Origin of the sequence: Stenotrophomonas sp. LMG 10879, from assembly GCF_002750935.1 — a bacterium.
Classification (GTDB): Bacteria; Pseudomonadota; Gammaproteobacteria; order Xanthomonadales; family Xanthomonadaceae; genus Stenotrophomonas; species Stenotrophomonas lactitubi_B.
The window spans coordinates 113998-229340 of sequence record NZ_PEJT01000005.1; the positions used below are offsets into that span (position 1 = coordinate 113998).

A 115343-nucleotide genomic window follows, 5' to 3' on the forward strand; every position below is an offset into this window, starting at 1 on the left:
GCCGGCAGCCGCGACGACCGCGCGGCGGCCGTGCAATGGCTGGCGCCGATCCTCGGCCCGGTCGCCGCCGAGCGGGTGGTGATCTGCCCCGGCGCACAGACCGCGCTGTGCGCGCTGATCTTGGCCCGCACCCAGCCGGGCGAACTGATCGCCGCCGAACAGCTCACCTACCCGGGCCTGCTGGCCGCCGCGCGGGTGCTGCAGCGGGGCGTGGTGCCGGTGGCGATGGACGCCGAGGGCATGCTGCCCGATGCGCTGGAAGAGGCCTGCCAGCTGCGTCGGCCGCGCCTGCTGTACCTGGTGCCGACCATCCAGAATCCGACCACGGCAACGATGTCGGCACAGCGCCGGCAGGCCCTGCTGGCGGTCGCGCGCCGGCACGAACTGACCGTGGTCGAGGACGATCCCTACTGGCTGCTGGCCGGTGATGCCGCCCCGCCGCTGGCGGCGCTGGCCGACGGTGGCTGCCCGGTCTACTACATCTCCACCCTGTCCAAGTGCCTGGCCCCCGGCCTGCGCACGGCCTACCTGGTGGTGCCGGCCGGCCAGCCGATGGAGCCGGTGCTGGACGCCCTGCGCGCCATCGCGCTGATGCCCACCCAGTCGATGGTGGCCGTGGCCTCGCACTGGATCCGCACCGGCCAGGCGCAGGCGATGGTGCAGCGCTTCCAGCAGGAACTGCGCGAGCGCCAGGCCATCGCCGCCCGCTACCTGCCGGCCCGCCGCCAGGCCCATCCGGCCGGCCTGCATGTGTGGCTGCCGTTGCCGCCGCGGCTGGACCAGTACCGTTTGATCCAGGCCGCGCAGGAACAGGGCCTGGGCATCGCCAGCTCCGACGCCTTCAGCGTGGAGGAGCCGCCACCGGGCAACGCCATCCGCCTGTCGCTGGGCGGTGCCGTGGACCAGGAGGCCTTGGCCGGCGCCCTGGCCAAGCTGAACGAGATTCTGTCCGAGGCACCCGACGCGCGGCATTCGGCGATCGTCTGAGCCACCCCGTGAGCCATAACCATACAAGATGATATCTTGTATGCAATGTATGGACCGAGGGACGTGCCGTCGATGGCCGCCGACAAACTGAAGTTCCACCTGGTGATGGCCGGCTGCGGCGGCTTCGTCGTGCTGATGCTGGCCGCCCTGGCCTGGGTCTGCCTGCAACCGCAGACCGTGGATGTGCAGGCCGCCGAGCGCCACGCCATCGAACAGTGCCTGCAACGCAGCGAGGACGCGGCGCGCAGCGAGATCCAGCGCCGCGCCCAGGCCGATTCGTGCCGCGAGATGCGCAAGCAGTACGTGCACAAGTTCGGCGAGGACGGCTCCTGATGGGCGCAGCCGCGCCGCGTCCACGCCGCTCGATGCTGCCGGTGATGATCGCCCTCGCATGCCTGTTCATGGCCGGCGTGGCGGCGGCCCTGTGGCAGTACTTCGGCTATGGCGAGCAGTCCACGTTCGCCGAACAGGCCATCGTCTTCGATGACTCGCAGCTGCGGTTGCCGGCGGAACTGGCCGGCGACACCGGCCGCATCCGCGTGGTGCATTTCTGGGACCCGGCCTGCGGCGTGTGCAACCGCGAAACCGGTGCGCACCTCAGCTACCTGATCAGCATGTACCGACGCGCCGGCATCGACTTCTATGCGATCCGCCGCCCCGGCACCGAAGGTGAATTGCCCGAGCCGCTGCGCAACAAGGTGATCACCCTGCCGACCATCGACGGCATCGAGAACATTCCGGCCAGCCCGGCAGTGGCGATCTGGGACCGCCATGGCCACCTGGCCTATGCCGGCCCGTACAGCATCGGCATGGTCTGCAATTCGGCCAACAGCTTTGTCGAACCGTTGCTGGACAAACTGGTGCGCGGGGAAACCGTGCGCCCGAAAGGACTGCTTGCCGTGGGCTGCTACTGCCCCTGGCAGGCCAAGCGCTGAGGACGCGCGATGACATCACCGATGCTGGCCGGCGCAGCCGCCACAAACAACAACGGCGGTCACCTGTCCGAACCGACCGATGGTTATGGACAGGCTCCCGCCGTTGGAAGCAACGATACGCCCCGACATCCTCCGTACATGCCGCGACCCGATGTCGCAGGGCCTGGCGTCGCAGGGCTGGGCTGGGTGCAGGACGTGCACGTGCACAGCGGTCCGATCTACCTGCGCATCGTCAACACGCTGGAACGCACCATCAATCGCGGCGGCCTGGCGCCCGGGCAACGCCTGCCTTCGCAGCGCGCGTTGGCGCAGCAGCTGGGCGTGGACCTGACCACCGTGACCCGTGCGTTCGATGAAGCACGCAAGCGTGGACTGATCGAAGCACGTGGGCCACAGGGCAGCTTCATCGCGCCGCCCAAGGCCGGTTTTGATCAGGCCGTGGATCTCAGCATGAACGTGCCGCCGGTACCCGACGCCGATGCACTGGCGGACATGCTGCGTCGAGGCGCAGCGGCGGTGCTCGCGCGCAGCAATGCGCCGAACCTGATGACCTATCACCTCGGCGGTGGCAACCCGACCGATCGCCACGCGGCAGCGCGCTGGCTGCAGCCGATGCTGGGTACGGTGGACGACGCGCGCCTGCTGCTGACCGAAGGCGCGCAGGTGGCCTTGGCGGCGATCCTGGTCAGCCAGGGACGCGAGGGCGATGCGATCCTCTGCGACCGCTTGGTGTATCCGGGCCTGCTGCAGGCGGCCGCCGCATTGGGACGGCGGCTGGTCACAGTGGAGGGCGACGAGGAGGGCATGTGCCCCGATGCGCTGGCACGCCGGGCGCGGGAATGTGGCGCGCGCCTGGTCTACCTCAATCCCACCTGCCAGAACCCGACGGCGCTGACGGTACCCACCGCGCGGCGCGAGGCGCTGGCGCGGGTGCTGGAGCGCGAAGGCCTGCTGGCGATCGAGGACGATCCGTACTGGCATCTGGCCGTCACCGCGCCGATTCCGCTGGCGACACTGGCGCCCCGGCACGTGTTCCATGTAGCCACCCTGTCGAAGGTGATCAGCCCCGGCCTGCGTACCGCGTTCGTGCAATGCCCGAGCGCCGCCCACGCCGAGGCGATGGCTGCCGCACTGCGTGCCACGCGCTTGATGGGCCATCCGCTGGTCTCTGCGCTGGCCAGCCAACTGCTGCTGGATGGTTCGGCGCAGGCGCTGCTGGTGCAAGTGCGCGAGGAAGCACGCGAGCGTACGCGGATGGCGCGGTATCTGTTGGCACCGTCATTGCTGGAGCGCGCCGATGGACTGCATGCGTGGTGCCGGGTACCCGCGCCATGGACCGACGCCACGCTGGTGCGTACGGCGCAGCTGCAGGGTCTGGCGATCGCACCGTCATCGGCATTCTGTCCGCCGGGCGCAGCGTTCGCGAGCGGGGTGCGGTTGTCGTTGGGGTTGGCTGCGGACCGGCGGCAACTGGAGAACGCGCTGCGGCGGATCGATCGGTTGTTGTTGTCCGATGCGCTGCCGGCGATCGAGCGGTAGGCGGAGAGCATCCACGCATGGCGTGGATCTACTGGGCCAATTCACGCCATGCGTGGATGTGGTGCCAACCAAGGTTGGCATCTACCAGAGCGGTGGGCGTTCAGGCCAGTGCGGCCAGCGCCTGCACCAGCGCATCCATCTGCGCGGGGCGGGTGAACACCGATGGCGTCACCCGCACGCAGGCGCCGGAATCCAGGCCATCGCGATGCGTGGTGAATATCCGGTGCTCCTCCAGCAGCCGCTTCTGCAGCGCCTGGTTGTCTTCCACCGAGGCATGGCCACGCAGGCGGAAGCTGGCCAATGCACTGGCCAACGCCGGATCGGGCGACGACAGCACCTCGATATGCGCCATCTGCCGCGCTGGCACCGTCCACCGCTCGCGCAGATAACGCAGGCGCGCCTGCTTGTTGGCTGCACCGATGCGCTGATGCAACGCGATGGCCTCGGGCAGCGCCAGATAGGCAGCGAAGTTGACCGTGCCCGTGTGCACGCGGCTGCCCACTCGACCATCGTCGGTCTCACCCATGTAGGGATCCAGGTCGGCCACGCGCCCCTTGCGTACGTACATCGCGCCCACGCCCACCGGTGCGCCGATCCACTTGTGCAGGTTGATGCCAACGAAATCGGCCTTCAGCGCCGGCACCGCGTAGTCGATCTGGCCGAAGCCATGTGCGGCATCGACGATCACATCGATGCCACGCGCACGCGCACGCTCGGCGATCTCCGCCACCGGCAGCACCAGCCCATGGCGGTGGCTGACCTGGGTCAGCAACACCAGTTTCAGGCGCGGCAGGCGCGCGAACGCGTCATCGTAGACCTGCAGGATCTGCTGATGGGTTGGCACCGCTGGCAACGCAATGCGCTCGACCTGCACGCCACGACGCTGCTGCAGCCAGCGCATGGCGTTGATCATGCTGTCGTAGTCGACGTCGGCGTACAGCACCTGGTCGCCCGGCTGCAGGCGGTTATAGCCGCCGATCAGCGCCAGCATCGCTTCGGTCGCGCCGCGGGTCAGCGCGATCTCGTCCGCCCCGACACCGAGCATGTCGGCCACCTGCCGGTGCACGGCCATGTACTGCGCCGGGAACGCATGGCGGCCGTACCAAGCGTTGCCACGATTCACTTCGGCGGTGTGGCGCTGGTAGCTGGCCAGGGTCTCCCTGCCCATCGCGCCCCAGTAGCCATTCTCCAGGTGGTTCACTTCATCAGTGATGTCGAAGTGGCTGGCGACGGCGGACCAGTACGACTCGTCACGGGCCAGCACGTCCGGCGTCGTGGAAGGTGCGGGAATGTCCATTGGTACAGCGTAGCGCGCGCCTGCCGGGGCAGCCAGCGCGGCCAGCGCCGCAGCCGCCGGCAACAGCGCACCCGCACGCAGCAGGGAACGACGGCGGCCGTCCATCAGAAGGTCAGCCGGTACTGCGCGTACACATTGGCGCCGTCGGTGTCATACGGCGCGTTGCGCGAATAGATCAGGCCACGGCTGGCCTGGAACGTGGCTTCATCCGGGTAGCGGTCGAACACGTTGTCGGCACCCACGCGCAGGCTGTGGTGTTCGTTGATGCGATAGCCCACGGCCAGGTCGAGGAAGGTCATCGCACCGAACTGCTGGTAGATGTCGCCCGTAGCGTTGCCGGTGGAGTCGGTCCACTTGCCGTAGTAGCGCACGCGCGCCATCAACGACCACGCGCCGACGTCCCAGCTGCCGGTGAAGCTGCCCTTGTGCTCGGGCAGGCGGTCTTCGAACAGCACGCGCTGGGTCTCGTTGGTCGCCACCGAGGTGCTGCCGTTGTCGACGCGGGTCTGGTTGTAGTTGTAAGCCAGGGTCAGCGTCATGCGCCCGGCGCCCAGATCGCGCAGGTAGTTGCCGACCACGTCCACGCCGGTGGTGGTGGTGTCGAAATCGTTGGTGAAGTAGTTCACCGAGGTATAGCCCAGCGGGTTGGGCGTGCCGGCCGGAATGGCGAAGCTGGCCGACTGGCTGAAGCGGTCGCTGAGCGTGATCCGGTAGACGTCGACCGACCCTGAAAGCCCCATGTCGGTGCGCCAGGTCAGGCCCAGCGAGGCGGTGCGCGACTCCTCCGGGGTCAGCGGCTTGGCGCCCAGCAGCTGCGCCAACGGATCGCTGGGCGACAGGCGGCCGCTGGTGAAGATCTGCAGCGTGCGCGTGTCCAGGCCCTGGGTGGTGCTGGTGGTGTTGAGCTGGGCCGGCGTGGGCGCGCGGAAGCCGGTGGAGAGCGTTCCGCGCAGCGCCACGTCGGGGGTGATCGCAAAGCGTGCCGACAGCTTGCCATCCACCGTGCTGCCGAAGCTGGAGAAATCTTCATAGCGACCGGCCGCGCCGATGCTCCAACGCTCCCCCAGCGGCACTTCCATGTCCACGTAGGCGGCCTTGCTGCGCTGGCTCCACTGCCCGGCCTGGCTGGCCGAGAAGCCCGGCGCGCCGTTGGAATTGGCTTCCAGGCCCGCCGCCGCACCGCGGCCCACCGCATACGAGGCAGGGTCGCCGGCGCGCACCTGGTAGGTTTCCTGGCGGAACTCGGCACCGAAGGCGACGTTGATCGGCTTCGACAGCGCGGCCATGTCCCATTCGTAGTTGAAGTCCGCATTGGCGTTCTTCTCGGTCTGGGTCAGCCGGCCGAGGTCGAAGGAGGTCGGGCTGTCCGGGCCAAGAGATGCGTTGACCGAGTTGTCCAGGCTGTAGTCGATGGCATTGCGGCCATACGAGGCGCTCAGGTCCCAGCGCAGCTTGGGCGTGATCTCACCGCGCAGGCCAGCGACCAGCTGCAGGTCGTTCTGCGTGTTGCCGTACTGCGGGCTGAAGCCCACCGGATACAGCGAACGCAGGTTCCAGCCCGGGAAGATGCTGGTGGTACGGTACGCGCCAGTGGTGGTATCCGGGTTACGCCAGTTGAAATCGCTGACGCCATCGCTGTGGCTGTACAGGCCGAAGGCATAGAGCTCCAGGGTGTCGCTGGCATTGGCCTTCAGGTTGAAGCCCACGCGGCGGCTTTCCAGCTCCGGCTGGCCCCAGCGCTGCACCGGATCGGGTACATCCAGCTCCGGATGCGCGGCCTGGAAGGCGATGGCGTCCGGACGCTGGCGGGTGCGCGAGGTCGCGTCGGAGTTCGACGATTCGGCGAACAGGGCCAGGCTGCCGTAGTCCCCCAGCGCCCAGCCGGTGCGCGCACTGAAGTCGCGCGAGCCGCCATCGCCCTGCGCGTACTGCGAATAGCCGGCGGTGATCTCGGTGCCGGGGCTGTCTTCCAGGATGATGTTGATGACGCCGGCGATGGCATCCGAGCCGTACTGCGCCGACGCACCATCGCGCAGCACTTCGATGCGCTTGATGGCACTGGTCGGAATCTGCGCCAGGTCCGCGGCCTGTGCGCCGCGGTTGCCAAGCAGAGCACTGCGATGGAAGCGGCGGCCGTTGACCAGCACCAGCGTCTGGTCCGGCGACAGGCCACGCAGTGTGGCCGGCCGCACGAACACCTGGCCGTCGGCCATCGGCAGGCGCTGCACCACGAACGACGGCACCAGCTGCGCCAGCACGTCCTTCAGGTCGGTGGAGTCGACCGACTGGATGTCCTGCTTGGTGAACACGTCCACCGGCGCCAGGGTTTCAAACTGGGTGCGGTTGGAGGCACGGGTACCGGTGACCAGCATCGCGTCAAGCTGGGTGGGTGCGGTGTGGCTGCCACTGCTGCTGGTGCCTGCCGTTCCGGCATCTGCTGCGATCGCGCCTCCTGCGCTGACCAGACCAAGGGCGAGGAGGATGGAACGCGACAGCTTCGAACGATGCACGGCGGAACTCCGGGAAGGCACGACAGGGCCAGGTGGGACCTGGACAAGGCGCGCAGTCTCGGGCTGCGATGTGAAGCAGCGATGACGTGGAGACGACAGTTGCAGCGGTTACGGTGCGGGTGCTGCCCGTAGCGGGCCTGCGTTACCCGGCAGCGTCGTCGTCGAAGCCGAAGGTGGCGGGCCGCACCGTCCGCAACGGGATGAACAGTGCGAGCGCGAAGACGACCAGGAAGGGGGCGGAGAGGAACCCCGCATCCTTGCTGCCAAAGGCGATGAAGTTGGCATGCAGATCGCCGATCCACTCCAGCCGCATCAGCACCAGTACCAGGCCCCCGATCGTTGGGCCCGGCAAGCCGCCGTGGCCGGCCATCAGCAGCGTCGGTGACAGCAAACCGGCCAGGAACGCGAAGCCGACGCGGTACAGCCATGGATTACCGCGCCAACGCGGCGCCCAGCGCCACATCAGCACCAGCAACGCCAAGGTCAGCAACGCCGGTACGACGAGAACCGCGATCACCAGTCCGATCATCCGACCGACTCCACTGCTGTGATACGGCGCGTGTTCTCTGGCATGTCCCTGGCCTCCATCGTGTCCATGAAGGCCGCATTGTTGCCGGTGCAACGGCAAACGCAAAGCCCCGCCACCGCAAGAACTGCTAAGCGCCCCACTCCCTCGATCCGTTACGCTGCCCGGCATTCGACCAAGGAACAGCGCGATGAGCGCGGCAGGCAAAGCGTTGTGGTACATCGAAAGCCATGCGGACAAGCCGCTGGCGCTGGCCGACATCGCGGCCGCCGCCGGACTGTCGCCGTTCCACCTGTCGCGCCTGTTCCAGGCCCGCACGGGTACGTCGGTGGTGCGCTACCTGCGCGGACGGCGCCTGACCGCCGCTGCGCAGCAGCTGGCCAACGGTGCCAGCGACATCCTGCAGGTGGCGTTGGCGGCGGGCTACAGCACGCATGCCGCGTTCACCCGAGCCTTCTGTGAGCAGTTCGGGCAGACCCCGGAGCGCGTGCGCGAACGCGGTCTGGCGGAGCTGTCGCTGGTGCACGCGATCCGCCTCGACGATGCACCGCAGGCCTGCAGTGAGGCGCCCAGACTGATCGACTGCACACCGTTCCAGGTGGCCGGCATCGGCATGCGCCACACCCGCGACAGCGGTGGTGCGATTCCCGGGCAGTGGGCACGGCTCAATCGCGAATGGCCAACGCCGGCACCGGTCAGTTTCGGTGTGTGCTGCAACAGCGACGACGATGGTGGTTTCGATTACATCGCCGCGCTGCCGGTGAACGCCCTGTCGTCGGTACCGGCACACTGGCAGCGGGTGGATGTGCCTGCGCGCCGTTACCTTGTGGCCTGGCATGGCGGCCATATCTCCACCATCCGCTCGACCTGGTTCTGGCTGCTGGACCAGTACCTGCCCGCCAGCCACCTCAACCTTGCCAACGCGCCGGACCTTGAACGCTACGACACCCGCTTCGACGAGCACAGCGGCCACGGTGGCGTGGAAATCTGGCTGCCGGTCGATCACCGCCCTGCCTGACCCGGAGAGACTGACGATGCACGCAACACGATGGATGCTGATCCTGCTGCTGGCTTCGCTGGCGCCGATGGCGATGGCGGCCGCGCCCGTCACCGCCGGTGAACGCCTCGGCGTGACAACGCTGGAAAGCGCGGCGATACGCGATGGCGCGCACCGCGATGTGCTGCGCTTCACCGTGTGGTACCCGGCAAGCCCGGGCAGCGACGAAACGCCGCTGACCATCGGGCCAGCGGATGCGCCGCTGTTCGAGGTGGGGCGCGCGGCGAAGGACGCCCCCATCGCCGGCGGGCGCCTGCCGACGCTGTTGCTGTCGCACGGCAATGGCGGCACCGCGCGCATGATGGGGTGGCTGGGCACTGCGCTTGCGCGTGCGGGCTACCTGGTGATCGCCGTGGACCACCCGGGCAACAATGGCGCCGATGAGATGACGCTGGCCGGCAGCGTGCTGACCTGGCTGCGCGCCGACGACCTGAAGGCCGCGCTGGCCGCAGTAAAAGCCGACCCGGATCTGGGGCCACACATTGATGCGTCGCGGCTGGGCGTGGTCGGCTATTCCGCCGGTGGCTTCACCGCACTGCTGAGCGCCGGCGCACGGCCGGACATGACGCGGTTGCTGGCGTTCTGCCAAGCGCACCCGGACGACGGCGTGTGCAGACCGCAGCAGGAAGCAGCCGCACATACGATGGAGGCGCGTCTTGCTGCAGCGGCATCGCCGCAACTTCAGCCGTACGTGCAGCAGGCGCAGGATGATCGTTCGATTCCCGGTGTCCGCGCAGTCTTCGTGCTGGCGCCGGCCATCGTGCAGGCATTCGCACCGGAGCAGCTGAAGGCGTTGCAGCAGCCGGTGGCGATCGTGCTGGGCGCTGCCGACGAGGTGGCGCCACCAGCGACCAACGGCGATGTGGCGGCGGCGCTGATTCCGAAGGCAACGCTGCACACGCTGCCGGGTGTCGGCCACTACGACTTCCTGTCCGGGTGCACGCCGCTGGCGAAGGAGCGGCTGCAGGCGCTGTGTGTAACTGCGGTACCGAAGGAGCAGACGCATGCGGTGGTGGTGGAAGACGCGGTGCGCTTTTTCGGTGAGGCACTGCGGTAGACGCTGTCGAGCACGGTTTGACGTCGGCGGTTGACAGCAACGATTCGTTGCGCAGGTGATGACGCGGCGCGAAGGTGCGCGGGACTACACTGCACCCAGCGCTACACGGAGGATCGACCATGCGCCTGCTGCACCTCACCCTGCCGGTATCCGATGTCGCCCGCGTTGCCGCTTATTTCCGCGACGTGCTGCAACTGGAGGTGGCCGGTGACCAGGTCCGCATCGGCTGGAGCACGATCCAGCTGCAACCTGCCGGCAACCACCCCGTCGGCGGCGTGCATCTGGCCTTCAATGTGCCGGACAACCGCTTCGCCGAGGCCATGACCTGGCTGCGTGCACGCACGCCCTTCCAACGCAACCCGGAAGGCCTCGATTACTTCGCACTGGAAAGCAGTTGGCAATCGCAGTCGGTGTATTTCACTGGACCCAATGGATTGATCCTGGAACTGATCGGCCGCAGGCGCTTGCCGGCCAGCGACCGCAGTGGCGCCTTCCATGGCAGCGAGTTGACCTGCCTGAGCGAGGTTGGCCTGCCCAGCCACGATGTCGATGCGGTGCGCCAACAGTCCAGCCAGCGTTTCGGTCTGCAGCCGATCAGCACGCCGTCGCCACAGTTCGCGCCGATGGGCGATGACGAGGGCCTGCTGATCGTGGTCGCCGCCGATCGGCGCTGGTTCCCCGAGCAGAAAGACCTGCCCAACGCGCAGGGACTGCAACTGCAGGTGGGCGATGTGAGCGGCAGCGGCGAACTGCACGATGCCGTGCTGGGCTGGCGGGTACAGGCGGCCTGAGCTACCAGCTGCCCGAGGCGCCTCCGCCGCCGCTGCGGCCACCACCACCGGACCAGTCGCTGGAACTGCTCGAGGACGAACTGGACGACGAGGTACTGGATGGGGAGCGGTAGTCCCTGGACGAACCGCGGCCGCCGCGGGCTTTTTCGCCGGGCAGCAGGGTGAACACCCAGATGAAGTACAGGAACAGCGTGCCCACGCTGGACACGATCGTCGCCAGCACGCGGGCGTTCTCGTCGCCGGCCCGGTCGATGGCCAGCAGTGCGCCCAGCGCATAGCCACCGGTCAGCAGGACCAGCACCACCAAGCGGATGGTGAAGCTGTTGCGGTTCTTCCGCCAGCGCGCACGACCAGCCTGCACCAGGAAGAACACCATCATGGCGGCGATGCCGACCGCCAGGTTCAGCAGCGTGTGCAGCGCAAGGCTGGGCGGCAACTGGCCACGCGCCAGCATCACCACGAAGAAGCCGGTGCTGACGGCCAGCATGCCGTACAGCGCGATGCGTACGCCGCGGCTGCGATGCCAGCACCAGCCCAGCAGCGTCGCCACCAGTACAGCGGGCACCATCACGAAGAACAGAGCCGGCAGCACGTAGCGCGGCAGCAGCAGCGTCGCAGACAGCACCCCCGCGGCGATCACCGTCGTCACCAGCAGCGGCCGGCCCCAGGCCGGCAATGTCGGCCACGTCGGCTTGGGCATCGTCGCATTGGCTGCCTGTGCCTTGCGCCGCCGCTCGCGGCGGTTGCCGGTGAAATCGGCTTCGGTCCTGGTCGCCAGCAGACGCGGAGGTGATCGCCACAGACCCGCCAGGAAGCCCGCCAACAACGTCAGCGCGACGACCGAATCCCCCGTGCGCCAATCCGGCGGCAGCACGTTGCGTGCCAATGAATCGTCCCAGGGCGGCAGTTGCTCGCCATCGACCAGCGCCACCAGCACCGCGGTGCCGTCCAGCACGCCTTGGTCCAGGTCTCCCTCGCGCAGACACGGTACGATCGCCTTGTCGATGATGCGTGCGGCATACGCATCGGGAATGGTGCCTTCCAGGCCATAGCCAGTCTGGATGCGTACACGCCGATCCTGCACCGCCACCAGCAGCAGCACGCCATCATCGACACCCGCGCGGCCCAACTGCCACTGGTCGAAGACGCGCTGCGCATAGGCTTCGATGCCCTCCTCGCCAACGCTGGGCACCACCAGCACCTGCAGCTGCGCGCCCTTGCGTGCCTGCAACTGCAAGGCCTGCTCGCGCAGCGTGGCGCGGGTGCTGGCCGACAGCGCGTCGGCGGTGTCCACCACCGGATCATCCAGTGCCGGAATCGGGACTGCCGCCAGCGCCAGCAGCGGCAGCAGGCAGAACAGCAGCGCGAGACCTGCCCACTGCCATGCGTCACGCCACTGGCGCACCCTGCTCATGGGGCTGCCACTCTCTGCGCGTGGGACGTCCGCCGGGGCGCCTGGTGCCGTGCTCGGCAATGGCGGGGTGGTGCGCATCCTGCAAACCAACATCTGTGCATTTCCTCGCCCAGGAAAGGGAAAAGCCGACCGGGTCGCCCCGGCCGGCCTCCTTTGCCACACACCTCGTGGCAGGCAGCGGTCAACGGCCCATGGCCACCCGCTGCTGCTCGTCCTGCACGTGCTGCTGGGAGGGCTCATGCTTGGCCAGCATGGCAGCACTGGTCTCCTGCACGCTCGGTGCCGTCTGGGTCATGTCCACCGCAGTGCGGAAGCCGGGAACGGTGCCCATCACGAATGCCTTGCCATCCTGCAGGGTCACACCCTGCAGCTTCTCCGGCGAATCGATGCCGGCAGCCTTGGCCTGCGCGGTCACATGCGCGGCCATCTCGTTGCAGATCATGCCCGGCATGTGGCCACGGATGGCGTTGTGCAGCGGCGTATCCGGATGCGCCTTGTCGCCCAGTTGCGGCCCCTTCGGCGCCGCCTCGGCATGGCTGCGGCCTTCGGCCAGCTTGCCCAGCGTTGCCGGACCGGCCACGCCATCGGCGGAGAGCCCCTGCTGCTTCTGGTAGGCGGTCACTGCGTCCTTGGTATTGGCGCCGAACCTGCCATCCTCGCTCAGCCGGTTGCCGTGGCTGTCGCGCACACCCAGGCGGTTGAGCTCCTTCTGCAGCGCAGTTACTTCCTCGCCCTTGGCGCCCTGGCGCAGCACGCCGCCGTGGTCGCCCTCATGCGCATGGCCACCCTTGCCTGTTTCCTTCAGCTTGCCGTGGTCCCAGAAATCCTGCGGGCTGAGCAGCTTGCCGTGCGGATCCTTCAACTGGTAATGCACGTGCTGGGCATACTGCCCCGCACCACCCGGGCCACGCCCGCCCATGGTGCCGATCGGCTCACCCGCCTTGATCGGCTGGCCTTCCTTCACCTGGGTCGACTGCAGGTGCAGGATCTCGTGCGAGTTGCCCTGCGCATCCTTGATCTTCACCGTGCCGTAGTCGCCACCGACGAAGGTCACCGTGCCGGAAATCGGCGCGTTGACGGTCGGGTGCTGCAGATTGCGGCCATGCTGGCCACCGACATAGTTGAAGTCGGTGCCGCCGTGCGGCTTGTGCGCGCGGTGTTCGCCGAACTCACCGGTAACGTGCGGCTTGACCCCGTTCTGCGGGGGCAGCATCACCTGCATGGTCTGCTCGAAGTTGCGGGTCTGGCCTTCGGCATGCGCCGCTGCCGGCTTGGCCTGCGCGGCCGCAGCCACGGCGGGGGCCGCGTGGCTGCCATGCGACTGGCCATGGGTCTGACCCAGGCGCTGCTCCACGAACTGCTCGTACTTGTCCACGTACGGCATCACTTTCTTGTCAGACAGGTTCAGGCCGCCGTAATCGCGGGTCGGGCCGTCGTGATGGTACTTGTAGATGTATTCCTCACCCTGGCCACGCTTGTGCGCCAGGGTGCGGTTGTCGATGTAGTGCTCAACCAGTGCATCGGACTGTGCGCCGACGTCGAAGCGGTTGCGGTTGTTGAGGTGGTAGTGGTTGCCGGTCTTGTCGATGAACTGGCCCAGGCCCGAGGCCGAGGTGGTGCCAGCGGCGGCGTCAGGGTTGAAACCCGATTCAACGCGGGCGATGGCCAGTACGTGCGCGGTTTCGCGCGGGGTCAGGCCCTTCTCGCGCGCCGACTCGATGAGGGTGTCGATCACCCGCGACTGTACTTCCGGGGACGCATCGCCCCACCGGCGGGAATTGCCATGCAGGCGGCCGTCGCTCTGGTCGATCGGCTCGCGGTAGTGGCTCCACGATTTGATGCGGTCACTGCTGTAGGCCGCCCCGCGGGGCTGGACCATGTCCTGGTAGATGTCTGCCATGTCTGTGCTATCCATTCTATGAAAAAGGGAATTTCCTTAAGGGGTACTGCTCCTGGTACATCCAGTACTGCGGTACTGCGATCACAGCGCGCGTGCGACGTCCTGCCGCCGCGCTCAGTCTTCGATGTAGTTCACCTCCGGGTGCTTGATGCCGAGCGTGTCGATCAACTTCTCGTACTCGTCGTTGTTGGGCTCCTGCTCCTCGCCTTCGGTGCCACGCAACGGCGGCGTGCTGTGGGTCAGCTGGCGGCCACTGGCGTCGTACAGGTAGTACCACTCGCAGAAGCTGCAGCCGAACGGCAGTTCACCGTACTGCACGACGAAATACGGCGTGCCGCTGCGGTCCTGCACACAGGCCAGGCCGACAGCGGTATAGCCGTCCATCTCCTTGGGTACGGCAACGGCCTGGCGTGCGCCGTCCTTTTCGATTTCCAGCGTGGTCAGCCGGAAAGCGTCCGTGTCTTGGGTGGGCAGGGCCGCCAGGTGCAGGCGGGTGCCTTGGCAATCGATATGCATGCCGGTCTCGTCGCGCGTAAGGGAGGTGGGAAGGGCCGCAGCGGCGGCCGCAGGTGCGGCCGGCGTCGTGGCCGGCTCAGGGGAAGCGGGGGCCGCCGCCGGTGCAGCCGCCTCGGGGCCGCTGCAGGCAGCAAGCACCAGGGCCAGCACGGGGGCAACGGGAGACAGACGCATGCGGTGCTCCTTGGTTGAACCACACGACCGCCCGCAGGCGGCCGCGCGGAGGATCAGATCGATTCGTCCTCACGCTTGACCAGCTGCCAGCACGGCTTCTGGGCAAAGGTGTAGGTCTGCTGGTCGCTGGTATCCGGGGTGCGCATCTGCACCTGCACCTGGCCGCCGGGCAGGCGGGTCACCTGCATCTCGCGGCCCTGGCGCTGCAGCGTGGCCGGGTCCGGCATCACCGGCCATTCGACCTTGGCCAGCGGAACGTTCTCCTCCACCTTGCGTGGCTCCGGTTCGGCTTCGCCATCGATGTGGCTGTCCAGCAGCGGATCGGCGGTGGACGTTTCCTGCAGCGCGATCTCGTTGCCGAAGTGCTTGAGGAAATCGTCGAAGACCGGATGCGGGCAGCTGGCAGAGGCGTCTGCCGCCGGCGCAGCGACCGGCGCGGCCGGCGTGGTGGCGGCAGCCGTGCTGGTTGGAGCCGGTGCGGCGGCGTCAGCGGGAGCGGGAGCAGCCTGGGGGGCCGGCTTGCAGCCCGACAGCGCAAGCCCCAAGGCAAGCGCGAGCAGGGCAACGGGGCGGAGCTGGTTCACGGGATCCTCCTGATTCCGGGTGGTCGCGCGCGGTTCCGGCGCGGTAGGGAGGCAAGGATAGCCATGCCTCTGTCAATTCAGTTTCAACATCCGCTGTCAGGAATATCCCGACACCCGGAATTGAGACTCATATCACACTATTATTGAAATCAACGTCATTCCGGCAGCCGTTAGACTACGCCGCCCTCTCTTCTGCTCTGGCCCCATGCGCGCACTCCTGCTTGTCCTCTCCCTGCTGGTGCCAGCGCTGTGGCCCGGCGTCGTGGCCGCACTGGAGGTGCGGGAAGGCGACCTGTTGTTCGTCACCGCCGGCCATGGCGGACTGAGCGCGGCCATCGACGATGCGACCGCAAAGCAAGGTTCGACCAGCTTCGACCATGTCGCGCTGGTGGCGGCGGCGCCGCAGGGCTGGGAGGTGCTGCACGCCGACGAGAAGGGCTCGCGCCGGCAGACGCTGGACCAGTTCCGCGAAGATGCGCGTGGCAAGCAGCGGCGGATCGTGGTCTATCGCCTGCGCGCACCGCCAGGGAATGCCATCACCGATGCAGTGACCACCGCGCGCACCATGCTGGGCAAGCCGTACAACACCGCCTATGTGTTGAACGACGACAGCTACTACTGCTCTGACTTCATCGAACGCGCGTTCCGCGCGCATCATGTGTTCGCGCTGCAGCCGATGAACTTCCGCAACCCGCAGACCGGTGAAATCTCCCAGCATTGGGTTGACCTGTATCGGGGCATGGGCATGGACGTTCCGCAGGATCTGCCCGGTACCAACCCCAACGATATGGCCGCAGCGACGGTGCTGCAGCGGATCGGCGTGCTCGAATAAGCGAAGCCCCGCACGGGGCGGGGCTTCGTCGGTGATGGATGGCGGCTGCCAGGATCACTCTTCCTCGTCCTGCCCGCCCTGCTGCTGGTTCTGGTTGCGCTTCTGCTGTTCCTGCTGCTGTTGCTGCTGCTGATCTCGGCCGCGCCCCTGCTGCTGATCCTGCTGGTTCTGCTGGCCCTGCTGCTTCTGGTTCGGGTTCTGGTTCTGCTGTGCCATGTCCGATCTCCAAATGCCACGCGCGGAATGCGGTGGACGTGGCCATCGTCGGCAGCGATTGGTTAACCATGCGTTGTCAGCGGGCTACACCCATGTGTACGCGCGTGAATTAACCCACGCCAGCCCTTGCGGCACAAGCGACTGAAGGATTCATGCAGGTTTGGCATGTGGTCATGCCGCAGCCGCGAACGCACGCATTCAGCGTTCTTGCCCGCCGCGGCGCGCGCAGCGGCGGCCTACGCCTATGGTCCCATTTGCAGCATGCCGGGCCGCCGCCTATCGTCGGAATGACATCACGCCGGAGATGCGCATGGCCCGCGACACCGCAGCACGCCCCACCTACGAACAGGCGCTGGCCGGCTTCAGCATCGAGCACGCGCAACGGCAGCTGCACGATGACCTGCAGGCCGGCATCAATGCCTGCGTGGAGTGCTGCGACCGCCACTGCGGCCGCAATGCGCTGGCGCTGCGCTGGGTGGATGCCCACGGCGCACTGCACCGGTACACCTTCGAGGATCTGCGCGAAGCCTCCGCACGTGTTGCCCAGGTGCTGACCGCGCAGGGCATTGGCAGGGGCGATGTGGTGGCCGGCCTGCTGCCGCGTACACCGGATCTGCTGGCGACCATCCTCGGCACCTGGCGGGTGGGCGCGATCTACCAGCCGCTGTTCACCGCGTTCGGCCCCAAGGCCATCGAGACACGATTGAACACCGGACGCACCGCACTGGTGGTGACCGACAGCGCAAACCGCAGCAAGCTGGACGAGGTCGAGGGCTGCCCGCCAGTCGCCACGATCCTGGCATCCGGGCAGGCGCTGCGTGCCGGCGACATCGACTGGAGCGCGCGCAGCGCCGATGCCACGCCCGACTTCGCGCCGGTGATGCTGCGCGGCGATGCGCTGATGGCACTGCTGTCCACCTCCGGCACCACCGGCAGTCCCAAGGGCGTGCCGGTGCCGTTGCGCGCATTGCTGGCCTTTGCCAGTTACATGCAGTTGGCCGTGGACCTGCGCGCAGACGATGTGTTCTGGAACATCGCCGATCCCGGCTGGGCCTATGGGCTGTACTACGCGGTGATCGGTCCACTGCTGCTGGGCCAGGCAACCACCTTCAGCGAAGCCGGTTTCAGCGTGCAGGGACTGAACGACATCGTTGCGCGGTTGGGTGTCACCAATCTTGCCGGTTCGCCCACCGCCTATCGCCAGATCATCGCCGCCGGCCCCGAAGCCAGTGCGTCCATCAAGGGCCAGCTGCGGGTGGTGAGCAGCGCCGGCGAACCGCTGAACCCGGAGATCGCCCGCTGGTTCGCCGCCCATCTGGACACCACGGTGCTCGACCACTACGGACAGACCGAGACCGGCATGGTGGTGAACAACCACCACGCGCTGGAGCATGCGGTGCGGCCAGGATCATCGGGCGTTGCGATGCCCGGTTACCGCGTGGCGGTACTGGACGATGCCGGCAACGAACTGCCGCCGCGCACGCCGGGCATCCTCGCCGTGGACCTGCGGCAGTCACCGATCATGTGGTTCACCGGCTACTACGGTGCCGACACACCGGCGCTGGGTGATCGCTACTACCTCACCGGCGATTCGGTGGAATGCGAGGACGACGGCTCGATCAGTTTCATCGGCCGCTCGGACGACCTGATCACCTCGTCGGGCTATCGCATTGGTCCATTCGATGTGGAGAGCGTGCTGATGGAGCACCCTGCGGTGGCGGAGACGGCGGTGATCGGCGTGCCGGATGCGGAACGCACCGAGATCGTCAAAGCATTCGTGATCCTGTGCGATGGCTTCATCGGCAGCGACACGCTGGCGCAGGAACTGCAGCAGCATGTGCGGCGCCGCTTGTCCGCCCATGCCTACCCGCGCCAGGTGGAGTTCGCGACCGAGTTGCCGAAAACGCCCAGTGGCAAGCTGCAGCGCTTCCTGCTGCGCAAGGCCGAGATCGAGAAGCAGGCGGCGGCTGGCTGAGGGTCTCCGGGGTCAGAGCCCGTCCTTCGGAAGGGATCTGACCCCGGGTTTGCGTTACGGCATCACCGGCGGCACATATGCCAGCGTCATCCCCAGCAGCCACAGCAGGCCCAGCACCAGCGGGATATGCACCAGCAGCTGGATGAAGGTGAAGCCGACGATGTCGCGGGCCTTGAGGCCGAGCACGCCCAGCAGCGGCAGCATCCAGAACGGATTGATCAGGTTCGGCAGCGCTTCGGCCGCGTTGTAGACCTGCACCGCCCAGCCGAGGTGCGCCTTCAGTTCGTTCGCGGCCTGCATCACGTACGGTGCTTCGATGATCCACTTGCCGCCACCGGACGGCACGAAGAAGCCCAGCACTGCCGAGTACACGCCCATCACCAGCGCGAACGTATCGGTGCTGGCGACGTGCACGAACAGGCTCGACAGCCGATGCGCCAAGGTCTGGCCATCACCACCGGCGGCGTGGGTGAGGATCATCGCGATGCCGCCGTACAGCGGGAACTGGATCAGTACACCGGTGGTGCTGGGTACCGCCTTGGCCACCGCGTTGAGGAAACTGCGCGGGCGCCAGTGCAGCAGCAGGCCCAGCGAGATGAACATGAAGTTGTAGGTGTTGAGGTTGGCGATGGCGCTGACCAACGGCTTGTTGGCGAACTCGTTGAACAGCCAGCCGAAGGCCAGCAACGAGAGCAGCACGGTCAGCAACGGGCTGTATTCCAGCCACTCACCGGGCCGCGTGCGGCGCTGCAGCGGCTCGGGTTCGGCCTGCGCGGCACCCGGAAAATCCTCGGCGGTGCGCGCACTGCCGGCGGCAGGTGCGGTCAGCCAGGCGATCAGCAGGGAAACCAGGATCAACACGGCGGTCAGCGCAATCGACTGCCACAGGAAGATGGTTTCGGTGAACGGCAACACGCCGGTGATCTCCACCAGCCCCGGCGGCATGCTGGCCGGATTGGCCTGCAGCTGTGCAGCCGACGAACTCAGACCCATCGCCCACACCGCGCCCAGGCCCAGATAGGCCGAAGCACCGGCAGCGCGGTAATCCATGCGCAGTTCGGTACGGCGGGCCAGCGCGCGCACCAGCAGGCCGCCGAACACCAGCGAGAAGCCCCAGCTGAGCAGCGAGGCCAGCATGCTGATCAGGCCCACGTACACCACGGCGCCGCGACCGGTGCGCGGTACGCGGGCAAGGAAGTCGATGAAGCGCGCGACCACCGGTGCGGTGGCCACCGCATAACCACCGATGACCACGAAGGCCATCTGCATGGTGAAGGGAATCAGGCTCCAGAAGCCGTCGCCGAAGGCGCTGGCGGTGGCCTGCGGGGTGGCGCCGAAGCCCATCGCCGCCACCGCGACGATGACCACGCCGAGCACCGCGAACACGTACGCATCGGGGAACCATTTTTCCGCCCAGGCGGCCGAGCGCAATGCTGCGCGCGCCATCCAGCCATCCTGTACTGCTGCCGTCGAAGCCATCACCTACCCTCCCAGGTTCGATGGCCCGATTCTGGGCGGTGGGGTGCGGGCTGTCTGCCACCTATTGGTCGTAGGTGGCGGGAAGCCCGGCGCTGTGCGCCGCCGCCCGAGCATGGGCTCGGGCGCTACAGGAGCACTGTCAGCTGTAGAGCCGAGCCCACGCTCGGCTGCGCGTCTCAGCGCAGCGCCAGATCCACGGCGATGCCGGCAAACAGCGCGGCACCTACCCAGTTGTTGTGCAGGAAGGCCTTGAAGCACGGCCCGCGCTCGCGGTTGCGGCAGATCCAGAACTCGTACACCACCAGCAGCGTCGCCACCGCAACGCCGGCAAGGTAGTACCCGCCCAGCCCACCGCGCACGCCGACCAGCGCCATCGTGGCCAGGAACAGTGCGTACAGCACGCCCTGGATGACCAGGTCCAGATCGCCGAACAGGATCGCAGTGGAGTGCGAACCCATCTTCAGGTCATCCTCGCGGTCAACCATGGCGTACCAGGTGTCGTAGGCGGTGGACCACAGGATGTTGCCGGCATACAGCAGCCAGCCCAGCATCGGCACTTCGCCCTGCACGGCGGCAAAGGCCATCGGGATGCCCCAGCCGAAGGACATGCCCAGGTAAACCTGCGGCAGATGGGTGTAGCGCTTCAGGTAGGGATAGCTGGCGGCCAGGAACACGCCGATGGAGCTCAGGGCGATGGTCAGGCCGTTCAGGGTCAACACCAGGCCGAAGGCCACCAGCATCAGCACCGCGAACAACGCCAGCGCAGCGCGGCCACTGATCGCACCGGTGGCCAGCGGACGGGCCTTGGTGCGCTCCACGTGCGGGTCGAGCCAGCGGTCGGCATAGTCGTTGATGACGCAACCGGCCGAGCGGGTCAGCCAGACGCCGGCGGTGAACACGAACAGGGTCCACAGCGGCGGCAGGCCGCCCGCAGCCAGCCACAACGCCCACCAGGTGGGCCACAGCAGCAGCAGCGTGCCGATCGGGCGATCGGCGCGCATCAGACTCCAGTAATGACGCCAGCGCGGCGTCGGCGCCGGATGCGGCGCGGAAAGGGGGGTATCAGCCATGGCACTAGGATACTCCTGTGCCTTCTGACCGACTTTGCCGGCGGGGGGAGATTTGTGCGGCGAAACTGGATAGAATGCCCATCCCGCACCGCCTCATTGCGTTGCGATGCCCGCCCCGGCCCTGGCCGACGGCGCGGCGGTTCCACCACGCGCTCGTAGCTCAGCCGGATAGAGTAGTGGCTTCCGAAGCCATTGGTCGGGGGTTCGAATCCCTCCGGGCGCGCCATCTTCCCTGTGATTCCCTGTGACGATTTTGACCTGGCCGTTGGTTGGCCGGGGACGCGTGACCGTGCATTCGTCCTGGAGGCAGTCGAGCAAAGCTCGACGCTGCCGACAGGACAGAAGGTCGGGAACCGGACAGGGTGCGGCCGTGCCAGGGCGAGGTCTTCCCACCTGCCTGGGGTGGCGGCAGGCCACGCGTTGCGCGCAGCCTTCGACATCCGTGTCGTGCGCCTGTCCAGTATCCCGGTGAAAGTGTCAGCCGCTGAGCAGGTCGTTGAAGCGCGCCAGCGAGGCCAGGTGGAACTGCACCGGCGCCAACCAGCCCTGGCGATGCCAGGCGATGACGGTCGCCTCGGGCAGCGCCGCGAAACGATCCGGGTCGACGACCCGGAAGCCGAGCAGGCTGGAGGTGCGACCGTCGGCACGCACCACATCTGCCTGACGCTCCACCAGCACACCCGAGGCCAGCAGCTGCGTGCTGAAGGCGGCGGTAGCAGCGGCTTCGCTGGTGAACGCCTCGCAGAACTGCAGCGCTTGGCGGGTCAATGCGCTGGGCTGGCCATCGGCCTCGAACAGCGGCTGGCCTTCGTCACCGTCGGTGCGCAGCATCGCTGCATCGGCATCGATGGCCAACGCATGGCCATCGGGCTGGGTGGTCCGTGCGAACACGAAGGGGTAGCGGCGCACGTAGGCCGGCACATAGGCCCCGGTCTGCCATTGGTCGGCCACCACGAAACGATTGTGCTCGGCTTCCAGGCCCAGCACTGCCATCGGCGCGGCGTCTTCGCCGACAAACACCAGCGGGTAGCAACGGGCTGCAGCGGCAAATTCGCCCAGCACCAATGGCACGGCATGGCTGGCCGCAGCGAAGGCGGCATCGCCAGGCAACAGGCGCCAGTGCGCATGCTCGCGTGAGGACAGCAGGACCGGCGCACGGTACAGCGGCGGGTGCATCGGGCCGTCGGCTTCCTGTGTGGGCAGCGTGTCCACGCCATCGCCCTCGGCTACGGGCAGTTGCAAGTCTTCGATCATTTCGGTCTGCATCCAGAATGCGGGAAAAAGACCGGCGCGAACGCCGGCCATCACGTCAGAAGCCGGCGTTCACTTCCAGCTGGAACACGTCGATGGACTGCGGCGCACCGGTGATTTCCTTGGCCGCCATCCAGCGTCCGGTCAGCGAAACGTTCTTGTCGAACATGTACGAACTGCCCAGGTAGTAGCCCTTGGCATTGGTGCCGCCAAGGTGGAAGTTGGAATCGTTGTACGCGTCGGGAAGGGCATCGGCCTCCAGCCGCTTGTAGCCCAGCCACAGGTTCCAGTCGCCGGCCTGCTTCAGCGCAAGGTGGCCGAACGTGGCCTGCGCCATGTAGGCCATGTCGCCGCTGTCGATGTCCTGCGGCCCGGCTACGCCGTTGGCGGCGGTGGCCAGGTTGGTGACGATGCCGCCCTGCGCACGACGCCACATGGCATTGCGGTCGTAGGCCAGGTTCTTGATGCCGTGGCCTTCCAGGCGCAACGCGTATCCGGCGAACAGCGGTGTTTCCCACGCCAGGTTGAGGTCCAGCAGCTCGAACTCCGAGGCCAGCCCCACGTACTGCGGCATCGGTGTGTTGGCCGGGTCCAGCGGATTCAGCGCGATGTTACGCAGCAGCATCAGCGTGTTGCCCTTCTGCATGAAGGCAGGACGTGACCAGTCGCTGCTGCAGAAATCGGCACCGGCATACAGCGCGCAGGGCTGCGAGTATTCGCCGGCGATGTTGCGGAAGTCGAAGTAGCCGACCGCCGCACGCAGCTTCTGCTCGTTGCCGAACTGCCAGTCCGCGCCCACCTGCAGACCATTGAGCCACTTGTTCTCGCTCTTCATCTTGCTCTGGCTGGTGCTGGGGAAACCATCGGAGGAATATTCCAGCGGGGTCAGGCCCAGCGTGGCGAACAGCGAGAGGCCTTCATCACCCAGTGCCTGGCGATACTTGAACGCCACGCCGTCGAAGTTGAGATCGTTGGAGAACAGGGTGTCGGTGGACCAGTACGGATTGCCGAAGCGGCCACCGATCACTTCCAGCCCCTGCACCGGCGCCCACGACAACCAGGCCTGGTCCAGCCAGAGATCCTTCTTGGCCAGACCGCCGCCCAGCGTCTGGGTGGACGACACCGGACCATTGTCGTTGCCGGTGGCCAAGCGCACGCCGGCGCGGGTGTGTTGGCCCAGATCGGCCACCACGCCCAGGCGTGCGCGGATACGCCAGGAATTGTTGCGGTCCTGGCGGTTGTTGCGCAGCGGCGGCAGGCCCAGATGGGTATTGCCATTGACGTCGTAGCCGTTGCCGGCATTGATGCGCGCCCAATCCACTTCGATGTCGCTGTTGCGTTCGGAGTACAGGCGGCTCTCGTTGCGCACGCGCACATCCCCCTGCACGCGCAGGCGCTGGGTCCACTCCGGCACCTGGTCAGGTGCAGCCCAGCCATTGGCCTTGGCCTCGGCCATCACGCTGGCCTTGAGCTCATCGCGGATTTCATCGCGCACGGTCTGCGGGATGTACGGCACGCGCACATCGCCTGCCTGCGCAGGGCTGGCTGCAGTGCTGGCGGCGGGAGCCGCAACCGCATCGCGCTGTGCTTCCAGCAGCAAGGCCTGGCCGGCTTCCGGCGTGAGTGCACCACTGTCCATCAGGCCACGGATCAGCTTGATCATGGTGCTTTCGCCACCGCCCTGCTGGGCGTGGACGCCGCCGCTGGCCAGCACCAGCACGATGCCGGTGGCCACGGCAGAGCGGCGCAGATGCCGCAGCACGGAATAGGAATTGGAACGGGTCATCGGCTTGCTCGCAGAAAAGGGAAATTCGATGGAAAGAGCGTCATGGCAGCGTTCACCCGCCGGGGCGACGGCCCTGTACCAGCACGCGCGCAGGAAAATCCAGCGATGCCGGTGGGCGCTCGTCAATGCGGCCGACCGCGCGTATCGCCTGCAGTACGCGGTCGTCGGCGTCGGCATTGCCGCTGCCACGCAGCAGTTCGACACGGCTCACCGCACCGTCGGCGTCCAGCCAGATGTTGACCGTCAGCTGGAACGCCAACCGGCGCACCTGCTCATCGCGCGCCACGGCCTGCTGCAGCACATAGCCCAGGTAGCGGCCGTAGCTGGCATTGCCGGCACCACCGCTGCCGGTGCCACTGCGGCCACCGCCGCTGCCGGACTGGATGCCGAAGCTGTCACCACCGGCCTGCGCATCGGCGTCCATGGTCACCGGGTCGGCGGTGTCCGGGGTGGGCGCCTCTTCGGTGGGCTTGGGTACTTCGTCCAGCGGTTCCGGCTCGGGCATCACCTCTTCCGGCTTGGCTTCCGGCTCGGGCTCAGGTTCCGGCGGCGGTGGCGGCGGCGGGGGTGGCAACATCACCATCGGCATCTCGGCCACTGGCCGCCGCGTACTGGCGGTGTTCTTGAACAGCAGCAGCCACACCAGCAGCGCCAACAGCGCGACAACGGCGGGCACCACCAGCAGGGGCCACCAGCGCCGCCATGCGGGAACCGCGTGGGTAGCGTGGGAGTGGAGTGGGGTCACGTGTTCACCCCTGCACTTTTCCGGTGACCAGGCCCACCTGGTTCAGGTCGATGCGACGCAGCAGATCCAGCACTTCGACCACGCGCGCGTACTGCACCTGTGCATCGCCGCGCACGATCACTGGGAAATCCGGGGTCAGCGCCTTCTCGGTGCGCAGCCGGTCTTCCAGTTCGGCCAGGCTCACCGGATAGGCATCCAGGAAAACCTGCCCGTTGTTGTCCACGGTGATGGCCTTGGTCTTGGGTTTTTCCAGGGCCATGCTGGAGCTGGCCTTGGGCAGGTTCACCTGGATGCCGGGAATGGAGGCGTTGCTGGTGAGGATGAAGATCACCAGCACCACCAGCAGCACGTCCACGAAAGGCGTGACATTGATGCCCTTCTCGCGCTTCTTGATGCCGAACCGCTTTGCCCTGGCCATGACGATGCCCCTCAGGCCAGGGCCGGACGCGCGACGGCGGCCGGTTCGCTGCGGTCGAACTCTTCGGCCAGGCGCGCGGTGAATTCATCGACGAACACCGACATGTCGGCGGCGATTGCTTCGGCGCGCGACGCCAGCCAGTTGTAGCCGAACAGCGCCGGGATGGCGACGCCCAGGCCCGCGGCGGTACACAGCAGTGCGGCGGCCATGCCCGGTGCGACCGAGTTGATGTCCACTGCGCCGGCCATCGCGGCCACCACGAACACCAGCATGATGCCGATCACGGTGCCGAACAGACCCACGTAGGGTGCACCTTCGATGGTGGTGGACAGCCAGTTCATGCGCTTTGACATGCGCTCGCTTTCGCGGGTCACTTCGGCATCCATCGACGCACGGATCGAGGTGATCGCTGCGGCGGTCAGGCCATGATGGTGCGAACCACGCCCATCCATTTCCTCCATGGCGATGCGGTACAGCTTCCACAGGGTGGAGTTGTCGCGCACCTGCGGTGCCAGCACACCGCTGCGCTCCACCTGCTGCAGGGCAGCTACCGGTGCGCCGGCCACCTTGCGGTACTGCTCGGAGAACGCCTGGTTGGCGCGGGCCACGGTACCGAAGTAGCGGCTCTTGGCGATCATGATCGCCCACGACATCAGCATCATCAGGCCGAGCACCACCACCACCACCCACGCATCCACCGGCATCGCCTTGAGGATGAAGCCGAAGTGGCTGACACCGGCCGACTGCTCATCCTCACCGAAGGTCAGCAGGCGCGATTCAGCGCCCTGCGCCGTTGCGTCGGCCAGCAGCAGCGCGGCCGGGCGTGCAACCTTGGACACGCGCACTTCGTCGATATCCCCCAGGAACGGCTGCGCCATGGCGATTGCAGTGGAATCGCCAGCGGCAGGCGCGCTGTCGGCACCGATCAGGGCCTCACCTGCGAACGCCGGCAGCGCCGCGTCGATCCGGCTTGCTTCATGACCGCCAACCCACAGTACGACCTTGCCTTCGCTGGCCGTGACTGCCACATGCGTCCACTGCCCTGCCACCAGCGCCGGTACCGCCTGGCTGCGCTGGTCGTTGACGCGCACGTAGGGCACACCGTTGTCCAGGCCGACGATCATCACGTTACCGCCTTCGCGGCGCGCGTAGAGGGCCTGATCCGGGCCGAGCTGGGCCGGCTTGACCCACGCCGAGAAGGTCATCGCACCGCCGGCGGCAATCGCCAGTGATGGCGAGCCAGGCAACTGCAGCGGCGTGCCGGACAAGCGCGCACCGCGGCCGATGATGGCGCCGTCGGCGGCAGTGAACACGCCGCTGGCCGGGTTGGCGTAGGCGGTGGTGTCGCGCGCTTCATTGCCGCTGTCGGCGAAGTGCAGCACCGCGCTGTAATCCGGATCGAACACGCGCTGGCCATTGCTGGTGGCGGGTGCATTGCCGTTGCCGTAGTACATCCACACGGTCTGCGGCGCGGTGCCGCTGAGGCTGGGTACGTCCACCCAGATCAGCGCCATGCCCAGGCCGGCATCGTACTGCTCGATCTGGTGGTTCAGCACTGTGTGGCCATCGGCGCCGACGAAGCGGATGTCCTTGCCGCCTTCAGCCACACCATCGAAGGCGAAGTTTCCCGTGTGCAGGCGCACCAGCACAGGGGTACGACCAAGATTGCCGCCAAGCGCGGCACCGCCGGGGCCTGCGTCCAGGGTGATCGATTTGCGGTACTTCCACTCGGCCTGCCACCACGGTGTATCGGCGCGGGCGGTGCCGAGCGCAGACAGGCTCAGGCAGAACAACAACAGGGCAAGAAGGCGTTGCATGGGAAAATCTCCAGGGAATTCGGAAAGGCCGGGCTCAGTAGCTGGCGCCGAGGCTGAGGTGCAGGCGGTTGGCGCCCTTGGTGGTGGTCGGCCCGTCGCTGAGCGTGTGGCCGTAATCCAGGCGCAGATTGAAGTGGTCGCTGATGCGCAGGCTGCTGCCGATGCCGATGGCCGACATCCAGTTGCTGTCGGTCTGCTCGGGCAGTGGCCGACGCAGGCCCAGCCAGGCGCCGTCCACGAAGCTGTAGAAGCGCCAGTCCTGCAGACCCCACAGGCTGAAGGGACGCGTGCGCCACTCCAGCGTGGCCAGTGCACCGTAGTCGCCGATGCCTTCAGCCGAGCGGTAGCCGCGCGTGGTGTACATGCCGCCGGCCGCGAACTGCTCGCCCGATACCAGCGGCTGGTCGGTCATCTGCGCCGACACACGGGCAAACCACTGCGCGCCGCTGTCGAGGGTGTAGGTATTGCTGATGTCCGCCTTGACCGCGAAGAAGCTGGGATCGGCATAGGCGCGCTTCCAGTCGAACTCATCACCGGAGCTGCCATAGCCAAGCAGGCTGCGGGTGCCGAACACCATCTGCAGGCTCACACTGAGCTGGTGTTTTTCGCCCTGGCGGAAGCCGCTGTAGGCGAAGGTGATCGGCGCGTATTTCAGCGGTGCGAAGTCCGACGCCTGGCCGACCATCGCCACCGATTCGTCCAGGTCCTTGAAGTCGATGCCGGCTGAAAGCTGGTGCCACCACGCGCCGGTCATCGGCAGGGTGTGATTGAGCTTCAGGCCCAGCGCGTGGCCCTTGCCGGTCACGTTGGTCTGGCCGCTGGAGACCACGTTGCTGTCGGAGCGGTAGCCGGAAAATTCCAGCATCCAGTCCGGCCCCGCCAGCGGCAGGCCATAGGACGCCGACAGCACGTTGGCCTGGTCCAGGTCCAGTGGGGCCGCAAAGAAGGTGAGCGATGCGCTGTGGTCGCGCTGCCACAGGTTGTCATTACCGATGCTGACGGTGCTGCGCAGCGGCTCGGTATCGACGCTGTGATCGTTGTTGACGCTGGCGTTGTAACGCCAGGGCGACGCATCGTCCACCTTGAGTTCGACATCCATGCGGCCGTCGGCACCGGGCTTGACCAGCGGAATGACCTGGCGCTTGCCGTTGCGGTTGAGTTCGGTCAGCTGTGCCTGTGCCTGCGCGAAGTCGGGCACCACCCCCGCCTGCAGGGCGGGAACGCGAGCGCGCAGCCGCTGCGGATCGTTGTGCTGCGCACCGACAACCTTGACCTCGCCGACGCGGGTCTCGCTGACCTGCAGGACTACCACGCCGCCGCTGACCTGCTGTTCGGGCAGCTCGACATACACCGACTGGTAGCCCTTGCCCTGGTAGGCGGTCTGCAGGGCCAGGCGCGCCGCCTCCACGTCCTGCAGCGTGCGATCGGGGCCGAGGTACGGCGTGACCGCGCGCTCTATCTCGCGCGCGTCCAGCACGCTGTTGCCGCGCACCAGGTATTCGTTGATGTTGACGCGCGCCGCAGGTGCGGCCGCAGCCGGCCCATCCTGCGCGGCCGCCAGCGGTACCACGCACATCAGGCACATCGGCAGGGGCACCCAGGCCCATGCCTTGGAAGTGAGGGACATCAGTTGCGTCTCGATACGGAAGAAGGAGGGCGTTGGCAGTGGCGGTATCGTCATTGCCGCTTCGCTGCCGGGGTCGCCATGCGTGCGCGCTGTTCGGCCGTCAGCTCGCCCATGCCGACCACCTGCACCACGCTGTCCGGGTCGTAGCGGCCGTCATCGCGGGCGGGGCTGACACTGCTGGTGGCGTCGCCGAAGCCGAGCACCTGCACGCTGATGGTCGAGGGCTGGCTCTGATTGCCCTGCCGCTTGACCATGTCCTGGGCGGCCTGCACGGCGTTGTTGGCCGCCGCGCTGGCCGAGGTGAGTGCGCTGACATTGACCGCAGCCACCATCGGGATGCCCACGGCCTTGCCCTGCACCTGGATGTTGTCGGCGTTGAGCACCTGCAGCGCGGCCAGGTTGACGTTGCCCGACACGCGGATGCCGGCCTCGCCCGCATCGATGGTGCCCAGCGGTGCGATCAGATCGATGTCGCCCGGCGGTATCTCGGCGATCGGATTGAGGGTGGCGATGCCAGCGCCGGTGTTGGGGGTATTGGGCGACAGCATGACGTTGCCGATGCTGTCGTAGACGCGCCGCTGCGGGGTGTACACCACGGTGGTCTTGCTGCCGCGGCCGGCATTGATGTCACCTTCAGCCGACCAGGCCAGGATGTTGCCGCCAAAGGTGGTGAAGATGCGGCTCTGACCCAGCAGCAGGCTGCCACGCGAATAGATGTTGATATCGCCTTCGCCCTGGGTGAGCACGCCCGAGCCGGCTCCTGGCAGGAAGCCGCCGTCCACGCCGACCAGGGTGCGCCCACCAGGTACCAGCAGGCTGATGTCGCCGCCGAAATCGGTGTGGATGCCGGCGTCGTTGACCACGTAGTACGCCGCATTGGACGCGCTGCGACCGGCGGCGATCCACTCCGCTTCGGTCAGGTAGGTGCGGCCCGGCAGCGGACGACGCGTGGCCGCCGTGCCACTGCCCGGTTCGTAGTACAGCGCGCTGCTGAACATGGTGAGATCGCCTTGGTAGGCGATGTCCGTACCGGCCGCGTTCCTGGCCGGCAACAGCGTGGCGATGGCTTGGCGGCCGCGCAGGTAGCTGCCTTCGCGCGGGCCATCCACCGCGGTGTACTCGCGGCCAGCCGCCTTCAGTTCGGCGTAGTACACATTGCGCAGGAAGGCGCTCTGCTGTTCGGCCGGCAGCGCGGCGAAGAATGCCTGCGCGTCCATGCTGGCCGCATCGAAGTGCAGTCCGCGACCGTTTGCGCCCGCATAACGCGTGGTGAGCCAGTTGACCAGGTGCAGCTGGCTTTCCTGCTTGAACTCGCGTGCCAGGTCGCGGTTGGGCGCGCTGCCGCCGCTGGTCGCAGCGGCAGTGCGGGCCTGGTCCAACGTTTGTTGCTGCTGGGCCAGGAACGCGGCAGCACCCGCCTCATCGCCGCCGTAGCCGAATTCGGCCTGCAGCCATTGCGCCAGCGTGACCACCCCGCCGTAGACGCGCGCCACCTTGCCGGCCTGATCGGCCAGCGACAGTGACGCGTCGGCCAGGTTGGCCGCGTCCAGGTATCGCGCAGCAAAGCCCGTCCAGTCCGCGCCATGCGCGCCCATGCCGGCCGAGGCGGCGATGCTGGCACCGCTGCTGCGATCGCCCGGGGCAACGTTGGCCACGGCTCCCAGGCTGCGCAGCTCGCCCTTGTCGGCCATGTACAGATCGCGCCCGGCGCTGACATCGAGCAGGCCGGGGCCGGCGATGTAGAAGGTGCTGAAGCGGATATCGCGGCCGGCCTGCACCACCGACACATCATCGGCACTGGTATGCACGATCAGGTTGCCGCGTGCGGTGGCATCGCCGATTGCGGTGGGCCGCGGTTCGGCCGAGAGATCGTTGCGGTTGGGGGTGCCCATCCAGCCGATCGAACCGTTGGTATTGCCGAACACAGGGCTCAGGTTGTCATAGGCGCCCAGCGGCGTACCCGAGTTGACGATGTCGCGACCAGCGCGGATCGCCACCGCGCCGCCACCGTCGTACCAGGTGGTGGTGGTCGTGGTGACGCTGCCGTTGACGAGCTCGTTGTAGCGCGTATCGACCACGCTGCCGCTGCGCAGGCCGACCAGGTCACCGTGCACGGCGTAGTAGCGCGACGGCTGCTGGCCCACGTGCACGTAGCCGGAGGCGGTGGGCGGGGTGAAGACGAACAGAGGGTACAACTGTGAACCGCCACTGGCATTGACGCCGTCCAGCAGCACGCTGGGCGCGAGCGCGCCGGGATTGACGTTGTGCAGGAACTGGCGGCCGTACCAGGTGGTCTGGCCCATGCCCACGAAACCGGGGTTCCACGGCGACGGCAGCGCGGTGGGATCGGCACCGGAGGTGTTGAAGCCGGTGCCGTTGGCGTAGATCGAACCGGTAGCCAGCAGCTCCAGCTGGCCGGTGCCGTGAGTGGCGAACTGCGGGCCCGTCGGCGACGGCGCAAGTACCACGCCGGCCACGAAGTTCTCGTTGTTGGTGCCCTGGCCGCTGGCCACGCGGGCACTGCCGTAGTAGATGCTGCCGGCGGCGGCGGCCGCGCGCAGCACCGAGGGGTACACGTGGTTGCCGTCGGTGGCCTGCGCATCGGTACGCGCGCTGCGGTCCTGCATGGCCAGCGACGGGGTGAGGTTGCCGCCGGCCGCCATCAGGTCCACCGCGGTGGATGGGGTCCACAGCGAGAACCAGCTCCAGCCGCCGTCCTGGTAGGCCGTGCCGCCCACGTTGAAGGGCGTGCCGTTGTTGTACTGGGCTACGCGGCCGGGGTCGGTGACGGTGCCCAGCACCAGGTCGCCACGCGCCTCCAGGCGGGCACCGGCATCGCCGAGCACCAGCACCGGGCCACCGGCTGCGGTAGCCGCCGTGGCCGTATACACGTCGTACGGACGCGATTCCTTGCTGTCCTGGCGGCTTCCATAGCGCAGTTCCACCCCACCGACCGCACCCGCTTCCAGGCGCAGCGCACCGCGCAGATTGGTGAAGCTGCCATTGAGCTCCAACCGCTGCCGGTCGTTGACGGTGATCAGGTTGGCTACCGGCGGCGCGTTGCTGCCGGTGAACGAGCGCAGTGACGGATCGGGGTTGAGGCCGCCACCGATGCGGATATCCAGATCGCCACCGCCGGTCTGCACCAGCGTGCCGTCGGCGGTGACGCGGCCGGTACTGGCCACGGCCAGATTGAGCCCGGCGCTGCGCGCGATGAACGCCGCGCCGTGGTCGCCACGTCCCTGCAGCATGCCGGCATTGCCGCGGGTATCGAGCAGCAGGTTGCCGCCGCCAAGCGTGCCGAAGCCGGTGAAGCCCACCAGCTGCGGCATGCCCACGAAGTTGTTGTAGTAGTTGTCGGCATCGGGCGCGGCCACGTAGGTGCCGAAGTTGATCCACCACGCGGTGGGCAGGCCCTCGGCACCGCGCTGCACGCTGCCAGTGCCCTGCCGCCACAACCAGTTGCCCACCGCTGCGCTGGTGCTCAGGCCCGGGGTGGCGATGCCGAGTGTTTCGCTGCGTTGCAGATTGTCGGAGCGCCCGATGCTGTCACCCAGCATGTTGCCGCCGGCGCGCAGCAGCAGGTTGCCGCCCGCTTCGGGGTACCAGGCCTGGTACAGGCTCTTGCTGCCGCCATCGACCAGCGATTCGAACACGCCGCCCTGGTCGCCCAGCACGCTGTTGCCGATCGGGTTGGTGCGGCTGGGCGTCATCACCGAGCGCGGCAGGTTGTACGGATCGTTGCCCGCGGCCGGCAGCGTCGCCGAAGGCGTACCGGCGGTGTACACGCCATACAGCGAGGTGGTGGCGATATCGCCGGCCGACACCAGGCGCAGGTCACCGGTACCGGTGCGCACCACGCTGGGCAACTGCTCACGGCCCGGCAGGGTCTTGTACTCGGTGTCCGGCGGAACCGCCGGCGAACCCACCGCCGCCAGGCCTTCGTAGCCGAGCTCGTTGAGGTTTTCCGGGCCGCTGTAGATCAGGCCAAAACCCATCAGTTCAGTGAGCTGGTCGTCGGTGAAGGCAGACCCGGAGGTCGGCACGAAACTGAGGATGTACTCACCGAAGAATGCGTTGATCATTTCCGCGAAGAGGTCGGAATCGCCCCAGACATACGTGGCCGGCGAACCGGTGCCGGGGATCTCGACCACCGCCCCGCCCTGGCCGTAGTGCGGATCGGACAGGCGCAGGCTGCCGGTGGCGGCCGGGGCCACGCTGAGGCGGTCGGCGGCCTGCAGATCAGCGCCGGCCACCAGGCTGATGTCCCACGACTGCGAGCCGGCGGCCAGCATCGGTGCCAGCGCCCAGATGCGGCCCTGGTTGCCGTCGGCATCGGTGGGCCGCAGGTTCACGGTGGTGGCACCACCGGGCAGCACCACCTCGGTGTCACTGGGGATGAGCGCACCCTTGGCCAGGCCCACGTCGGCCGCCAGCGTGACCAGATTGCCGAGCGGCGAGGCCGGCAGGGCCACGCCAGCCGGCCAGGTCATTGCGGCGATGCGGGCTTCCACCGGCAGGCGCAGGCCGGCCGACAGGCGCGCTCCCTGTGGCAGGATGACCGCATCGGCCAGCACGCTGCCCGCGGCGTACAGCAGCGCACCAGAGGCGTCGTGCACGGCCGCCCCCAGCACGGTGCCCTTGGCCAGCGGCAGCGGCAGCGCCAGGCTGGCCTCGGCCGGCAGCAGGGTGCCGGCCGCCATCGGCATCGCGGCAATCGGCAGGTCGTAGTTCAGCACCTTGCCGGAATTGAACACGGTGCCACTGGCCAGCGTCACCAGGCCGCCGTGCGGGACCACCACATCGCTGCCGAACAACTGGCGGCCAGCGGTGAGGTACCAGCCGCCATCATCGAAGGTACTGCCCAGGCGTCCGCCATCGAAGCCGTCGCTGATGCTGCCGAACACATCCAGGTCGCCCTGTGCGCGCAGCACCAGCGCACCGGCTTCACCGGAGCCGCGCACGCTGCTGCGCTGCGTGGTGGGATTGAGGCTGGCGTAGCGGTGCGCGGACAGGTCCAGGTCACCATCCACGTGCAGGTTGCCGTCAGGGTTGAGGGCAAGATTGGCGACCACTTCCACGCCGGGGCGCAGGTGGAACGCATCGCCATACGTGCGCAGGCCGGCCAAGCGGCCGTCGATCAGCGCACGGTTGCCCAGCGCGGCATCGATGAAGGCCGTGCTCTGCGCGTGCAGGCGATCCAGATAGGCCTGGTCGATGACCTGGTGACTTTCGCCGCTGGTGCTGGTTTCAGTGCCCACCGCCGCGCTGTTGTCGGTGATGAACGCATTGAGCTGGATGGCCTTGGCGCCGTCGATGCGGATCGCACCACTAGCGTCGATGGCCACATCGTTGCTTCCCACGCGCGGTGCATTCAATGCAACGGTGCCGTAGTCCCGGCTGCTGCCGTCCACGCGCAGATCCAGGTGGGCGCCGCCTGCGATGGCCAGCGTACCGCTGCCCGCGTCGATTTCGATGGTGGCGCGGTTGGGGGCTTCGATGGCCACGCCGTAGCTGTCGCGGCGCAGGGTGGTGGCGCTGGCGTCGAGCACCGCAGTGCTGCCCAGGCGAACCCCGTTGCGGGCAGAGAGGCGGATGCTGCCCACCTGCTCACCGCTGGCGTCGATGGTGCCGTTGACGCTGAGCTGGCCGTTGTCCAGCGCGATGTCGACCTCGCGTGCCACTACCTCGTCACCGATCGCCAGATCGCCCTGGCCGATCCGGAAGCGGCGACCGCCGGTGATGCCGTCGCGGCTGAGTCGCATGTTGAGCCCGCTGAAATCGGCGATGGTCTGGCCGTGCAGGTCGATGCGGCCGGCGCTGTAGGGCACCTCGGTACCGCCGGCATCGTAGTGGCCGCTGCTGCTGCCGAGCAGACGCCCCGCCAGGTCGATGGCGCCCTGTGCAGCGCTCACGCCCAACGTGCCGCCACGGTTGTTCTGTGCGGCCAGGTTGATCTGCGCGCCGGTGGCCTGCACCACATTGCCGCTGTCGCTATCGATGCGCACATCGCCGCCCCAGCTGTACTTGGCGGTGTCGAAGAAGTCGATGCGGCGACCGGCCAGGTCCAGCTGCGCGCCGTCGGCGAGGCGCACATCGCCCTGCGCAGACAGGCTCAACTTGCCGCTGGGCAGCAGCACGGCGGTATCCAGCAGCAGGTTGCCGCCGCGGCTGTCGAGCGCGATCTCAGCGCCCAGCGCCGCAGCCAGCGTGGCGTTGTCCGGCGTGGCCGCCGCGCCGCTGCCGGTCACCTGCAGGTTGCCGCCGGCGCTGATCGTGTTGACCGAGCCGGCCGCGCCGGTCAGCAGCGGGGTACTGATGAACAGGTCGCCGCCGGTGCGTGCATACGCCTTGTCGGCAACATTCCAGGCGCCCTGCGTCTCGAACACCGCCAGGCTGCCCTTCTGGTTGGCGCTGACCTGCCTGCTGGCATTGAGACGCACGCTGGCAAAACCCAGCGCGAGGCGGTCCTGCGCACGCACGGTGTCCGGCTGGGTGCGCGGGCCGTAGCCGAAGACGATGTCACGCGCGTCCACCACCAGTTGTCCATGGCCGGTACCGGGGCCCTCGGCCACGATGCTGCCCGGCGGGGTCAGCGCACCGCTCCAGATCAGCGTATCGGTACGGATGCGGGCGACATCGCCGGCATCGCCATGGCCGTAGATGGCCGGAGTGCCCAGCACCAGCTGCTGCAGTGCGGATGTACCGGTGATCGGGTTGTAGGTGGACAGCGAGACATCGCCGTAGAAATTGACCGACTCGCGCGCGGTCAGCGACAGCGCTTCCAGCGCCGGTGCGCCCACGCTGGTATCGCCCAGCAGAAGGCGGTCCAGCACGTCCTGGTTGAGGGTCATGCCGGCAGGCAGGGTGCCGCGCGCGGTGGCCTCGGCAATGGCCTGTGCGCTGCCGACGTTGATGCCGCCCACGGCCAGGGCCAGGTTGCGGGTGCCATAGCGCACCGCATCACCCAGTACGAAGCGGTTGTCCGTCGCGGTGGCAATGGTGCCTTCCGAATACAGGCGGGTCTGGCCGCTGCAGGCGGTATCAGCCGCGCAGGCGCCAATCTCGATGCTGCCCGCGCCGTTGCCCTGGGTGTCGGGTGCTTCGGGGGCCAGCAGATTGATCTGGCCATTGGACACCGCCAGCAGCGCATTGCGCCCCGGCGAATAGATGTAGCCCTGGGTTGCGTCGTACGCTGCGGCGCCCTGCCCCAGCGTGTTGATACCAGCGCCCTGTTCCAGGGTGATGCCACCGGCCTGGCGGCCGGTCATCAGGAACACCTCGGCGGCCTGCAGCTGGGCACCGGCGCGCATCACGATGCTGTTGCTGATCGAGCCACCGTCCACGGTGATCACGTTGGCCGACTGCAGCGAGCCGGTGCCGGGGTTGGCATAGGTGCTGCGCAGCTGGCCGCCGATCTCCAGGCGCGCCGCACCGACCCGGTTCAATTCACTGGCGTGCACCGACACGCCGTTGAAGCCTTCGGTGGCGTGCATGCCATCGGCAAGGATTTCGTAGTTGGACGAATTGTTGAGCCGCGCCACCGAGCCCGTGCCGCCGGTGGCCGCAGCGTCCAGCACGTTCGCGTGGAACTGCAGCGCCGGCAGATCCACCGCACCGGCCAGGCTGGGCTGGGTAACGTTGAAGGTGACTGCCTTGGCGTCACGTTCCAGTAGCGGGCGCGGTGCGCCTTCGCGCGCGGCCTGCTGCAGGGCGAAGGTGGCGTAGCTGGTTTCGTTGTACTGCGAGTAGCTGCGCAGTGTGTCGGCCGCGGTGACCACCATCTGGGTCGGCAGGACATCCAGGCTGCCGGTGTTGGCGATGCCCAGTCGTCCCGAGGTGCTCCAGGAACCGTTGCGCAGCGCCTGGGTGGTTCCAAATGCGGTACCGCTGCCGGCCAGGCCATTGAGTTCCACGCGGAAGGCGCCGGGCAGCAACGCGTAGGTGGACGGCAACAGCGTATAGGTGCCGGCCGGCAGCCCGGGCACGCCGGCGCCCACGGTGATCTGGCGGCCGATGGTCGGGTCACCGGCGCCGCGTTCGCCGCCCACAGGGGCCTGCCCGGCCTGCACGCCGGGCACGATGGCGTAGACCATGTTGGTGGACAGGCCTGGCAGGGTGAATCCGTTCGGCCCCATCTGCACCAACGGATGCAGGCGCGCATCGGTGGAGCCGCCGCGGCCGGACAGGAACGCCGCACCGGTCAGTTCGCCGCCACCGGACAGGTCCAGCACCGCGCCGTCCTGCGCGTTCACCGCGTGCGCCCTGAACTCCACCTTCGGTTCGCTGCCGACGCCGCGGTAGTCCACGGCCGCGCCGTTGTAGTTGTAGGACAACCCGTCCACGGTGCCGCCATAGGGCATCACCAGGCCGTTGGCACTGACCGAGGTGACGCTGCCCGGCAGCAGGTTGACCACGCTGGTATAGCCGCTGCCATCGGCGCGGCCCAGGGTGATGTTGCCCAGCGGCGCACGCAGAACACCGCCCTGGTTGAGGGTGGATGCAGCGAACGTCATGTTGCCGAACACGCTGTAGGGCTGCGCCGGCAAGGCGGTGCCGACGCGTTGGATGTCCAGTACGCGGTCGGGATCGAAGTCGGTAGTCAACGCACCCCACTGGTTCACCATGCTGCGCAGACCAACGGTGACGTTGCCGCTGCCGTAGATCTGCGCGGCGGCCAGCGTGGTGTCGCCGGGCGAGTACAGATCGGCACCGCGCAGGCGCAGGTCGCCCTGGCTTTCGATGCGCACGCTGCCGAACGCATCGCGGGTGACCACCAGCGGATTGACCGCGTTCTGCACGATCTCGCCATTGGCACCGAAGCCGACCATGCCCACCACGTCGACCAGGTTGCCGGCCAGGGTGATGGCGGCCGACTCGGCCAGCGGCGCCACACCCAGCGAACCCGCGGCAGGGCTGAGGTTGCGCGAGCCGGTAACCGGATTGGGCATCAGCGTGTTGTCTAGCTGGCCCCGCGCCGCGCCCGACAAACGCAGGTACGGCGCGTTGAGCTGCACCTGGCTGTCGCGTGCGGCAGTGCTGGACAGGCCCAGCGCGCTGGCGGTGAGGTACAACGCCTGGCGCATGTTCAGACTGACGTCGCCGTCGAAGTCGAGCAGGCCGTTGACGTACAGCGAGGCGGCATCGAAGCCACCGGCCCGGATCGCATCCACACCGTAGCGGGCGTGGCCGTAGGCCAGAGTCGGGTCGGCCTGGCCGGCCACCACGTCCGCGCCCAGCCCGCTGCCGCCGTAGGTCTGTTCAATCACCAGCTCGCGCGGGATGCGTACGCCGTCATCCACTTCGGCGCCCTTGCTGGTCCAGCGGTCCACCTGCGCATACACCGGGGTTTCCAGGTTCAGCGCCAGGGTGCCGCCGCGGGCGCCAGCGCCGCCGGCGGCCGCGCGCAGCTGCCCGTCCACGAACAGGCCGTTGCTGGCGCTCAGCGCGATCACGCCGCCGTTGCTGGCCACCGAGGTGGTGCCCACGCCCGGCAGGTCCAGCACCGCCTGCGCGCCGGAGGCCTCCAGGCGAGCGCCCTCGCGCACCACCACGAAGGCATCGATGGCCTGGATATCGCGCGATTCCAGGTCATGGCGTGCGCCAATCTCCAGCGTACCGCCGTCCAGCACCTGACCGTGGCGGCCACCGTTGGCAGCCACGCCGGTGTACGCCTCACCGGACACGTCCAGCACGGCCTGTTCGCCGATCCAGATCGAGCGCGCGTTGGGCATACCGTTGGGACGGTTGAGCAGGTTGCCCTCGCCCAGATCGCCACCAAGCACGCTGATGCGGCCACCGTGCGCCTGCAAGGTGCCGTCCAGGGTGATCTGGGCATTGCCGGTCAGGGTGATCGATTGGCTCGGGTCCACGGCAATGTGGCTGCCCTTGCCCAGGATCAGGTCGGCTGCGTTCTGCGCCGTGCCGGCGGTCAACGCCAGCCCCGCGCCCTTGCGCAGGGTGACCTTGCCGGTGGCCGGCTGCTCCTGCTGCAGGGGCGGCAGCCACAGCGACAGCGCACCCTCGGGGTCTTCACCGCTGGCCAATGCGCGCGCGGCCGCCATGTCCACCTGCAGCAGCGGCATCGCCACGTCCAGGCGCGCGCCATCGACAACGGTGATGCCATCGCGGCTGGCCACGTTGTAGTTGTTGAAGCCTGATTGGAACAGGTTGCCATCCAGCGCAAGGAACGACTGCACCGGCACCTCGCGCTGCCAGATGGTACCCACCGGAATCCGCGTGCCACCCGGCACGGTGATCGCGCCGGTGGCGATGCTGCCGGCGGTGTAACGCGAGGTCTGCGCTGGAATCGGCAGGCCATTGGGGAAGACGGCGGCCGGCAGCACGTAGCCGGCCGGCAGATCGGTGATGGTCCACAGCGTGCTGCCGGCCGGCAGCACCTGCCCGGCCGAGATCACCGCGCCGTTGTTGGCAAGCTGCACGGTGGCCGGCAACAGCCACGGCGCCTGGGTGGTGACCGGCTTGGAGCTGCTCACCTCCGGGCGTACGGTCACCGGCATCGGCTTGCCACCGGCCACATGGGTGACGGTGACCGAGAAGCTCAACGGAATCACATCGCCCGGCTGCAGCACGACATCGGCGGCCAGACGCACCGGCAGGGTGCTGGCCTGGCCAGCGGCCAGGTGTTCGACCGCGTCGGGCAGGTCGCCGCCGATGCTGATCAGCGTGCCGTTCTCGATGTTGAGCGCGCCGCCGCCTTTCACGCCATGCGCGCGCAGGCGGCCATCCAGCGAGAGCACGCCGCTGCCCATGTTCTGCCCGGCCGCCAGGGTGACGCTGCCGCCCTTGCCGCCGCGCACCTCGCCCTCGGCATCCACGGCCGCGCCGGAGGACACATCGATCAGGCTGTCCCTGCCCAACTGCACGTTGCCGGTGCTGCGCACGGACACGTTGCCGCCATCGACGTACGGCAGCCCGGCGATGGACGCCGGGTCCTGCCACTGGTTGGTCCACATGCCGCGCGCGTCCAGGGTGACGCCATCGCCGACGATGACCTGGTGCACAGCGTCAGTGCCGGGACGGATGCTGATCGGCAGGTCCAGCCACGCGGTGCTCGAAGCCGGGCGCTGCACCACCATGTCGCCCAGGGCGATGCTGCCGCCGCGCGCGCTCAAGTTGGCGTTGATGCCAACGTCGCTGGCATGCAGGGCGATGCTGCCGCCGTGGGCCACGTTCAGCGCCTGGTCCACGCGGATGCCGCTGTGTGCGTACACCTTGATACCGCCAAAGGCCTGGGCGTTGAGCCAGGCTGCGTCCAGCCCAAGGGTGCCGGCATTGCCACCAGCGGCACCGTTGTCGATCACGACCTGCTCCACCACCGGGGCCGGGCTGTAGCGCTGCTGGCCGGTGTCCTTGTTGTAATAGGGCAGGTAGCTGCCCACCACCAGCTGGCCCTGCCGGGCAACGGCGGTCTGCGCCTGCTGGTAGCCATCCAGCACAGCGTCGCGGGCGCGTTGCTGGCGGTCGCCCTGGAAGGTGGTGGTGTCCACCGTGCCCTCCAGCTGCGCATCGTGCGTGGCCACGATCAGGCGCCCCGCATCGCGACCCACGGTGTAGCCGTTCTCCAGCCTGCGTTGCGGCGCGATCAGCGGGTTGTAGTAGTAGTCGGTGCTGCCCCAGCGCGCGTGGGTACTTTCAAAGCCACGGTACAGGCCACTGTAGAGAAGATCGCCGGGGGCGGTGGAGGCGTTGTACAGCTGCCCGTCGGCGCCCTTGAGATGGGTCTGGTTGACATAGCCGGTCTGCACGTCCAGCGCACCACCGGACAGGTTGATGCTGGAGCCGCGCACGGTGGCGAGGTTGCCACCGCTGAACTGCACCGTGCCGCCCTGCGCCGACCACTCGCCGATGCCATGCCCGGTGACCCCCAGATAGCCGCCCACTTCAAGCAGGCCACCAGCGGTGTACCAGCGGTCGGTCTCGTAGCCATTGGTGCCGGCTGGCACCAGCACCAGGTCGCGGCGGTCCAGCCAGATGTTCTTGCTGTTGAGGTTCTTTTCATCGCGGTTGAGCGGCGCGTCGCGCTGCTCGTTGCCTTGCACGTTGATCTGGACGTTGTTGGCTTCCATGGCGATCTTGACGCCCACGTAGCCGGCCACGTCGATACGCGCGCCCGCGCCCACCGTGCTGCTGCCCGCCGCATCGACGAACACCTGACCGCCGGTGGCCAGGGTCAGACTGCCGGCGTCGAAGTCGACCTTGCCACCGCTTCTGATCTGCACCAGCGACTGGTCGCGCCGATGGGCGATGCCATCGCCGATCTTGTCCGAGTCGCGTACCAGCGTTTCGCGCTGCACATCCAGTGCAGTGGTGGCGCTGTCATCGAGGATGATCGCCGTGGTGCTGCCCTCGCCCAGGGTCACCTGGCCGGTGGCATCGCTGGCCGCGGTCTGCAGATGCACGGTGCCACGCGTGTGCACCGAGGTGGTTGCCAACAACGTGCCCTGCTGGCGCACGTCGTGGCCGGCCAGGGTGATATCGCCGGTGCTGGCCTGCACCAGGCCAGTGTTGGTGACCACGCCAGCAGCCGCATCGGCCACCTTGCCGGCGGCGAGCGGCGCGCGCAGCACGGTCACTTCGTTGCCACGCGTGGTCGAGGCCTGGTTCTGGTCGGTGCCCATGCCCTTGCGGATCACGAACGCATCGCCCGCGGCCAGCGTCGTCTGCCCGTTGGCAGTGGTGATCTGGCCATGGTTGCTGACCTGGCGCCCAAGCAGCAGCACGTAGCCACCGCCTTCGGTCACCGTAGACGGGTTGTGCGTGGTGATCTGCGCACCGCGCTCGACCACCACGTCGCCGGTTGCCGCAGCATGCGCGAAGCTGTTGGCGGTGGTGGTCAGGTCATTGCCGAACGTAGGCACGAAGCCGCTGCCCTGCGCGTCGCTGTACAGACCTTTGCGGAACTGCGCGTCACTGATGTTGACCGCCGACGCAGCCAGGTTCTTGACGTTGACCTGGCTGCTGCCGTCGAACACCACACCGTTGCGGTTGACCAGCATCACCGTGCCCTGGCCCTGGATGCGGCCGAGGATCTGCGACGGGCGTGCGGATGGATCGTTGATGCGGTTGAGCAGCGACCAGCCGGCCTGCTGGTCGAAATCGACCACGGTGTTGCGGCCGACGTTGAAGGTTTCCCAGTTGAGGATGGCCTTGTCAGCGGTCTGCGCGATGCTGACCGTGGTGGTGCCGTCCTTGCTGCTCTGCACCGGCCCACTGGCGTTGAACCAGCCCTTGGTCAGCGCATCGTCATCGATCTTCAGGCCACCGTCGCCAAGGCCATCGCGCACCACGCTGCCGCGTAGCCGTGCCGCATCGCGCGCGCTCTGCTGCAGGCGCTGCTGCATGGCGATCGCCTGCGCGGCGGTGCCGAGATTGTCCAGCGACGTCTGCAGCGTCTCGCGCGCCTTCTGTGCCTGCGCGTCGGTGCGCACCAGATTGGACGGCATGCCGTTGGGCAGGCGCCCGCTCTGCGCCGCGTTCTGTTGCTGCACACCCTTGTTGGCAAACCAGGCCGGGCTGAACGCCTGCTGCGCGGCAGCGCCGCCCACCATGCCACCGGCCATCAACAACAGGGTGATGGCCTGCGCCAGCGGCTGTACCTGCAACGACGTTGCCATCGCACGCACACCCGAGTCGTTCTGCTGCTTCACCATCACCGTCACCCGTCGCAAGATCGTTCGCTGATAAGGGCAAGCGCCTGTTGCCGCCGTGCAGCACTGCTGCGTCCCTGCCATCGGGACGCAGCGTGACCGCGACGTGCGTTGCGCTTGTTACGGTGGATAAGACCGGGCTGGATGGCAGCGACTGAACCGCTGCAACAAAAATTTCATCTGCAGATGACGTGCCGTCGATAAACGCTGCGGATGTCATCGCAACGTCATGCATGCGTGTTTTCATCGCGCGCCCGCGCGGCTGGAATGCTCAGCCCAGCAGCACCACGTCGCCGGGCATGCTGACAACGCGTGCGCCGTAGGCATCGCGTACCAGGTCGATGAAGGTATCGATGCGTTGCAACGAAATACGGGCCTGCACCCGGCGCTGCGACAACGCACTGTCTGCGATGACGATGCGGCCGGTGCGGTAGCGGTTGATCTCTTCAACCACCTCCGACAGCGGCTGGTCGTCGAACATCAACCAGCCGTGTCGCCACGCATCGACGCGCTCGGTCGGCACCTGCCCCACCGAAGCAATGCGTGCGCCATCCAGTCGTGCCTGCCAGCCCTGCTGCAGTGCCACCGTCCGCGCGCCACGAACAAGCGCGGCAGCGCCAGCCAGGCAGGTCACCCGCACATCCATGCCCACGCAGCGCACGTTCACCCGCGCGCCCGGGTCCAGCATCACCCGCGCACCCTCCACCTGGATCTCGAAACTACGCCGCGCCCACGCAGGCAGCGCGAATTGCGCCTCGCCTTGGCTCAACTGCAGGCCGCGCGCATGGTCATCGGACCGTCGCAGACGGGTACGTGTCCCCATCGCCACCGTCACACCCTGGATCTCCAGTTCGCGACGCTCACCGGTGGCGGTGCGGTAGTCCGCGCCCAGTGCACCCAGCTCCGGCCACAGGCCCAGCGGCGAACTGGCCGCCAGCCAGCAGCCACCGGCCGCCGCCGCGACTGCGCCGCCGAGGAATGCCCTGCGCCCCATCCGTGCGCGGCTGCGTGGCCGAGCATGGCGGTCGGCGTGGGTTGCTGGCGGCAGGCTTGCCACCGGCTGCACTTCATCAGTCGCTGGCGTCTGTTCTGCCTGCGCGCCCGTGGCCTGCAGCGCCGGACCCAGTGCCTTCCACAGCGCACGTGCCTGCGCAAATGCAGCCGCGTGGCGCGGGTCGAGTCCGCGCCACCGGCGGAAGGCATCGGCGTCGGCTTCGCTGACAGCCGCGCCATGCAGGCGCAGCAGCCAGTCCTGTGCCTGTTGTTGTACGTCTGCCGGCAGTGCGGAGGCCACGTTCGTCTTCATATCAGTCATGACGGTTTTCCGGCGCCGGGACCGAACCGCTGCACCAACGGGCGGTCCAGCCGGCCCGCGCAGTGCTGAAGGGCCTTCTTCAGCTCCTTGCCGATCATCCGCGCCGATACCCCGTGCTGCAGGGCAATGGTCTCGATCGGCAGCTGCTCGATGCGCGCTGCCACCAGGATGGCGCGCTGGCGCTCGGGCAGCTCGCGCAGGGCCAGCTCCAGCTGTGCCATTTCCACCTGGCCGAACGTCACCGTGGCCGGATCCAGATGGTCGCCGGTCTCGTCCATCAGCGCATCCAGCTCGGTGCCGGTCAGCATGCGTGCGTGGGCCTGGCGCTGGTCGCTGGCGGCGTTGATCGACATGCGGAACAGATAGGCCACCGGACTGCGTTGCGGCACGATGTTGCCCATCCGCTCGACACGCAGCCAGGTCTCCTGCAACGCATCCAGCGCCAGGTCGTCCGAGCCCAGGCGGCGGCGCAGGCGCTTGCGGAAGGCTTCGTAGTGGTCGAGGAACAGCCCGCGCAGTGCCGTCATCGTGCGCTCCTGCAGGGCGGCGTGCGGCCCGCAGCGTGTGGCAGCAACAGCAGCGTCACCGGTTGTGGCAGGTCCACTGGCAGCCCTGGCATGGCCAGGTCATCCAACCGCCGAAGAATCGCGGCATCGCGACGTGGATCGCCACTGCCTTCGAGAACGTCGGCACGGCTCACCCGATGGCTGGCAGCGTCCATCCATAGTTGCAGTGCAATCCGATAGCTGCCCGGCCGGGTCGCGCGCGCGCCGCATAGCGCTGCCTCCAGTGATTGCTGGATGACCCGCGCAGCGCGGTGCTGGGCCGCAACAGAAGCTGTTGCAGAGCGCGTGCCGGCATTCGCCGGGTCGGTGTCACTGGGTGGCGGGGTCTCACCGGTTACCAGCGTGAACCCGCCGCCGTCGACAAAGCGTGGCGCCAAGCCCGTACCCCGCAGCAGCATCTGCAACGCCGCCAATGGCGCATGGCGTCCACTGACCGCCGTCGAGCGCAGACCGCCCAACATGCGGGCGTCAATCAGTACCGCCACCCCTGTGGTCTCCCCATACAACTGCAACGCCTGTGGCAACGGTTGGGCTGGAATGTCGAACAGGTGGGTTGTCCCGTCGGGCGCAGCGCCCGCGCCGGCCCAGGCCAGCAGCGTCGGCGCCAGCATCCATGCGATGCACAACAGCCAGGCAACGCTGCGGATGCAGCGATTACGCCTTTCCGCCCGCATTGCCGCCCCCCCGTCCTGCGCTCCGGTGTCATCAAACTGCATGCAAGACACGCCAGCATCACAACGCCAAGCCGGTCACGTTAGGTCGGCTTCATTGCAGGATGGTGACACCCATGCATCCCTTCCGCTGGCTTGTTACAGGCATCTTTCTGCTGCTGCCGCCGCACGCGTGGGGCGGACGGGCAAAGGCTGCGCCCGCGCTCACGCCCGCCGATGCTGCCTGCATCGAGCTGGAGGTCAATGGCGAACGCATTCCCGACTACGTCTGCATGAGCGAACGGTTGACGCCGGCGTCGCACAAGCCCGTGCCTGAGATACCGGCGTCCGAACAGCGGGTGCGGCAGGCACCAACCGCGCTCGGCCTGGCCCATCGGGCCGCTACCCAGCAGAGAATGGGGAACAGTTTTGGAATATCCACGCGGCCTCAGCGGCCGATGGCACCGCCTCCAGCACCGCCGCCAACACGGCCGTGAGGCGGGGAATGCGGTATCGCTGGCGGACGGAATGCTGACATCACACGTGGGGAGCCAGCGCGGCTATGGACAGTGGCAGACCGCCGCTCGACTCTTCAGGGCACTACAGCGCCGCCGAGCATCGACCGAACACGTTGGCGGGCTTCTCCCGCAGGCTCACGGCAACCACCCGGTGCTTCTGCTCACCGCAGCCACCCATGACCCCATACATGATGAGAAGTCCCTTGTCGTTGACGTAGCCGATGAACGTGCCATTGCCTTCATCCGAAGCGGCCCTGACGAGATAGACGCTCTCCCCTGGTGCTTGCTTCAGGCCACTCAACGGCATTGAACCAATCTTCCCTTCAACCTCTGATGCCGATACCGCGACCAGTGAGTTCTTCAACATCCACTCCGCAATGGCGGCTTCACTATCCGGATCAAGCGTGGAAATGCGGTCAAGCGGCAGAGTCGTGGAATTTCCAGGGAAGATCGCATCGGATGAAACATCTATCCAGTCCGATCTCCATTCCGTATGTTGAAATTTGTTGATGCTGCAACCGCCCAGCATTGGCAAGAGCAGCAACGCTGCGTGCAAGATGCCAGCCATCGGCATGGTGACGCGGTTCCTTGCCGGGGTAACCCGGATCTTCCCGCGCTTGCCGCGCCACAGACCGATCAGATATCCGCTGGTGGGTAGGCTCACCCCATCGGGATTACTGGCTGATGCCCGGGCACCGGACGCCTCACTCATACTGTTCCACTCCCGGCTTTCTACATCAGCCGTCACTGCGGACCGACTCGCCAGCCCATGGCCAGGATGTCGAGTGAGCTGCCGGTAGTGCAGGTTTCGATGCGGAAGCACTGAAGTTCTGGCAGCAACACTCCCGAGGCCGCCCAGCGCTGCCTGCAGTCGGCCAGTACCTCGCTCTCCTCATCGATATACGCACGCTCGATAGCGTCCTCACCCAGGACTCCGAAGTTGAGCGCCAATCGTGCGCCGCGGCATTCAACGAAGGTCACCTGCTCGTTACGTCCGTCGGGCCAGCGCACGTGGACCACTACTTCATCGTGGTTGCCCGGATTGCTGCGATCAACGGACACCGCAACCAGGGTGGCGTCCGACCAAGGCAGCTCGTTGAACTCAGGGATCATGAGGGGTGCCTCCTTCCTGGCGCTGGCAGCGCGTTGGCTTGGGTCCATCCCCAGCCCAGAGCCAGCGTTCGCCTCATGCTCGGACGTTCCCACTGATTTGATGGAGCACGAGCTGCCACGGCTGTGACATGAGGCATGCAATTTCGGCACCGATCGTCGCTTCGATGAGAACAATGCACCCCGTCCCATCGATTTCATGCGGATCCGCAGAGTCCAATCCAAGCAGGGCGCATGCGCGATCAAACTCGAATGATGCTTCGCGCTCAGTGAAGACACTCAGGTCCAGAATGATGTTCTGCATCGAGAAGCCATCGATACTGAGGCGGACAATGTTATCGAAGATGACCTCATGCACATACCTTCCGCATTCCGTGGACAGAGAGAGGGCAAGACGGCGGCGATCTTCAATGCGGAGTCCGTCGATGTGCAGATCATGCAGACAGCTCATGCTCCGTCCATCTGGATTTTCAATGTTCAACAGACGGTCCTCCTCAACTGAAAAGGAAGATCATGCCGTAACGGTGCTTTGCGCACGCGCGCCGAACACACGGCGATACCAATAGGTGTCACTGCGCCTGAACCAGGTCGAGAAGGCTTCTGAATCGAACACCCTGAGCTGTTTCATGGCAATACGGTAGCGCTGGAAGAAAGCCAATATGTCGCGTAGTGCCTCGGCATCCACCCGTCGCCTGTCGACCTGGATGTAGATGACCCGGCCCCGGCCAACCACGTCCATGACGCACTCCATCTGATCCAGCCAGCCGAAGAAATGCGCTTCGTCCCGTGGCGAGTAGAACACCACACTATCGGCCTGTAGTTCCACCTTCTCCATTTTCATTGCGTGACCCTCTCCAGTCGAACGATTGCAGTTACCACAACTCTTGCCGACTCCGTACCATGTGGGTGCCAGCTCACTGAAGGGTCGTACTCACTGCGATGCTTGTAGAACGTGGGCGGTCATCGGTGGGAATTCTGGCACCCCATCATCCCAGAACTTCATTTCTTATACCGCAATAAAAGTGCATCCACATTTTGCCAACGCACATGCAAGAGCTCGCAATAATGCCCCTTATATTGCAACACCAAACCTAACCCCCCCACGCCACGTAGAACCAGCGGATATTTGCATTGATCCACATACTGACGGCGACACGGGAAACAGCTTAAAACCACTATTTGCATATTTCTCTCGCTCTGGCGAGAACGGCAGCACTTGCCCGTCCGACCTCCAGCTTCCGTACCAAGTCGGAACATTCGGGGTGGTCTCCAGTCTTCGCTCCATAGATCACGAGTTCACCAGCCCTATCTACTCCATCCAAGTAGAGCACTGCGCAATCACCAGCTACCGTACCAATGCGCACCGCACGAACACTCTCAGCGCTCATGCCTGGGCCCGCTTCACCCTCGCACACCCCACCGTAGTACGAACTGCTCAGATCCGCATAAATGGGCTTTAGCTGCAGCTCCCCTAAACGGTCACCCTTGCATCCACTGAGAGCGAATGCACAGCCGAATGCGAGAAGAATAGATCGTATAAGGATGCTTTCGACACCTAGATAATGCCCGCAAAAACCCTGTTCTCGCCCATTACTTTCCACCCCCCTCCCAGAATGGCAGGTGGAATGACACCCCCTTTTGGTATGAAGTAGTACTTTGCACCTTGCACGGCAATTCTACGACTCTTTGCCCGTGGCATTTCTGGCATGAATTGCCATGGCAGGAGCGAGCACCAAGAGTGCGAACACTACTACAACTGCTAGGCCCAGCCCCCATTTATGGCCTATAACCGCAAGCACGAAGGGGAATGCAGCGATAATGGCCAATATATGAGCATAGAGGAGAAGAAGCACATATCTGCCCTCCGTCAGTACAGACTCGACGCTGCATCCGCAGCGCCCGCAATTCTTCCGCACCGACCTGTTAAGTGATTTGAACAAAGAGAAGCTTTGTTCACGTGCCCCGCAGGAGGGGCACGTGAATGAAAATATCGACCTCACCGGCAAACCTCCTCGCCAACTATTGCCGCCGCTGCGACAGCATCAGGATGTTGATAAGCAGCTCTAAAAGATGACCCATAGACAGCGAGCCCAGATACCGGAATCCCTACCACCGGTGAAAATATATAACTGACACCGAAACCCGAGGCAGCGCGACTCAGTAGCTGTACGGGATACTTGGATACTACTGCACTAACTGCCGTCGCAGTCTGACCCGGGTGCGAGGATATCTGGGAGAGCACGGCGTTCAGTTGGGTATTTGTACTAATTGCTTCCTGTTGGGCCCCTTGGCCCCACCAGCCGTCGCGACCAGTGAGAGCTGCCGCACCCCATGCGACCCCCGTGATGTAGCTAGATACACCATCACCAACTTGTCGCGGGATACTCTTGCTTGGCAGCTGCTTCCTGATCTGACTGTAGGAGGCAGAAATGCATTCGCAACCCTCCAGCCCGAAAGGGTCGACACTGCTCGTGGGGCTTCCTGCAACATAGCTATACGTGCTCAGCCCTCCCGTCAACCCAATCGGATCACTCTGAGAGTACCTTCCGACCGCCGGGTCGTACTCGCGCTGGTAGTTGTAGAACAAGCCACTCGCATCCGTCGCTTGCTGGCCTGGGAAGCGCAGCGCCAAGTCAAACGCCACACCGTCCCCGTCCGGGTCATTGGCCGGTGCCTGATCGCCAAACACCTCACTCTTGTTGCTCCACTCCCAGATCGCGACATCGCGCACAGGGTCGATCACAACACGCGGCGTACCCAGGTGGTCGGGCTGGGTGTACGTCAGCTCCGGCACGCCCGTGGCTGGTGTCTGGATCAGCGCCACCGGGTAGTTGTCCAGCCAGATAGCCTGCTGCTGCGCCTGACCCGTCGCTGCGTAATTGCCAACCCACTGCCCAGCTTCGTCATAGACCGTGATCTGAGCATCGCCGCCAGCCGGGCTGCGCAGCACGCGCTCGCCGCGGTGGTTGTAACCGTAACTCTCCACTACAGCAGCCCCCTGCTTCACCGCACTCATGCGGTTGGCATCGCTGTAGGCGAACGTCTTGCCGCCAATGCTGGTGGTGTTGCCCGCGGCATCCTGGTCGCGCGCCTGACCATCCACGGCAATCAGGCGATGGCTGTCAGCCGGATAGGTATAGCTTGCGGTCCCGGCCGAGGTGGTCAGTGAGGTACGGTTGCCGGTGGCGTCGTAGCCATAGGTTTCAATCGGCGTACCCGTGGCGCCATCCTGGGTTTGGGTCAGGCGGCCGAGCGTGTCATAGGCGTACCTGGCCAGCACTTCCGAGCCCACACCGCTCTTCAATTCGGTGATCGAGCCAACGGGATCGTAGCCGTAGCCCAGTGACAGACCGCCTGCCGCGGGGTCATGCACCGCCTGCGGGCGGTAGTCCAGATCCAGCGGGCGCTGCAGTTGGCGCCCATTGCCGTAGGTCCAGCCGGTCGCCGGCCCGAAGGCTGCGTAGGTCACGTTGTTGACCACCACCTGCCGGGCCTGTCCCGGGCGGGTCAGGCCGATCTGGCTGATACGACCCAGGGCGTCGCGCACATAGTCGGCAACGCTACCGTCCGGATAGGTCAACGCGGTCAGGCGACCGGACTTGCTGTAGGCGTAGCGCAGCGTGCTGGCTACACCATTGATCGTCTGCACCTTGCGGGTGACCTGGCCGAAGCGGTCATGGCAGTACAGGGTGCTGCCATTGGCATGCAGCACCTGGCCAAGGCGGCCCTTGGCGAAACGCTCGTCGCTGGCACATACCGCTGGTGCGGTGTCGTAGTGATAGCCCACGTCGAGGTTGGGGTCCGGATAGGCGATACCGACCAGCCGATTGAGCGCGTCGTAGCTGTAGGTGGCAGTCACGCCCCGTGCATCGGTGCGGGTCTTGCGATTGCCAGCAGTATCAACAGTGAAAGTAGCACTCCCGCTGTCCGGGCTGACCTGCCCGGTCAGATCACCAAAACCGTTGTAGGCGTACGTGGTGTGCAGCCCCTTCGGATCGGTCACCTGGGTGACCTGATCCAACGCATTGTAGCTGGAGCGGATCTCCGCAGCGACACCGCCCACGTCCTGCAGGGTCTGCGCCAGCCGGTTCAGCGGATCGTACTGCTGGGTCGTCTCACGCAGCAGTGCATCGGTGACCGACTGCGGATTGCCATTGGCGTCGTACGCAAAGCCGGTGGCGTTGTTGCCGGCATCCTTCAGCGCGGTCAGCTGTCCGAGTGTGTTGTAGACACGGGCCAGCGTACGGCGCAGCGTGCCCCCTGTATCGACCGTATTCTCCTGCAGACGGTTGCCGGCGTTGTCCAGCGTGTAGTGAATGGTGTTGCCGGCACTGTCGGCAATGTCCGTCAGCCGCTGGGCGGCGTCGTAGACATAGGTGACGCTGCTGCCGTCGGGCTCGGTGACCTGCTGCACGTGGCCGGTGGGCCAATAGCTCAGCTGAGTGCTGCGGTGTTCGGCAGTAGTGGCGCCACGCACGGTGATCGACGTCGGCCAGCCACGCGGATGATAGGTGTAATCGGTCACCACGCCATTGGCATCACGCACTGACAAAGGGCGCCCGAAGGCATCGTAAGCGAGGGTCTCGACGGTATGGCCCAACGCACTGGTGATGCTGCGCAGATCGCCCTTGCGGAACGCGCAGGCACCGTTGGTCGCACACCCCGCGTCGTCGGCGGTGTACCAGGCATAGGTCACGGTATCGGCCACGTCCGTACGCGGACCGTCGATGCTTCGCAGTAGGCCCACCTGCGGGCAATCCGGACCTTCGGCCTCGCAGTAGTTCTGCGTGGTCACGCGGGTCTGGTTGGTCGTTGTATCGCGCACGGTGACGCTGGTCGGCTGCAGGCGCGCGTTGCGGGTGATGCTGGTTTCCTGATTGCCCACCGTCTGCTGCACAACGCGATTACTGTCGAGCGCGACACGCGTCTCGCTGATGCGTTGCTGCAGTGTTCCAGCCGCTTCCGTCGTCGTTGTCACGGCTACTGCACCGGCGGTCGGGTCGCTGGCCTCGGCGTAGGCGTACTGGGTGACCACGCCGCGTCTGTCGGTGGAGGACTGCAGGCGACGGCGGAAGTCGGCGCCCTCTGGCAGATAGGTACGACCAGCGGTGCCGTTGCTGTCGGTGATGCCGTTGACCTTGCGCGGCAGACCACTGCTGCCACTCGCGGTAAGCGCATACGTGCTCTGCTTGCCGAGCGCATCGGTGACGATGACCGGGCCGGCGGTCGTGTAGTCCAGCCGTACCCCATCAATGCCGACGTCCGCCTGGGTGCAGTCGCCCGAATGACGGCTACAGGTCACCCGCCCCTTGGCATCGTAGCCATACCAGCTATAGCGCCGGCTATCCTCGGCGGTAACGCCTGTCAGGTATCCAGGGAAGCGGGCATCTTCGTAGTGATAAGTCCTTGCTCCACCGTCAGCATAGGTGACTGTGGTCAGTTCGCCTGCCACGGAATAACCGTACGCCGCCACGACCTGACCGGCTACCGAAATCGTCGAAATCAGTGCATCGTCACCAGGCGCACCGTACTGGATATCCAAACGACGGCCAGAGGAATGGGTGATGCTGAGGAGCCTGCCACGAGCATCGCGCGCATAGACCAATGACGTGCCATCCTCAAAGTCGCGGCGCTGCATCAGCCCGTCGGAGCCGAACTCGATGCGCTCCTGCGCCCTCGACAACAGCCAGCCACTGCCTTGCTGTACGGCACGATCACCACTGCCATCCGTTGCCTCGTACTGAGCCCCGACCTTCTGGAAGGAAATCTGGCCGCCATCTTCCTCAATCAGCCCGACCTTCACATCGGTGCTTGGCGGGAATGTCGAGTCATCCACCGCAGCTGTGAGCCGCAGGTTGTGCGAGTGCGTCCAGCCAGTCCCAAGTGCTCCGCCCGCTGTACTGGTAAGTGAATGATAATGGCGACGGAAGCTGATCCAGCCGAAATCGAAATCCAATTCTGGCTGGGACTTGTCGCCGGTTGTCGGATCACACGGATTCCCCACCGGGCACTGCTGTGGCGGCAAGGGCGTGCTTGTGTACGACAACAAGGGTGCCATGGTTGGCTCTTCCTGCTGAAGCAGCGAGCACATCTGCAGACCTTCGTCCCAGTACATTGCCGACCGATTGGGGCATAGGGCCGACCTGTCGCGACGGGCATATTCCCAACTCCGCATCGGACGGCACTCCTGCGTGCCGGCATAATAACGACTCTGCGTGTAATGGAATTTCTTGTCCTGGTGCGTGACGCTTCCGTCATCACCGTGGCCCAAGCCAGGAACATCGGCCCACTCCTCTTCCGTCAGTGTGGTTGCCGGGCACTGCGGATCGCTCACGCGCAAAGCGAGGATCGCGCCGCGTACGTCATCCTCGGATCCGTATTCTTGGTCGGAGTGCTTGTAGACCCAATCGGTGCTGACAATCGATTCCGGCTTTGTCCGGTAGTCGTAGACGATCTTGCTCGCCTGTACGCGCTGTCGCTTCACCTCCCAGACGAACGGCTTGTCGTCCTCGTAGTGAGCAAAGAAGGCCTTGATGTCCTTCTGCACCGCCGCTTCGGTGGCTCGCGGCTGGCCCATCGACAGGTAGCTCTCCCACTTCTTCTGCACCTCCTGCGCCTGCACAGCAGTAGTCCCCACGCACCCCAGCGCGGCTATCGCCAGCGCTGCGCACGAAAGATCCTTCAATCGCTTCAACATCCCTGTTCTCCTTCCTGGGCGGTTACCGCACCGAGAGGAACGAAGGCGCTCGGGCAGCCATTGCCCTTTCCCGCCCTGCTTCGGATCGTCCCTGTTCCGGATTGCGGCGTGGCCGCATGGGGACGTTATCTCCGATATGGGTTACGTATTCAAGTCAGAAACTGTGGGATGGGTCGGATTTCAGAGTTTTCTGATGCAGGGGGTGTCGAAAATGCGGCCGAGCGTGGGCTCGGCTCTACAAGGCGAATGCCCCCAGAAACAGAAATGCCGGGCATCGCCCGGCATTTCCGTCACAGCATGGAAGGGATAAAGCTCAATACTTTCCGTCAAACGCAAAAATCGGCTTGCGCTTCTGCCACAGGCCCGCAGTGAAATCCGGGAACTCCAGCGTCTGGAAACTGTTTGCGATCGACTGCTCGCTCAACGGCGTAATCGCACTCCACGTCACCGCGTCGTAAATATCGATCGGCATCGGCGCCTTGGCCTTCAGCGCTTCCACGAACGCATGGATCACGAACCAGTCCATGCCGCCATGCCCTGCACTCGCAGCCGTCTCGGCGTTCTGCTTCCACAGCGGATGTTCGTACTGATCCTGGTACGTCTTGAACTCTTCCCACTGGTGCGGCGGGCTGCGGCCTTCGATGTGGATCGAATGGTTCACGTCCATCCACAGGCCCTTGGTGCCCTGCACGCGGAAGCCCATCGAATACGGGCGCGGCAGCGAGGTGTCGTGCTGCAGCAGGATGGTCTCGCCGTTCTCGCAGGCCAGCGTGGTGGTGACGATGTCGCCGAGCTTGAACTTGACCTTGGTGCTCGGGTGGGTGGTGCCACCACTCTTGGCTACGGTGTAGTCGTGCAGGCCGCGTGCCTTGGTGGCGAACGCATTGATGTGGGTGAAGCGGTTGCCGCGGTTGATGCCGGTATACATCGCGCACGGGCCGATGCCGTGGCTGGGGTACAGCTCGCCATTACGCTCCACCGAATGCTCGGTGCGCCAGCGTGCTTCGCTCCAGCCCTTGGGGCCGAATTCCACGCCGCTGTCGTAGGGCTGGTTCGGGTCGCCGGAGTTGAACTTCACCCCGCGCAGGTCGTGCTGGTAACCGGCCTGCAGGTGCACCAGTTCGCCGAACAGGCCCTGCCGCACCATCTGCAGCGCCGCCATCACGTCGCGGCGGTAGCAGACGTTCTCCAGCAGCATGTACGGGGTGCCGGTGCTCAGCTGGGTCTTCAGCACATCCCAGTGGTCCTGCAGGGTGATGCCCGCCACAACCTCACAGCCCACGGCCACGCCGGCCTGCATCGCGGCAATCGCCATCGGTGCGTGGTATTCCCACGGCGTGGCGATGATCACGCCATCGATGCCCTTCTGTTCCAGCAGGCGCTTCCAGGCATTGATGTCACGGTCCTGGCCGTAGGTCTTCGGCGCAGGCTTGCTCGCCTTGCTGACCATCTCCACCGCGCGACCGAGCATGATCGGCTCGATATCGCACAGGGCAACGACTTCCACGTCGTCGCGACGCACCAGTTCCTTCAGCAGCACCAGGCCACGCATGCCGGTGCCGATCACGGCCAGGCGCACCTTGCGGCCACGTGCCCATGCCGGGGTCTGCGGCAGCAGGCTGCTGGCGGCGACAGCGGCGCTGGCCGCGATGAATTCCCTACGCTTCATGGCAAACACTCTCCTCTTGAAGGCGCGCCAGCCTTGGCCGGCGCGCCTGGTCACGCAAACGGAATTACTTGAACCGGTAGCCGATGGTCACACTGTAACCACGACCGAAGATGGTGGCGTAGTCACTGGAGTCACCCAGGAAGCTGTTCGGATCGTAGAACGGCAGGCGGTTGAACAGGTTCTTGACGGTGAAGCTCAGGTTCCAGGCATCGTCCGGGCGCCAGGTGACGCTCATGTTGGCCGTCCACCACGACGGTGCACCATCGCACTTGCTCTTCTGCAGTGCCAGGTAGCCGCCGGTGCAGGTTTCCTTGTTGTTGCTCACTTCGTCGACCTGGTCGGTGGCCCACTTGGTGCCACCCACGTAGTTGACGAACATGCTGGTGGTGACCTGCTTGTAGGTCCAGTCGGCATTCAGCGTCGCGCGCAGGCGTGGGTTGTTGTAGTAGCCCACCACGTCGCCGTAGAACCAGCCGTTCTGTTCGTCCATGTAGAAGCGGTTGCGGTTGGCGATGGTCGCGGCCAGGCCGATGTTCAGCCCGCCCCATTCACCCAGCGAGAAACGGCTGCGCGCGTCGATGTCGAATCCATCGATCAGAGTCTTGCCGCGGTTCTTGTACTGGCCCACCACGCTGGCCACGTTGCCGGCCGAGTAGCCCGGCAGCGTTCCCGGGCAGCTCACACCGCTGGCCGGGTCGGCGCACATCGCCGCCAGCTGCGCCAGGTTGGCGCGGTCGCTGTCGGTGATCGGCGAGCGCGACGAGGAGATGATGTCTTCAGCGCGGCGGTAGTCCGGGGCAACGATTTCGTTGTCGCGGTAGATGAACCAGTAATCGGCCGACACCGACAGCCAGCTGGCCGGCTCGTAGACGAAGCCCAGCGTGGCGATCTTCGCCTTCTCCGGCTTCAGGTTCTGGTTCGGCTGGGTCATGCGTGCCACGGTGCGGCTGCAGTCCACGTTGAGCAGGCTCTTGCCCAGGTCGACATCACCGCCGCGCTGCGATTTCAGCAGCAGGTTGGCGATGGCGTTGGTCTCGGCGCAGCGCAGTTCATCGCGGAAGCCGCCCAGCTGCGCGTACACGCCGCCGTTACCGGACTCGGCCAGGCTGGGGGCGCGGAAGCCGGTGGAATAGGTACCGCGCAGCATCAGCTGGTCGAACGCCTGGTACTTGAAGCCGATCTTCGGCGCGACGTTGGCGCTGAAGTTCGGATACTTGTCCACGCGCACTGCGGCATCCAGTTCCAGCTTCTCGGTGATCGGCGCCACCGTTTCCGCGAACAATGCATAGGTGTTGCGCGCGCCATCGAACCACGAGCCACCCTGCTGGGTGATCAGGCCGGCGGCCGCGTCGGCGTTGCCGGGGGTGTAGAAGGTTTCGCGGCTGGCGTTGAAGCCGAACGCGGCGCGCATGTCACCGGCAGGCAGCTTGAACAGTGGGCCTTCGATCTTGCCGTCCAGGGTATGCAGGCGCGTCCACGACTGGATGTCGAAGGTCGGGAACGCTTCGCGGATCAGTGCGCCGTTGGCCTCGCTGATCTCACCGAACTTGTACGCCGGATGATCGGAAATGATCACCCGGCCCGTGCCGGGGTCGATGCTGTACGGACCGAAGGCCTTCTCGAAGCCCTTCACGTTGACGTTGATCGTCTGGTAGGTGGTCGAGTGCGTGCCGGCGGTGGCGAACGCGGTCTCCCAGTTCCAGTCACCGACGTTGCCACGCGCGCCGGTCAGCACGCGATAGCTCTTGTCGGTGTTGCGCTGGCCGAAGTAGTTGGCACCGGCATCCTGCAGCAGGTACTGCAGGCCGACCACGCCACCCATCATGGCCTTCAGCTCGGGGCTGGCGTGGTTGTACTCGTTGTTCGGGCCCAGGAACGGATACAGGAACTGGTTGACGTTGTTGCCGGTATCGCGCGAGAACCAGCTGGTCGGGTTGCCGGTGGTGGTGCCGTAGCTGCGCGGTGTACCGCCGTTGGCACGCAGGTCGATATCGGTATAGGTGGCCTCGGCGAAGATCTCGGTGCTGTCGCCCACCAGGAAGGTGCCGTTGAGGTAGGCGGTGTTGCGCTCGGATTTGGCGCCGGCGTCGATCTCGTTGTTCATCCAGGTTTCCCAGACGCAACGCGGGCCGGCCGCTTCACTGGTGAGCACGTTCTTGCAGCCCGGTGCGGCTTCCTGCACGCGGCGGCCGGTGACCGGATCGAACGCGAAATAGCTGCCCGGGTTGAACTCACCCGGCTTGCTGCCCACGCCCAGGCGCAGGTTGTTCAGGTAGTTGGGGTTGTTGACGTGGTACTGGTCCGGGCGCTTGTCATAGAAGTCGGCCAGCGGAATCGCGTCGCGACGGTACATGTTCACCGCGCCGTAGATGTTGAAGCGGTTCTCGGTGAGGTCACCGAAGCCGGCGGTGATGCTGGCCTGGCGCTCGCCATAGGAATCGATACGCGAGGAGGTGTCGTTGGTGAAACTGATCTCCGCGCCCTGGAAGTTGCGCTTGGTGATCACGTTGATCACGCCGGCCACTGCGTCGGTGCCGTACACGGCCGAGGCGCCGTCAGTCAGCACTTCCATGCGTTCGATGGCGGCGGCGGGAATCGCATCGATGTTGACGAACTGGGTCTGGAAGCCCGCCGGCGCGCCGTAGTACGACAGGCGACGGCCATTCAACAGCACCAGCGTGCCCTGTGCGCCGAGGCCGCGCAGGTTGGCCTGCGATGCGCCGTCCGAGCCGGTGAACAGCGAGCGCGAATCCTGCTGCGCTGGCCGCGCGGCCGGCAGGTTGTCGAGCACCTGCAGCAGCGTGCGCGCACCCATGTTCTGGATGTCCTGCTTGCTGATCACCTGCACCGGCGAGGCGGTTTCAACGTCGGTGCGGCGGATGTTGGAGCCGGTGACCTCGATGCGGGCCAGGTCGGTGGCCTTGTCCTTGCTCTCCTGGGCGAAGGCAGGAACGGCGACCGACAGCAGCACGCCGGCAATGGCCAGCGACAGCGGTGCGATCGAGCGACAGGGGGGGCGGTGGTGGCGGGCGGGCAACATCGGGGTTCTCTCCTGGCAGGGGTGCGGCGCGAATGGTGGATCGGCGGGCAAAACGCTCCCGGGCCACGGCCCCCACAGTCGTGGTGAAGCCGTAGTCGGAATGGGCGGGGGAGGAGCGGTGTTACGTGGCGGTCATGGGGCGACGATGCTGGCGGAGTCGCCCTCCTGGCCGATCAGCACGGCGTTGGCCCAGTTGGCACAGACCTGGGCGGGTTGGCTGCCCTGCGCACCCAGCGTGCGCAGGCTCAGGGTGGAAAGGCCACGGATATCCAGCTCAGGCTTGACCACACCGGGCGCCTTCACCAGGCCGCTGTCGTACAGCAGGTGGTTGTCACCCCAGACCTGGAACTGCAGGCCACCGGCCGTGCGGCAGGCGTCGTCGATGCCGAGGTCGGCACGCAGCAGGCGCCAACCACCCTGCAGGCGCAGGTCGATGCGGCTGCTGGCGGCTACGCCGAGGCCCCGGCGGAACTGCAGGCCGTTCATGCGCATGCCGGCGTCACCAGTGAACGCCTTGTCGGCGCGCACCTGGCGGGCCAGCGCGGCCGGCACCGGCAGCTCGGAGAGATAGCGCTGCCGGGCCGGTCGCTCCGGTTCCTGGTGTTCGAGGATGTGGAAGGTGGACAGGGCAATCGGGCCGACGTCGCGCGGTTGCAGCGCATCGAAGGCACGCGCACTGCCCTGCGCAGCAGTCACCATCGGATCGGTACTGCTGGCGCCATCACCTTCGGGGTTCTGCACGCTCAACACGCGGAAGCGCAGCAGGCGGCCGGCGTGGGCCGGGAAGTCGATGCGCTGCACGCCTTCCTTCAGCTGCAGGTGGCCGCGGGCGATCGGTTCGCCCCACTCGCCATTGCTGTCACCCAGGTACACCTCGTAGTCGCGCACCTGGCCGTGCTTCCAGTTCTTGTCGTTGCGCGGTGCGATGTCGATGCCGTCGATCATCCTGCGTTCGCCAAAGCCGATCACCCACTCATGGGCACCGGTGCGCACGGCCTGGTTGCGCACGCTGCGGAACCACGTGGCCGGATCATCATCGAAGGCATTTTCCAGCGCATGGCCGGGTTCTTCGGCCGGGCGGTTGACCACCAGCAGGCTGTCGGCCGGCAGTTCGCGGCCCAGCACCGGTGCGGCCGGGTAGGCATCGTCGGCGGCCGCTGCGGCGACGGCGAAGTCCAGCTGCAGCTGCAGTGGCTGGCGGATGTCCTGCGCAGCGGTGCGTACGTGCAGGGTGCCGCGACGCTCCTTGGCGTCGAAGTACCAGCCCTCGTTGGCGCTGTTGAACGCGGCTGCGTCGGTCAGGGCGGGCAGCGTACGGCCAGCGGCCTGCACTGCGCGCGGCGCCTGCCGGCCGAGCACGCGCAGGCCATAGCGGCGCTGCGCCAGCTGGCCGTTGTACTGGCCCTGCACCGGATCGATCTGCACCTGCACCGGGCCACTGCCCTGGGCAGGCGCCTGCACGCGGATCAGCTGCGTGCTCGACTCGCCCTGCTGGTAGCGGCGGGTGTTGCCATCGTCTTCGTACAGCGTGTACTGCGAATCGCCCTGCGGGTACAGATCGAAGGTCACTTCATCCAGCGGCTTTTCGCCGTCGAACAGCATCGACGGGTACATCGGCAGGATCGCACCGGCACGCACGAACAGCGGCAGGGTGGCGAGGTCCACCTGGCGGTCAAGCTGGCGGCCATCGGCGGTGGCCTGCACGCGGCGGCCATCCCAGTAGTCGATCCAGCCGCCGGCCGGCAGGTGGATGTCGCGGCGCCAGCCACGGCTCGCGGCCTGGCTGCGGTACACCGGCGCCACCAGCAGGTCGCGGCCGAGCAGGAACTGGTACTTGTAGGTTTCATCCTGCGCGTGCGGATCGCGCGGGTTGTCCCACATCAGGCCTCGCACCGGCGGTGCACCGGTCTGCGCGGCCTCGTGCACCAGCCCGTACATGTACGGGGTCAGGCGCATCTTCAACTTCAGGTAATCGCGGTTGATGCTGCGGTAGGGCTCGTCGTACCACCACGGATGCTTGCGTGCGTTCGACGACCAGCCGCTCATGCCCATCAGCACGGGAGTGAACGCCTTCCACTGCAGGTCACGCGTGAAGGTCTCGGCGCTGCCGCCGAAGATCGCGTCCACATCGCCGCTGGCGTAGGCCATGCCGGACAGGCCCGAACCCACCAGGGTCGGCACATGCCAGCGGATGTAATCCCAACTGCTGCTCTGGTCGCCGGTCCAGGCCACGGCATAGCGCTGGATGCCGGCCCAGCCCATCACCGTCCACAGGAACGGGCGCGAATCGGAATTGTCGAGGATGCCGTTGAATGCCTGGCGGTTGGCATCCATCGCGAACTGGTAACCCTTGCCGGTCCAGGCCACGTCCAGCTTCTGCACGCGGCTGCCGGCCTTGCCCACTTCCCAGGCGATCTTGTCGACGCCGTTCTCGGTCCACAGGCCGGTGCGGAAACCATACCCGGCCAGGCCCTTCACGGTTTCCGGCAACTGCTTGTAGCCGCAGCCGTAGCCATCGTTGGGCAGGATCCAGCCGCCGGGCATGTCGTTGGCGCGGTACTGCTTGGCCACGCTGTCGATCACATCGGGGGTGGTGCCGGTCGGGCCGTCGCTCCAGCCTTCGGGCACGGTGCCGGGCTTCTTGCTGTTGTCGCCGTCGTTGTAGCAATCGGCATCGCCGTAGGACAGCGCCCAGCGCGCCACCATGTTCGGGCGACCGGTCAGCTGGGTGTAGCGCTCGATCAGCTTCGGCAGGTCGGCGCCAACGAAGTAGTAGGCGTCGAAGCGGTCTTCGCGATGCAGCAGGGTGGCCTGGTCGCTCTGGCGCAGGTCGTAGCTGCCATCGCTCCACGTGTTGCGCAGCATGCCCCAGCCACGGCTGCTCAGCAGCATCGGTGCCGGGCTCGGGCGATCGCCCTCTTCCCAGCCGCCGGAGTACGAGACTTCCAGTTCGCGGCCCTTGAACTGGTAGCGGCCGTTCTGCTGGCCACCACCGTAATAGCCTTCATCGGCCTGCGAGGACAGCACCTGCACACTCTGCGTGGCATCCAGGTCCAGCGGCTGCAGTTCCTGCCACAGCGCGGTGGGCTGGCCGTTGTCCAGGCGTTCCAGGCGCAGGCGCAGCGGCTGCCGCTGTACATGCAGTACCAGTGCGTCGGTACGCACGCGGATTTCCTGCGCGTCTTCTTCCAGTTGCGCCTGCACGTTGGCCTTGGGCTGCGGCAGCACGATCGGTGCGGCCTTGTCGCCGGCGCCGGTCAGTTTGCCGTTGCGGCCGGCCTGCACGCGAATGATGTCGGCGGCCGGCAGTTCGATGCGGATGCGCGTGCCGTTGTCGGTCTGCAGGTCCCAGCCACTTACACCGTCGGTGCCGGCACTGGCGTTGACCGAGCGCAGGTTGCCGACCGGTGCGGCCTGGGCCGACAGGGACGCCGACAGCAATGCCGGCAACAGGGCCAGCAGCAGTGGCGAGCGACGAACGCAGATTTCCACACGGACTCCCAACCCGTTCACCGGGCGTTTCGAAAGCGGTTGGGCCGACTCTAGGGCAGCGATTCGAAAGATGTCAACAAATTGAAAGGAAAAAGGAAGATGTATTTATATGAAACGAAAGTTGCTGCGTTGCAATACTTTGTGTAAGCGCTTGCAGCCCCCTGTTAAGCATTGTGCGATACGGCATCTGGCGGTTTCTTTCGTTTCCCGCGGGATGCCGCGACGGGAAAGTCACCACTTCAATATCTTTCTTTTTACTTTCGGTATTTGACATTTCGAAAGAAAACGCAGATGGTGCGCTGGCCCAACTGGAACCTCCGAATGGACGTCACCCTGCTTTCCGATGTGTCCGCCTGGCAGCGCCGCGGCGGAGCCGATACCGCTACCGAAATCGCCCAGCAGCCGGCGCTGTGGGAAGCCCTTGCACAGGATCTGTCGCGTGCCCGCGACCGCCTGCAGGCCTTCCTCGGCGACAGCCTCAATGACCCGAACCAGCGCGTGCTGTTCACCGGCGCCGGCAGTTCCGGCTTCATCGCCGAAATGGTGGCCGATGCGATCAACGCGCAGTGGCCGGCCGAGGTGCGCGTGGTGCACACCACCAGCCTGCTCACCCATCCTGCGCTGTACCTGCAGCGCGACCGTCCGACCCTGCTGGTGTCGTTCGGCCGCAGCGGCTCCAGCCCTGAAAGCGTTGCCGCCGTCGATCGCGTGCGCAGCGACGTGGATGATGCGCGCTTCCTCGATATCACCTGCAATGCCGATGGCGAACTGGCCCGTCGCGGCGCCGGCCGTGCCGACACCTGCACCCTGTTGATGCCGTCGGCCAGCTGCGACCGCGCCTTCGCCATGACCAGCAGCCTGACCTGCATGCTGCTGGCCGCACTGACCGTGTTCGACCGTTCGCCGTGGGATGCACGCATCGCGCGCCTGAAGCAGATTGCTGGTCTCGCCCGCGAAGGCCTGGCGCAGTGGGACGCACCGGTAGCCGCGCTGGCGCAGCGCCCGTTCAACCGGGTGATCTACCTTGGCAGCGGCCCGCTGGAAGCACTCGCTCGCGAAGCCGCGTTGAAGGTGCTGGAGCTGACCGCCGGTCGCGTGCTGGCGCTGGCCAACACCCCGCTCGGCTTCCGCCACGGCCCGAAATCCACGCTGGACGGCACCACCCTGGTGGTCGTGCTGCGCAGCGGGCAGCCGCTGGCGCGCCGCTATGAACAGGATCTGCTGGAAGAACTGCGCCGTGACGGCGTGGCGGGCGAGGTGCTGTCGATCGGCCCGCATTCGGATATCGGCGCCGATGACGATTACACCCTCACCGTGCCTGCCCTGGATGACCCGTGGCTTGCGCCGGTGTGGCTGGGCTTTGCGCAGCTGTACGCGCTGCAGCGTTCGGCCGCACTTGGCCTGACCCCGGACAACCCGTTCCCGGACGGCACCGTCAACCGCGTGGTCAAGGGTGTCACCATCCACCATGGCTGAGCTGATCGCCAACGCCTGCTACGGCATCGACATCGGCGGCACCAAGACCGAGCTGGTGGTGTGCGATGCGGCGATGCAGGTCACCTGGCGGCGCCGCGTGGCCACTCCGCAGGGTGACTACGACGGCTTCCTGCAGGCGGTGGTGACACTGGTCGCTGAGGCCGATGCCGCGCTGGGTCGCAGCGATGCGGCCATCGGCATCGCCCTGCCCGGCGTGCGTGATCGTCGCAGCGGTCGTCAGCTCAGCGCGAATGTTCCTGCGCTGACCGGCCAATGCGTGGCGGCCGATCTGCAGTCACGCCTGCAGCGCCCGCTGCATTTCGGCAACGACCTGCAGTGTTTTGCGCTCTCTGAGGCGCATGGCGGCGCCGCCGATGGCTACCCCAGCATGTTCGGCGCCATCCTCGGCACCGGTGCCGGTGGCGGCTTCTGCCTGCAGGGGCGCCTGCTGTCCGGCTTCAACGGCCTGGCCGGCGAATGGGGACACTGGAGCGTGCCGGGCCACCTGCTGCAGCGTCATGGCCTGCCATTGATCGATTGCGCCTGCGGCCTGCAGGGCTGCGTGGAACGCTACGTGTCCGGTAGTGGCCTGGCGATGATCGAGCGCCACCTCGGTGGCAGCGCTGCCGATGCCAGCGTGGTGATCGCCCTGGCCGAAGCAGGCGATGCGCGTGCACGGCAGGCGCTGGATATCCACCGCGACCTGCTCGGCCACAGCCTCGCCGCACTGGTGCTGGCACTGGACCCGCACGTGATCGTGCTCGGCGGCGGTCTTTCCCAGTACGCACCGCTGTACCAGCTGCTGCCTGCGGCCATCGCCGCGCATCTGTTCAACGGCGTGCAGGTGCCGCCCATCGTGCCACCGCGCTTCGGTGATGCCGGTGGCGCACGCGGTGCCGCCCTGCTGGCCTGCCAACCCTCGTTTTCCTGATTGACCGGAGCTTGACCATGTCCCCGTTGCAGACCCTGCTTGCCTCCCACCGCGCCGGTGCCAACGTCGGCCTGTACAGCGTCTGCTGCAGCAACGAACAGGTGCTGCGTGCGGCCATGCACGTGGCGCTGGCGCACGATACCGTGCTGCTGATCGAAGCCACTTCCAACCAGGTCGACCAGTTCGGCGGCTACACCGGCATGACCCCGCCGCAGTACCGCGACTACGTCGGCACCTTGGCCGATGAAGAAGGCTTCCCGCGCGAGCGCCTGATCCTCGGCGGCGACCACCTCGGCCCGAATGCCTGGCAGAAACGTACGGCTGCCGAAGCGATGACCCATGCGCGCGTGCTGATCGAGGCCTACGTCGCCGCCGGTTTCCACAAGATCCACCTGGACTGCAGCATGTCCTGCGCCGATGACCCGGTGCCGCTGCCCGATGCCATCGTCGCTGCACGTTCGGCCGAACTGGCCGAGATCGCCGAGCGCACCGCCGCCGAACACGGCCTGCCGCCACCGGTCTATGTGATCGGCACCGAAGTGCCGATTCCCGGTGGCGAAGCCTCGCTGGCCGGTGGCCTGCAGGTGACCACCCCGGCCGCCGCCGCACAGACCCTGGCCATCCACCAGCAGGCCTTCGATACCCCGCAGCTGCGTGATGCGTGGCAACGCGTGCTGGCCATGGTGGTGCAGCCGGGCGTGGACTTCGACCACAGCAGCGTGCACGAGTACGACGCTGCCGCCGCCAGCGAGCTGGCCGACTTCCTCGAACAGCAGCCGCGCATCGTGTTCGAAGCGCATTCCACCGACTACCAGCGCGAAAGTGGGCTGCACGCGCTCGTGCGCGATCATTTCGCCATCCTCAAGGTCGGGCCCGCGGCTACCTTCGCCTACCGCGAAGCGCTGTTCGCGCTGGCTGCCATCGAAGCCGAGCTGCTGCCGGCCGCGCAGTGCTCGCGCCTGCCGCAGGTGCTGGACGAGGTGATGGTGGCACAGCCGAAGTCCTGGCAGTCCTACTACCAGGGCGATGAAGCGACCCTGCGCCTGCTGCGCAGCTATTCCTTCAGTGACCGCTGCCGCTACTACTGGGGCGAGCCGGCGCTGGTACAGGCCGTGCAGACCCTGTTCGCCAACCTGGAACAGCACGCGCCACCGCTGGTGCTGCTCAGCCAGTATCTGCCGGAGCAGTACCGCGCCGTGCGCGAGGGCACCCTGGCCAATACGCCTACCGCCCTGGTGCAGCATCGCATCGGCCTGTGCCTGGGCGAATACGCCCGCGCCTGCAGCGCCAACCAGGCCGGATCCCGCAAGCACGACGCACGTTCGGCTGCCGCCGTACCTGCGAACGGCTAATCTCTACCTTTCCCTGCGAAACCGAGAATGGCCATGCGCAACACCCGCTCCCGCCGGCAACAGATCCTGCAGCTGCTGATCGAGCACGGCTCGGTGCAGGTGGCCGATCTGGTCGAGCGCTTCGGCGTGTCGGCGGTGACCATCCGTGCCGACCTGACCCACTTCGAAGCGCAGGGGCTGGCCACGCGTACCCACGGCGGTGCCACCCTGGTGCGCACGCCGCCGCAGGAACAGGACATCCATGAAAAGGATGCGCTGAACCTGCCGCTGAAGGATTCCATCGGCACCGCGGCCGCGCGCCTGGTACAGGCCGGTGACAACATCATCATCGACTCCGGCTCGACCACGATGACGTTGGCCCGCCACCTGCGCGAACACCGCGATGTGACGGTGATGACCAATGGCCTGAACATCGCCTGGGAACTGGCGAACGCTGCAGGCATCACCGTGCTGTTGACCGGTGGCCTGCTGCGCCAGCAATCGCTGTCGCTGCAGGGCAGCCAGGCCGAAGCCAGCCTCAACTCCTACAGTTTCGACACGCTGTTCCTGGGCGTGGATGGCCTGGACCTGCAGTTCGGCCTGACCACGCACGACGAAGCCGAAGCCCGCCTCAACCACCGCATGGTCGAACGCGCGCGGCGCATCGTGGTGCTCACCGACGCCTCCAAGTTCGGCCGCGTCAGCCTGCACCGCATCGCCCGCCTCGATCAGATCCACGCCATCATCACCGACGCCGGCATCGACGAGGCAACCCGCGAAGGGCTGCAGCGGCTGGGCATCGAAGTGATCATCGCCGAGCCCCCCGCATGACCGACACCCGCTCCCTGCACGGCCGCATCCTTACCCCGTTGGGCTGGCGTCGCGGCCAGGTCCAGTTCGATTCGCACGTGCGCCAGCTGCAGGTGGACGACCACAGCGGCGGCGATGACCCGCAGCTGCCGGTGATCCTGCCCGGTTTCATCGACCTGCACGTGCATGGCGCGGCCGGCGTGGACCTGATGCAGGGCGGCGATGTGGCCCGCACCATCGCCCGCACCCATGCGCGCTTCGGCACCACCACGCTGCTGGCGACCACCATGACCGCCGGCCTGGACGAGATCGAGTACGCGCTGCAGGGCGTTGCGGCAATAATGGCCGCGCCCGATGCCGACGCGGCCTGCATCGCCGGCGTGCACCTGGAAGGCCCCTTCATCAGCCCGCAGCGGCTGGGCGCGCAGCCCAACCGCACGATCGAGGCGACGATGGCGCTGGTGCAGCAGCTGCACGCGCTGGCACCGATCCGGGTGATGACGCTGGCGCCCGAGATCGGCGAGCACACCGCGCTGATTCCCGCGCTGTCCGCACTCGGCATCCGCGTGCAGCTCGGCCACAGCGCCGGCACCTACGAGGAAGGCGTGGCCGCATTGCAGGCCGGTGCTTCCGGCTTCACCCATCTGTTCAACGGCATGACCGGCGTCGACCACTACCGGCCTGGCATTGCCGCGGCAGCCCTGGCGCATGCGCAGTACGCCGAGATCATTCCCGACCTGCAGCACATCCATCCGGGTGTGATCCGTCTAGCCGCACGCGCGATTCCGCGGCTGTATGCAGTGACCGATGCGACCGCCGCCACCGGCATGCCCGACGGCGAATACGCGCTGGGCGAGCAGCGCGTGCACAAGTGCGGCGGCTGCGTGCGCCTGGCCACCGGCTCGTTGGCCGGCAGTGCGCTGACCATGGACCAGGCGCTGCGCAATCTGGTGCAGGTGGGATTGGAACTGGCAGACGCGTCGCAACGCGTGTCCACCTTCCCCGCCGACTACCTGGGCTTGAGCGATCGCGGCCGCATTGCGCCCGACGCCCGCGCCGACCTGGTGGTACTGGATGCGGAACTGCGCCTGCAGCAGGTGGTGGTCGGTGGCCGCGTGATCGACCTGCACTAGGCGACGCACGTCTGTAGAGCCGAGCCATGCTCGGCTGCTTTTCGCACCGACATCGACGACGTCCGCGCCGCGCTTCGCGCGGCAAGCCGAGCATGGCTCGGCGCTACATGAAGCGCGCAAGCGCATTGCATCAGCCACGCACCATCCCCGTTATTCCAGGAATACGCCGATGACCGCAGCCACTGCACCTGCCGTACCCGCTTCCACCGCCCCGCGCTGGCCCGTGCGCTATCTGCTGTTCATCGGCGGCCTCGGTGGCCTGTTGTACGGCATCGACATCGGCATCATCGCCGGCGCCCTGCCCTATCTTGAAGCCACTGCCAGCCACGCCTGGCAGCTCAGCAGCCAGCAGCTCGGTTTCGTCGTTGCCGCGGTGCTGCTCGGCAGCGTGCTGTCCTCGCTGTTCGCCGGCATGATCGCCGACCTCATCGGTCGTCGCGGTGCGATGCTGCTGGCCGGCATCCTGTTCACCGCCAGCATCCCGATCATGGCGCTGGCGTCGGGCTACACCCCGCTGCTGCTGGGGCGCTTGCTGCAGGGTGTCAGCGGTGGCCTGATCGGTGTGGTCATCCCGCTGTATCTGGCCGAAGTGCTCAGCCCCGAACGGCGCGGGCGCGGCGCGGCGATGTTCCAGCTGCTGCTGACCGTCGGCCTGGTGTTGGCCGCATTGATCGGCTTGTACCACGCGCATGCCGTGGACGCCGCCGCCGAGGCCGTGCGCTCGCTGCCGGTTGCACAGCAGGCGCAGGAACTGTTCACGGTGAAGGACCACGCCTGGCGCACCATCTTCTGGACCTGCCTGGCGCCGGGCCTGCTGTTCTGCGCCGGTATCTTCTGGCTGTCCGAATCGCCGCGCTGGCTGGTGCGCCGTGGCCGCATCGATGATGCCCGCCGCAGCCTGCAACGCGTGCTGCCCGCGGCCGATGTCGAGCCCACGCTGGCACAGATCCAGGCGCCGGAATCGAGCAGCAGCAGCGGCAAGCGCGACCCACTGCTCAGCCGTCGCTACGTGGTGCCGTTCGTGTTGGCCTGCGTGGTGCTGGCCTGCACCCAGGCCACCGGCATCAACTCGGTGCTGGCCTATGCGGTGAACATCCTCAACCAGGCAGGCCTGTCCGGCTCGGTCGCCAACGGTGCCGACGTGGCGATAAAGCTGCTCAACGCGGTGATGACCGTGGTCGCGCTGCTGCTGGTCGACCGCAAGGGCCGCAAGTTCCTGCTGATGCTGGGCAGCGGTGGCATCTGCGTTGCCTTGCTGGCCGCAGCAACGCTGTTCTTCCAGGCCGAGCGTGGCCGCGCCGACGTACAGCCGCAGCTGCAGGCCGCAGTAAATGGCGATGGCCTGCAGCTGGTACTCGACGACGCGCAGTGGCAGCGTCTTGCCGGTGGCATCGACCGTGAGGGGCGGCCACTGCAGCTGACCGTGTCCTACGCCTATGGCGACTTCACCAACGTGCGTGCGCTGCGCAGCGACAACCTGACCGACCGCGAGCTGCGCATCGAACGCGCGGGCACCGTACAGCCGGACAGCGTCATCGGCGCGTTCTTCCGCACGGTGCACCTGAATCCGTTCGCCGACCCGGCCAGCGCCGCGCAGGCACCGCTGCGCATCGAACAGGCACGTATCGGCCCGATCCCGCCGCCGGCGCATGGCTGGGCCGTCGCCGCCTGCATCCTGGTGTTCGTGGCGTTCTTCGCGGTCGGCCCCGGTGTGTGCGTATGGCTGGCGCTGTCCGAGCTGATGCCCAACCGCATCCGCTCCAACGGCATGAGCATCGCGCTGCTGATCAACCAGTTCGTGTCCACCACCATCGCCGCGATCTTCCTGCCCACGGTGGGGCACTACGGCTATGCCAGCATGTTCCTGTTCTGGGCCGGCTGCACGTTCGTGTTCTTCCTGGTGGCCGCGTTGTGGCTGCCGGAAACCAAGGGCCGCTCGCTGGAAGAGATCGAAGCCGGCTTTGCAGGAAAGCAGCGCTGATTCAGCGCTGCTGTGACGGCGCAGGGCCGCCGTGGACGATGTAGCGCGCCATGTCGTGCACTTCGGCCACGCTCATGTCCGTACCAACCACCTGCATGGACTCGCCAAAAGGGCCCGCTATGGTGGCCACGGACAGCACGTGGTCATCGACGGTAAGGGCGACCTGTTTGCCCACCAGGGCCTCGGTCGCGTGCAGCAACCGGCCGGCGGACTCCTTGCGGAACGTCAGTTCGAGCACGGGTTGGTGGGCGGCGTCCAGCTCCGCTCGCACGTCGAGGATATCGGCACTGGTGAGCATCGGCGGCTCTTTCACGGCAATGCTGCGCCCTTGCCACTGCAGGGTAGCGCGGCCATCGGGATCGACCACACGCATCTGCACCTGCACGCCCTGCCGCGGCGGATGCCGTGTCTCCGCCGGAAGCAGCCGGTTGCAGCCCACCAGCAGCAACACCGCGAGGCCGCTGCCGAGCAGCGCCCATCTGCTCCAGCCCCGCATCAACGCAGCTTCCTCAGCTTGAACGCCACCAGCACCTGCAGCACGCCGTACAGCAGGCTGCCGATGCCGATCCACAACGTGGTTACCGCCACGCCGGCATAGGGGTTGGCCGCGAACAGCAGGCCCAGCACGATGGCCAGCACGCCGCTGAGGATGAGCAGCCACTCCCCCTGGATCTGCCTGCGTACGCGTAGGGCGAAGACGATGCGGTAGATGCCCGCCACCAGCAGCCATGCGGCCAGGAACAGCACCAGCACGCTGGCGGTGGCCAGCGGATTGATCACGGCCAGCACGCCGAAGCCCAGCGAGGCGATCACGTACAGCAGCAGCCAGCCGCGCGAGGCGCCACTGGCACCGGTGATCAGCGCCAGCAGACTGATGACGCCCTCGACGATGGCCATTGCACCCAGCGTCCACGCCAGCGCGATGGCTGCCGACATCGGCCAGCCGATCGCGATGATGCCGAAGCCCAGCGCGACCAGACCGTACAGCAGCAGGATCCACCAGCTGCGTCCAACGGCCGACAACAAGGGAGACAAGGGGGAATTCATGACCACTCCTTCGATCCGGGTTCGTGGTCATCCTAGCCCTTGCGGATGAAAGGAGCGATCACGGCACGCGCGCGCAGACCCATGCGCGCACCTCCCCTGCACCCACCAGCCGCAGCGTCTCTGCAATTTCCAGCACGGTGCTGCCAGTGGTCATCACATCGTCGACGATGGTCAGCCGCGCTGGCACGGGGCCACGCACATTGAAGGCGTCGAACAGGTTGTCGCGGCGCTGCTCGGCACTGCGTTCGGACTGCGGCGCGGTGTGGCGGCGACGATACAGCCCGCGCCACGTCGGCAACTGCAGCAGGCGGCACAGTTCAGCGGCCTGGTCGTAGCCACGTTGACGCAGGCGCTTGCGGTGCAGCGGCACGGGTACCAGCGGCGCGCACGACCACGGCGGCGGATTGCGCAGCATCAACTGCGCAAGCAGGCGTCCGGCAGCCAGGTCCTGATGAAACTTGTAGCGGACCAGCAGCTGATCGACCGGCGGCAGGTACAGCAGGCTGGTGTGGGTTGCGGTCTGCGCTGGCGGCTCATCGCGGCAGGTCCCGCAGATGGGCAGGGCTTCATCCGGTAGCGGCAGCGCGCAGCGAAGGCAGGCGCGACCCGCCCACGGCAGATCGGCGAGGCAGGCGGGGCAGAGATCGAGGGTGTCATGACCGCGCTCGCTGCAGACCAGGCAGCGCAGGGGCAGCAGCAGGCGAAAGGCAGCCTGCAATGGTTCATCAAGGGCAGAAGGCAGTGGGAGGCGCATGCCGCAGCATCGCCCTGCAGGCGCAGGCTGCCCATCGGTGAAGGGGCTGGAAGCATGTCAGGGCAATGAGCGTTGCCCGATGGGGCTGCACCTTGCCGCAAGCCTGCATCGCAGCCGCTACCGCGCGCTGCCATCCACATACGGCCGCGACTGCAGTACCAGCACTTCATCGCCCACCACGGCCCACTCGATGTCCTGGTCCACCCCGCCCAGTGCCTGCTTGGTCGCAGTCCCGATCCTGGCAAGCCGCGCGATCAGCGCGTCGGTCAGGACCTGACGCGAGCCGGTAATCGGTACTTCGCGGACACCGCCGCCTGCCTTCGCCACCAGCTGGGTGTCTTCCGCCGAACGGCTCAATACCTGCACGGCCTTGGACCAGGTGGAATACATCACCTGTTCGGCCTGACGCTTGCCTTCCACCACGCGGATGCCCAGGCCGCGCTTGGCCGAGATATAGGTCACGTGACGGCGGGCGCGATCGAATGGATCGCGAGTGATCATCACGCCCGAACTGTCCGAGGGCGCAGCGACCTGTACCAGCACCGCCATGGCCACGGCGTCCTGCTGCAGGCCGGCCGCAGTGCGGGCCTCGTACGCTTCGAAGTTGTAGACCGATGCCCATACGGTCTGCACGGCCCTGGCCACGGCATCCGCACGGGTCACGTTGGGCACGGTGGTATACAGCCCTGCACCGCTGAAGCCGGGCAGGTCCTCGGAATTGGACGAGCTGCGGACGAACACGCCAGCGCCCTTGAGTTGCCCCTGCCATTGGCTTTCCAGCGCACGGACAAACGCAGCGTCAGGCGCTGCGTTGGTGATCTCGGCGCGCAATGTCGCCAGCGCATCGCGACGGACATCCGGGTTGGTGGCAAAGCCCGGACGACCTTGCAGGTCACGCAGGCGCTGTGGAATTCCCAGCCGCTGCTGCATCGCCTGATAGTGCGAGAACGGAACGCAGAAGCCATCGGGGACGCGTGCGGCCGGGGGCAACACCGCCTTCAAAGTACCGAGGTTGGCCGCCTTCACCCCGCAGTGGCTGCTGTCGCGCGCGCGCAATGCCGCCAGCGGCTTGAGCGCGACCACCGACAGGTCCGGGCGTGGCAGGTTGCGCCGCAGCGGGCGCGCCGCCGCGGCCGATGGGGTACGGGCCGGGCGCGCGATCGGCGTCACCCGGTAGTCGTTGTTGCTGACCTCCACCGCCACCCATTGCCCGTCGTACTGACGCAGTGCAGTCTGCGCATCGCGCACGTACACATTGGGAATGCCCCAGCCCTTGGCCAGCAGATTGACGTGGGACAGCAGCGTCGATGGGCGCTGTGTGACCAGACCTGCCACGGGTGCCAGCGCGATGGGCACTTCATCCAGCACGGGAATGTCGGTGGGCGACAAGGTGCGCAGCTGCGCATCCGAGCGCACGATGCGCAGACGGCCCTCGGCACGGCCTGTGTTCAACGGCAGGAAACGCTGCTCGCGCAGCAGTGCCTCCTGGCTGACGTGGGCCAACCCCATCGCGCTGGCCACCTGCTCGTGGCCGGTGGAATTGGTCTTGAAACGAATGGGATCGTAGAACGAGGCCCGCACGATGCCATCGGCCTGCCGCAGCAGGGGAGCGCTGATCCTGTCGCCTTCCCAGAACTCGTAGGTGTAGCCCGGCAGATCCCGCTGCCAGGCGATGGTGCCGAACAGGAACCGACGCTGCGGATCGCGGTACTGCGCATTGAGCGTGGCCTTGTCCATCGACCGCACCAGCCGCTGCTGACGCACGAACTGCTCGTGCAGCGCATGCCGAGGCGTGTTGATGTAGTAGATGCGTCCGTCATTGTGCCGATCGATCACGAAGATCAGGTGCGGCATTTCCAGCGCGGTGCCAGCGTTGTAGACGCGCGCAAGCTGCATGAACTGGTCGCGGCTGTCGATACGCCGAAGATAGTCCGGGCCTTTGGCCTGCTGCGCCGGCGCGGCGTCGCTTTGCTGACGATACTCGTAGGGCGAAGGCTTGCGTGCGGTCTGCGCGATCGAAGGCAGGGCGCAGCACAGCAGCAGCACAAGTGCGCTGATCCGCGCCAGATTGGACTGATGCCATGTGGAGGTACGGGATCGTTCCATGATGCCGGTGCCGGTGCCGGTGTGGTGGGGGGATCATAGGGCAGAGCGGAGGCAAGCATAAGGGAGCTCGATGATCCAGCAGCGCCGCTGGCCGATCCGGCACCAGCTATCATCAGGATGGGCGCGGCCGCCCTGGATGGATCTCTGCTGCATGGACGGACTGACGCTTGTAAAAGCAACTGCGCGGGATGCAGATGTGGTCTTCAGACTGATGCAGCTGTACTACTTCGACGCCTCGGGCTGGAGTGGTGAGGAGATCGGTGCCGATGGTCTTTACGACTGCGCCCTTGCCGATGTCCAGGCCCGGCTGCAGGAAGAGCCGGAGTGGACCCGTCTGCTCTGGCTCGATGGCCTGCTGTGTGGGTTCGTCCAGGTGGATGACGTCGAGTTCCAGGGGCGGCGCCTGCCAGAGTTGGCGGATCTGTTCATCCTTCCAAAGCATCGGGGTAAAGGCATCGCGTCTGCGGTGGTTGCAGAGCTTGTGCAGCCGACAACGGGGGAATGGTTGCTGGCCACATTCCGCAAGGACCATGCGGCGCACGCATTCTGGCAGCGCAATCTTGCAAAGATGGGAATGGCCTGCAGCATCCCAGCCGGGTCGGAAGGAACAGATTTCCGCTTCTTCCTGATCAGGGCGATATGACGAAGGGGAGCGCCTCGGCTCGCAGAGCAAGGACAGGCCCTCCTCCCGGCAGTGGAATCGGCGTCCCCAGGCTGGACGCGGCTGGCCTGGCCTCTTCATCGAGTCGGCGGTGGCCTGCCTAATGCAGCCGCCGGTCCCTGGCGGGTTATTTCAGCAACGGCTGAACATCGACGATCCGCACGTCGTGCATCTGCTCGAGATATGCATCCAGGTACGCCTTGTGTGAGGCGCCGACAATCACCAGCGTACGCATTCCCGGGGTCGGTCCCATCAGGTCGCGGATGTTCGCCGCCATGCGCAGGTTGCGCGTCTCCCACGAGGTGACGTAGAGGCGCCCGTAGCCCTGCGGAGACGGTTCCTCCAGCGCGGCACCGTAGTCGCTTTGGAAGGTGACCGCTGCCACGTCCGGTGCGTTGTAGCGGCGATACAGCGCCAGTGCCTTCTGCGGCGTATCGACCTGCGCTTCCAGGGTGCCGAACATCGTTCCCCGCTGTTGGGTCGCCGGGTTGTCCCAGGCCTTCCTGACCGCAGCTGCATAGGCCTTGGGATCGGGGCCAAACTGGTCGGAGCTGTGGTCATCCATCGGCCACAACCGCTCGTGGCCAAGGCGGACGGCGAGGGCTGCGGCGATGAGCGTGTTTTCATTGCGGCTGACGCGCAGCGCTTCGAGGGCTGCAACCAAGTCCTTATCCAGGCCGTCGCCTGCCTGCCGATCTGCTTCGGGGAGGCGCAGCCATTGCACCAGTGCCGAATCGCGTTCGCCGGCGGCCAGGAAGGTAGCGGCAAGCGTGCGCCGTTGCGCGGCCGTAGGATGTGCGGGCCAGGTCGCCAGCATCTTGTCTGCCGCCGCGTTCGCTGCCGCCACATCAAGACCCGTTGCTTTCTCCGCCGCCGAAACATCGGGGCAGTAGTCCTTCACCGTATATCGGTAGCGGGAGGGGTATCGCCGCAGCATTTCGCACTGCTGGCCCGATACGGCCTCGATCGCAATGGCCTTCGGCTGCCACGCGGCGAGCCGGTCGATCAGGGTATCCAACGACGAGGGATCGAAGGTTTTCGGCAGTACCGCCAGGTGCGCGCTGCCAAGCACCATCACTTCGTTCGGCACCCCGTGCTGCGGCCCTTTGTGGACGCGCGGGTCGAAGGTCTGTGCCTGCGCCGTTCCTGCAAGCATCCCTGCCGCCAGCAGCGAGCCGATCAACGAGCTGATAGATACGCGTCGTCCCCACATCCCCTGCATCATTCCCTGTTGCATATGGCTCGCCATTGAAGCGCTTTTACAGCGCATGGCCGCGCAGATTCCATCGCCGCCAGCGCTTTGTCAATCGTCATGAAGCTGCTGCTGCAGGACGCGGCCGACGCTTGAACGTCGGTCACAAGGGATCAGCGGAGCGTACCGATTGCGGGATCGTCTCACGCCTCGAACTGCCTGGCTGCAGGCTGCTGGGCAGGCAGTCCCAGCGCGGCACGCGTACGCCCGATCGTGGCCGCGATCTCCTGTTCAAACCCGAGACCTGACTCCAGGCAGCGCAGCAGCACGACGGATCTCTGCTTCAGCTCAACGGCCCATGCCACGTCATATGGATCGGCGATCACCTCTGCAAACAGCAACCCGCTGCGTTCGACCTCTCCAGCCAACCCGGCCGACACCGCCGAGTGGTACGTGTTCCATAGCGTGGGCGATGCATTGGCGGTTATCCATGCCGATGCGCGAGCGACCGAGGGGAAGCGCTCGCGCAGCGCCAGCACTTCCTGTGCCGCACGTCTGGCCAGCAGCATGGCCGCCGCGGAGAACTGCTCCTCGCTGATGAACTCGTGGAAGGATTCCACCCGGTCCCCGGCGTCGAATGAAACAAAATTCTTCTCATGCCAGAGCCAGCATGCTCCCACATTCAGATGGCTTCCCTTCCCCCACGAAGATGGCTGGAACTCGACCACGCCGATCCACCACCCCTGGTCGTCAAGCCAGATTCTGGAGCGCCCCTTCTGCACGCAGCCCAGAGGGCGCAGTACCGTCCTGGCTGCGGCAGTGATCATTCGAGAGTGCTGGGCGGTCGACATCGAAGGCATCCTTGCGCTTGCGAACGTTCGTGGAATCGTACTGGAAGTAACGATGGCAAGCACCATTGCGTCGGCGAAGAACCTGCCGATCCGACTCTACATTGCTGGTGGTCCGGTTCATACGAGTCCGCAGAGAAGTCGGTGGAAACAGAAAGGGTGCCGGCTGTGAGCACTGCGCACAGGAGGCTGATGTACGCGGCGTGAGACTTCCGCGAACGCAAAGGGATAGGGGGATTGAATCAATGATCCTGGCGATTCACTCCATCATGCGCTCGCGCCAACGACGTTTCTCCACGGCACGGATGTTGGGCTGCGCGCGTAGTACATCCAGATATCGAGAAAGATGAAGCAATTCGTCGTCATCAATATCGCCCGTGAACTCCCGCACCTGTATCAGATTTCCGTAGTTTTTCGCGTACTTGCTGGGAGTGTCGTCAATACCGATCATCTGTTCCAGCGCAAAGCCCAGACGTTTCAGTTTGGCTAGGCGCTTCTGGCTGGTGTAGCCGCCAGTCTCCCAATCTCGCGCAGTACTGCAGCGCTGGGACGACCACAGGAACTCCAGCGTGCGCCCTGGCATCAACCACGCCACCAGTGGCTCGGCATACAACCTGCCGGAAGATGTCCACACTCCTACGTTGAAGTGCGCGAATACGAAATCCAGGAAGTCGTCAACGTAGGGACGTTTGTAGACGTGGTAGCCCACCACTTGAGTATCTGCAGGGCGTTGCAACTGACGCGCACTGGCATGAACCAGCGTTTCATCGAGATCGAGCACCAGGAGCTTTCGGTCAATTGCGGGCATGCTTCCGGTCCGGTCTCGTTCGACGCTCAGCGGCATCGGTCAAAGAAAACTACTCGACAAGGTAGCGGCTTGATCCGCCACCTTTCAACAACTGCCCTACGACGTCAGCAGCATGCTGGACACCCCGGGCCAGCCTATATTGGCGGCGAGATGCCTGGTGGCAGGCTGGCTGGGAGATTGGTAGCCTCGGCTGAGATAACCGTCCGCCGCTTGACAGGCAACCAGGATCTCCTGACTCTCCGCAGCATGACTATCGACGTTGAACACCTGAGCCTGCGCGAACTGAACGCCCTTGTGGCTGCTGCCGAGCAGCGGAGGGCGCTGGTCGCCAGCCGCCGCCCCGTGGCCGTCGTCCGCCGCAAGCTGATCGCCTTTGCAGCGCAGTGCGGCTACACGATCGAGGAACTGATCGGCACCGCGCCCGCCGAGGCCACGGCGCCGGCCAGAAAACCTGCCACGCGGCGCAAGCCCGGCAAGGTGGCCGCCAAGTACCGCGACCCTGACAACAAGCGCAATACGTGGTCCGGCCGTGGCCGGATGCCGCGCTGGCTTGCCGAGAAGACCAAGCATGGCCGCAGCCCCGCTGATTTCCTGATTCCCGGGCTGGGCCGGTCCGCCGCTCGCAAGACCAGCACGATCGGCCAGCGAACGGTCTTCAAACAAGGCTGACTCCAGAGGCGGGACGCCCAGAGCGGACGCTGGCCGGCCGCTCACGGCGGCGTCGCATCGCTGAACCGTGCAGGCTGCCCGCGCATTTCCTGGTACTGCGGTGCATCCGCTGGTCTGCCTGCTGCGTACCTTCCATGCCCCCATGCCGGGGGCGGAAGTACTCAGGAGACGCACCATGCACGCTCTTCTTCAACGTATCGCCCTCACCGCCAGCCTTGCTGTGCTCTGCGGCACCGCCTCGGTCAGCTTCGCCGCTGACACGGTGATGGTCGGTGGCGCTGCGATGTACCCGAACAAGACCATCGTTGAGAACGCCCTCAACTCGAAGGATCACACCACGCTGGTGGCCGCCGTGAAGGCCGCCGGGCTGGTGGACACGCTCAATGGCAAAGGCCCGTTCACGGTCTTTGCGCCCACCAACGAAGCATTCGCCAAGCTGCCCGCAGGCACGGTCGACACCCTGGTCAAGCCGGAGCACAAGGCAGATCTGACCAAAATCCTGACCTACCACGTGGTCGCCGGCACCCACACCTCGCAGCAGCTGATGGCCGATGCAAAGAAACACGGCGGCACGGTGTCGCTGACAACCGTGGAAGGCGAGCCGCTGACCGTGAAGCTGCACGACGGCGCGCTATGGGTGGTTGACGCCAAGGGCGGCAAGGCCGCCATCAGCATTGCCGATGTCAGGCAGTCCAATGGCGTGATCCACGTCGTGGACACGGTGCTGATGCCGAAGTGATCTGATGCGCCGGGCGGGCACTCACGCGAGTGCCCGATCTGGTGTGGGCTTACGGCCGGGCCTCAGCAAGAACGCGCTCCTGCAGCGGCACCCGCAGCAGTTGTGAGATGTAGCAGACGTCATGCCCCGAGACGATTGAGTAGTTGTACCAGCTCCTCCCGCTGCCGGGAGCATCAGCGTGCCCTTCGTACTTCGCTGTAGCGCATGCGCGACAGGTCGCCGACAGCCTGCAGCGCGCCACACTCGACCAGCCTGCGCACACGCCCTGCGTAGAACACATCTGGAATTCCCGGTTGACGTTCGGGGTCAAGCGACATCGCAGTGCCCACCACATAGGCAACTTTGCGGAACTGGCCGTCACAGTGGGACAGCAGCTGCTGATCGATCCGCGCGACGTCGTCGTCGGTCAGCGCTTCGATGCGGTGCCGCTGCTCGTCGGTCAGGTGCGCGTCGCTGTCCGGTGCATCGTCAGCATCAGGTACCCGGCCATTTGCAGCCAGAAGGCGGACCAGTACGAAAAAGCCAAAGTCCGCCAACTCTGCCTCAGACAGGCCTTCGGGTTCGGCAAGAGTGTTTGGTGGATAGTCCTTGAACGTAACAAACGTGTGGTGCTGCCACATACCGGCGGTGTCCGATTTCCGCAGGTCATCCACTACCACGCGCAGGCCTCCATCAGGTAGATCAGCCAGGCTGCACAGCACAGCGTTGAGACAGGTTGCGGCGTTCTGATGCGGGTTCATGCCGATTCTCACGTTCCATGTATAGCGGCGAACTTAGCACCGCCGCATTTGATTTTGGGCGATGACATTCTGTAAACCACCAATATAAGCAGATAGTTGACAGAAGCCCCAACCCCACCCAGACTGCGCCCTCGCTCCAGCCCTTCCAAGGTCCCGCCATGGCAACCGCCATCCGCCACGACTGGCACCACGACGAACTGCAGGCGCTGTTCGACCTGCCCTTGCCGGAACTGCTGTTCCGCGCCGCCACCGTCCACCGCGAGCACTTCGACCCAGCCCAGGTGCAGGTCTCCACGCTGCTGTCAGTGAAGACCGGAGGCTGCCCGGAAGACTGCGCGTACTGCCCACAGGCGCAGCGCTACAGCACCGGGGTCAATGCTCAGAAACTCATGGACACCGACGCGGTGCTGGCCAAGGCACGCCAGGCGAAGGCGGCCGGTGCCTCGCGTTTCTGCATGGGTGCGGCCTGGCGTTCGCCGAAGGACCGTGACATCCCAAAGGTGGCTGCGATGATCGCCGGAGTGAAGGCGCTGGGCCTGGAAACCTGCGCCACGCTGGGCATGCTCAGTGGCGAACAGGCGCGCGCGTTGAAGGACGCCGGCCTGGACTACTACAACCACAACCTCGATACCGCGCCGGACTACTACGACTCGATCATCCACACCCGGCAGTACCAGGATCGCCTGGATACGCTGGGCCATGTGCGCGATGCGGGGCTGAAGACCTGCTGCGGCGGCATCGTCGGCATGGGCGAAACGCGCGCGCAGCGGGTCGGCCTGCTGCTGGCGCTGGCCACCTTGCCGGCACATCCCGATTCGGTGCCGATCAACAAGCTGGTGCAGGTCGCCGGCACGCCGCTGCATGGCAGTGCCGAGCTGGACCCGTTCGAGTTCGTGCGCATGATCGCCGTGGCGCGCATCGCCATGCCGCGTTCGATGGTGCGGCTGTCGGCCGGCCGCGAAGCGATGAGTGACGAACTGCAGGCGCTGTGCTTCCTGGCCGGCGCCAACTCCATCTTCTATGGCGACACGCTGCTGACCACCGGCAACCCGGAAAGCGAGCGCGACATGGCCCTGTTCGCACGCTTGGGCCTGCAGCCGATGGCGGTGCAGGTAGACGCCGACGGTCACGACCATGGCGGCACCGTGCATGCCGATATCAGCGCCGATGCCCCCGGCTGCGGCTGCGCCCACGCGGCCTGAGCCGGCGGCCAAGCAGGCGTCGCGGCAACGCGCTACCCTAGCCGCCCCGTCGCCGCATCCAGCCGCCATGGCACGCCCCGACCTGACCGCCCGCCTCCAAGCCCAGCGCGCGTTGCGCGATGCACAAGGCCGTCGCCGCCCACGGCGCACGGTCACCCGTCGCGATGGTGTGCGCCTGGAAGTCGATGGGCGCTGGCTGACCGGCTTCTGCAGCAACGATTACCTGGGCCTGGCCCAGCAGTTCAGCGTGGTCAACGCACTGCAGGACGCCGCCGCGCGTGAAGGGACCGGTGCCGGTGCTTCGCATCTGGTCTGCGGCCACCACGCACTGCATGACGCATTGGAGCGCGAAGTTGCCGAGTGGCTCGGTTACCCGCGTGCGCTGCTGTTCGGCAGTGGCTTCGCCGCCAACCTGGCCGTGCAGCAGGCGCTGCTGAGCGAAGAAAACGATGTCTGCGTGCAGGACAAGCTCAACCACGCCAGTCTGCTCGATGCCACGCGACTGGCTGGCGCGCGCCTGCGCCGCTACCCGCACCTGGATGCGGAAGGTGCGATGCGCCAGCTCAAGCATGCGCCCGATGGCGCGGCGATGCTGGCCACCGATGGTGTCTTCAGCATGGATGGCGATATCGCGCCGCTGCGTGCGCTGTCGCTGGTCGCGCGCCTGCAGCAGGCGTTGTTCTACGTGGACGATGCGCATGGCGTGGGCGTGCTTGGCGATGGCCGTGGCGCGGTCGCCACCGCCGGCCTGGGCGTGGACGATGTGCCGCTGCAGCTGGTCACCCTGGGCAAGGCGCTCGGCGGTTGCGGCGCGCTGGTGCTCGGCCGCGACGACCTGATCGAGCATCTGGCCGAAACCGCACGCCCCTACATCTACACCACCGCCATGGCGCCGGCATTGGCGGCGTCCGCGCTGGAAGCGGTGCGGCTGGCCCGACGCGATCATTGGCGGCGCGCGAAGCTGGCCGACCTGATTGCACTGTTCCGCGGCGAAGCGCGCCGTCACGGGCTGGATCTGATGGCATCGGAAACGCCGATCCAGCCGTTGCTCTGTGGCGACGACCACACCGCCGTGGCGATGTCGCAGGCGCTGGAACGGGCCGGCTGGCTGGTCGGCGCGATCCGCCCACCGACCGTGCCGGAGGGCAAGGCGCGCCTGCGCGTCACCTTGTCAGCGCTGCACACCACCGAACAGGTGCGCGGCCTGGTCGAAGCCATCGCCGTTGCACGCGACCGCGTGGCCTTTGCCGCGCGCGAAGTACTGCCGCCGTCGTTGCCGGCGCTGGCCTGAGTGATCGTGTAGTTCCCCATGCATATCGAAGTGACCGGCCATGGGCCGGACCTGGTACTGATCCACGGCTGGGCCCTGCAGGGCGGCGTGTTTGCGCCGCTGGTGCAGCGCCTGGCCGATCGTTTCACCCTGCATCTGGTCGACCTGCCCGGCCATGGCCACAGCCGCGACGACGGCACGCCGCTGCGTCTGCCGTTCGTGGTCAACGCCATTGCCGCGGCCACGCCGCCGGCGGTGTGGTGCGGTTGGTCACTGGGCGGCCTGTTCGCACTGCACGCGGCGGCCACGCTGCCGAAGGTTCGTGGTCTGGCGATGATCGCCGCCACACCGCGCTTCGTACGCGCTGATGACTGGCCGCACGCCGTGGAGTCGTCGGTGTTCGCGCAGTTCGGTCGTGACCTGGCCCAGGACTTCAGTGGCACCCTGGAACGTTTCCTGGCCCTGGACGTGATGGGTTCGGCGCATGCCCGCGAGGAACTGCGCACCCTGCGCCAGCGTCTGGTCGAACGCGGTGCGCCTACCGAACGCGCACTGCGCGAGGGCCTGCAGCTGCTGGAGAACACCGACCTGCGCGGCGCCCTGCCCGCACTGGGCAAGCCCAGCCTGTGGATTGCCGGCCAGCGCGACCGTCTGGTCTCTCCCGCTGCAATGCAGGCCGCTGCCGCGCTGGCACCGGGCGGGCAGTCGCTGACCGTCGCCCATGGCGGCCACGCCCCCTTCCTCGGCTATGCCGATGAAGTGGCAGCCGCTCTGCAACACTTCGTTGCCGGCCTGTCACCGGCCGATGGCGGACAATGAGCCTCCCTACGCTTCTGCAGGACTGACGCATGGATCTGGGCATTTCCGGCCGCTGGGCACTGGTCTGCGGCGCCAGCAAGGGGCTTGGCCTGGGCTGCGCGCGTGCGCTGGTGCGCGAAGGCGTGAACGTGGTCATCGTCGCCCGCGGTGACGCTGCGCTGCAGGCCGCGGCTGGGGAACTGCGCACGCTGCACGGTGCCGCTGAAGTGCGCGCCATCGCCGCCGACGTCACCACCGAGGCGGGCCGCGCCCACGCGCTGGCCGCCTGCCCGCAGGTCGACATCCTGGTGACCAACGCCGGTGGTCCGCCGCCGGGCGACTTCCGCACGTTCGAGCGCGACGACTGGATCGCCGCGCTGGACGCCAACATGCTGGCGCCGATCGCGCTGATCCGCGCCACCGTGGACGCGATGATCGAACGCGGCTTCGGCCGCATCGTCAACATCACCTCGTCATCGGTGAAGGCTCCCATCGACACGCTGGCGCTGTCCAACGGCGCGCGCAGCGGCCTGACCGGCTTCGTCGCCGGGTTGGCACGGCGCACCGTGGCCCACAACGTCACCATCAACAATCTGCTGCCCGGCCAGTTCGACACCGACCGGCTGCGCGCCAACTTCGCCCATGCCGCGGGGCAGAATGGTGATGCGCAGGCTGTGGCCGAACGCCGCCGCCAGCAGATCCCCGCCGGTCGCTTCGGCACGCCGGACGAATTCGGTGCCGCCTGCGCCTTCCTGTGCAGTGCGCAGGCGGCTTACCTCACCGGGCAGAACCTGCTGATCGACGGCGGCGCCTACCCCGGTACGTTCTAAGAGACTTTCGCAATGCCGTCCCACTTCGATGCCCGCCATGTCCGCCGCGCCTTCGCCCGCGCCGCCAGCAGCTACGATGCTGCCGCCGCCCTGCAGCGCGAGGTGCAGTCGCGGCTGCTGGAATCGCTGGATTACCTGGAGGCGCGCAAGCCGGAGGTGGTGCTGGATATCGGCGCCGGCACCGGCCATGCCAGCGCGCTGATGAAGAAGCGCTGGCCGAAGGCGCAGGTGATCGCGCTGGACGTGGCACTGCCGATGCTGGACCAGGCCAAGCGCCAGGCTGGCTGGTGGAAGCCGTTCCAGCGCCTGGCCGCCGATGCCACCGCCCTGCCGTTGGCCGACAACAGCGTCGATGTGATCTTCAGCAACCTGTGCCTGCAGTGGGTGGACGACCTGCCGGCGGTATTCGCCGGTTTCCGCCGCGTGCTCAAGCCCGGTGGGCTGCTGCTGTGTTCGACCTTCGGGCCGGACACGCTGGTCGAGCTCAATGAAGCCTTCGCCGCCGCCGATGACCGGCCGCACGTGAGCCGCTTCGCGCAGATCGCCCAGTTCGGCGATGCGCTGATGATGGCCGGCTTCCGCGATCCGGTGCTCGACCGCGACCTGTTCACCCTCACCTACGACGATCTGCCGTCGTTGATGCGCGAGCTGCGTGCGATGGGCGCGACCAACGCGCGGGTCGATCGCCGCCATACGTTGACCGGTCGCGGTCGGTTTGCAGCGGCAGCAGCGGCGTACGAACCGATGCGCCGTGACGATGGCAAGCTGCCCAGCAGCTGGGAAGTGATCTACGCCCATGCCTGGGCACCCGACCCGGGCGCACCGATCCGCGAAGGCGGCCATGACATTGCTTCCGTGCCGGTGTCAGCGATTCCTATCCGGCGCAAGCAGACCTGATTCGAAGGCGCCGCCGGGCATGGCCCGGCGCTACCAGGCGCGCGTTATGGGTAGCGCCGGGCCATGCCCGGCGAGCGCAGCGGCAGCCGCTCAGGTATTGGCCGGTGAACTCAGCGGCGGCCGCACCAGGTCGCGGTGGAAGAAGTAGATCTCCTGCACCAGAAAGCGCCAGCTGGTATGGAAGCTGCGGAAGCGCGTGCTCGGCGTGGACGATGCCAACGCCTGGATGCCCAGCGCCTTGCTCAGGCGCAGCGCGCGCGCCATGTGCAGCGGGTCGCTGACGATGATCACCGAATGCAGCTTGCGCTGGTCCATCAGCCGCTTGGCCTCGACCAGGTTCTGCACGGTATTGCGCGAGGCGGTCTCGATGAGGATCGCGTCATCGGGAATGCCGTGCTTGAGCGCGTAGCGCCGCGCCACCTGAGATTCCGAGAAGCGCGCGCCGGTGCCGCCATAGCCACCGGTGAAGATCAGCAGTGGCGCGTAGCCGGCGTCGTACAGATCCAGGCCATGGCGGATGCGCTCTTCAAATACCGGCGAGGGCTTTGAATCATAGGCGGCCGCGCCAAGCACGATGATCGCGTCCGCCTTGGCCGCCTGGTCGCGTTCGCCGACCCAGACGATCCAGGCGGTCACGCCCAGCAGCCAGATCACCAGCAATACGAACAACCGCCACAACCAACCGAGCAGGCCGGTGCGTTCGCGATGGCGGCCGCGGCTCATGGCGCTCCCCAGCGCAGGGCAGGCAGATCGACATTGCCACCGGACAGCACCAGTCCCACCCGCAGGCCGGCGAAGCGCGCAGGCTGCGCAAGCACCGCCGCCAGCACGATCGCCGAGGACGGTTCGACTACCTGCTTGAGCACGTCCCACAGCAGGCGCATCGCCGCCATGGTGGCGGCATCGTCAACCACGATGACCTCCGCGCCCGCAGACTGCAGCAGCGCGAAGTTGGGTGCGCCGATCAGCGTACGCAGTCCGTCGCAGATCGTGTCCGGGGTAAATGCCTCCTGCCGCTTGCCAGCCGCCAGCGAACGGGCGGTGTCGTCGGCACCGGCCGGTTCGGCCAGCACCAGCCGGGTCTCCGCGCTGGCGTGCTGCAGGGCCAATGCGGTGCCACTGGCCAGGCCACCGCCGCCCACCGGCACCACCAGCACGTCGAACGGACCCTCGCTGTGCAGCAGCTCCAGCGCGGCCGTGCCCTGCCCAGCCATCACTGCCGGGTTGGTGTACGGATGAACCAGGGTGGCGCCGGTATCGGCCTGCACCTTGGCGCAGGTGGCCTCGCGATCGGCAATGGTGGCCGGGCAGCGCCAGAGGGTGGCGCCATGCCGGGCAATGTTGGCCAGCTTGGCGGCCACCGCCCCTTCGGGCACCACCACGTGGCAGGGAATGCCCCGGGTGCGGGCCGCCAGCGCCAACGCGGCGCCGTGGTTGCCGGAGGAATGGGTCACCACACCGGCACTGGCGTGATCGGCATCCAGCGACCACACCGCATTGCAGGCGCCACGGAACTTGAACGCGCCGCCCCGCTGCAGGTGCTCGGCCTTGAACGCCAGTTGCGCACCGGCCAGTGCGTCCAGCGTGCGCGAGCGCAGCACCGGGGTCACGCTGGCATGGGGCGCGATCCGCGCGGCGGCGGCGAGGACGTCATCAGCGCGGGGCAACAGTGAATCGCTCATGACGCAAGATTAACGTATGCCTCCGCGCTGGCGAGGGCGCCATCGGTCATGCCAGCATGCCGGCGTACACCGCCATTCATCCTGGGCGGCGGAATTAAGGGCTGATTCAACGCCGGCGGCCGAAGCTGCCTGCATACCCGTCCTCTGGGGGGACCCATCATGAAAACGCGCCTGATGCTTGCCGGTGGCCTGTTGCTGGCCCTGACCGGTTGCACCACCTATGACTATGTCGGTGGCCGCGGCGGTGGTTACTACCACGGCGCGCCGTCGGTGGAGTACCGCTACCCCTATGGCTATCCGGCCGACTACGGCTATCCGTATTACGGCGGCGGTGGCTATTACGGCTACGGCGGCCCGTACTACCAGCGGCCGATCTACCGCCCGCCGCACCACAACCACCGCCCGCCGCCGCGTCCGGGCAATGGCGGCGAGAACCGTCCGCCACCGCCGCCGCGCCAGAACAATGGCGGCTCGCCGTGGCGCAACATGGATTCGATGCGTCGTCCGCCGCAGCCCGCGCAGCGGGTCGAACGTCCGTCACCGCCGCCGCAGGCCCGCCCGGCTCCGGCTCCGCGTGCGCCGAGGATGAACAGTTCCCCCTGGCGCGCGATGGATCAAGAGAGATAGCGCACAGTTGCGCGCGTTCCATCTTGCATTTCACACGGTCCAAGCCTCAATCTACGCAGGTGGTGACGGCCCGCGTCACAAAGTGACAAAAACGTTAAGGGCCCGTCCCAAACAGCTCTGCGTCGATATCCGACAGGAACATCTGGATCCCCCCTGTTCCGGCCCTGTCGGATGTCGGCACCTTTGAAGACGAACGGCCCCGCACTGCGGGGCCGTTTGTTGTTCGGGACGCCGCAACGGCATCCACGCATGGCGTGGATCTACCTGGACACTGCGCGCGGGGGCCGTTTTCACGCCATGTCTGGTCGCAGCCCGGGCACCAGGACAGTAGATCCACGCCATGCGTGGATGACGCTTTCACGGAAGCCACAAAAAAACAGGGCCGGACAGTCCCCCGACTGCCGGCCCCTCTGCTTCCCCACCGTGCGCCTGTACCGGCCCCTGTTCCAATTCCGGTCACCAGCGCCTGCGGCGCCAGCCACGGTGGGTGCTATTGGGTTATCTGCAAAAATCCTGCCAACTTTAGGGTTGATTTCGACGCCAGCCGGCCGGCGCCGACGCCCCTGCCCCGATTGGCGCTAAAATCGCCACCCCGGCGCAGCTCCCCGGCTGCGCCCGCCCCTTGCTGAACAGCCCCCATGATCGATTCCTTCCATCGTTACGACGTCATCGTCATCGGCGGTGGCCACGCCGGCACCGAGGCCGCGCTGGCTGCGGCCCGTACCGGCGTGCGCACCCTGCTGTTGACCCACAACATCGAAACGGTGGGGGCGATGAGCTGCAACCCGGCCATCGGCGGCATCGGCAAAGGCCATCTGGTCAAGGAAATCGACGCCCTCGGCGGTGCGATGGCGCATGCCGCCGACCGCGCCGGCATCCAGTGGCGCACGCTCAATGCCTCCAAGGGCCCGGCCGTGCGCGCTACCCGCTGCCAGGCCGACCGCAACCTGTATCGCATGGCGATCCGCGCCATCGTCGAGGGCCAGGCCAACCTGACCGTGTTCCAGGCGGCGGTGGATGACCTGGTCATCGAGGGCGACGCCGTGCGCGGGGTCATCACCCAGACCGGCCTGCGTTTCGACGCCGAGGCCGTGGTGCTGACCGCCGGCACGTTCCTGGCCGGCAAGATCCATGTCGGCCCGACCCAGTACGCTGCCGGCCGCATGGGCGATCCGCCGGCCACCACACTGGCCGCGCGCCTGCGCGAGCGGCCGTTCCAGGTGGACCGCCTGAAGACCGGCACGCCGCCGCGCATCGACGGCCGTTCGCTGGACTACAGCGTGATGGACGAACAGCCCGGCGACACGCCGCGCCCGGTGATGTCCTTCCTCGGCTCGGTGGACGAGCATCCGCAGCAGGTCAGCTGCTGGATCACCCACACCAGCGAGCAGACCCACCAGATCATCCGCGACGCCCTGCACCGCTCGCCGCTGTACAGCGGCCAGATCGAAGGCATCGGCCCGCGCTACTGCCCGTCCATCGAAGACAAGGTGGTGCGCTTCGCCGAGAAGGCCAGCCACCAGATCTTCGTCGAGCCGGAAGGCCTGGGCATCGTCGAGATCTACCCCAACGGCATCTCCACCTCGCTGCCGTTCGACGTGCAGCTGGAGATGGTGCGCAGCATCCGCGGTTTCGCCAACGCGCACATCACCCGCCCCGGTTATGCCATCGAGTACGACTTCTTCGATCCGCGCGGGCTGAAGGCTTCGCTGGAAACCAAGCTGGTCAACGGCCTGTTCTTCGCCGGCCAGATCAACGGCACCACCGGTTACGAAGAAGCCGCCGCCCAGGGCCTGCTGGCTGGCCTGAACGCCGCACGCCAGGTGCGTGGCCTCGATGGCTGGTGCCCGCGCCGCGACGAAGCGTATCTGGGCGTGCTGGTGGATGACCTGATCACCCACGGCACCAACGAGCCCTACCGCATGTTCACCAGCCGCGCCGAATACCGCCTGCAGCTGCGCGAGGACAATGCCGACCAGCGCCTGACCCCGGCCGGCCGCGAGATGGGCCTGGTCGATGACCGCCGCTGGAGCGCGTTCGAGACCAAGCAGGCCGCCGTGGCCGCCGAGCGCACCCGCCTGGGCGCGCTGTGGGCGACGCCGGCCAATGCGCTGGGCCGCGAAGTACAGGAAACGCTGGGCGTGGCGGTCAGCCGCGAAACCAACGTACTGGACCTGATCAAGCGCCCGGAACTGGATTACGCGCAACTGATGCAGGTGCCCTCGCTCGGCCCGGCCGTGGCCGATGGCAAGGTGGCCGAGCAGGTGGAGATCGGGGTGAAGTACGCCGGTTACCTGGATCGCCAGCGCGAGGAGATCGAGCGCCAGCAGCGGCATGAAGCAACGCCGATTGCCGGCGATTTCGACTACGCCATCGTGCGCGGGCTGTCAGCCGAAGCGCTGCAGAAGCTGGAGCGCGTGCGGCCGCAGACCATCGGCCAGGCACAGCGCATTCCGGGCATGACCCCGGCGGCGATCTCGCTGCTGCTGGTACACCTGGAACGCGCGCGGCGCGGACGCGTGGCGTAACACGGGATCGGCAAATGCCATCCACGCATGGCGTGGATCTACTCGCGGTCCGATCTGGTAGGTGTCGACCTTGGTCGACACGGATGCATGAAGCATCCCGGTCGCTGCAGGCGCCCGCAGGGTCGGCATCGGCAGAACGCGTATCATCGTCGTGTCAGCCCCACCTGGAGACACCGATGACCCCGCTGCGCCCTTTCCGCGACAAGATGCCGGTGCTCGGCCAGCGCGTGTATGTCGATCCGGCCTGCACCATCATCGGTGATGTCGAACTGGCCGACGACGTGTCGGTCTGGCCGGGCACGGTCATCCGCGGCGACGTCAATTTCGTCCGCATCGGTGCACGCACCAATGTGCAGGACGGCACCATCATCCACGTCAGCCACCACAGCCCGTACAACAAGGCTGGCTACCCGACCCTGATCGGCGAAGGCGTGACCGTCGGCCATGGCTGCATCATCCACGCCTGCAGCATCGGCGATTACAGCCTGATCGGCATGGGCGCGTGCATCCTCGACGGTGCCCGGGTCGAGCGCCATGGCTTCGTCGGTGCCGGCGCCGTGGTCGGCCCCGGCAAGGTGGTGGGCGAAGGCGAACTGTGGGTGGGCAACCCCGCCCGTCCGGCGCGCACGCTCAGCGACAAGGAGATCGAGTCGCTGCACTATTCGGCCGACCACTACGTGCGGCTGAAGGACGAGTACCTGGGCTGAGGCCGCATCGCCGGTGGCCGGGCTCTGCTAAAGTCTGGGCCCGACCAGGAACCGTCGAGACCCCCATGCCCGTGGCTGCACGCTGGAGAGGACTCCAGCGCCCACTTCGGCGGCCATCGCGCTGATGGCCGCGCCGATGCTCGATACCTACCGCGAGGTGGTAACGCCAGAAGGCGTGCCGCTGCAGTTGCCTGCGGCCGGACCGATGCCGCGTGCCCTGGCCTGGCTGATCGACCTGGCGGTCCGCTTCGGCGCGCTGACCGCGCTGTCCATTCCACTGGCCCTGCTGGATGAGTTCGGCCGTGGCCTGTACATGGCGCTGATGTTCCTGCTGATGTGGGCCTACCCCATCGTCTGCGAAGCGCTGTGGGGCCGCACCCTCGGCAAGCGCGTGCTGGGCCTGCGGGTGCTGGCACAGGATGGCGCACCGGTGGGCTGGATGGCATCGATCACCCGCAACCTGCTGCGCACCGTGGACATGCTGCCCTTCGGCTACGCGTTGGGCCTGATCAGCAGCCTGTTCGATCCGCATGGCCGCCGCCTGGGCGATCTGGTTGCTGGCACGATGGTGGTGCATTCGCCACCGCATTACCTGCCGCCGCCGGCCACCATCGACAGCGTGCTGGCGCCGCCGCAACCGCTACGGCCGGAAGAACAGGCGGCAGTGATGGCCTTCGCCGAGCGCGCGCCACGCCTGTCTCCCGCGCGCCAGCAGGAGCTGGCCGGCATCGCCGAGCCATTGACCAGTGCGTCCGGCCAGGTCGGCGTGCTGCGCCTGTATGCGATGGCCAACTGGCTGCTGGGTCGACGATGAAGCAGGAACAGTTCGTCGCCCGCCATCAACAGGAATGGCATGACCTGGAGCAGTGGCTGCAGCATCGCGCAGGTGCCTCGCGTCGGCGTCGGCGCAGGCCGGGCGCAGAGGAGGCCGGCGATGTCAGCTTCCCGCAGCGTTACCGACGGCTGTGCCAGCAGCTGGCGCTGGCCCGTGAACGCGGCTACAGCCCACAGCTGGTGCAGCGCCTGCAGCAGCTGATGCAGCACGGCCATGGCGTGCTGTACCGCACGCCACCGACCCGCTGGCGGCGCGCGCTGGAATTCCTGGTCGCCGATTTCCCGCTGCTGGTACGCAGCCAGGCGCGCAGCATGTGGGCCGCGCTGGCGATGTTCGCGGTGCCGGCGCTGGCCTGCTTCGTGCTGGTGCAGGTGTACCCGGACAGCATCCACCTGCTGATGGACAACGGCCAGATCGCCGAGATGGAGCGCATGTACGATCCATCCGCCGAGCGCCTGGGCCGCGACAGCGGCACCGACTGGATGATGTTCGGCTACTACATCATGAACAACATCAGCATCGCCCTGCGCACCTTCGCCAGCGGCCTGCTGGCGGGGTTGGGCACGCTGCTGGTGCTGGTGTTCAACGGCATCACCATCGGCGCGGTGGCGGGCCATCTGCAGCACATCGGCCACGGTGGCCCGTTCTGGCGCTTCGTGGTTGGCCACGGCGCGTTCGAACTGACCGCCATCGTGATCGCTGGCGGTGCCGGACTGCAGCTGGGCATGAAACTGCTGGCGCCCGGGCGGCGCCGCCGCCTGGATGCGCTGGTTGAAGGGGGGCGCATCGGCGCGCGACTGTGCCTGGGCGTGGCCTTCATGTTGCTGCTGGCAGCGTTCGTGGAAGCGTTCTGGTCCTCAATCGCCGAAATCCCGGCCGCAGTGAAATTCAGCGTGGCCGGTGTGCTGTGGGCCGGGGTGCTGCTGTGGCTGTGGCGCGGTGGACGCGGAGGCAGCCATGCGGATTGACCACCTGGACGTGGTGCTGCGCGCGCGCAGCAGCTGGGAAGCAATGGAGCTGGGCACCGCGCTGGCCCGTCGCCATGCACGCGGCGTGTGGGGCAGCTGGCTGTTGGCCAGTGCGCCGTTGTTCGTGCTGTTCAATGCGCTGGCCTGGTGGCTGGATGCCTTCGGCTGGGCCTGGCTGGCGATGTGGTGGTGCAAGCCCATGTTCGAGCGCGCGCCGCTGTACGTACTCTCGCGCGGCATCTTCGGCGAACGGGTCGGTCCACGCGCCGCGCTGCGCGCGCAGCGGCAGTGGGGTGGCAGCGGCTTCTGGGGCTACCTGGGCTGGCGGCGTTTCAGCGGCCTGCGCAGCCTGTGCCTGCCGGTCAACCTGCTGGAGGGCAATGCGCCCGCACAGCGCGGTGCTCGTCGCCGAGCGGTGGCTGCCGGCGCTGCGGGCCCTGCGCTGGTGCTGGCGGTGATCTGCCTGGCCTTCGAGCTGGTGCTGGTGGTCGGCGCGATCGCCACCATCTTCATCTTCATACCCCTGGAACTGCTACCCGAATCCTGGCGCGCGGCGTGGGCGATGGTCAGCGTGGAAGCACCTGCGTGGGCCAAGCTTGGCCTCAACCTGCTGTGCTGGCTGGCAGCGGCGCTGATCGGCCCGTTCTACGTGGGCGCTGGCTTCGGCCTGTACTTGAACCGGCGCACGCAGATGGAAGCCTGGGACGTGGAAATCGCCCTGCGCCGCCTGCGCGAACGCTTGCTGCCCATCGCCTCTTCGTTGGTGCTGCTGCTGTGCCTGGCGCTGCCGTTGGCGCCCGCGCACGCGCAGGACGCCGACACACCGGACGCCGCGCAGACCGCCACGGCCAACGCCGATGAAGACGCAGAGGCGGAAGATGCTGAAGAAGCCGATGACGTGGCCACTGCGGAAAACGATCCGGCCAATACACCGGCGGTGATCTTCGGCGACGCGCCGGTGGATACCGCTGGCTTCCGCCAGGCCGTCAACCGCGCCTACGAAGATCCGCTGCAGCGGCCGACGCGGCAGGTCAGCCGGTGGAAGCCGATCGAAGACGCGGCCGAAAAGAACAAAGACAAGAAAGAGCTGCAGAAGGACACCGGCAGCAACGCCGACCGCAAGGCGCGCAGGAGCGGCCAGCTGTGGCTGGCACGGATCGCCGAATGGGGCCTGTGGGGACTGCTGGGCGTCCTGCTGCTGGTGCTGCTGTTGACCGCGCGGCTGTGGCTGCCGTGGTTGCGCGGTTCCGGCCGCCGCAAAGAAAAGCAGGCACCGCAGATCACCGAGGAGCAGGTGGTAATGCCGGTGGTGCTGCCACCGGATGTAGCGACCCAGGCCGGCTTGCTGTGGGACCAGGGACGCCCGCGGCAGGCGCTGGCCCTGCTGTATCGCGCCAGCGTACGCACGCTGGTGGAGCGCACGGGTATCGCGTTGCCGCCCGGTGCGACCGAAGCTCAGTGCCTGCGTGCCTCGCGGCGCATGACCGACAGCAGCGACCGTGAACTGTTCGCGCGCATCGTGCGCATGTGGCAGTACGCCGCCTACGGCGGCCGCCTGCCCAGCCGCAGCGATTTCGATGCGTTGGCCAGTACCCTGCGCCAACAGTACGGGTGGCAGGCATGACGCCGCGCCTGTTCTGGTCATTGCTGCTGGGCGCACTGGTCCTGTTCGGGGTACCGCTGACGATCCTGTTCCTGCGCACGCACGAAAAGGTGACCGAGACCGTGGTGCTGCCGCCGCAGGGCGAAGCCAGCTACAACCCGCTGTATGTGCTGGGCCAGGCGCTGCGCGCCGACGGCATCGAGGTGCAGTCCCGGCAGCGGTTGGACCTGGCACAGATGCCACTGGCCGCCACCGATACGCTGGTGCTGCTGCAGGACACCGCCGACATGCCGCCGCGCACTGCGCAGGCTCTGCTGGACTGGGTGGATACCGGCGGCCATCTGCTGCTGCGCACGCAGCCGCCGGCCGAGGACGACGCCAGCAGCACGCAGGGACCCTTGCTGGACAGGATCGGCGTGGACAGCCTGTTCCATGGCAGCGACTGCCAGCCCTTCCATGTGGTCGATGATCCCAGCCATGTCGAGTTCTGCGGCGGCCGGCGCTTCAGCCTGGGCTTCCAGGCCAACGCCACGGCCGAGCGCCGCTGGGGCGGCAACGACGGACTGGTGTTCGCGCGCCTGCCGCACGGCAAGGGCCGCATTGACGTGCTGGCGGACATGGATGTCATGCGTGGTGAAGGACCGAACGCGTCCACGCGCCGCCGCCCTGTCGATGCTGTTGCCCGCGATGGCCTGCATGACCTCTCGCACCGCGACCTGACACGCTACCTGCTCGATCCCAACTATGGCCGCGGCACGGTCTGGCTGGTGTACGGCAGCCGCCCGCCCTCCCTGGGCGCGCGCATCTTCTATCAGGGGTGGCCGCTGTGGGTGCCGCTGCTGCTGGCGATCCTCGGCTGGCTGTGGTCGCGCGCGCAACGCTTCGGCAGTGCCCTGCCCGCACCGGTGATCGAGCGCCGTTCGCTGCTGGAACACGTCCGCGCCAGTGGCGAACTGCTGCTGCGCTTCGGGCATGGCGCGCGCCTTTACCAGGCCGTGCAGGCGTTGTTCCTGCATCGCCTGCGCCTGCGTGCACCCGTGGCTGCCGCACTCGATGGTGCTGCGCGTGACCAGGCCATCGCCGCGGTGCTGCAATGGCCGGTCAGTCGTGTCACCAGTGCCCTCACGCCGCCTTCGCCGCATGATTCCTCCGCCCTGCGCGAGCGCATCCGCTTGCTGCTCCAGATGAGATCCCTGCTATGACCGATGCCCCTGAACTTCCGGCGGCCGCCACCGCCCGCCTGATCGAACGCGTCGACGCCATCCGCCAGGCCGTCGGCCATGCCTTCATCGGCCAGGCCGATGTGCTCGACCAGATCCTGGTCGCCCTGCTGGCCGGTGGCCACGTGCTGATCGAAGGCGTGCCCGGCCTCGGCAAGACACTGCTGGTGCGCGCGCTGGCGCAGGCATTGGAACTGGACTATGGCCGCGTGCAGTTCACCCCCGACCTGATGCCCAGCGACGTCAGCGGCCATGCGGTGTACGACCCGAAGAGCGAGAGCTTCAAGATCCGTCGCGGCCCGGTGTTCACCAACCTGCTGCTGGCCGACGAGATCAACCGCGCCCCGGCCAAGACCCAGTCCGCCTTGCTGGAAGTGATGCAGGAAGGCCAGGTCACCATCGAAGGCAAGGCCTTCACCCTGGCGCCGCCGTTCATGGCGCTGGCCACGCAGAACCCGCTGGAACAGGAAGGCACCTATCCGCTGCCGGAAGCGCAGCTGGACCGTTTCCTGTTGAAGGTACTGATCGATTATCCGCAACTGGAGGACGAGAAGCGCATGGTCGCGGCGATCACCAGCGGCCGTGCCGCCAGCGATTTCGACCTGAGCCAGGTGCCGCGCGTACTCGGTGCCGGTGAACTGCTGGCATTGCAGCAGGCCACCGCGGCGATCACCGTCGATGACGAAGTGATCGACTACGCGGTGCGCATCGTGGCCGCCACCCGGCAGTGGCCGGGCATCGCCGTCGGTGCCGGACCGCGCGGCAGCATCGCCCTGGTACGTGCCTCGCGCGCGCAGGCGGTGCTGGCCGGGCGTGATTTCGTCACCCCCGATGATGTGCGCGACATCGCCCGCCCTGCCCTGCGCCATCGCATTGCGCTGGCACCGGAACTGCAGATCGAAGGCCAGGATGCCGACGACGTGCTGGGTGCGCTGCTGGCCAAGGTCGAAGCGCCGCGCCGATGAGGCCTGCGCCGCTGCTGCTGGCGTTGCTGTTGGCCTGGGCCGTGCTGGGGGGCGTGGTGCTGGGCGGGCTGCTGCCGCGCTGGAGCTGGGCGCTGGCCGGCGCATTGATTGCGGTGCTGGCACTGGTTGATCTGTGGCGACAACGGCGACGGCCGTCGCCCAGCGTCGAGCGCGACGTGCCCGAGGCGCTGGCACTCGGCGTGCGTCGCGAGGTCGGCCTGCGCCTGCACAGCGAACAGGCCATGCACGTGCACGTGTTCGATCTGGTGCCGGGCGGTTGGCCACTGGAATCGCTGCCACAGCGCGTGCCGTTGCGGGCCGGCCATGTCAGCTCGCTGCATTACCACGTGCAGCCGCAGCAGCGCGGGCGCTTTGCCTTCGAGGGCGTGCAGCTGCGCATCCGCTCGCCGTGGCGGCTGTGGTGGCAGCAACGCACACTGCCGCCAGCGCTGGAGGTACGGGTCTATCCCAACTTCGTGCCACTCACCCGCTTCGCACTGTTCAGTGCCGACCAGGCATCACGTTTAGTGGGTGCGCATGTGAAGCGGCGGCGTGGCGAGGGTACCGACTTCCACCAGATGCGCGAGTACCGCATCGGCGACAGCCTGCGCCAGCTCGACTGGAAGGCCACCGCACGTGCGCGCAAGCTGATCTCGCGCGAGTACCAGGACGAGAAGAACCAGCAGCTGCTGCTGATGCTCGACAGCGGCCGCCGCATGCTGGCCAGCGAAGGTGGGCTTTCGCATTTCGACCATGCCTTGAACGCCTCGCTGGTGGTGGCCTACCTGGCATTGCGCCAAGGTGATGCCGCCGGCCTGTTCGCCGTGGGCGGCGAGCGCCGCTGGGTGGCGCCGCAGCGCGGCATGGGCACGGTGCAGCACCTGTTGCGCGCCAGCTACGACCTGCAGCCGCAGGCGGTGGCCACCGATTACCTGGCCGCCGCCACCGAAGTATCACTGCGCCAGCGTCGACGCGCGCTGGTGATGCTGGTCAGCAACGTGCGCGATGAAGACATCGAAGACCTGCTTGCTGCCGTGCGCCTGCTGCAGCGCCGCCACCTGGTGTGCGTGGCCAGCCTGCGCGAGCGCGAGCTGGATGCTGCGCTGGAAGGTGAGGTGCACACGGTGGAAGATGCCGCGCAGGCCGGTGCCGCCGCGCTGTACCTGCAGCAGCGCGCGCAGGCGCATGACGCGCTGCGCGCCGAACGGGTGATGGTGCTGGATGTGACCGCCGATGCGCTGCCCGCCGCGCTGGTGGAACGCTACCTGGCGGTGAAGCGCGAAGGGTTGCTGTAACCGGTAATGCCGGCCGCTGGCCGGCGGATCACCACAACCGCCGGGCATGGCCCGGCGCTACCGACGCTCCGCCCTGGTAGATGCCAACCTCGGTTGGCACACAATCAACGGCGCCGACCAGGGCCGGCCTCTACCAACTACGGCTACCGACGCGCAATCAGCGTTCGCCCAGCAACCGGCGCTGCAACCGCTCCACCGATCGCTGCAGCAAAACGCGATGCCGCGCCAGTTTCATCCACTGCGGCAGGCGCGAGAACATCGACGCATTGGTCACTCCGGCACGTTCACGCAGCGGCGCGACCGCGTAATCGTGCAAGGCCTGCAGATGGTCTTCGTTGTAGGCCCAGAGCAGGCCGGCGGCGGTCTTCTCAACCAGGCGCAACGGCAGGCCGAAGTGCGGGTCGATCGCCTCATTGCCTCGCAGCCGCGACAGCGTCACATCCACCTCGCTGCTGCGCCCACACTGGCTGCAGTCCGCGACCAGCGTCCGCACTGCAGACGCAGCGCGCGCATGGCGCACCTCGGCACTGACCCATTTATGCCCGCAGTACCCGCAGGGACGGTAGCCGCTGTAGCGCACCGGCCCCACCCAGTCTCCCGCACCACAACGACTGCAGCCACACCCGCCGTCCAAGGCTTCGCTGCAGCCCAGGCAGCGGAAGCGTCGCGATTGCGATGTGCCGACCACCCAACCCGGGGTGTCACAGCGGTGGCAGCGCACTGCGATACGGTCGGCATAGCGCCACAGGCCATGGCCATCATCCAGATGACGTCCAGGCAGCGGCGCAGGCCGCAGATCACGGTTACGCCGCACCACCATCAGACGTAGATCCGCGTCGGCGCTTCGTCGATGATCGCGTGCGGCACGAAGCGCGCACTGTCGCGGGTGATCGCGCTGTCGTCTTCGCGGATGCCGATGCCGCAGGCATGGTCGCCAATCACCCAGCTGCCGATCAGCGGGTAACCGCCTTCGAAGCGGGTCAGCGGGTGCGCACGCTGGAGGATCGCCGGACCGTCGTACGGGCCGTCGCTGCGCTGCGTGCTGCCATCGGCCAGGTGCATCTCGATGTTGGCACCTTCGCGCGAGAACAGCGGCTTGCGCACCCAACCCGAGGCCAGCGCGCTGCCGTCATCGAAATGTGCTTCCAGCAGGTTCGGATGGCCCACGTTGCGCTGCCACAGCAGCGGCAGGATGCCCTTGTTGCTCAGCACCGCCTTCCATGCCGGTTCCAGCAGCTGCACGCCCGAGCCCGGCAGCGCGCGGCCGAATTCCTCGGCCATCAGGTCTTCCAGCGGGTACAGCTTGAACAACGTGCCGATCACCGTATCGTCCAGCGCGGTGAAGCGCCCGTCTTCGGACAGGCCGATGTCCTCGATGGCGATCGCTTGCCCGTGCAGTCCCGTCTGCGAAGCGCAGTCGCGCAGGTAATCGACCGTACCGCGGTCTTCGTCCGAGCTGCCCACCGCACTGAAGTACAGCGGCGGCGGCAACTGCGTGGCCAGCTCGCCAAAGCGCTCGACCAGGGCTTCATGGATCGCGTTGAACTGGTCGGCATGCTGCGGCAGGCGGCCAGCGTTGCGCTGGTCCTCCAGCCACTGCCACTGGAAGAAGCTGGCCTCGAACAGCGAGGTCGGCGTGTCGTAATTCAGTTCGTACAGCTTGGCCGGACCGGTGCCGTCGTAGGCCAGGTCCAGGCGCCCGTACAGGTGCGACTGGCGCTGGCGCCAGCTGTCGGCGATCCAGTCGCGGTAATGCGCGGGGATCGCCAGCTGGTCCATCAGGCGCTCGCTGGCGATCACATCGCCGACCAGATCCATCGCCATCTGGTGCAGTTCGGCGCTGGGGTCTTCGATGTCCTGTTCGATCTGGCGCAGGGTGAAGGCGTAGTACGCGCTTTCATCCCAGTACGGCTGGCCGTCGATGGTGTGGAAGCGGAAACCGGCTTCCTCCGCGCGCGCCCGCCACTGGGCGCGCTCGGCAATACGGATACGTTGCATGGGTCGATCAGCCGCCGACGCTGCTGCCGCTGCGGCGCGCACTGGTGCTGCCGAAGCCGCTGCGGCTGGCGGTCACCGCACGGTTCGGCTCGCTGCTGACCGGGGCCAGCCCAGCCTTGCCCGCACCGATGCCGCTGGCGGTGTTCAGGCCGCCGCTGCCACCCGGGGCAGGACGCGCCCAGCCGGCGCTCTTGTCTTGGTAGGCCGGCGCCGACGCCGGCGCCTGCGGGGCCAGGCCACCGCGGTTGCTCAGCATCTGCGACATGAAGAAGCCCATCATCATCGGGCCGATGAACGACGTACCGGCCGAGGTGTGCTGCTGCACGCACTGCTCGGGCTTGTAGTCCTGTTCGCAGGCTTCCTTGCTCGCGTACTTCGGCGCTGCATCGGCGGACTTCTTCTGCGCCTCGGCAAATGCATTGCGGCAGGCAGAAGGATCAGCGGTAGCCGTGGTGCAGGCCTCCACCGAGGTATACAGGCCTTCCTGCACCTGCACCTGCTCTTCCTTCTGGCAGGCAGTGAACAGCAGCGGCGCAGCGCTCATCAGCAGCAGCGCGGTGGTGCGGGAACGTTTCATGGCCTCATGCCTTCAAGTCGGAACAATGCCCCATCATGCCAAATCCCGGCCAACAACCGGAATCGGCAAAGTGGGAAAGATGAACGGAATTTCATTTTCGTCGTTCTCTCCCTCGATCCATCCACGCATGGCGTGGATCCACGTGTCGACCAAGGTCGACACCCACCAACAGCAAGAATCGGGTCAGAGCCCGTTGCGCAGCAAGGGGATCCGACCCCGTCAGATCGCGGACAACTGTCGAAGGCGGGGTGGGTCCGGTTGCGGGGGCGTGAGCGCCATGGATGGCGCGACCGAGCTTACAGGGACGTACTTGCAGCGTCCCCCGCCACCGGACCCACCCCGCCATCCCACGGATAGCCAGCTTTTGACGTTGACGTTGCCGTTGATTCGGCAGGTGCAGGGCGCAGCCCTGCCGGACCACCTCCGGTGGTTGCAGCAGCAACCGAAAAACTCCGCCATCATCAACCGACCCCCACGTCGTACGGCCCGCCCGTTCCGCCAGCCATGCCTGAATACCGCTCCCGCACCTCCACCGCCGGCCGCAACATGGCCGGCGCCCGCGCCCTGTGGCGTGCCACCGGCATGAAGGATGGCGACTTCCACAAGCCGATCATCGCCATCGCCAACTCCTTCACCCAGTTCGTGCCCGGTCACGTGCACCTGAAGGACCTTGGCCAGCTGGTCGCGCGCGAGATCGAACAGGTCGGCGGCGTCGCCAAGGAATTCAACACGATCGCCGTGGACGATGGCATCGCCATGGGCCACGACGGCATGCTGTACTCGCTGCCCAGCCGCGAGATCATCGCCGACTCGGTGGAGTACATGGTCAATGCGCACTGCGCCGATGCGCTGGTCTGCATCAGCAACTGCGACAAGATCACCCCCGGCATGCTGATGGCCGCACTGCGCCTGGATATTCCGGTGGTGTTCGTGTCCGGCGGCCCCATGGAAGCGGGCAAGACCAAGCTGTCCGAGCACAAGCTGGACCTGGTTGATGCCATGGTCGTCGCCGCCGACGACAGCGCCTCGGATGAGAAGGTTGCCGAGTACGAGCGCAGCGCCTGCCCCACCTGTGGCTCGTGCTCGGGCATGTTCACCGCCAACTCGATGAACTGCCTGACCGAAGCGCTGGGCCTGTCGCTGCCCGGCAACGGCACCACCCTGGCCACGCATGCCGACCGCGAAGCGCTGTTCCGCCGTGCCGGCCGCCTGATCGTCGAACTCTGCCATCGCTGGTATGGCGGCGAGGATCCGCGTGCGCTGCCGCGCGGCATCGCCACCCAGGCTGCGTTCGCCAACGCGATGACCCTGGATATCGCCATGGGCGGCTCCACCAACACCATCCTGCACCTGCTGGCCGCCGCGCAGGAAGCGGAGGTCCACTTCGACCTGTCCCACATCGACGCACTGTCGCGGCGCGTGCCACAGCTGTGCAAGGTGGCGCCGAACTCGCCCAAGTACCACGTCGAAGATGTGCATCGCGCCGGTGGTGTGTTCGGCATCCTCGGTGAGCTGGACCGCGCCGGGCTGCTGGATACCTCCGTGCCCACCGTACACAGCAACACGCTCGGCGAAGCACTCGATCGCTGGGACGTGATGCGCAGCGACAACGACACCCTGCACACCTTCTTCAAGGCCGGCCCGGCCGGCATTCCCACCCAGGAAGCCTTCAGCCAGGCCACGCGCTGGCCGTCGCTGGATGTTGACCGCGCCGAGGGCTGCATCCGCTCGCTGCAACACGCTTACTCACGGGAAGGTGGCCTCGCCGTGCTGCGCGGCAACCTCGCCGTCGACGGCTGCGTGGTGAAGACCGCCGGCGTGGACGAATCGATCCACGTGTTCGAAGGCAATGCACGCGTGTTCGAAAGCCAGGACGCGGCGGTCGCCGGCATCCTCGCTGATGAAGTGAAGCCCGGCGACGTGGTGGTCATCCGCTACGAAGGCCCGAAGGGTGGCCCGGGCATGCAGGAAATGCTGTATCCGACCAGTTACCTGAAGTCGAAGGGGCTGGGCAAGCAGTGCGCACTGCTGACAGACGGGCGTTTCTCCGGTGGTACCTCGGGCCTGTCGATCGGCCACGTCTCGCCGGAAGCGGCCAGCGGCGGTGTGATCGGGCTGGTGGAGGATGGTGACCGCATCCGCATCGACATCCCGGCGCGGCGCATCGACCTGCTGCTGGACGACGCCACGCTGGCCCAGCGCCGCGCCGAGGCCGATGCGCGTGGCTGGAAGCCGCGTGCACCGCGCCCGCGCAAGGTCACCAGCGCGCTGAAGGCGTACGCCCTGCTGGCCACCAGCGCCGACAAGGGCGCCGTGCGCAACACCGCCCTGCTCGGCGATTGAAGACGGGTAGTGCCGGCCGCTGGCCGGCAGTGCCCCTTCAGCACGCGGCACTACCCGCCCCCGGGGTGCATCATGTGCGGCCCCACACATGGACGTCCTGATGCGCCGTTTCCTCAGCCTGATATCACTGGCACTGGCCACTGCGACCGCGTCGGCGTCCGCCGACGAATGCCGCTTCGACAACCGTGCCGAACTGCTGGCGATGTCACCTGGAGCATTCGACCACGGCCCCGGCGAGGGTTGGGACGCGCTGGTCCGGCGCGCCGGCTGCCAGTTGGAACTGGCTGACCTGTTCGCCGCATACCGGCGCCAGGCCAAGGCGAGCGGCCACCCAGAGCTGGCCTGGCACGAGGCACAACTCCGGGCCTACGAGGGGCAACGCGATCCCGCCAGCGCGCTGATGCGGTTGACGTACAAGCCTGCCGGCGCCGACCCGGAGGGGTGGAACCTCTACGTGGATGCAACCATCGCCTTTCTGGATGACGACCTGCCGGCACTACGACGTGCTCGCGCGCGCTTGGCCGCCCTGCCGCTGCCACCCGGTACCACGCTCAGGGATGGGATGGTCGAGATGCGAAGCGCAGAGGGCCTGCAGCACGTCGCATGGCCACCGCGGCTGAAGACGGTGGACGACCTGATCCGCTGCATGTACCAGCCCTACGCACTGGCGTCCGAGTCATGCCCCCAGTCGCAGTACTGAAAGGCGAAACGACCCTGCTCGCGCGGCGGGGTCAGAGCCCTTCCGGCGGAAGGGATCCGACCCTGCTGCTCAGCCGATGGTGCGCTTGAACGGCGGCAGCGCGTCGATGATGCGCTTGCCGTAGCGGCGGGTCAGCAGCCGCGAGTCGAGGATGATCACCCGGCCGGTGTCGGTGGAGGTGCGGATCAGGCGGCCGGCGAACTGGGTCAGCGTGCGCAGCGCATGGGGAATGGCAATCAGGTTGAACGCATTGAGCCCGCGCGCTTCCACCCACTCGCTGAGGGTGGCGGTCTGCGGATCGGTCGGCACCGCGAACGGGACCTGGGTGATCACCACCGTGGTGCAGGCCTCACCCGGAAGATCCAGGCCTTCGCCGAACGAGTTGAGTCCGAACAGCACCGAACCCTCGCCGGCAGCCACGCGGCGCAGGTGTTCGTCGATCATGCGCGTCTTCGACATCTCGCCCTGCACCAGCACCTGCTTGCGCTTGGCGGCCGGCATCAGGCCTGCCACCTTCTCCATCTTCCAGCGCGAGGTGAACAGCACCATCGAGCCCTTCGTCCAGTCCAGTTCCTTGCCGATGTAGCGCGCCACTTCACGCGGATGGCCTTCGCGGTCATCGGGCGTGACCGGGAACGGCGGCACGATCAGCTCGGCCTGGTTGGGCAGGTCGAACGGGGAAGACAACGAGACCATCTCGGCGGTTTCAGGGATGCCGTTGTCGATCGCCAGCGCCTGGAAATCGCCGCCGCCGGTCAGCGTCGCCGAGGTCAGCACCACCGAATCCACTTCATCCCACAACAGCTTGCGCAGCACGTGCGCGGCCGACACCGGCGAGCCATGCAGCACGAGGTCGCCGTCGCGGGTGGCGGTCACCCAGCGCGCCATCGGCGGCGCGCCTTCCTTGTCCTCGCGGCGCCAGACCTGCCACAGGTTGTACTGCTGCTCGATCATCTCCAGCGCCATGCCCAGGTTGCGCTGCAGGCGCTCGCGCGCCGGATCGTCCGGCTTGCCCTTGGCGACCTGCGCGGTGGCCGCGTGCGCCCAGTTGTAGAGGCTACGGGTATCGTCGGCAAGCGCCTCGATCGGCTCGCGCCAGGCCTCGGGCAGGCGCCCGTTGGCCGCGCGCCACATCGGTTCCTCATCGGCCGGCGCCGGCATCCACACCGCCTCGACATGATCGCGGAACGCACGCAGGCCCTTGGCCACGTTGCTGGCCGCGTCGATGGCTTCGTTCGGCAGCAGGTTGCCGAGGCGATCCTTGTCGACCGCGCGGTAGGCGCCGGCGATCAGGATCTGCAGGCGGCCGGTGCGCTTGGCCATCTCGTCCAACGCCAGGCTGGCCGCACCCTGATCGATGGCCACATTGCCAACGTGGTGGCCTTCGTCGAGCACCAGCAGCATGTCCGACGGCGCGGCGATCATCGGCTGGCCGTTGTCGCTGTCACCAATGGACAGCGCCGACAGCAGCAGCGCGTGGTTGGTGACCACGATCTGCGCGTCACGCACGGTGTTGCGCGAGCGCAGCACCGCGCACTGCGCCGAGTACGCACAGCGTCGCCCCGCACAGCCCGAGGCCGGGGTGGTGATGCGGCTACGCAGGCCGGGACTGATGGTTTCCGGTGCGTTGTCGATGTCGCCATCCCAGCTACCGCTGGTGAAGGCCACGGTGAGGCGCTTGGCGATGTCCATCTCGATCGGCGCCAGCGGGCGGTCGAACAACGGCTGCTCGTCCTCGAACATGCCGTTCTGCGCGCCCTCGCCGTGCGCCTCGGCGGCGTTGCGCGTGCACAGGTAGCGGGTGCGGCCCTTGGCCAGGGCAACGGTCGCCTCCAGGCCGGTGGCCTTGAGGAAGTTCGGGATATCGCGCTCGACCAGCTGCGACTGCAGCGCCACGGTACCGGTGCTGATCACCAGCTTCTTCTTGCTGGCCAGGGCAATCGGCACGCCGGCGGTCAGGTAGCCCAGGCTCTTGCCCACGCCGGTCGGTGCCTCGACCACGCCCACACCGCCGCTGGTGGACAGCGCACGCGACACCACGCCGATCATCTGGCTCTGCGAGCGGCGGGTGGAGAAGCCGGGGGTATTGGCCTGCAGCGTCGTGTACGCCTTGCGGATCGCGTCCTTCAAGGTGTCATCGAGCTTGCGTGGGGCGGCGACGGTTTCGGTCACGCCAGAACTACCGTAGCGGGGTCAGGCCGGCCATTGTCGCATGGCCGGCCACGGGCTCCGAGGCGCGGGCGCTGAACAGGGTCAGCCGCGTCGCGCGATGGCTGGATGCGCGCCCCACAACCCTACCGACGCGGCCACTGCCGCCATCGCGGTCAGGGCGTCGCAGTGCGCTGCCGCAGCAGCCGTACCAATGCCCAGACCAGCAGTACCGTGCCGACGGCATCGAGCATGGCCAGGCCGAAGTGAACCACGCCCAGCACGGTGCTCAGCTGCGAGATCGCACTGAAGTCACCCCGGCTGACCATCCACATCGGCACCAGGTTGGCCAGCAGGCTGCCCATGCTGGACGCCAGCAACAGCAGCAGGCCGGAAAGCGCGCCGGTACGTGCCGGATCGCGCGGCGCGCCCATCACCCAGACCAGGCCGACGCACAGGGCGATCAGCACCGGCAGGCGCACGCCGACCATGGTCAGCAGGGAGACCATCAGAGCCTGGCTGTCCATCGATCAGTCCTGCCCGGCGAAGGCACCGGCTCCGGCGCGCAGCTGCTGGTAGACCGCGTCGGTCTGCGGGCGTACGGCGTGCCACTGCAGGAAGCTCTCCGCCGCCTGCTCGACCAGCATGCCCAGGCCATCGACCGTGTTGCGGCACTGCGCGGCGCGCGCCCAAGCCAGGAAGGCGATGGCGGCCTCGCCGTAGTTCAGGTCGACCGCCGTGGTCATCGAATTGACCAGAGACAGCGGCAGCTTGAACTCGGCGTCGCGATCGCGGCCGGCCGAAGTGGCGTTGAGGATCAGCTCGAAATCTCCGAGGTCGCGCAGATCGTCCCAGTAACGGCTGAGCGCGCGGCCCGGCTCGCCCATGGCATCGATCAGTTCGTCGGCGCGTTCCGGCGTGCGGTTGACCACCACCAGTTCGGTGATGCCGGCATCGAGCAGCGCCGGCGCGACGCTTCGCGCCGAACCACCGGCGCCCAGCAGCAGCACGCGGCGGCCGCGCAGGTCCAGGCCGTGGCGGTCGGTGAGGTCGCGCACCAGACCGATGCCATCGGTGGTGTCACCGTGCCAGCGGTCGCCCTTGCGCAGCAGAGTGTTGACCGAGCCGGCGCGGCGCGCGCGTGCGGTCAGCGTGGTGCACACGGAGAATGCCGCTTCCTTGTGCGGTGAGGTGACGTTGGCACCGACACCGCCCTCAGCGGCGAACACCTCCAGCCCGGCCAGGAAGGCGTCCGGGGCGAGATCGATGCTGCGGTAGTCGAGGGAGATGCCTTCCTGGCGACCGAACGCCGCATGGATCTGCGGCGACTTCGAGTGGGCGACGGGGTGTCCGAAGACGGCGTAACGATCGGTCATGGAATCCTCAAGCTGGCTAGACTGGTGCTCTTTCGTGCATGGACCTGGATGATGCGTATCGCCCCGACCCTGCTGGTGCTCGCCGCCAGTCTACTCTCTGCCCCGGTGGCGATGGCGTTGAACGAGTACGGCATCGAGGGCATGGGCGTGGTCTCCACCCGCGCCGATGAGGGCCGGGCCACGATCAGCGCCGATGGCCAGCGCATCGTCTTCGCCCGTCGTGGCGAGGCCGGCTGGGGGCTGTGGCAGGCGCGCGTGGTCGACGGCCGCTGGCAGCAGGCGCAGGCCTTGCCGCTGGCAGTGACCGGCGAGGTGCGCGACCCGTATTTCAGCCACGACGGCCGCTGGCTGCTGTTCGCCGCAGGCCGCGAGGGCCGGCTGGCGCTGTACCGGGCGGCGATTGCCGCCGATGGCGGCTTGGGCACCCCACAACCGTTGGCCGGCGATGGCGGTCGCCATGAGGAGCGAGGCCCGGCATTGAGCGCGGACGGGCGGCGGCTGCTGTTTGCCCGCCAGCAGGGCCGTGGTGCCGGCTGGGACCTGTTCGTGGCCACGCTGGACGCGCAGGGCGCGCGCGGGCCGGCGACGGCGCTGCAGGCATTGAACAGCGCTGCCGATGAAACCGACGGCGACTGGCTGGGCAGCGCAGGCGCCGTGGCCTTCAGCCGTGGTAGCGGTGATACCGCGCAGGTCTGGACCAGCGGTTGCGCGTGGACGGGCGCTGCGTTGCAGCCGCTGGGGTTGTCGTTCAATCAGGGAAGCGGCTGGACCGGCGCGCCGGTGGTCGACAACGCCAAGCCGGGCGAAATGATGGTGGCCAGCAGCGCGGCGAAGTCGCCACGCGCCGGTGGCGTGGACGTGTACCGGCTGGCCGTGCCGAAGGTGGTGGCAGTGGCGGGCTGCGACGGGTAATGGGCAACGGATCGCGCGGGCGTTCATCCACGCATGGCGTGGATCTACTGGAACCCGCGTTGTAGTAGATCCACGCCATGCGTGGATGATGGTTCGGTGGGTGCCGACCGCCCCCCTCCGGTAGGTGCCGACCTTGGTCGGCACAGAAACAAAACCGCCAACCAAGGTTGGCGACTACCAGTAGATCCACGCCATGCGTGGATGATGGTTCGGAGTCGGCACACGGAAGCGCCAACCAAGGTTGGCGACTACCAGAAGATCAACTCAGCGCGACAGCACCTTCGCGCGCTGCTGCTCGTATTCCACCTCGCTGAGCTGGCCATTGTCCTTGCGCCGGTTCAGTGCGGCCAGTTCGGCCTGCACGCTCTCCGGCACGGCCTGCTCGCGGGCAACCTGGGCGGCAGCGGAGAGCTGCTCGGGCGGCCGCCGGGCTGCGCGCCACGCAGCGACGAACACGCCGACGATGATGGCCCCGAACACCAGCGTACCGGTGCCCCAGATCAACCATTGCATCCAACCCATTTCAGGTCCCATCGCGTGTTCCTCCGTCCGTCGTGGGCGCTATTGTCAGCGCTCGCGCAGCCAACGCGCCACCTGCGGCGCAAAATAGGTCAGCACGCCATCGGCACCGGCGCGCTTGAAGCCCAGCAGCGATTCCAGCACGCACGCGCGCTCGTCCAGCCAGCCGTTGGCGAACGCCGCCTTCATCATCGCGTACTCGCCGCTGACCTGGTAGGCGAAGGTCGGCACGCCGAAGGTCTCCTTCACCCGCCGCACCAGGTCCAGGTACGGCATGCCCGGCTTGACCATCACCATGTCCGCGCCCTCTTCCAGGTCCAGCGCGATCTCGCGCATCGCCTCGTCACCGTTGGCCGGGTCCATCTGGTAGGTCTTCTTGTCGGCCTTGCCGAGGCTGGCCGCGCTGCCCACCGCGTCACGGAACGGGCCGTAGAACGCCGAGGCGTACTTGGCCGAGTAGGCCATGATGCGCACGTTGAGATGGTGGTCGGCGTCCAGCGCACGGCGGATCGCACCGATACGGCCATCCATCATGTCCGAAGGCGAAATGATGTCCGCGCCCGCCTCGGCGTGCGACAGCGACTGCCTGACCAGTGCTTCGACGGTGATGTCGTTGAGCACGTAGCCCTTGTCATCGATGATGCCGTCCTGGCCGTGCGTGGTGTACGGATCCAGGGCAACGTCGGTCATCACCCCCAGCTCCGGGAAACGCGACTTCAGCGCGCGGATCGCACGCTGCGCCAGGCCGTCCTCGGCCCACGCCGCAGAGGCGTCCAGCGACTTCTGCGAGGCATCCAGCACCGGGAACAGGTCGATCACCGGGATGCCGAGTTCCAGCGCTTCCTCGGCCACCTTCAGAAGTTCTTCGATCGACAACCGCTCCACGCCGGGCATCGACGGCACCGCGACGCGGCCAGCCGGCTCGTGCACGAACACCGGATAGATCAGGTCGTCGGTGGTCAGCGTGTTCTCGCGCATCAGGCGGCGCGAGAATTCGTCATGGCGCATGCGCCGCGGGCGGTAATGGGGATGAGGCATGGCAGGCTCCGGGGAGTGGCTATTGCAACAGGTAGCCCTGCGGCAGCAGGGGTGCGGGCAACGGGCGTTCGCCGAGGGCATCGAGCTGGTCGATCTCGATGGTGCGCACCAGCGCGTCCAACGGCAGGTCGTTCGGCTCCAGGCCGAACGGGTCTTCCATTTCTTCACCCAGCTGGTCCAGGCCGAAGAAGGCATAGGCCAGCACCGCCGACAGCACCGGCGTGGCCCAGCCCAGCGAACTGGCCAGGCCGAACGGCAGCAGTACGCAGAACATCCACGCGCAGCGGTGCAGCAGCAGGGTGTAGGCGAACGGCAGCGGGGTGGTGAGGATGCGCTCGCAGCCGGCCTGGATCGAGGACATCGCGTGCAGGCGCTCTTCCAGCTGGACGTAGAGGATCGAATCGAGCGTGCCTTCGCGCCGGGCCTGGGCCAGTTCGGCGGCGATCATCGCCAGCAGCGCATCGGGCACGTTCTCGCGCTGAGCGAGCTGCCCGCGCTGTTCCTCGTCCAGCCATGGCACCGCGGCCAGCGCCACGTCGCGGGCACGCAGGCGCGCGGCCAGTGCGTAGGCGAAGGCGGTGGTCAGGTAGCTGATGCGCTGGCGGCGCGGCGCGTCGTCGGCCAGCAGTACCTGTACCTGGCGGGCCAGCGAACGCGATTCGAACACCAGCTGGCCCCACAGCTTGCGGCCCTCCCACCAGCGGTCGTAACAGGCGCTGTTGCGGAAGCTGAGGAAGATCGACAGGACCAGGCCGAGCAGGGTGAACGGGGTGACCGAGACGCGCTCGATGCCGACCGGCGGCGCCAGTTCCACCACCGCGGCGACCGCGATGGAGAGGATGAGGATGGCCAGTACCTTGGGCGCGATCGCCGGGACGATGGAGCCACGCAGGATGTACAGCAGTTGCCAGCCGTGGGGACGGGAACGAATGATCATGGGAGCAGCCGCGCAGGGCGCAGTTCGACAGGCACGCGGGGGGCTCGCGCAGCCGCCCATTCTACTCCCTGCCCGGCCAGCGGCCGTGTACCTGCGACGCCCGGTCGCACCGGCCGTACTGCCTCAGATGACGCCGCCGCCGAGCCCCAGGCGCAGGATGCCGACCACCACCACGATGCCGTTCAGGATCAGCCCGGTCCAGGCCCGGCCGCGCTTGCTGGGGTGGGTGAACAGGATGCCGAGTGCGGCGATGATCGCGCCGACCGCAGCAAACGGGATCAGGAACCAGTTGCCCCAGCCCAGCAGCGGTATCAACGCCAGGATCATCCACAACAGGGCCAGTACGCCCCACAACAGACTGATCACACCCATAGCGCACTCCCCGTGGTTGTTCTTGCTCCCAACCATAGCCGTTCCCGGCAGCGCCGCCTACCGCGTTGCCGTCAACCTCACCGGCACCGTGCTAGCGTGCGGCCATGGGTCGAGCCCCGATGTTGGCGCCGATTCAGAGTGCCCGGCTGATGATCCGAACCAGTCCTACAGGGGTATACGCCATGAACATCCGTTGGGTCGCCTTGGCGGCCATGCTGCTGACCGTTGCCGGTTGCGCCAGCACTTCCAAGGTCATGCTGGGCCGCGCCCGCGCGCCGATCGATCCGGCCCAGGTGCAGATCTATTCGACGCCACCCGCCGGTTCGCAGGAAATCGCCCAGCTGGAGTCGTCGTCGGCGGTGGGCTTCGGCACGCAGGGCCAGACCGACGCCGCCGTGGCCCGCCTGAAGCGCGAAGCGGCTGCGCTCGGTGCCAACGGCGTGATCCTGATGGGCGTGGGCAGCAGTGGCTCACCGGTCGGCATGTCGGTGGGTGCCGGCAGCTACGGTTCACACGTGGGCGGTGGCGTGGGCATCGGCATACCGACCACGCAGAAACGCGCGGCCGGCGTGGCGATCTGGGTGCCGAATCCGGCGCCGCCGGCACGCCTGCCGACGCAGACGATCACCCCGCAGCGGTGACCCACACGGGTCACCGCGGGTAGCGCCGGGCCACGCCCGGCGTCTCTTCCGCTGCGCTCGCCGGGCGTGGCCCGGCGCTACCGTTACTTCTTCTGGTATTTCGGCACGAACACCTCGTTCACCGCTTCAGCCAACTGGTCCGGCGGCAACAGGCCCTGGTCGAGCAGGAAGTTGTTGAACGCCAGGCGGTCGAACTTCGCGCCCAGTGCCAGCTCGGTCTGCATGCGCAGTTCGAGGATGCGGGTGTAGCCGTAGAAGTAGCTGCCCGCCTGGCCCGGCATGCGCACCATGTAGCGGTCCAGTTCCTGGGTAGCCATCGCCTTGGACAGGCCCACCTGCTCGATCAGCACGCGCTCGCCGTTGGCACGGTCGGTCAGGCCGAGGTTGAGCATCGGGTCCAGCATGGCGCGGGCGGCACGCAGCAGGCGGAACTGCAGCGCGATCATCTGCCCGTCCAGCGGCTCATACGGCACCATCTCCGCTTCGGCATACAGCGCCCAGCCTTCCACGTTCACCGAATTGAACGCGAACATCGTGCGCGCCAGCGACACGCCGCGCTCGACCATCGCGGTGAACTGCAGTTCGTGGCCCGGGCGGCCTTCATGCGCGCTCAGCGTCCAGGCCGCCGACCCGAAGTTGAAGTCGTCGTACTGCGCGCCCGCACCGGCCGCCGGGTTGCCCAGCGGCAGCACGAAGGTGCCCTGCTGCCCGGTGTTGTTGACCAGCGGCGCGGGCAGGAAGTGCGGTGCCGGGCTGGCAGCGCTTTCGGCGGCCGAGCCCAGGCGCATCTGCATTGCGCGCTGCGGCACATCGACGATGCGGTGCTCGCGGATCAGCGGATCGATGGCATCGATCACCTTGCGGTAATGGCCTTCAAGCTGGTCATCGGCGATCTTCTCGCCCTTCAGCGCGCGGATCACCGCCACCGGGTCGCTCGGGTCACTGACCTTCAGGCCCTTTTCTTTCGCGACAAGCGGCGCCAGCTGGCGCATCGCCGAGCGCGTTTCCATGAACTCCAGCTGCGCACGCTGCATCAGCAGCTTCGGGTCGATATCGATGCCGACCTGCTTGAGCTGATAGGCGTACAGCGGGGCCGGCAGGCGCGCATCGGCACGTGCCTTCGGCAGCACCTCCTTGCGGGTCCATGCGGCGTAGTCCTTCATCTGTGCGGCAAGCGCCTTCATCGCCTCGTCGGCACCGGCGACCTGGTACTTCTTCAGCAGCGACTCGATACCGGTGATGTAGGTCTCGACGTTGTCCAGCGACTGCTGCACTTCGATCTTCGTCGGCTGCAGCAGCGTGCTGTCCTTCAACCGCTCTTCGTAGCGCTGGCGGGCCAGCGTGGTGAACGCGGTGCCACCCGGCTGCAGGCCCGCGTATGCCTTGAGGCGATCGACCGCCTTGGCCCGGCGCTCGGCCGGCACCTGGTCGGACAGCAGCAGGTTGAGGCCGCCGAACACGCTCTGCGGCGCATCGCGCCACGGCAGCAGGTACTTCTGGTTGAGCTCGCTGCCTTCGATGTTCTGGTTGGCGGCGGCGATCATGATCTCCAGGTCCTGGCGGACGTTGGGATCCTTCTCAGTGGCCAGTTTGGCCTTCAGTTCGTCGCGGGCCTTGGCCATCGCGGCGCGGTAGCGCTGGTCGTTGTCCGGGCCGAGGTCGGCGACCTTGTCGTCGTAGCCGGGCACGCCGAAGAAGCCGGTCTCCTCGGGCTGGAACGGGCCCTGGGCGTCCAGCAGGATCTGCGCCAGCGCGTTGCTGCGCGCGACCCAGGCCGGGCTGGCCGGCGTAGAGGCCTTGGCGGCCGGTGCGGCCAGGGCCGGTGGGGCCGACAGCAGCGGGGCGGCGGTCAGGGCCAGGGCGATGGCAAGCGCGATCGGCTTCATGGAGCACTCCAGGACAGGGTTGCCCGCACCCTACGCGCTCATGGCGGTGCCGACAATCGCCCGGACGTCACGGGTGCGGATATGAGGCATCGGGGTTCTGCGCTGGCGGATCCGGGTAGAAGCCGGCAACGACGCCTTTCGTCTCGCGCAGGACTCTTGCGTTGTCATGAAGATCAACCGATCCCGTTGGCACGCCTCCGTGCTGGATGAGCGGGGATGACCAGAGGTTCACCCGCGGGCAGGTCCGGTCACTGCATTCCAAGGCCATGACGGTACGCCAACCAGGCGCGTCTTCCGCGTTGAACTGATAGCCATGCCCGAATGCGAATCTGGGCGGATCAAGTGTCACGTTCTCGGGATCATGATCTGCTCCCAGCAAATGGCCGATCTCATGCGCAAGGGTGTGCTGGGCCAGGCATCTGCGCTCAACAGCGAGAAAGGCCGTTTCCCGGGTCGCCAGTACCTGCTGGGCCAATCCGCATGCGGGAGCGCCCGAATGTGTATCGATGATCATCACCATCACGTCGGCTCGCTCGCCCTCGCGCGCCACGTGCAGCAGCCAGAGTGGTCCGCGCCTACCCTTTGCGATGTCGTCGAGAGTCTGATCAAGCGTGGCTTCGCGGTATCCCGGAAGCGCGTTGGCCGCCGTCTGCAACTCCAATTCAATACCGCTTGCTGCAAATCCGGCATTGGCCTCGATCACTGCAGCCCTGACCTGCTCGATTGCCGGATCCAGCCCATCCACCAGCGCGCCTGCCGCAAAGCCGTACGCAACCCGAATCACATCGCGACCTTCGCCGCTCCCGCCGGCGGCAATTCCTGGAGGAAGGTCTGGAGCGGGCCGATCTGGTCGCCGGTCCCTCACATCGTCACGCTCGTCTCGTAGAGCGCGGCGCACATCGCGCTTTACCAGTCGATCACCGTCCAGCGTGTAATGCCAGAACCCAAGGGCGAATCTCGCATGTGTTCCTGAAGCGTCCGACCAGATTCTCACGTACGTGCGCTGCTCAAGCTTCCTTTCAGCATCCAGCGCTACGGACTTCACCTTACCCACCCACTGCAGGCCTGAGATCGAGCGCACCTCTCGTTGGGCACCTACGTCATCCGCAGGCCGGTAGATCACACTCTGGACGCTCTCGAACAGGGGTTCGGAAGGATCGCGGACAAGGTGAAGAACCCTGTCGTGGAGATCGACGGTGATCTCATCAGCAGCCAGGGCGGTCTCATTCACGCGAACCCGGCGCACCCACTCCACGTCGTCGCCTCCTCTGCGCAACCCCTGCTCGGCTTCAGCCAGCACTGCGTCTGGGAGCGCCTCCACGAATGGCTCGGCCGCTTTGGTCGGACCGACCGAAAGCAGCGCGAAGACCGTCAGTGCCACCGCGCTCCTGATTGCATACGTTCGCATTGCACGTTCCTTCCAGGATCAAGTGAAACGCTGCAGCCGAACAAACGCTGCAACGGATCAATGATTGGAATGAGTGTGCCTCAGCGTTCCGCGACGTCGCTCGCACTATCAATCCACCCTATCAAAGCGGCGAAAATTCATGGCGATACCAATGACGATCCAGCTGATCAGCGCCATGCAATGACGTGACTGAGCAGACTCCCACGAGAGGTGCTGAGCCGAGCCGAGGCTTGATCCGGAAGAGTGAATTCAACTGTGGCGGATCGCGACAGTCTCTGATTCCGCGCTCGGTCGTACAGTCACAGCGCGGCCGTCAGCGCACATTCCCCACGCGCGCGGCATTCCTGCAGTTCGCATTCGCCAGCCGCTTCGGCATCATCCAGTGCGCTCAGGTCGAAGGTCTGCTTGTCTTCGGCCAGCACGTACATCACCGGGTAATCCCACACGTCGTCGCTGCGGGTGCCCTTCACGAACAGGCGGCCGTGTGCATGCGGTCCTTCCAGTGCCACGGTCAGGCCGACATCGCGCTCGCCGTTGATGGCGGTCTGCATGCTGCCCAGCGGCAGCGTGCCGGCCTGCAGCGGCTCGCCGAACACCTGCACCAGTTCGACGCTGCAGCCGGCGCGACGCATCGCCTCGCGCATCGGCGCACTGTCGTGCGCGGCCTCGGTCCAGCGCAGCACGCTCCAGGCGATGGCACCACCGAGGGCGGCCAGGAACAGCAGCACCGCCAGCGGCATCGCCCAGCGCCAATGCCGGCACCACCAGCCGGAGGCCAGGTTGGAGGGAGCAGGAATCGGCGGCGGCAGGGTCATGGGCGGGCTCCTTCCCGGATGATGATCAAGGCTTCAGGCAACGTCCCAGGAAGGCTTCGGCAACGCGGTAGCGATGCAGTGCGTCGGCACCGGACAGGCCGTGCTTGGCACCCGGATAGGTCATCAGTTCAAACGGCTGGCCACGCTTCTGCAGCGCGCTCATCAGGCTGGTCGAATTGGTGAACAGCACATTGTCGTCGGCCATGCCGTGGATCAGCAGCAGCGGCGAGCGCAGGCCCTCGATGTGGGTCAGCACGCGTGCCTCGCGGTAGCCGGCATCGTTGCGCGCCGGCAGGTCCATGTAGCGCTCGGTGTAGTGGCTGTCGTACAGGCCCCAATCGGTCACCGGCGCGCCGGCCACACCGCAGGCGTAGCTGTCCGACGCCTTGGCCAGCAGCATCAGGGTCATGTAGCCGCCGTTGGACCAGCCCTGCACGCCGATGCGCGCCGGGTCCACCCACGGCTGCTGCTTCAACCACGCCACGCCGCGCAGCTGGTCGGCCACTTCCACCGTACCCTGCTTGCCATACAGCGCGCCGCCGAAGTCACGGCCACGGCGCGGGGTGCCGCGATTGTCCAGCGAGAACACCACATAGCCCTGCTGGGCCAGGTACTGGTTGAACAGGTGGTCGCCACGGCCGGGCCAGCTGTCGGTGACGGTCTGGCTGGCCGGGCCGCCATACACGTACACCGCCACCGGGTAGCGCTTGGCCGGATCGAAGCCGGCCGGCTTGATCACGCTGTAGTTCAGCGGGGTCTTGCCGTCGGCAGCGGTGAGCGTGCCGAATTCGACCGGGCGCTGCGCGTCGCGGTAGCGCGCGTACGGATGCTTGGGATCGGCCAGATCGTTCTCGACCAGGGTGGCGATCTTCTCGCCATTGGCGCGGAACAGTTCGATCTGCGGCGGGGTGCTGCTGTTGGACCAGCTGTCCACGTAAACGCTGGCGTTGCGCGCGAAGCTGGCGCTATGCATGCCCGGCGCCTTCGACAGGCGCTGCGGCGGGCCACCCTGCAGCGGCACGGCGTAGATCTGGCTTTCGCGCGCCGATTCGATGCCGGCACGGAAGTATGCCAGGCCGGCCTTTTCATCGACCGCCAGCAGTTCATCGACCGACCAGTTGCCGTGGGTCAGCGCAGTGGCCTTGCCCTTGCTGTCGATACGATACAGATGCTGGAAACCGGTGCGCTCGGACGACCACAGCACGCTGCCGTCATCGAGGAAACGCAGGCTGTTGTGCAGCGGCACCCAGGTCGGGCTGGTTTCGTGGGCCAGCACGCGCTGCTGGTTCGAGGCCAGGGTGACCTCCACCAGGTCCAGCTTCTTCTGGTCGCGCGACTGGCGCTGGAAACTCAGGTGCTGCGGATCGCGCCAGTCGACGCGGGCCAGGTAGATGTCCTGCTCCTTGCCGAGGTCGATCCACTGCGTCTGCGCCTGTTCCACCGGCGAGATCACACCCAGCTTCACCTGCACGTTGGCATCGCCCGCGGCCGGGTAACGCTGTTCGATCACATCGGTGCGGTCGGCATAGACTTCGTAGCGCTTCTGCACCGGCACCGGGCTTTCGTCGATGCGGGCGTAGGCGATGGCCGAATCGTCCGGCGCCCACCAGTAACCGGTATGGCGATCCATTTCTTCGTCGGCGACGAATTCGGCGATACCGTTGCCAATCGTCGTGCTGCCATCAGCGGTCAGCTGCATCTGCTTCCCACTGGCCAGGTCGATCACCCACAGGTTGCGGCCGCGGATGAAGCTGACGAAGCCGCCCTTGGGCGACAGCTTGGCATCGGTG

The 115343-nt window shown here is 66.9% G+C and carries 89 protein-coding genes and 1 tRNA gene (2 of these 90 only partly in view); 38 read left to right on the forward strand and 52 right to left on the reverse strand.

All coding sequences use genetic code 11. From position 1 onward, the window contains the following. From CR919_RS09245 to CR919_RS09260, 4 genes are all read left to right on the forward strand, one after another. A protein-coding gene (locus CR919_RS09245; RefSeq protein ID WP_099819765.1) for a PLP-dependent aminotransferase family protein crosses the window boundary here: on the forward strand, nt 1–987 show its 3' portion. 429 nt of this gene lie to the left of the window's left edge; the window shows 987 of its 1416 coding nt (coding positions 430–1416); its start codon lies beyond the left edge, outside the window; the stop codon is at nt 985–987. 72 nt (nt 988–1059) lie between these two features. After that, on the forward strand, nt 1060–1320 hold the full coding sequence (locus tag CR919_RS09250) for a hypothetical protein (RefSeq protein ID WP_099819766.1): 261 nt from the start codon (nt 1060–1062) through the stop codon (nt 1318–1320). After that, nucleotides 1320–1922, forward strand: a complete 603-nt coding sequence (locus CR919_RS09255) for a DUF6436 domain-containing protein (RefSeq protein WP_099819767.1) — start codon at nt 1320–1322, stop codon at nt 1920–1922. Before CR919_RS09250 ends, CR919_RS09255 begins: the two co-directional genes overlap by 1 nt. A 9-nt stretch (nt 1923–1931) precedes the next feature. After that, complete coding sequence (locus CR919_RS09260; RefSeq protein ID WP_099819768.1) at nt 1932–3461, forward strand: PLP-dependent aminotransferase family protein; 1530 nt, start codon at nt 1932–1934, stop codon at nt 3459–3461. 100 nt (nt 3462–3561) lie between these two features. Here CR919_RS09260 and CR919_RS09265 read toward each other — a convergent pair whose 3' ends face one another. From CR919_RS09265 to CR919_RS09275, 3 genes are all read right to left on the reverse strand, one after another. Then, nucleotides 3562–4863 carry an aminotransferase class V-fold PLP-dependent enzyme gene (locus CR919_RS09265; RefSeq protein ID WP_099819769.1) on the reverse strand — a complete coding sequence of 434 codons (1302 nt, stop codon included), beginning with the start codon at nt 4861–4863 and terminating at the stop codon, nt 3562–3564. Continuing rightward, nucleotides 4863–7268: a TonB-dependent receptor gene (locus CR919_RS09270; protein WP_099819770.1), complete on the reverse strand. Its 2406-nt coding sequence runs from the start codon at nt 7266–7268 to the stop codon at nt 4863–4865. The genes CR919_RS09265 and CR919_RS09270 overlap by 1 nt, the downstream gene beginning before the upstream one ends. 142 nt (nt 7269–7410) lie before the next feature. Beyond that, a complete protein-coding gene (locus CR919_RS09275) occupies nt 7411–7797 on the reverse strand; it encodes a hypothetical protein (RefSeq protein ID WP_099819771.1) in 387 nt (128 codons plus the stop codon). Between the two features lie 187 nt (nt 7798–7984). On the opposite strand from CR919_RS09275, the gene CR919_RS09280 reads away from it, so the two are divergent. The 3 genes from CR919_RS09280 (at nt 7985) to CR919_RS09290 (ending at nt 10699) form a co-directional block, all read left to right on the forward strand. Beyond that, entirely contained in the window at nt 7985–8812 is an 828-nt protein-coding gene (locus CR919_RS09280; protein ID WP_099819772.1) for an AraC family transcriptional regulator, read from the forward strand. A gap of 16 nt (nt 8813–8828) precedes the next feature. Further along, nucleotides 8829–9908 carry an alpha/beta hydrolase gene (locus tag CR919_RS09285; RefSeq protein ID WP_099819773.1) on the forward strand — a complete coding sequence of 360 codons (1080 nt, stop codon included), beginning with the start codon at nt 8829–8831 and terminating at the stop codon, nt 9906–9908. A 119-nt stretch (nt 9909–10027) separates the two neighbouring features. Then, the gene (locus tag CR919_RS09290; protein WP_099819774.1) at nt 10028–10699 is read left to right on the forward strand and encodes a VOC family protein; all 672 of its coding nucleotides are present in this window, start codon (nt 10028–10030) and stop codon (nt 10697–10699) included. 1 nt (nt 10700) lies between these two features. On the opposite strand, the gene CR919_RS09295 is transcribed toward CR919_RS09290, so the two are convergent. The 4 genes from CR919_RS09295 to CR919_RS09310 form a co-directional block, all read right to left on the reverse strand. Next, nucleotides 10701–12113 (reverse strand): TPM domain-containing protein, encoded by a 1413-nt coding sequence (locus CR919_RS09295; RefSeq protein ID WP_099819775.1) that lies wholly within the window; start codon nt 12111–12113, stop codon nt 10701–10703. Nucleotides 12114–12294: 181 nt separating this feature from the next. Continuing rightward, a complete protein-coding gene (locus tag CR919_RS09300) occupies nt 12295–14013 on the reverse strand; it encodes a peptidoglycan-binding protein (RefSeq protein WP_099819776.1) in 1719 nt (572 codons plus the stop codon). Between the two features lie 114 nt (nt 14014–14127). Continuing rightward, the gene (locus tag CR919_RS09305; protein ID WP_243380031.1) at nt 14128–14703 is read right to left on the reverse strand and encodes a hypothetical protein; all 576 of its coding nucleotides are present in this window, start codon (nt 14701–14703) and stop codon (nt 14128–14130) included. A gap of 53 nt (nt 14704–14756) precedes the next feature. Next, nucleotides 14757–15287 (reverse strand): hypothetical protein, encoded by a 531-nt coding sequence (locus tag CR919_RS09310; protein ID WP_099819777.1) that lies wholly within the window; start codon nt 15285–15287, stop codon nt 14757–14759. Between the two features lie 205 nt (nt 15288–15492). Between CR919_RS09310 and CR919_RS09315 the strand changes: the two genes are divergently transcribed. Next, complete coding sequence (locus tag CR919_RS09315) at nt 15493–16119, forward strand: YiiX/YebB-like N1pC/P60 family cysteine hydrolase (protein WP_099819778.1); 627 nt, start codon at nt 15493–15495, stop codon at nt 16117–16119. A 54-nt stretch (nt 16120–16173) separates the two neighbouring features. On the opposite strand, the gene CR919_RS21200 is transcribed toward CR919_RS09315, so the two are convergent. Further along, a complete protein-coding gene (locus tag CR919_RS21200) occupies nt 16174–16335 on the reverse strand; it encodes a hypothetical protein (RefSeq protein WP_164745118.1) in 162 nt (53 codons plus the stop codon). 310 nt (nt 16336–16645) lie between these two features. Between CR919_RS21200 and CR919_RS09320 the strand changes: the two genes are divergently transcribed. Further along, a complete protein-coding gene (locus CR919_RS09320; RefSeq protein ID WP_207761029.1) occupies nt 16646–18310 on the forward strand; it encodes an AMP-binding protein in 1665 nt (554 codons plus the stop codon). Nucleotides 18311–18364: 54 nt separating this feature from the next. On the opposite strand, the gene CR919_RS09325 is transcribed toward CR919_RS09320, so the two are convergent. Together CR919_RS09325 and ubiA are read right to left on the reverse strand one after the other, a co-directional pair. Then, nucleotides 18365–19789 (reverse strand): TIGR00366 family protein, encoded by a 1425-nt coding sequence (locus tag CR919_RS09325; RefSeq protein WP_099819780.1) that lies wholly within the window; start codon nt 19787–19789, stop codon nt 18365–18367. A 176-nt stretch (nt 19790–19965) separates the two neighbouring features. Next, nucleotides 19966–20859: a 4-hydroxybenzoate octaprenyltransferase gene (gene ubiA / locus CR919_RS09330; protein ID WP_099819781.1), complete on the reverse strand. Its 894-nt coding sequence runs from the start codon at nt 20857–20859 to the stop codon at nt 19966–19968. 149 nt (nt 20860–21008) lie between these two features. Between ubiA and CR919_RS09335 the strand changes: the two genes are divergently transcribed. Next, nucleotides 21009–21085 (forward strand) — tRNA-Arg (locus CR919_RS09335). Between the two features lie 251 nt (nt 21086–21336). Here the strand turns inward: CR919_RS09335 and CR919_RS09340 are convergent. The 10 genes from CR919_RS09340 to CR919_RS09385 form a co-directional block, all read right to left on the reverse strand. Next, complete coding sequence (locus CR919_RS09340) at nt 21337–22113, reverse strand: SapC family protein (protein WP_243380035.1); 777 nt, start codon at nt 22111–22113, stop codon at nt 21337–21339. A 55-nt stretch (nt 22114–22168) separates the two neighbouring features. Continuing rightward, a complete protein-coding gene (locus tag CR919_RS09345) occupies nt 22169–23896 on the reverse strand; it encodes a putative porin (protein WP_099819782.1) in 1728 nt (575 codons plus the stop codon). 52 nt (nt 23897–23948) lie between these two features. Then, a complete protein-coding gene (locus tag CR919_RS09350) occupies nt 23949–24641 on the reverse strand; it encodes a TonB family protein (protein ID WP_243380038.1) in 693 nt (230 codons plus the stop codon). 4 nt (nt 24642–24645) lie between these two features. Then, the gene (locus CR919_RS09355; RefSeq protein WP_099819783.1) at nt 24646–25059 is read right to left on the reverse strand and encodes a biopolymer transporter ExbD; all 414 of its coding nucleotides are present in this window, start codon (nt 25057–25059) and stop codon (nt 24646–24648) included. Nucleotides 25060–25070: 11 nt separating this feature from the next. After that, complete coding sequence (locus CR919_RS09360) at nt 25071–26876, reverse strand: MotA/TolQ/ExbB proton channel family protein (RefSeq protein ID WP_099819784.1); 1806 nt, start codon at nt 26874–26876, stop codon at nt 25071–25073. A 34-nt stretch (nt 26877–26910) separates the two neighbouring features. Then, a complete protein-coding gene (locus CR919_RS09365; RefSeq protein WP_099819785.1) occupies nt 26911–28503 on the reverse strand; it encodes a ShlB/FhaC/HecB family hemolysin secretion/activation protein in 1593 nt (530 codons plus the stop codon). 50 nt (nt 28504–28553) lie between these two features. Beyond that, nucleotides 28554–42176, reverse strand: coding sequence for a filamentous haemagglutinin family protein (locus CR919_RS09370; protein WP_165787258.1), 13623 nt, complete (start codon nt 42174–42176; stop codon nt 28554–28556). Nucleotides 42177–42444: 268 nt separating this feature from the next. Beyond that, nucleotides 42445–43488 carry a DUF4880 domain-containing protein gene (locus tag CR919_RS09375; RefSeq protein ID WP_099819787.1) on the reverse strand — a complete coding sequence of 348 codons (1044 nt, stop codon included), beginning with the start codon at nt 43486–43488 and terminating at the stop codon, nt 42445–42447. After that, entirely contained in the window at nt 43485–44015 is a 531-nt protein-coding gene (locus CR919_RS09380; protein ID WP_099819788.1) for a sigma-70 family RNA polymerase sigma factor, read from the reverse strand. The genes CR919_RS09375 and CR919_RS09380 overlap by 4 nt, the downstream gene beginning before the upstream one ends. After that, complete coding sequence (locus CR919_RS09385; protein WP_099819789.1) at nt 44012–44770, reverse strand: STN domain-containing protein; 759 nt, start codon at nt 44768–44770, stop codon at nt 44012–44014. Before CR919_RS09385 ends, CR919_RS09380 begins: the two co-directional genes overlap by 4 nt. Nucleotides 44771–44841: 71 nt before the next feature. Here CR919_RS09385 and CR919_RS21050 point away from each other — a divergent pair, with 71 nt between their 5' ends. Further along, entirely contained in the window at nt 44842–45201 is a 360-nt protein-coding gene (locus CR919_RS21050; protein WP_133119601.1) for a hypothetical protein, read from the forward strand. Nucleotides 45202–45304: 103 nt separating this feature from the next. Here CR919_RS21050 and CR919_RS09390 read toward each other — a convergent pair whose 3' ends face one another. The 8 genes from CR919_RS09390 to CR919_RS09425 all read right to left on the reverse strand — a co-directional run bounded on the left by CR919_RS09390 (nt 45305) and on the right by CR919_RS09425 (nt 61230). Further along, nucleotides 45305–45934, reverse strand: coding sequence for a hypothetical protein (locus tag CR919_RS09390; protein ID WP_243380040.1), 630 nt, complete (start codon nt 45932–45934; stop codon nt 45305–45307). Nucleotides 45935–45966: 32 nt separating this feature from the next. Beyond that, the gene (locus tag CR919_RS09395; RefSeq protein WP_099819791.1) at nt 45967–46335 is read right to left on the reverse strand and encodes a hypothetical protein; all 369 of its coding nucleotides are present in this window, start codon (nt 46333–46335) and stop codon (nt 45967–45969) included. A 73-nt stretch (nt 46336–46408) separates the two neighbouring features. Continuing rightward, complete coding sequence (locus CR919_RS09400) at nt 46409–46813, reverse strand: hypothetical protein (RefSeq protein ID WP_133119602.1); 405 nt, start codon at nt 46811–46813, stop codon at nt 46409–46411. Nucleotides 46814–46843: 30 nt separating this feature from the next. Beyond that, nucleotides 46844–47173: a hypothetical protein gene (locus tag CR919_RS09405; RefSeq protein ID WP_099819793.1), complete on the reverse strand. Its 330-nt coding sequence runs from the start codon at nt 47171–47173 to the stop codon at nt 46844–46846. A gap of 1155 nt (nt 47174–48328) precedes the next feature. Next, a complete protein-coding gene (locus CR919_RS09410) occupies nt 48329–53029 on the reverse strand; it encodes an RHS repeat-associated core domain-containing protein (protein ID WP_243380042.1) in 4701 nt (1566 codons plus the stop codon). Nucleotides 53030–53342: 313 nt separating this feature from the next. Further along, complete coding sequence (locus CR919_RS09415; protein WP_099819794.1) at nt 53343–54698, reverse strand: Gfo/Idh/MocA family oxidoreductase; 1356 nt, start codon at nt 54696–54698, stop codon at nt 53343–53345. A 64-nt stretch (nt 54699–54762) separates the two neighbouring features. Next, nucleotides 54763–57738 (reverse strand): TonB-dependent receptor, encoded by a 2976-nt coding sequence (locus CR919_RS09420; RefSeq protein ID WP_099819795.1) that lies wholly within the window; start codon nt 57736–57738, stop codon nt 54763–54765. A gap of 132 nt (nt 57739–57870) precedes the next feature. Further along, nucleotides 57871–61230, reverse strand: coding sequence for a TIM-barrel domain-containing protein (locus CR919_RS09425; protein WP_099819796.1), 3360 nt, complete (start codon nt 61228–61230; stop codon nt 57871–57873). Nucleotides 61231–61551: 321 nt separating this feature from the next. Between CR919_RS09425 and CR919_RS09430 the strand changes: the two genes are divergently transcribed. The 6 genes from CR919_RS09430 (at nt 61552) to CR919_RS09455 (ending at nt 68892) form a co-directional block, all read left to right on the forward strand. After that, nucleotides 61552–62706, forward strand: coding sequence for an SIS domain-containing protein (locus CR919_RS09430; RefSeq protein WP_099819797.1), 1155 nt, complete (start codon nt 61552–61554; stop codon nt 62704–62706). After that, a complete protein-coding gene (locus tag CR919_RS09435; protein ID WP_099819798.1) occupies nt 62699–63637 on the forward strand; it encodes an ROK family protein in 939 nt (312 codons plus the stop codon). Before CR919_RS09430 ends, CR919_RS09435 begins: the two co-directional genes overlap by 8 nt. 17 nt (nt 63638–63654) lie before the next feature. Then, entirely contained in the window at nt 63655–64989 is a 1335-nt protein-coding gene (locus CR919_RS09440; RefSeq protein ID WP_099819799.1) for a D-tagatose-bisphosphate aldolase, class II, non-catalytic subunit, read from the forward strand. A 33-nt stretch (nt 64990–65022) separates the two neighbouring features. After that, nucleotides 65023–65799, forward strand: coding sequence for a DeoR family transcriptional regulator (locus tag CR919_RS09445; RefSeq protein WP_099819958.1), 777 nt, complete (start codon nt 65023–65025; stop codon nt 65797–65799). Further along, nucleotides 65796–66911 (forward strand): amidohydrolase family protein, encoded by a 1116-nt coding sequence (locus tag CR919_RS09450; RefSeq protein WP_099819800.1) that lies wholly within the window; start codon nt 65796–65798, stop codon nt 66909–66911. The genes CR919_RS09445 and CR919_RS09450 overlap by 4 nt, the downstream gene beginning before the upstream one ends. 169 nt (nt 66912–67080) lie before the next feature. Then, the gene (locus CR919_RS09455; protein ID WP_099819801.1) at nt 67081–68892 is read left to right on the forward strand and encodes an MFS transporter; all 1812 of its coding nucleotides are present in this window, start codon (nt 67081–67083) and stop codon (nt 68890–68892) included. A 1-nt stretch (nt 68893) separates the two neighbouring features. Here the strand turns inward: CR919_RS09455 and CR919_RS09460 are convergent, their stop codons facing one another. From CR919_RS09460 to CR919_RS09475, 4 genes are all read right to left on the reverse strand, one after another. Beyond that, a complete protein-coding gene (locus CR919_RS09460; RefSeq protein WP_099819802.1) occupies nt 68894–69388 on the reverse strand; it encodes a hypothetical protein in 495 nt (164 codons plus the stop codon). After that, complete coding sequence (locus tag CR919_RS09465) at nt 69388–69939, reverse strand: HdeD family acid-resistance protein (protein WP_099819803.1); 552 nt, start codon at nt 69937–69939, stop codon at nt 69388–69390. Before CR919_RS09465 ends, CR919_RS09460 begins: the two co-directional genes overlap by 1 nt. A gap of 58 nt (nt 69940–69997) precedes the next feature. Continuing rightward, on the reverse strand, nt 69998–70657 hold the full coding sequence (locus CR919_RS09470; RefSeq protein ID WP_243380045.1) for a ComF family protein: 660 nt from the start codon (nt 70655–70657) through the stop codon (nt 69998–70000). Nucleotides 70658–70810: 153 nt separating this feature from the next. Continuing rightward, the gene (locus CR919_RS09475; protein WP_099819805.1) at nt 70811–72799 is read right to left on the reverse strand and encodes a PEP/pyruvate-binding domain-containing protein; all 1989 of its coding nucleotides are present in this window, start codon (nt 72797–72799) and stop codon (nt 70811–70813) included. A 151-nt stretch (nt 72800–72950) separates the two neighbouring features. Between CR919_RS09475 and CR919_RS09480 the strand changes: the two genes are divergently transcribed. Continuing rightward, nucleotides 72951–73442, forward strand: a complete 492-nt coding sequence (locus CR919_RS09480; RefSeq protein ID WP_165787259.1) for a GNAT family N-acetyltransferase — start codon at nt 72951–72953, stop codon at nt 73440–73442. A gap of 145 nt (nt 73443–73587) precedes the next feature. Here the strand turns inward: CR919_RS09480 and CR919_RS09485 are convergent, their stop codons facing one another. The 3 genes from CR919_RS09485 to CR919_RS09495 all read right to left on the reverse strand — a co-directional run bounded on the left by CR919_RS09485 (nt 73588) and on the right by CR919_RS09495 (nt 76308). After that, complete coding sequence (locus CR919_RS09485; protein WP_243380048.1) at nt 73588–74730, reverse strand: DUF5694 domain-containing protein; 1143 nt, start codon at nt 74728–74730, stop codon at nt 73588–73590. Between the two features lie 125 nt (nt 74731–74855). Further along, entirely contained in the window at nt 74856–75503 is a 648-nt protein-coding gene (locus CR919_RS09490; RefSeq protein WP_243380051.1) for a hypothetical protein, read from the reverse strand. A gap of 256 nt (nt 75504–75759) precedes the next feature. Then, nucleotides 75760–76308 carry an HAD family hydrolase gene (locus CR919_RS09495; protein ID WP_207761030.1) on the reverse strand — a complete coding sequence of 183 codons (549 nt, stop codon included), beginning with the start codon at nt 76306–76308 and terminating at the stop codon, nt 75760–75762. A 210-nt stretch (nt 76309–76518) separates the two neighbouring features. Between CR919_RS09495 and CR919_RS09500 the strand changes: the two genes are divergently transcribed. Further along, nucleotides 76519–76977: an H-NS histone family protein gene (locus CR919_RS09500; RefSeq protein WP_243380053.1), complete on the forward strand. Its 459-nt coding sequence runs from the start codon at nt 76519–76521 to the stop codon at nt 76975–76977. 175 nt (nt 76978–77152) lie between these two features. Beyond that, nucleotides 77153–77716 (forward strand): fasciclin domain-containing protein, encoded by a 564-nt coding sequence (locus CR919_RS09505; RefSeq protein ID WP_099819808.1) that lies wholly within the window; start codon nt 77153–77155, stop codon nt 77714–77716. A gap of 173 nt (nt 77717–77889) precedes the next feature. Here CR919_RS09505 and CR919_RS09510 read toward each other — a convergent pair whose 3' ends face one another. Continuing rightward, the gene (locus CR919_RS09510; RefSeq protein WP_099819809.1) at nt 77890–78456 is read right to left on the reverse strand and encodes a DUF3658 domain-containing protein; all 567 of its coding nucleotides are present in this window, start codon (nt 78454–78456) and stop codon (nt 77890–77892) included. 158 nt (nt 78457–78614) lie between these two features. On the opposite strand from CR919_RS09510, the gene bioB reads away from it, so the two are divergent. The 5 genes from bioB (at nt 78615) to bioC (ending at nt 83453) form a co-directional block, all read left to right on the forward strand. Beyond that, the gene (gene bioB, locus CR919_RS09515; RefSeq protein ID WP_099819810.1) at nt 78615–79658 is read left to right on the forward strand and encodes a biotin synthase BioB; all 1044 of its coding nucleotides are present in this window, start codon (nt 78615–78617) and stop codon (nt 79656–79658) included. A 67-nt stretch (nt 79659–79725) separates the two neighbouring features. Further along, nucleotides 79726–80949, forward strand: coding sequence for an 8-amino-7-oxononanoate synthase (bioF, locus tag CR919_RS09520; protein ID WP_099819811.1), 1224 nt, complete (start codon nt 79726–79728; stop codon nt 80947–80949). An 18-nt stretch (nt 80950–80967) separates the two neighbouring features. Continuing rightward, nucleotides 80968–81747, forward strand: a complete 780-nt coding sequence (gene bioH / locus CR919_RS09525) for a pimeloyl-ACP methyl ester esterase BioH (protein ID WP_099819812.1) — start codon at nt 80968–80970, stop codon at nt 81745–81747. Nucleotides 81748–81776: 29 nt separating this feature from the next. Beyond that, nucleotides 81777–82556, forward strand: a complete 780-nt coding sequence (locus tag CR919_RS09530; RefSeq protein WP_099819813.1) for an SDR family oxidoreductase — start codon at nt 81777–81779, stop codon at nt 82554–82556. Between the two features lie 12 nt (nt 82557–82568). Then, nucleotides 82569–83453: a malonyl-ACP O-methyltransferase BioC gene (bioC, locus tag CR919_RS09535; RefSeq protein ID WP_099819814.1), complete on the forward strand. Its 885-nt coding sequence runs from the start codon at nt 82569–82571 to the stop codon at nt 83451–83453. A gap of 90 nt (nt 83454–83543) precedes the next feature. Here the strand turns inward: bioC and CR919_RS09540 are convergent, their stop codons facing one another. Both CR919_RS09540 and CR919_RS09545 read right to left on the reverse strand, forming a co-directional pair. Continuing rightward, a complete protein-coding gene (locus CR919_RS09540) occupies nt 83544–84176 on the reverse strand; it encodes a YdcF family protein (RefSeq protein ID WP_099819815.1) in 633 nt (210 codons plus the stop codon). Further along, nucleotides 84173–85135, reverse strand: a complete 963-nt coding sequence (locus tag CR919_RS09545) for a pyridoxal-phosphate dependent enzyme (RefSeq protein ID WP_099819816.1) — start codon at nt 85133–85135, stop codon at nt 84173–84175. The genes CR919_RS09540 and CR919_RS09545 overlap by 4 nt, the downstream gene beginning before the upstream one ends. 159 nt (nt 85136–85294) lie before the next feature. On the opposite strand from CR919_RS09545, the gene CR919_RS09550 reads away from it, so the two are divergent. The 9 genes from CR919_RS09550 to CR919_RS09590 all read left to right on the forward strand — a co-directional run bounded on the left by CR919_RS09550 (nt 85295) and on the right by CR919_RS09590 (nt 95883). Continuing rightward, nucleotides 85295–85762: a hypothetical protein gene (locus tag CR919_RS09550; protein ID WP_099819817.1), complete on the forward strand. Its 468-nt coding sequence runs from the start codon at nt 85295–85297 to the stop codon at nt 85760–85762. Nucleotides 85763–86400: 638 nt separating this feature from the next. Next, nucleotides 86401–88290, forward strand: coding sequence for a tRNA uridine-5-carboxymethylaminomethyl(34) synthesis enzyme MnmG (mnmG, locus tag CR919_RS09555; RefSeq protein WP_099819818.1), 1890 nt, complete (start codon nt 86401–86403; stop codon nt 88288–88290). A 176-nt stretch (nt 88291–88466) separates the two neighbouring features. After that, complete coding sequence (locus CR919_RS09560; RefSeq protein WP_099819819.1) at nt 88467–88997, forward strand: gamma carbonic anhydrase family protein; 531 nt, start codon at nt 88467–88469, stop codon at nt 88995–88997. 124 nt (nt 88998–89121) lie between these two features. Then, nucleotides 89122–89811, forward strand: coding sequence for an RDD family protein (locus CR919_RS09565; protein ID WP_089237631.1), 690 nt, complete (start codon nt 89122–89124; stop codon nt 89809–89811). Beyond that, nucleotides 89808–90800, forward strand: coding sequence for a stage II sporulation protein M (locus CR919_RS09570; protein ID WP_099819820.1), 993 nt, complete (start codon nt 89808–89810; stop codon nt 90798–90800). Before CR919_RS09565 ends, CR919_RS09570 begins: the two co-directional genes overlap by 4 nt. After that, nucleotides 90790–92424 carry a DUF4129 domain-containing protein gene (locus CR919_RS09575; protein ID WP_099819821.1) on the forward strand — a complete coding sequence of 545 codons (1635 nt, stop codon included), beginning with the start codon at nt 90790–90792 and terminating at the stop codon, nt 92422–92424. Before CR919_RS09570 ends, CR919_RS09575 begins: the two co-directional genes overlap by 11 nt. Continuing rightward, the gene (locus tag CR919_RS09580; protein ID WP_099819822.1) at nt 92421–93605 is read left to right on the forward strand and encodes a DUF4350 domain-containing protein; all 1185 of its coding nucleotides are present in this window, start codon (nt 92421–92423) and stop codon (nt 93603–93605) included. The genes CR919_RS09575 and CR919_RS09580 overlap by 4 nt, the downstream gene beginning before the upstream one ends. Further along, nucleotides 93602–94588 (forward strand): MoxR family ATPase, encoded by a 987-nt coding sequence (locus CR919_RS09585; protein WP_089237639.1) that lies wholly within the window; start codon nt 93602–93604, stop codon nt 94586–94588. The genes CR919_RS09580 and CR919_RS09585 overlap by 4 nt, the downstream gene beginning before the upstream one ends. Further along, complete coding sequence (locus CR919_RS09590; RefSeq protein WP_099819823.1) at nt 94585–95883, forward strand: DUF58 domain-containing protein; 1299 nt, start codon at nt 94585–94587, stop codon at nt 95881–95883. Before CR919_RS09585 ends, CR919_RS09590 begins: the two co-directional genes overlap by 4 nt. Nucleotides 95884–96040: 157 nt before the next feature. Here the strand turns inward: CR919_RS09590 and CR919_RS09595 are convergent, their stop codons facing one another. The 3 genes from CR919_RS09595 to CR919_RS09605 are packed head-to-tail and all read right to left on the reverse strand — an operon-like array spanning nt 96041 to nt 98458. Further along, nucleotides 96041–96703, reverse strand: a complete 663-nt coding sequence (locus CR919_RS09595; RefSeq protein WP_099819824.1) for a hypothetical protein — start codon at nt 96701–96703, stop codon at nt 96041–96043. Continuing rightward, the gene (locus CR919_RS09600; RefSeq protein WP_099819825.1) at nt 96703–97881 is read right to left on the reverse strand and encodes a glutathionylspermidine synthase family protein; all 1179 of its coding nucleotides are present in this window, start codon (nt 97879–97881) and stop codon (nt 96703–96705) included. The genes CR919_RS09595 and CR919_RS09600 overlap by 1 nt, the downstream gene beginning before the upstream one ends. Before the next feature lie 7 nt (nt 97882–97888). Beyond that, a complete protein-coding gene (locus tag CR919_RS09605) occupies nt 97889–98458 on the reverse strand; it encodes a DUF1190 domain-containing protein (RefSeq protein ID WP_099819826.1) in 570 nt (189 codons plus the stop codon). A 504-nt stretch (nt 98459–98962) separates the two neighbouring features. Between CR919_RS09605 and ilvD the strand changes: the two genes are divergently transcribed. Together ilvD and CR919_RS09620 are read left to right on the forward strand one after the other, a co-directional pair. Next, nucleotides 98963–100801, forward strand: coding sequence for a dihydroxy-acid dehydratase (gene ilvD / locus CR919_RS09615; protein WP_099819827.1), 1839 nt, complete (start codon nt 98963–98965; stop codon nt 100799–100801). Nucleotides 100802–100901: 100 nt separating this feature from the next. Then, the gene (locus tag CR919_RS09620) at nt 100902–101501 is read left to right on the forward strand and encodes a hypothetical protein (protein WP_099819962.1); all 600 of its coding nucleotides are present in this window, start codon (nt 100902–100904) and stop codon (nt 101499–101501) included. Between the two features lie 69 nt (nt 101502–101570). Here CR919_RS09620 and dinG read toward each other — a convergent pair whose 3' ends face one another. The 3 genes from dinG to aroE all read right to left on the reverse strand — a co-directional run bounded on the left by dinG (nt 101571) and on the right by aroE (nt 105025). Continuing rightward, complete coding sequence (dinG, locus tag CR919_RS09625; protein ID WP_099819828.1) at nt 101571–103673, reverse strand: ATP-dependent DNA helicase DinG; 2103 nt, start codon at nt 103671–103673, stop codon at nt 101571–101573. A gap of 152 nt (nt 103674–103825) precedes the next feature. Next, on the reverse strand, nt 103826–104176 hold the full coding sequence (locus CR919_RS09630; RefSeq protein WP_099819829.1) for a hypothetical protein: 351 nt from the start codon (nt 104174–104176) through the stop codon (nt 103826–103828). Between the two features lie 3 nt (nt 104177–104179). Then, nucleotides 104180–105025 carry a shikimate dehydrogenase gene (gene aroE, locus CR919_RS09635; protein WP_099819830.1) on the reverse strand — a complete coding sequence of 282 codons (846 nt, stop codon included), beginning with the start codon at nt 105023–105025 and terminating at the stop codon, nt 104180–104182. A 48-nt stretch (nt 105026–105073) separates the two neighbouring features. Between aroE and CR919_RS09640 the strand changes: the two genes are divergently transcribed. Next, entirely contained in the window at nt 105074–105937 is an 864-nt protein-coding gene (locus tag CR919_RS09640; protein ID WP_099819831.1) for a PD40 domain-containing protein, read from the forward strand. A gap of 264 nt (nt 105938–106201) precedes the next feature. On the opposite strand, the gene CR919_RS09645 is transcribed toward CR919_RS09640, so the two are convergent. The 4 genes from CR919_RS09645 to CR919_RS09660 form a co-directional block, all read right to left on the reverse strand. Beyond that, nucleotides 106202–106471: a hypothetical protein gene (locus CR919_RS09645; protein WP_089237657.1), complete on the reverse strand. Its 270-nt coding sequence runs from the start codon at nt 106469–106471 to the stop codon at nt 106202–106204. Nucleotides 106472–106504: 33 nt separating this feature from the next. Further along, nucleotides 106505–107494 (reverse strand): porphobilinogen synthase, encoded by a 990-nt coding sequence (gene hemB, locus CR919_RS09650; RefSeq protein ID WP_099819832.1) that lies wholly within the window; start codon nt 107492–107494, stop codon nt 106505–106507. A 19-nt stretch (nt 107495–107513) separates the two neighbouring features. Then, nucleotides 107514–108431, reverse strand: coding sequence for a bestrophin family ion channel (locus CR919_RS09655; RefSeq protein WP_099819833.1), 918 nt, complete (start codon nt 108429–108431; stop codon nt 107514–107516). Nucleotides 108432–108554: 123 nt separating this feature from the next. Continuing rightward, nucleotides 108555–108803 (reverse strand): hypothetical protein, encoded by a 249-nt coding sequence (locus CR919_RS09660; RefSeq protein WP_032952021.1) that lies wholly within the window; start codon nt 108801–108803, stop codon nt 108555–108557. 182 nt (nt 108804–108985) lie between these two features. On the opposite strand from CR919_RS09660, the gene CR919_RS09665 reads away from it, so the two are divergent. Continuing rightward, nucleotides 108986–109444: a hypothetical protein gene (locus tag CR919_RS09665; protein WP_099819834.1), complete on the forward strand. Its 459-nt coding sequence runs from the start codon at nt 108986–108988 to the stop codon at nt 109442–109444. Nucleotides 109445–109527: 83 nt separating this feature from the next. Here the strand turns inward: CR919_RS09665 and CR919_RS09670 are convergent, their stop codons facing one another. The 4 genes from CR919_RS09670 to CR919_RS09685 form a co-directional block, all read right to left on the reverse strand. Next, on the reverse strand, nt 109528–111330 hold the full coding sequence (locus CR919_RS09670; protein ID WP_099819835.1) for a DUF885 domain-containing protein: 1803 nt from the start codon (nt 111328–111330) through the stop codon (nt 109528–109530). Nucleotides 111331–111397: 67 nt separating this feature from the next. After that, nucleotides 111398–112711 carry a M12 family metallo-peptidase gene (locus tag CR919_RS09675; protein WP_165787260.1) on the reverse strand — a complete coding sequence of 438 codons (1314 nt, stop codon included), beginning with the start codon at nt 112709–112711 and terminating at the stop codon, nt 111398–111400. Nucleotides 112712–113037: 326 nt separating this feature from the next. After that, nucleotides 113038–113553: a cytochrome c oxidase assembly factor Coa1 family protein gene (locus CR919_RS09680; protein WP_099819837.1), complete on the reverse strand. Its 516-nt coding sequence runs from the start codon at nt 113551–113553 to the stop codon at nt 113038–113040. A 25-nt stretch (nt 113554–113578) separates the two neighbouring features. Further along, nucleotides 113579–115343, reverse strand: the 3' portion of a protein-coding gene (locus CR919_RS09685; protein WP_099819838.1) for a DPP IV N-terminal domain-containing protein. 461 nt of this gene lie beyond the right edge of the window; the window shows 1765 of its 2226 coding nt (coding positions 462–2226); the start codon falls outside the window, past its right edge — the gene reads right to left on this strand; it ends in the stop codon at nt 113579–113581.

What these genes read in the sequence shown, in the direction of transcription:
- CR919_RS09455 (WP_099819801.1), top strand. Translation starts at nt 67,081, where the DNA reads ATGACCGCAGCCACTGCACCTGCCGTACCCGCTTCCACCGCCCCGCGC.
- CR919_RS09600 (WP_099819825.1), bottom strand. Translation starts at nt 97,881, where the DNA reads ATGCAACGTATCCGTATTGCCGAGCGCGCCCAGTGGCGGGCGCGCGCG.
- CR919_RS09390 (WP_243380040.1), bottom strand. Translation starts at nt 45,934, where the DNA reads ATGAGTGAGGCGTCCGGTGCCCGGGCATCAGCCAGTAATCCCGATGGG.
- CR919_RS09315 (WP_099819778.1), top strand. Translation starts at nt 15,493, where the DNA reads ATGCGCGCACTCCTGCTTGTCCTCTCCCTGCTGGTGCCAGCGCTGTGG.
- CR919_RS09560 (WP_099819819.1), top strand. Translation starts at nt 88,467, where the DNA reads ATGACCCCGCTGCGCCCTTTCCGCGACAAGATGCCGGTGCTCGGCCAG.
- CR919_RS09565 (WP_089237631.1), top strand. Translation starts at nt 89,122, where the DNA reads ATGGCCGCGCCGATGCTCGATACCTACCGCGAGGTGGTAACGCCAGAA.
- CR919_RS09640 (WP_099819831.1), top strand. Translation starts at nt 105,074, where the DNA reads ATGATGCGTATCGCCCCGACCCTGCTGGTGCTCGCCGCCAGTCTACTC.
- CR919_RS09320 (WP_207761029.1), top strand. Translation starts at nt 16,646, where the DNA reads ATGGCCCGCGACACCGCAGCACGCCCCACCTACGAACAGGCGCTGGCC.
- CR919_RS09490 (WP_243380051.1), bottom strand. Translation starts at nt 75,503, where the DNA reads ATGTCGACCGCCCAGCACTCTCGAATGATCACTGCCGCAGCCAGGACG.
- CR919_RS09580 (WP_099819822.1), top strand. Translation starts at nt 92,421, where the DNA reads ATGACGCCGCGCCTGTTCTGGTCATTGCTGCTGGGCGCACTGGTCCTG.
- hemB (WP_099819832.1), bottom strand. Translation starts at nt 107,494, where the DNA reads ATGCCTCATCCCCATTACCGCCCGCGGCGCATGCGCCATGACGAATTC.
- bioC (WP_099819814.1), top strand. Translation starts at nt 82,569, where the DNA reads ATGCCGTCCCACTTCGATGCCCGCCATGTCCGCCGCGCCTTCGCCCGC.
- bioH (WP_099819812.1), top strand. Translation starts at nt 80,968, where the DNA reads ATGCATATCGAAGTGACCGGCCATGGGCCGGACCTGGTACTGATCCAC.
- CR919_RS09250 (WP_099819766.1), top strand. Translation starts at nt 1,060, where the DNA reads ATGGCCGCCGACAAACTGAAGTTCCACCTGGTGATGGCCGGCTGCGGC.
- CR919_RS09365 (WP_099819785.1), bottom strand. Translation starts at nt 28,503, where the DNA reads ATGTCCCTCACTTCCAAGGCATGGGCCTGGGTGCCCCTGCCGATGTGC.
- CR919_RS09260 (WP_099819768.1), top strand. Translation starts at nt 1,932, where the DNA reads ATGACATCACCGATGCTGGCCGGCGCAGCCGCCACAAACAACAACGGC.
- CR919_RS09655 (WP_099819833.1), bottom strand. Translation starts at nt 108,431, where the DNA reads ATGATCATTCGTTCCCGTCCCCACGGCTGGCAACTGCTGTACATCCTG.
- CR919_RS09450 (WP_099819800.1), top strand. Translation starts at nt 65,796, where the DNA reads ATGACCGACACCCGCTCCCTGCACGGCCGCATCCTTACCCCGTTGGGC.
- CR919_RS09265 (WP_099819769.1), bottom strand. Translation starts at nt 4,863, where the DNA reads ATGGACGGCCGCCGTCGTTCCCTGCTGCGTGCGGGTGCGCTGTTGCCG.
- CR919_RS09680 (WP_099819837.1), bottom strand. Translation starts at nt 113,553, where the DNA reads ATGACCCTGCCGCCGCCGATTCCTGCTCCCTCCAACCTGGCCTCCGGC.
- CR919_RS09360 (WP_099819784.1), bottom strand. Translation starts at nt 26,876, where the DNA reads ATGCAACGCCTTCTTGCCCTGTTGTTGTTCTGCCTGAGCCTGTCTGCG.
- CR919_RS09370 (WP_165787258.1), bottom strand. Translation starts at nt 42,176, where the DNA reads ATGGTGAAGCAGCAGAACGACTCGGGTGTGCGTGCGATGGCAACGTCG.
- CR919_RS09435 (WP_099819798.1), top strand. Translation starts at nt 62,699, where the DNA reads ATGGCTGAGCTGATCGCCAACGCCTGCTACGGCATCGACATCGGCGGC.
- CR919_RS09660 (WP_032952021.1), bottom strand. Translation starts at nt 108,803, where the DNA reads ATGGGTGTGATCAGTCTGTTGTGGGGCGTACTGGCCCTGTTGTGGATG.
- CR919_RS09395 (WP_099819791.1), bottom strand. Translation starts at nt 46,335, where the DNA reads ATGATCCCTGAGTTCAACGAGCTGCCTTGGTCGGACGCCACCCTGGTT.
- CR919_RS09495 (WP_207761030.1), bottom strand. Translation starts at nt 76,308, where the DNA reads ATGCCCGCAATTGACCGAAAGCTCCTGGTGCTCGATCTCGATGAAACG.
- CR919_RS09585 (WP_089237639.1), top strand. Translation starts at nt 93,602, where the DNA reads ATGACCGATGCCCCTGAACTTCCGGCGGCCGCCACCGCCCGCCTGATC.
- CR919_RS09665 (WP_099819834.1), top strand. Translation starts at nt 108,986, where the DNA reads ATGAACATCCGTTGGGTCGCCTTGGCGGCCATGCTGCTGACCGTTGCC.
- CR919_RS09410 (WP_243380042.1), bottom strand. Translation starts at nt 53,029, where the DNA reads ATGTTGAAGCGATTGAAGGATCTTTCGTGCGCAGCGCTGGCGATAGCC.
- CR919_RS09465 (WP_099819803.1), bottom strand. Translation starts at nt 69,939, where the DNA reads ATGAATTCCCCCTTGTCTCCCTTGTTGTCGGCCGTTGGACGCAGCTGG.
- CR919_RS09540 (WP_099819815.1), bottom strand. Translation starts at nt 84,176, where the DNA reads ATGAGCCGCGGCCGCCATCGCGAACGCACCGGCCTGCTCGGTTGGTTG.
- CR919_RS09480 (WP_165787259.1), top strand. Translation starts at nt 72,951, where the DNA reads ATGGACGGACTGACGCTTGTAAAAGCAACTGCGCGGGATGCAGATGTG.
- CR919_RS09375 (WP_099819787.1), bottom strand. Translation starts at nt 43,488, where the DNA reads ATGACTGATATGAAGACGAACGTGGCCTCCGCACTGCCGGCAGACGTA.
- CR919_RS09530 (WP_099819813.1), top strand. Translation starts at nt 81,777, where the DNA reads ATGGATCTGGGCATTTCCGGCCGCTGGGCACTGGTCTGCGGCGCCAGC.
- CR919_RS09300 (WP_099819776.1), bottom strand. Translation starts at nt 14,013, where the DNA reads ATGGCAGACATCTACCAGGACATGGTCCAGCCCCGCGGGGCGGCCTAC.
- CR919_RS09475 (WP_099819805.1), bottom strand. Translation starts at nt 72,799, where the DNA reads ATGGAACGATCCCGTACCTCCACATGGCATCAGTCCAATCTGGCGCGG.
- mnmG (WP_099819818.1), top strand. Translation starts at nt 86,401, where the DNA reads ATGATCGATTCCTTCCATCGTTACGACGTCATCGTCATCGGCGGTGGC.
- CR919_RS09325 (WP_099819780.1), bottom strand. Translation starts at nt 19,789, where the DNA reads ATGGCTTCGACGGCAGCAGTACAGGATGGCTGGATGGCGCGCGCAGCA.
- CR919_RS09575 (WP_099819821.1), top strand. Translation starts at nt 90,790, where the DNA reads ATGCGGATTGACCACCTGGACGTGGTGCTGCGCGCGCGCAGCAGCTGG.
- CR919_RS21050 (WP_133119601.1), top strand. Translation starts at nt 44,842, where the DNA reads ATGCATCCCTTCCGCTGGCTTGTTACAGGCATCTTTCTGCTGCTGCCG.
- bioF (WP_099819811.1), top strand. Translation starts at nt 79,726, where the DNA reads ATGGCACGCCCCGACCTGACCGCCCGCCTCCAAGCCCAGCGCGCGTTG.
- CR919_RS09445 (WP_099819958.1), top strand. Translation starts at nt 65,023, where the DNA reads ATGCGCAACACCCGCTCCCGCCGGCAACAGATCCTGCAGCTGCTGATC.
- CR919_RS09570 (WP_099819820.1), top strand. Translation starts at nt 89,808, where the DNA reads ATGAAGCAGGAACAGTTCGTCGCCCGCCATCAACAGGAATGGCATGAC.
- CR919_RS09290 (WP_099819774.1), top strand. Translation starts at nt 10,028, where the DNA reads ATGCGCCTGCTGCACCTCACCCTGCCGGTATCCGATGTCGCCCGCGTT.
- CR919_RS09645 (WP_089237657.1), bottom strand. Translation starts at nt 106,471, where the DNA reads ATGGGACCTGAAATGGGTTGGATGCAATGGTTGATCTGGGGCACCGGT.
- CR919_RS09630 (WP_099819829.1), bottom strand. Translation starts at nt 104,176, where the DNA reads ATGGACAGCCAGGCTCTGATGGTCTCCCTGCTGACCATGGTCGGCGTG.
- CR919_RS09510 (WP_099819809.1), bottom strand. Translation starts at nt 78,456, where the DNA reads ATGAACCCGCATCAGAACGCCGCAACCTGTCTCAACGCTGTGCTGTGC.
- CR919_RS09285 (WP_099819773.1), top strand. Translation starts at nt 8,829, where the DNA reads ATGCACGCAACACGATGGATGCTGATCCTGCTGCTGGCTTCGCTGGCG.
- CR919_RS09485 (WP_243380048.1), bottom strand. Translation starts at nt 74,730, where the DNA reads ATGCGCTGTAAAAGCGCTTCAATGGCGAGCCATATGCAACAGGGAATG.
- bioB (WP_099819810.1), top strand. Translation starts at nt 78,615, where the DNA reads ATGGCAACCGCCATCCGCCACGACTGGCACCACGACGAACTGCAGGCG.
- CR919_RS09460 (WP_099819802.1), bottom strand. Translation starts at nt 69,388, where the DNA reads ATGCGGGGCTGGAGCAGATGGGCGCTGCTCGGCAGCGGCCTCGCGGTG.
- CR919_RS09275 (WP_099819771.1), bottom strand. Translation starts at nt 7,797, where the DNA reads ATGATCGGACTGGTGATCGCGGTTCTCGTCGTACCGGCGTTGCTGACC.
- ubiA (WP_099819781.1), bottom strand. Translation starts at nt 20,859, where the DNA reads ATGGCTGATACCCCCCTTTCCGCGCCGCATCCGGCGCCGACGCCGCGC.
- CR919_RS09605 (WP_099819826.1), bottom strand. Translation starts at nt 98,458, where the DNA reads ATGAAACGTTCCCGCACCACCGCGCTGCTGCTGATGAGCGCTGCGCCG.
- CR919_RS21200 (WP_164745118.1), bottom strand. Translation starts at nt 16,335, where the DNA reads ATGGCACAGCAGAACCAGAACCCGAACCAGAAGCAGCAGGGCCAGCAG.
- CR919_RS09355 (WP_099819783.1), bottom strand. Translation starts at nt 25,059, where the DNA reads ATGGCCAGGGCAAAGCGGTTCGGCATCAAGAAGCGCGAGAAGGGCATC.
- CR919_RS09595 (WP_099819824.1), bottom strand. Translation starts at nt 96,703, where the DNA reads ATGGTGGTGCGGCGTAACCGTGATCTGCGGCCTGCGCCGCTGCCTGGA.
- ilvD (WP_099819827.1), top strand. Translation starts at nt 98,963, where the DNA reads ATGCCTGAATACCGCTCCCGCACCTCCACCGCCGGCCGCAACATGGCC.
- CR919_RS09380 (WP_099819788.1), bottom strand. Translation starts at nt 44,015, where the DNA reads ATGACGGCACTGCGCGGGCTGTTCCTCGACCACTACGAAGCCTTCCGC.
- CR919_RS09670 (WP_099819835.1), bottom strand. Translation starts at nt 111,330, where the DNA reads ATGAAGCCGATCGCGCTTGCCATCGCCCTGGCCCTGACCGCCGCCCCG.
- CR919_RS09590 (WP_099819823.1), top strand. Translation starts at nt 94,585, where the DNA reads ATGAGGCCTGCGCCGCTGCTGCTGGCGTTGCTGTTGGCCTGGGCCGTG.
- CR919_RS09430 (WP_099819797.1), top strand. Translation starts at nt 61,552, where the DNA reads ATGGACGTCACCCTGCTTTCCGATGTGTCCGCCTGGCAGCGCCGCGGC.
- CR919_RS09415 (WP_099819794.1), bottom strand. Translation starts at nt 54,698, where the DNA reads ATGAAGCGTAGGGAATTCATCGCGGCCAGCGCCGCTGTCGCCGCCAGC.
- CR919_RS09385 (WP_099819789.1), bottom strand. Translation starts at nt 44,770, where the DNA reads ATGCAGTTTGATGACACCGGAGCGCAGGACGGGGGGGCGGCAATGCGG.
- CR919_RS09305 (WP_243380031.1), bottom strand. Translation starts at nt 14,703, where the DNA reads ATGCGTCTGTCTCCCGTTGCCCCCGTGCTGGCCCTGGTGCTTGCTGCC.
- CR919_RS09280 (WP_099819772.1), top strand. Translation starts at nt 7,985, where the DNA reads ATGAGCGCGGCAGGCAAAGCGTTGTGGTACATCGAAAGCCATGCGGAC.
- CR919_RS09295 (WP_099819775.1), bottom strand. Translation starts at nt 12,113, where the DNA reads ATGAGCAGGGTGCGCCAGTGGCGTGACGCATGGCAGTGGGCAGGTCTC.
- aroE (WP_099819830.1), bottom strand. Translation starts at nt 105,025, where the DNA reads ATGACCGATCGTTACGCCGTCTTCGGACACCCCGTCGCCCACTCGAAG.
- CR919_RS09255 (WP_099819767.1), top strand. Translation starts at nt 1,320, where the DNA reads ATGGGCGCAGCCGCGCCGCGTCCACGCCGCTCGATGCTGCCGGTGATG.
- CR919_RS09345 (WP_099819782.1), bottom strand. Translation starts at nt 23,896, where the DNA reads ATGACCCGTTCCAATTCCTATTCCGTGCTGCGGCATCTGCGCCGCTCT.
- CR919_RS09550 (WP_099819817.1), top strand. Translation starts at nt 85,295, where the DNA reads ATGAAAACGCGCCTGATGCTTGCCGGTGGCCTGTTGCTGGCCCTGACC.
- CR919_RS09440 (WP_099819799.1), top strand. Translation starts at nt 63,655, where the DNA reads ATGTCCCCGTTGCAGACCCTGCTTGCCTCCCACCGCGCCGGTGCCAAC.
- CR919_RS09405 (WP_099819793.1), bottom strand. Translation starts at nt 47,173, where the DNA reads ATGAAAATGGAGAAGGTGGAACTACAGGCCGATAGTGTGGTGTTCTAC.
- CR919_RS09545 (WP_099819816.1), bottom strand. Translation starts at nt 85,135, where the DNA reads ATGAGCGATTCACTGTTGCCCCGCGCTGATGACGTCCTCGCCGCCGCC.
- CR919_RS09340 (WP_243380035.1), bottom strand. Translation starts at nt 22,113, where the DNA reads ATGATCGAAGACTTGCAACTGCCCGTAGCCGAGGGCGATGGCGTGGAC.
- CR919_RS09505 (WP_099819808.1), top strand. Translation starts at nt 77,153, where the DNA reads ATGCACGCTCTTCTTCAACGTATCGCCCTCACCGCCAGCCTTGCTGTG.
- CR919_RS09620 (WP_099819962.1), top strand. Translation starts at nt 100,902, where the DNA reads ATGCGCCGTTTCCTCAGCCTGATATCACTGGCACTGGCCACTGCGACC.
- CR919_RS09420 (WP_099819795.1), bottom strand. Translation starts at nt 57,738, where the DNA reads ATGTTGCCCGCCCGCCACCACCGCCCCCCCTGTCGCTCGATCGCACCG.